Genomic DNA, 92,076 nt, shown 5'->3' with positions numbered 1-92,076 from the left:
GATATTGCCCCCCAGCACCAGCTGGGGCACAACTCCGGCTGAGCCCGGTACGACGCGCGGACGGGGGCGCCCCCGCTCCCCGTTGAGGGGAGGGGGGCCGCCGCCGTCGGTCCACCAGGGCGCCCACCCGGGCCCTCAGCCGAGCGCCCGCACCCCCGAGGGCGTGACCGCCAGGTCCACCGGCAGGTCGTGCGGCTCGGCCGGCACCCGCTCCAGCAGCTCGTGCTCGTACAGCAGCACCGCCAGCACCGGCCGCGCCCCCGCCCGCTCCAGCCGGGCCAGCACCCGGTCGTAGCTGCCGCCGCCCCGGCCCAGCCGCAGCCCGCCCCGGTCCACCGCCAGGCCCGGCAGCAGCACCACCGAGGCCCCCGTGACGGCCTCCGGCCCGAGCCGCGGCCCGACCGGCTCCAGCAGCCCGCGCCCGGCCGGGGCCAGCTCCCCGGGCCCGGTGTACTCGGCCCAGTCCAGGTCGTTGTCGGGCAGCAGCACCGGCAGCAGCACCCGCACACCGCTCTCCCGCAGCGCGTCCAGCAGCGGCCTGGTCCCGGGCTCCGCGCCCACCGAGACGTACGCGGCCACCGTGCTGCCGGCGGCCGCCAGCTCCCAGGCGTGCCCGGCCAGCGCGTCCGCCGCCTCCGCGCGCCCCTCGGCGGTGAGTGCGCGCCGTCGCGTCAACAGCCGTGTCCTCAGGTCGCTCTTCTCGTTGTGCACCGGATCCTCCGCGTCCGAAAACCGTGACGCGCAGAGCCTGACACGCGAAAGGGCCCCCGATTGTCCACCCCGTTGCTGGTCCAGGCCCTGGCCGCGCTGAGCGCCCCCGCACTGGCCGGGGCCACCGCGCTCGGCCTGCGCGGCCGCCGGGAACGCGCCGAGGCCGCCGAGGACCGGGAACGGCTGACCGGGCGGATCGCCGAGCTGGAGGAGTGCTGCGCCGAACTGGAGCGCACCGCCTCCTGCGACCCGCTCACCGGTGTCTGGAACTACCGCCACCTGCAGCTCACCCTGGACCGGGAGATCGAACGGTCCCGCCGCGCCGAGCACACCGACCAGGCCGACGGCCCGCGCCCGCTGGCCGTCCTGCTGCTGGAGATCGCCGGCTTCGACGCCGTCACCGCCGAGCACGGCCGCGCCCGCGGCAACGCGGTGCTGCGCGACCTCGCCCAGCGGCTCGCGATGGAGATCCGCCGCGCCGACACCCTGGGCCGCTACGGCGGCGAGGAGTTCCTGGTGGTGCTGCCGGACACCGGGGCCGAGGGCGCCGTGCACGTCGCCGAGCGGCTGATCTGGTCGGTCCGCCGGCACCTGCTGCTCGACTGGTCCTCCGGCACCAGGGCGCCCCGCCCGGCCCGGGGCAACGGCCTGACCGCCGCCGTCGGCATCGCCGTCCTGCCCGAGGACGGCACCCACGCGGCCGTCCTGCTGCGCTGCGCCGACGCGGCGCTGGCCGCGGCCCGGGCGTCCGGCGGCGACTGCTGGCGGATCGCGCCGCGGCCCGGTCAGCCCCCGGCCGGGCCCCGTGAGCAGCCCGCTTCCGCTCCGGGGCCGGCCCCGGCTGCCGAACGTGACCGTTCGGAAAAGCCGGGTAGTGTGTCGGCCTGTACCGGAGGGGGTCCCTCGGCCCAGCCGGTCGCTTCCCATACGCCCGCCATCGTGGCCGTGCCCCGCGACGTGCTGTCCTAGCCGTCCGAACGCGCTCGGCCGGGCGAAAACGTGCCTGAGTAAGGTAAACGCATGACGACGACCGCTCCCCGAATTCCGGTGACCAAGGCCGTGGTGCCCGCGGCCGGACTGGGCACCCGCTTCCTCCCGGCGACCAAGGCCACGCCGAAGGAGATGCTGCCCGTCGTGGACAAGCCGGCCATCCAGTACGTCGTCGAGGAGGCCTCGTCCGCGGGCCTGTCCGACATACTCATGGTCACCGGCCGTAACAAGCGCGCGCTGGAGGACCACTTCGACCGCGCCTACGAGCTGGAGGAGCTGCTCGTCCGCAAGGGCGACGAGGACCGGCTGCGCCGGGTCCGCGAGTCCGTCGAGCTGGCCAACATGCACTACGTCCGCCAGGGCGACCCGAAGGGCCTCGGCCACGCCGTCTCCGTCGCGGAGCAGCACGTCGCCGGCCAGCCCTTCGCCGTCCTGCTCGGCGACGACCTGATCGACCCCCGCGACCCGCTGCTCTCCCGCATGATCGAGGTGCAGCAGGAGCTCGGCGGCTCGGTCGTCGCCCTCATGGAGGTCGACCCCTCCCAGATCCACCTCTACGGCTGCGCCGCCGTCAAGGCCAACGGCTTCGGCGAGGACGTCTTCCAGGTGACCGACCTGGTCGAGAAGCCCGAGCCGGGCGAGGCTCCCTCCAACTACGCCGTCATCGGCCGCTACGTCCTCGACCCGCTGGTCTTCGACGTGCTGCGCGAGACCCCGCCCGGCCGCGGCGGCGAGATCCAGCTCACCGACGCCCTGCGCGAGCTGACCAACCGCGACGCCGAGGCCGGCGGCCAGGTGCACGGCGTGCTCTTCAAGGGCCGCCGCTACGACACCGGCGACCGCGCCGACTACCTGCGCGCTATCGTCCGACTGGCCTCCGAGCGCGAGGACCTGGGCCCGGAGTTCCGCTCCTGGCTGCGGGAGTTCGTCGGCTCCGAGCTGCAGGACTGACCCACGACACAGAGAGCGAGCCGCCGATGACCGGGTCCACGGAGCACAGCACCACCCCCGCAGCCTGCTGCGAGGGGTCCGCGGACCGGGCACCGGCGGCTCCTCGGTTCTGGACGGTGGACGAGCACCGGGCCGACGTGCTGGCCGCCGTCGGCCCGCTGCCCGCCATCGAGCTCCAACTGCTCGACGCCCAGGGCTGCCGGCTGGAGGAGGACGTGGTCGCCGACGGCGACCTGCCGCCCTTCGACAACAGCTCGATGGACGGCTACGCGGTCCGCACCGCCGACACCAGGGGCGCCACCGACGCCTACCCCTCGGTGCTCACCGTGGTCGGCGACATCGCCGCCGGTGCGGGTGAGCTGCCCAAGGTCGGCCCCGGCCAGGCCGCCCGGATCATGACCGGCGCCCCGATGCCGCCCGGCGCCCAGGCCGTCGCCCCGGTCGAGTGGACCGACGGCGGCACCGGCACCGGGGTCGCCGCCGCCGCGATGACCGCGCCGGTGGCGGACGAGGAGGTCCGGGTGCTGCGCCCGGTCGCCGAGGGCGCGCACATCCGGCGGGCCGGCAGTGACGTCGCGGCCGGTGCCAGGGTCCTGGAGGCCGGCACCCGGCTCGGCCCCGCCCAGCTCGGCCTGCTCGCCGCGATCGGCCGGGCCACCGTGAAGGTCCGCCCGCGCCCCCGGGTGGTGGTGCTCTCCACCGGCAGCGAGCTGGTCCAGCCCGGCGAGCCGGTCGGGCCCGGGCAGATCGCCGACTCCAACAGCTTCACCCTCACCGCCGCCGCCCAGGAGGCCGGCGCCATCGCCTACCGGGTCGGCGCCGTCCCCGACGACGCCGACCGGCTGCGCGCCGTCCTGGAGGACCAGCTCGGCCGCGCCGACCTGATCGTCACCAGCGGCGGCGTCAGCGTCGGCGCGTACGACGTGGTCAAGGAGGTCTTCGAGTCCTACGGGGGCGTCGACTTCCGCAAGCTGCGGATGCAGCCCGGCAAGCCGCAGGGCTTCGGCCGGATCGGCGGCGGGGCCGGGGTGCCGCTGCTCGCCCTGCCGGGCAATCCGGTGAGCGCCTACATCTCCTTCGAGCTCTTCGTCCGCCCGGTGATCCGCACCATGCTGGGCGCGACCGACGTCCACCGCCCGGTGGTGCGCGCGTTCTGCCCGTCCGCGCTGCGTTCCCCGGCCGGCCGACGGCAGTTCCTGCGCGGCCGCTACTCGGCCGCGGACCGCACGGTCGAGCCGGTGGGCGGCGCCGACTCCCACCTGGTCGGGGCGCTGGCCCGGGCGAACTGCCTGATCACCGTCCCCGAGGAGGTCACCGAGCTGCCGGCCGGCAGCGAGGTCGACGTGGTCCTGCTGGACGCCTGAGCGGCCGGCGCACCGCGGCGGGCCGAAGGGCGGCGGGTCAGGAGCGCCCGGAGGCGAGTGGGCGTGGCACGGGGCGGTACGGTAGCGCGGTATTCGACCTGCGCGCCCCTGGAGTTACCCGTGACGACACCGAACCCCGGCGACCGCCTCACCCACGTCGACGAGCAGGGCGCGGCCCGGATGGTCGACGTCTCCGAGAAGGCCACCACCGCGCGCACCGCCGTCGCGGCCGGGCGGGTCCGGGTCTCCCCGAAGGTCGTGGAGCTGCTGCGCGGCGAGGGCGTGCCCAAGGGCGACGCCCTCGCCGTGGCCCGGATCGCCGGGATCATGGGCGCCAAGCGGACCCCGGACCTGATCCCGCTCTGCCACCCGATCGCCGTCTCCGGCGTCAAGGTCGACCTCACCGTCGCGGACGACGCGGTCGAGATCACCGCCACCGTGAAGACCGCCGACCGCACCGGCGTCGAGATGGAGGCGCTGACCTCGGTGACGGTCGCCGCGCTGACCGTGATCGACATGGTCAAGGCCGTCGACAAGGGCGCCGGCATCGAGTCCGTCCGGGTGCTCAGCAAGACCGGCGGCAAGAGCGGCGACTGGTTCGCGCCGGAGGCCGGCGCATGAGGCCGCAGGGCATGAAGCCGCAGGGCATGAGGGCGCTGGCCGTCACCGTCTCCAACCGGGCCTCGGCCGGGGTGTACGAGGACAAGGGCGGCCCGCTGCTGGTGGCAGGCCTGACCGCGATGGGCTTCACCGCCGACGGCCCCCGGGTCGTCCCGGACGGCGAGCCGGTCGAGGCCGTCCTGCGCGAGGCCGTCGCCGCCGGGTACGACGTGGTGCTGACCACCGGCGGCACCGGCATCTCGCCGATGGACCTCACCCCCGAGATGACCGCCCGGGTGATCGACCGGCAGATCCCCGGCATCCCCGAGGCCATCCGCGCGTACGGCCGCGACAAGGTGCCGACCGCGGCGCTCTCCCGCGGGCTCGCCGGGCTCGCCGGACGTACCCTGATCGTCAACCTGCCGGGCTCGACCGGCGGCGTGCGGGACGGCCTGGCCGTCCTGGAGCCGCTGCTCGCCCACGCCGTCGACCAGCTCGCCGGCGGGGACCACCCCCGGCCCGACGCACCAGCTTCCGGGAGAGCGCACTGAACGCCGGCTGGCCGGTAGAACTCCAGGAGGGGGAGGTCGTGCTGCGCCCGATCCGGGCCCGCGACCAGCGCGAGTGGCAGGAGGTGAGCCGCCGCAACCGGGACTGGCTGCGCCGCTGGGAGGCCACCGTGCCGCCCGGCCCGGCGGGGCAGGCGGCCGGGCCCCGGCCGACCTACCGGCAGATGGTCCGCTTCCTGCGCGGGGAGGCCTCGGCCGGCCGGATGCTGCCCTTCGTGGTGCTCTACAAGGGCCAGCTGGTGGGCCAGTTGACCGTCGGCGGGATCACCTGGGGCTCGATGTGCTCGGCCAACGTCGGCTACTGGATCGACGAGGCGGTGGCCGGCCGGGGCATCATGCCGACGGCCGTGGCGCTCGCGGTGGACTACTGCTTCGACACCCTCGGACTGCACCGGATCGAGGTCTGCATCCGCCCGGAGAACGGCCCGAGCCGACGGGTGGTGGAAAAGCTCGACTTCCGCTCGGAGGGAATCCGCCCGCGCTATCTCCACATCGACGGGGACTGGCGGGACCACTTGGTCTACGTCCTGACCGCCGAGGAGGTCCCGGAGGGGATGCTGGAGCGCTGGCGGGCGATCAGTTCGGGTCGCGAGCCACGTAATTGAATATATGTTCGAAAAGAATATCGATATGGCATCGACGCGGTGGCGGACCGTCACAAATACCGGCAAAATAGTCGGAGAATCAGCTTGATCACACGACACGCCGTGCCAAATTGCTGCCAGGCCTTCCCCGGCGCCCGTACGGTGTGAATCGTGAGCAGTAGCGGCCTTATCTACGCCGTCATCGTAGGGGCCTGGGCCGCCTATCTGGTGCCGATGTGGCTCCGCAGGCAGGACGAACTCAACGAGGCGCGCCCGACGGAACGCTTCAGCACCGCCATCCGCCTGCTGGCCGGGCGTTCGGCGCTGGAGCGGCGGGCAGCCCGGGCCCTGGGCGACGAACCGCGTGACGACGAGCACAGCGACGACGGTCCTCCCGAACGGGACGGGGCCGCCTCCGGCGATCCCGTCGCACGGGAGCCCGAACCCCCGGCGGAGCGCCCGGCCGAACGGCCGGCCCCGGTGCGGCAGGGCGGCGGGGAGCGCCGGGCGCGGCTGCTGGCCCGCCGGCGCCGACTGGTCTCCGTCCTCTTCCTGGCCTTCGCGCTCGGCACGGTGGTCGCCGCGGTGGCCGGCCTCGCCTTCCTCTGGGTCCCGGCGGTCCCGGCACTCCTCCTCACCCTCTACATCGGCCACCTGCGCCGGCTGGAGCGCCAGCGGTACGAGGTGAAGCTGGACCGCAACCGGGCCGCCCAGGCGGCCGAGCGGCTGCGCCAGCGCGAGCGGCAGCGGGTCGAGGCCCCGGCGGACGACCGGCCGACGGTCGAGGCCCCCGCCCCGGTGGAGCCGGCCCCGGCCGCGCCCGCCGGGCACCGGCCCGGCCGGGCGCACCTGCGGCTGGCCGCCGACCCCGAGCAGGCCACCGTCGCGGTGCCGTCCGCCTCCGCGGTGGCCGAGGCCACCGAGCACGAGGAGTGGGTCGACGGCATGCGCGAGCGCGGTGCGGCCGGCCCGGACTCCTGGGAGCCGGTGCCCGTCCCGCTGCCGACCTACGTCACCGCGCCGGTCGCCCCCCGGGTGTCCCGCGGCCTCGACCTGTCGGCCCCCGGCACCTGGACCGCCGGTCGCCCCGCCGAGTCCCGCAGCACCCCGCTGTTCGACCAGTACGCCGAAGCCCCGGCTCCGGAGCCCCGCCCCCGCGCCGCCAACGAATGAGGTGGGTGACCACCCCCGACCAGGGGGTGGTCACGGACCCCCTCCGGAAGGTGCTAGAGTTTCTTCTCGTTGGGGCTGTGGCGCAGTCCGGTAGCGCACCTCGTTCGCATCGAGGGGGTCAGGGGTTCGAATCCCCTCAGCTCCACCCAACGGACCGGCTCCGATCGGTCCAGCAAGTCCCGTCGGGAGTCAACTCCCGGCGGGACTTCGCGTTTTGCGGGTCCGACGGCCCGGCGGCCAGGCTGGTGACCGAGGTCACACCGCCCTCACCAGGTGGAAATCTGACGTGCTTTGGGACTCAGGGGAGTTTCAGAGGGGTCAGTTATGGTGGGTGGGCCCAGACGCTGACGAGGGAACGATCTGGTCTATCTCAACGGGGTGCCATCGCGGTGCGCGAGTTCGGTCTGACACGGTGGACGCGGCAGGCGGACCCGGAGGGGCCAGACGGCGGCCCGGCGAACGGAAGACCGAACTCCTGGACCATCGCGGCGGCCTGCGTCGCGGCAGTGTCGGTGGCGGCCTTCGTCCTCCAGCGGCACCTGCACGGCGCCACCATGGTCGACATGCTCGTCTACCGGGCCGAGGGCCAGGCCGTCGTCAACGGCGACGACCTGTACGCGATGCGGCTGCCCGGCTGGGACCTGCCGGCCACCTACCCGCCGTTCGCCGCGATGCTGTTCGTACCGAGCACCTGGTTCGACGTGAGCACCCTGCGCGTCCTGGTGATGCTCGGCAACTACGCACTGCTCGGCCTGGCCGTGTTCCTGTCGCTGAAGCTGGCCGGCTGGCCCGCCCGGCGGCACCGGCCGGCCGCCACCATCCTCGCCACCGGCCTCGCGGTCTGGCTGGAGCCGGTCTACACCACCTTCCAGTACGGCCAGGTCAACCTCGCCATCCTCTGCCTGGTGCTGTGGGACCTCACCCGGCCCGACCGCAGCCGCGCCAAGGGCGTGGGCATCGGCCTGGCCACCGCGATCAAGATCACTCCCGGGCTGTTCGCCGTCTACCTGTTCCTGACCGGCCGGATCCGGGCCGCCCTGGTCTCCATGGGCACCTTCCTGGCGGCCGGCCTGATCGGCTGGATCATGCTGCCCGACGGCTCGTACGGGTTCTGGACCACGTACCTGTGGGACCCGAGCCGGGTCGGCGTCACCGTACTGGTGGACAACCAGTCGCTGCGCGGGGCCGTCTGCCGGCTGCTCGACGTCAACGACCCCGGCCTGGTCGGGCTGATCGCCTCCGCGCTGGTCGCCACGCTCGGGCTCGGGGTGGCCGTGCTCGCCGGGCGCTCCGCCCGGGTGCTGCGCCGGGCCGACGCCTGGGGCGGCGTCTGTGCCGCCCTCACCGCGCTGCTGGTCTCGCCGATCAGTTGGACCCACCACTGGGTCTGGTGCATCCCGCTGATCGCGCTGCTGGCCGCCGAGGCCCGGAGCACCGGCCGCCGGGTGCTGCTCGGCGTGACGCTGCTGGTCTTCCTCTCCCACGTGATGTGGGCCGTGCCGCACCGCTGGGGCCGCGGGGTCTCCTGGTACTGGCAGCTGCCCGGCTCGATCTACCCGCCGATCGCCGTCGCCGTCCTGGTCGTCATCGGGGTGCGGCTCTACCGGGCCCGGCGGCAGGCGGTCGACGCCTCGGCCGGAGCCTGGGCGCTGCTCGGCGCCAGGCTCGACCACGAGCCCGACCACGAGCCCGACCGTGACCCCGCCCTGACCAATCGGTCCTGACGGACCAGAGAGGGACCGGAGCCGACGTGACCACCCAGACCGCGACCCCGCCGACGCCCCGGGCCGCCGTGCCCGCCGCCGCCCGCAGGGCCGCGACCGTCCTGGGCACGCCCGCCCGGCGCACCCTGGTGCTCGGCCTGCTGTGCTTCGCGGTGACGTGCGCCATCGGCATGCAGGGCTGGGCCTCCGTCTCGCTCGGCGGCTTCGACCTGGGCATCTTCGACCAGGGCATACGCGGCTACGCCCACTTCGGGCTGCCGGTCTCGACGCTGAAGTCCTACCACCACGAGTTCCCGCCCGGGTTCTCACTGCTCGGCGACCACTTCTCCCCGGTCCTGGCGCTGCTCGCGCCGCTGTACTGGATCTGGGACGACCCGCGCTCGCTGATCATCGGACAGGCCCTGCTGTTCGCGCTCGGGGTGCCGCTGATCCGCCGGATCGCCGCGTACTCCTTCGCCGCCGCCGAGCCGCGCACCGCCCGCCGGGCCGCCGACCTGGCCGGGCTGACCTACGCGCTCGGCTGGCCGCTGCTGGTCGCCTCCCGGGTCGGCTTCCACGAGGTGGCCTTCGCCGTCCCGCTGACCCTGCTGATGCTGGAGCGCGGCCTGGCCCGCCGCTACGGCACGGTGGTGCTCGCCGCGGTGCTGCTGTGCTGCACCAAGGAGGACATGGGCCTGCTGGTCGGCGCGTACGGCCTGGTGCTGCTGCTGCGCACCCGCCGCACCGGGGACCGCGCCGGGCGCTACACCGGGATCGGCCTGCTGCTCGGCGGGCCGATCGCCTCCGCGGTGGCGATCAAGTGGCTGATCCCGGCCATGGGCGGGGAGCCGGGCTACTACTGGAACTACGAAACCCTCGGCGCGGACGGCGGCCAGGCGGTCACCAACCTGCTGCACGACCCGTTCCTGCTGGTGCAGACCGCCTTCGACCAGCCGCTGAAGCCGCTGCTGTTGCTCTGGCTGTTCGGGACCCTGTTCCTGCTGCCGCTGCGCTCGGCCACCGTGCTGTGCCTGGTGCCGCTGCTGGCCGAGCGGATCCTCTCCAGCAACCCCAACCACTGGTCGATCGCCCGGCACTACGACTCCCTGCTCTGGCCCGTCCTGCTGACCGCCACCGTCGAGGTGCTGGGGCGGCTGAGCAGCACCGAGCGGACCGAACGGACCCGGCGGCGGGCCCGGCTGCTGGGCCTGGGCACGGTCGGGGTCGCGCTGGTGGCGGCGGTGCCGATCGGGCTGCTGCAGCTGGCGGTGCCCTCCTCCTGGGAGCCCCGGGCGAGCGAGGCCGCGCTGGTCCGGGCGGCCGCGCTGATCCCGGACGGCGCCTCGGTGGAGGCCGACAACCAGATCGCGCCCCGGCTGACCGCGCGGACCGACGTGGTGCTGGTGGACGGCACGCCGCGCGGACGCGACTACGTACTGACCCGCTCCGACAAGCGGTCCTTCCCGTTCAAGACGGACAAGGAGCAGGCCGACCGGATCCAGCTGCTGCTGGCGCACGGCTACCGGCAGCTCTGGGCCGAGGACGGGGTGGTGCTGCTGCACCGGGAGGGCGACCAGCCGGTGCCCGGCGAGCGCGTGCCGGGGCCGGGCAGCAAGCCGGTCCAGGACGAGGTGCCGTCCGACGTGGGGCACAACCTGTTCAAGGGCTGAGCCAGGTCTCGCGGACGATGACCACCGGGCAGGGCGCGTGGCACAGGCAGTAGTGGGCGACGGTGCCCAGCGGGACGTCCGGCGGGGTGGCGTGGCCCCGGTTGCCGAGGACGAGCAGGCCGGCGCCGGTCGCGGCGGCGACCAGCGCGGGGCCCGGTGACCCGGCCCTGAGGCGGCGGCTCAGCGGAAGGGCGCAGCCAGCCGCCGTCTCGTCGAGGATCTCCGCGGCCCGGCGCTCCGGCTCGAAGCCGTCCAGGGCGGGCGGGACGAGACCGTGCTCGCCGAAGAGACAGGGGAAGTCCCAGACCGCGACCGCCTCCAGCGGGCCACCGGTGAGGCCGGCCAGCCGGGCCGCCCAGCGGACGGCGGCGCGGGCGGGGGCGGAGCCGTCCACGCCGACCACGATCCGGGCGGGCGGCTGCATGCTTCGAGGGTAGGGCCTGCCCCCTGGGCCGTGTCGCCCCGGGCGGGACCCGGGAGACGGGCCCCGGACATGCCGGAGGGCCGGCCGGAAGGTGTCCGGCCGGCCCTCGGGTGGGCGGGGTTACGGGCGCTCGGCGTAGTTGCCGTGCTGGTGCGAGCCCTGGGGCGGGACGGCGCCGTAGTGGCCGGGGCGGCGGCCGCGCGGGTGGCGGGTCAGGTGGTAGCCGAGGACGCCGGCCAGGGCGGCCAGGAAGCCGCCGCCGATGGTCCAGTACCAGCGGCTGTTCCAGCCGGAGAACCAGCCGGTGTACCAGTGCTCCTTCTCCGCGACCGGGGCCGCGGCCTTGGCCGTACTGGCGCCGCCGCCGACCGGCGGGACCAGCGGGGCCTTGAGCGCGCCGCCCTCGGGCTGGGCGTTGTCGGCGTTGCCCTTGGCGGCGACGTGCAGCTGGGCCGTGGCGGGCAGGCCGAGGTCGGGCTGCGGGGCGTCGGTGACCGACAGCCGGACGTAGTAGGTGCCGGGCAGCGGGTCGCCGGACCACGGCTCGGCCCAGGTGCGGACCTCGCGCAGGGTGCAGTTCAGCGCCAGGCTGGTGGCGCTCTGGTCGCCGGTGGCGTTCTGGGTGCCCGCGGTGCAGGCCTGGCGGCGGCGCAGCCCGTCGAAGACCTCGACGGTCCAGGTCTGCGGGCCGTGCCGGTCGGTGGCCGGGGCCAGGTTGACGGTCAGGTCGACCGTCGGGGTCTGACCCTCGGAGGCGCCGAACGCCCAGTACAGGTAGTCGCCGGTGGAGACGGCGACGTTGGCGTCCTGGCCGGGGGATAGGTTGACCGCGGTCAGGAAGGAGGTGCCGGCCTTGGTGGCCGGGGCCGGGGTGCCGCTCGCGGCCGCCGTGGGGGAGGGCGAGGCGGCGGAGGCGGCCGGGGCGCCCAGCGCGAGGGCGGGCAACAGGGCGAGGGCGGCGAGGGCGCCGCGGATCGTCGTACGCATGGTCAGTTCTCCCGCCAGACGGCGATCCGCCAGCGTGCGATCCAGCCGGCGAGCAGGCCGAAGACCAGGCCGGCCAGGGTGAGGGTGAGCAGCAGGATCCAGCCGCGGCCGAGGCCCATCGCGGCGCCCTCGGGGGCGGGCGAGGCGGAGGCGAGGTCCACGGTCAGTTCCAGCGGCATGCCGGGGTCGGTGTGGACGCCGGCCTGCGGGGCCAGCGCGTTGCTGACGACCAGGCAGACGGTGGTGTCCGGCTTGTCCTTGGACGAGGCGGTCGGGCTCGCGGTGACGTAGCCCTTGGAGTCGTTGGTGGACCAGCGCAGGCCGGTGGAGATGACGTCGGTGCGGGTGCTCGCGGCGTCGGTGCCGCGGACGAGCTCCTGGCCGGTGGCGCTGGTGGCCTGGAGCAGGACGCCGTAGTCCCGGGCCACCGCGCGGTCGAGGCCCACGCTGACCGAGGCGCGCAGCTCCTGGCCGGCCTTGACCGGCACCTTGTAGACGCGGTGCTCGGAGAACTTCTCCCGGTCGCTGTAGACGCCGGGAGTGAGCACCGGGGCGCTCTCGCACTTGTCGGTGCCGGCGGTCTTGACCGGGTTGACGGTGTAGGTGTCGTCGTTGCGGTCGATCAGCTGCTTCACCTTGTCGGTGAGCTGCTGGCCGGTGCGCACGTCGGTGTAGGTGCCGCCGGTCGCGTTGGCGATGCAGAGCAGCTGCTGGCGGGTCTTGTCGTCGTGGGCCAGGCCGAGGGTGTCGACCACCAGGTGGATGCCCTGGGCGGCGAGCTCGCGGGCCACGTCGCACGGGTCCGGCGGGGCGCAGTCGTCCTCGCCGTCGGTGATCAGCACGATCCGGCGGGTGGCGTCGCCCTTGCCGAGGTCCTGGGCCGCGCCGCGCAGGGCCAGGCCGATCGGGGTCCAGCCGGTGGGGCGCAGGGTGGCGACCGCGGTCTTGGCCTCGACCTTGTTGGTCTTGCCGACCGGGAAGAGCTGCTTCGTGTCCTGGCAGCCGACGTTCTTGTCGTTGCCGGGGTAGGTGGCGCCGAGGGTGCGGATGCCGAACTCGGCCTCCGAGGGCAGGGCGTCGATCACCTCGTTGAGCGAGTTCTGGGCCACCGAGATGCGGCTCTTGCCCTGGATGTCGGCGGTGTTCATGGAGCCGCTGACGTCCAGGATCAGGTCGACCCTGGGGGCCTCCTTCGGTGCGGGGGAGGCGCCGGCTGAGGGTTCGTCGGCTTGGGCTGGCAGGCCGAGGAGCAGCGAGGCGCCCGTTATCGCCAGGGCGGCCAGCAGGCTGCCGAGCCTGGTCTTCGGTCGTCGTCCGGTATTCACCCGGCCGATCCTAGGGATCATCAGTTCGTCAAGGCCAAACGAGACCGGGCGGTGCACCCGCCTGCCCCGGCGTGAACTCCGGCGCGTGGTCGAGGGATTGCACGACGCAAAGCTCACGGTGGCCTTACCGGCGCTCGATAGCCTTCGGGGGGACCGGATGGAGGCGGGGTGCGGATGGAGCTGACCGCGGTCGGCAAGCGGTACGGGCGGGGCGGGCGGTGGATCCTGCGGGACGTCCAGCTGGCCGTCGGGCCAGGGGAGTTGGTGCGGATCGCCGGGGCGAACGGGAGCGGCAAGTCGACCCTGCTGCGGCTGGCGGCCGGGATCGAGCGGCCGAGCACCGGCCGGGTGGTGCGGCCCGGGACCGCGGCGTACGTGCCGGAGCGCTTCCCGCCGGCGCTGCCGTTCGACGCCGCCTCCTACCTGCTGCGGGTGGGGCGGGTGCACGGGCTGTCGGCGGCGGCGGCGCGGCGGAGCTCCGGGGAGTGGCTGGACCGGTTCGGCATCGCGGACCGGGCGGGCACCCCGCTGAGCCGGCTGTCCAAGGGCACCTGCCAGAAGGTCGCGGTGGCGCAGGCGCTGATCGCCGAGGCCCGGGTGCTGCTGCTGGACGAGGCCTGGACCGGGCTGGACCCGCAGGCTCGGGCGGTGCTGGACGACGCGGCCGCCGAGCGGGCGGCGGCGGGCGGCACGGTGCTGTTCGTGGACCACGACCCGGCCCGGCTGGCCGGGCGGACCAGCGCGGCCTACCGGGTCGGCCCGGACGGCGGGCTGCGGCCGGCGGAGGAGTCGACGGCGGTGGACCGGGGCGGGCCGGTGATGGAGATCGAGGTGGACGTCCCGGACGACGCCCCGCTGCCGGAGCGGCTGCCCGGCGCGCCGGTGCCGACCCCGCTGGGCGGCACGGCGGTGCGGCTGACGGTGCCGGCCGCGTACTCGGACGCGCTGCTGCGCGGCCTGCTGGTGAGCCGCCCGGCGCTGCGGGTGCTGGCGGTGCGTCGACGGGAGGAGGAGCGGTGAGGCAGCTCGGCGCGCTGACCCGGTACCACCTGGAGCTGCTGGTGCGCTCGCACGCCTGGCTGCCGCCGTTCCTGGCGTTCGCGCTGGTGCTGGTGATCGGGGTGACGCCGGGCGATCCGCTGCTGGGCGGGCTCGGCTTCGGCGCGGGGCTGCTGGTACCGGTGAGCGCCTGGTTCGTGCGTAGCGTGCTGACCGCCGAGCCGCCGACCTCGCGGGCCTGCCTGGTCGCGGTGGCGGGCCCGGCGCGGGTGCACCTGGCCGCGCTGCTGGCGGCGCTGGCGGCGGCCCTGCTGCTGGCGGTGGCGGAGGTGGCGGCGCTGTGGTGGACCAGCGGGGCGGTGGCGAACCCGGGGGCGCGGCAGGATCCGGGCGTCGGCCGGGCGCTGCTGGCCGGGCTGGCGGCCTCGGTGGTCTGCGCGCTGCTGGGGGTGCTGGCCGGGGCGGTGGGCAACCGCCCGGTGCTGGTCCGCTCGCCGTACGGCATCCTGGCGGCGCTCGGGCTGGCCGCGGCGGCGCTGGTGGTGCCGGTGTCGCCGGCCAACGCGGCGGTGCGCGGGGTGGTGGCGGCGGCCCGGACCGGGCGGCTCGCCGTGCCCTGGGGTGAACTGCTGCTCGCCGTCGTCCTGGTGGCCGCGGCCGGGGCCGGGGTGGCGGCGCTGGCCGGGCGGCGGCCGGAGTGAAGGCGGCAATGGCGGACACACCGTGACAAACAGCCGATAAATATGGATAGCGCTCGTTAGGGTGACGAACCGGGGCGCCGGTGCCTGGACCCGGTCGGCCTCTTCGACTCCCGCCTCCCCCCCCAGGACGGTCCGTGGCGACACCCTCCGCCGTGACGAGATCCGCCGCCCGGCCCGGCCGGCCGGTCCCCACCAGGCGCACCACCGAACTGGTGCTGGTGCTGATCGCCGTCCTGACCGCGGTGTTCGGCTACGTCGAGGTCGGCGTCAACCTGGACGGCGAGGCGCCCGCCGACGCCGCCCAGTACGGGGCCGCGCTCGGCGTGCTGGCCCTGGCGGCGCACGGCGTGATCCGGTGGCGGGCCCGGTACGCGGACCCGCTGCTGCTGCCGATCGCGGTACTGCTCAACGGGATCGGGCTGGTGGTGATCTACCGCCTCGACCGGGCCACCCCGGGGCGGGAGGCGGCCTCCACTCAGCTGCTCTGGTCGGCCCTGGGGGTGGCGCTGTTCATCGCCGTGCTGCTGCTGGTGCGCGACCACCGGCGGCTGCGCCGCTACGCCCACGTCGGGGCGCTGCTGGCGCTGGTCCTGCTGGTGGTGCCGATCCTCTTCCCGCCGGTGTACGGCTCCCGGATCTGGATCGTCGTCGGGCCGCTCTCCTTCCAGCCGGGGGAGTTCGCCAAGATCCTGCTGGCCGTCTTCTTCGCCGCCTACCTGGCGGTGCACCGGGACGCGCTGGCGCTCACCGGCCGCCGGGTCTGGCGCTGGCAGCTGCCGCGCGGGCGGGTGCTCGGGCCGGTGCTGATGATCTGGGCGGCCTTCGTCGGGGTGCTGGTGCTGGAGACCGACCTTGGGACGGCGCTGCTGTACTTCGGCCTGTTCGTGGTGATGCTCTACGTGGCCACCGCGCGCACCGGCTGGATCGCGATCGGGCTGGGCCTGGCAGCGGTCGGCGCGGTGACGGTGGGCTGGCTCTCGCCGCACGTGCACAGCCGGGTGGTGGACTGGCTGGACCCACTGGGCTCGATCACGGCCGGCAAGGGCGCCAACCAGATCGCTCAGTCGCTGTTCGCCTTCGCCTGGGGCGGCGAACTGGGCACCGGGCTGGGCAACGGGCACTCGGTGCTGATCGGCTTCGCCGCCAAGTCGGACTTCATCCTCGCCACCGTCGGCGAGGAACTCGGCCTGACCGGGCTGACCGCGGTGTTCCTGCTGTACGCGGTGCTGGTCTCGCGCGGCTTCCGGACCGGCATCGCGCTGCGCGACCCGTTCGGGCGGCTGCTGGCGATCGGGCTGGCCGCGATCGTCGGGCTGCAGGTGTTCGTGGTGGCGGGCGGGGTGCTCGCGCTGATCCCGCTGACCGGGATGACCATGCCGTTCATCGCCCAGGGCGGCTCCTCGGTGGTCACCAACTGGATCATCGTGGCGCTGCTGGTGCGGATGAGCGACGACGCCCGGCGGCCCGCTCCGGAGGGGGTGTGATGGCCCGGAACCGGCCCAAGGGGATCCGGCCCGGAGCGATCCGGCCCAGAGCGATCCGGCCCAGAGCGATCCGGCCCGGCGGCAACGGCCCGCAGGGGCTGCCCGGGATCTCGGTCACCGGGCGGCGGGCGGGCACCTTCTGCCTGCTGCTGGTCGGGGCGCTGTGCGTGCAGGCCACCCGGGTGCAGGTGTTCGAGGTCGACGACCTCGACCGCAACCAGGCCAACCAGCGGCTCACCGTGGAGCGGTACGCCCAGCCGCGCGGCGACATCCTGGTCGGCGGCCAGGCGGTGACCGGCTCCCGGCCGACCGGCGGCCGGTACGCGTACAAGCGCACCTACGGCGACGGCCCGACGTACGCCGCCGTCACCGGCTTCGCCTCCCAGGCGTACGGCAACAGCCAGCTGGAGGGCACCGAGGACGACCTGCTGACCGGCACCGACGGCCGGCTGAGCGGCTGGTCGCTCTGGGACGCGGTCTCCCGCCGGCGCAACCCCGGCGGGGACGTGTACACCACGATCGACCGGGCGGCCCAGCAGGCCGCGATGCGCGGGCTCGGCGACCAGAAGGGCGCGGTGGCCGCGATCGAGCCGGCCACCGGGCGGATCCTGGCGCTGGCCAGCACCCCCTCGTACGATCCGGGCGGCTTCGCCGGGTCCGCCGGCGCCGACCAGACGGCCTGGAACCGGCTGCAGGCCGACACCGACCGGCCGATGCTCAACCGGGCGCTGCGCCAGACCTACCCGCCGGGCTCGACCTTCAAGGTGGTCACCGCGGCGGCGGCGCTGTCCGCCGGGGTGGTCACCGACCCGGACGCGCCGACCGCGGCGCCCTTCCCGTACGTGCTGCCCGGGACGACCACGCCGCTGATGAACGACAGCGCGGCCTGCGACCGGCCGGGGCTGTCGCTGGACGCGGCGATGACCGCCAGCTGCAACAGCGTGCTGGGCTACCTGGGGGTGCGGACCGGGCAGTCCGAGCTGGTGGCGACGGCCGAGGGCTTCGGCTTCAACGACCCGAAGCTGGACCTGCCGGTGCGCCCGGCCCGCTCCAACGTGGACACCGCGATGGACCCGGCCCAGCTGGCGCTCTCCTCGATCGGGCAGTTCGACACCGCGGCCACCCCGCTGGTGATGGCGATGGTCGCGGCCGGGATCGCCAACGACGGGACGGTGATGCGCCCGCAGCTCGTGGACCGGCTGACCAGGAGCGACGGCACCGAGGTGGAGCTGATGAAGCCGGCCGTGTACCGGCGGGCGCTGACCCCGGCGGTAGCCGGGCAGGTGCGGCGGCTGATGACCGACGTGGTGGAGAACGGCACCGGCGGCAACGCCCGGATCGACGGGGCGGTGGTCGGCGGCAAGACCGGCACCGCCCAGCACGGGGTGGACAACAGCGGGACGCCGTACGCCTGGTTCATCGCCTGGGCCAAGCCGGCCGGTTCGGACGCGGTGCCACCGGTCGCGGTGGCCGTGGTGGTCGCGGACAGTGACGCCAAGGACGTCACGGGTGGTGCGCTGGCCGCCCCGGTGGCCCGGGCGGTGCTGCGGGCGGTGCTCGGCCGTTGAGGCCAATCAGGCGGGCTGAGCTGGACGTTTAGCGGAACGGTCGACGGGTGCGACGGGTGCGAAGTGTCCGCTTTGGTATGTCTGATGTGCCGATTCGTACAATGCGCCGATCGGTATTGTTTGTTTGCGACACTGGTGTCTTCGCGGGGTCCTGTCCCATGTTTGTTCGGTTGGTCCCCGAAGACACCCCCCAGTGCCTCGGGTGACCGGCCGCTAGGACACCCTCCCCCCGCCTAGAAGGACCGCGTTTTGGCCAGCAACACCCTTGGTGAGCGTCTGCTGCGACGCAAGCCCGTCTCGACCCTGATCGCGGAGAGCGAGGGCCACGGCCTTCCGGCCGGTGCGCCCGAGGAGGGCGGCCGCTCCGGCATCCACCTGCGCCGCTCCATCGGCCTCTGGCAGCTGTCCTCGATCGGCATCGGCGCCACCATCGGCACCGGCATCTTCTTCGTGCTCGGCACCGCGGTGCCGGACGCCGGGCCGGCCGTCATCCTGTCCTTCGTGATCGCCGCCGTCACCGCCGGGCTCACCGCGCTCTGCTACGCCGAGATGGCCTCCGCGATCCCGGTCTCCGGCTCCTCGTACTCCTACGCCTACGCCACCCTCGGCGAGGGCGTCGCCTTCGGCGTCGGCATCTGCCTGCTGATGGAGTACGGCGTCTCCGCCTCCGCCATCGCGGTGAGCTGGGCCGAGTACCTGAACAAGTTCCTCGACCTGGCCTTCGGGGTCAAGATCCCCGTGCAGCTGTCCGGCGCGCCGGACAGCACCCACTGGTTCAACCTGCCGGCGCTGCTGCTGGTCGCGATGATCTGCTTCCTGCTGGTCCGCGGCGTCAGCGAGTCGGTGAAGGTCAACGCGGCCATGGTCGGGATCAAGATCGTCATCCTGCTGCTGTTCGTCGGCGTCGCGCTCACCGGCTTCCGCTCCGGCAACCTGACCCCGTTCATGCCGCTGGGCATCGGCGGCGTGCAGATGGCCGCCTCCAGCATCTTCTTCTCCTTCATCGGCCTGGACGCCGTGTCCACCGCCGGTGAGGAGGTCAAGAACCCGCGCCGCACCATGCCGATGGCGATCATCATCTCGCTGGTCGTGGTGACCCTGCTCTACATCCTGGTCGCCCTGGCCGGCATCGGCGCCCAGCCGTGGCAGGACTTCAAGGGCCAGGAGGCCGGGCTCGCCCAGATCATGCAGAACATCACCGGCCAGAGCTGGCCCGCGATGCTCTTCGCGATCGGCGCGATCATCTCGATCTTCAGCGTCACCCTCGTGGTGGTCTACGGCCAGACCCGCATCCTGTACTCGATGGGCCGCGACGGCATGCTGCCCAAGCGCTTCGCCCAGCTCTCCCCGCGCACCGGCACCCCGGTCTGGAACACCCTGGTGGTCGGGGTCGGGGTGGGCGCGCTGGCCGCGTTCATCCCGCTGGACGTGCTGGCCGACATCACCAGCCTGGGCACCCTGATCGCCTTCTCGGTGGTCTCGATCGGCGTGATCATCCTGCGCCGCACCCAGCCCGACCTGCCGCGCGGCTTCAAGGTCCCCGGCTACCCGGTCGTCCCGCTGATCAGTGTCGGCTTCTGCATCTACCTGATCACCGGCCTGCACGCCGACACCTTCCGGGCCGGGGCGATCGCCCTCGGCGTCGCCGTGGTCGTCTACTTCGGCTACAGCATCAAGCACTCCCGGCTGGAGCGGGCCGAGGAGCAGAGCGTCCCGGCCGACACCAAGGCCGGCTGACCGGGCCATCGGCCGACCGGGCCGTTACCCAATCGTGAAGGGCCGCCGCTCGGTACGACACCCGGCGGCCCTACGCGCGTAGCGTCGCCACCGGAGCCCGACGCGATGGCGACAGGGCCCGGTCGGCCGCCATAACCTTCCACCATGGTGAGCACCCGCACGCCCGGCTTCACCCGCCCGCGCGGCCGCTTCACCGGCCGCGCCAGAACGCCGGCCCCGACCATCAGCACCGAACTGCCCGCCAGACCCGGCCCTCCGGCGAGCGGCTTCCCGACCCGTCCGTTCCCCCGACAGCGTGGTGAGAGCACCTTCCCGCCCACGCCCGATCGGTGGAATCCCGCCCGGCTCGCCTCGCTGCGCTGGGTGCAGCTGCTCGGCTGTCTGATCGCGGCCGGCTGGGCCGCGGCCTTCCCGCTCGTCTCCGACCTGGCCAACCAGCGGCTGTGGGGACTCGTCGCGGCCCCCGCCTACGTCGTGGCCGGGCTGCTCTGCCTCACCCTGCCGCGCCGCTTCGCCGCCGAGGCCGCCGCCGTCGTCGCCCTGCTCGGGGCCGTCCTCGCGCCGCTCGGACTGCTCGCCGTGACCGGCCGCCACCAGTCCGAGGTCATGGTGGTCGAACGCTCCGCCCACCTGCTGCTCACCACCGGTGACGTCTACCTCCCGCACCCGGTGGTGGTCACCGACTACAACCCGTACCTGCCGGCGATGTCCCTGTTCGGGCTGCCGCGCCAGCTGCTCGGCAGCTCCACCGCCTTCGCCCGGGTCGCCGGAGACGCCCGGATCTGGTTCGCCCTCACCTTCGTCGTCTGCCTGCTGGGCGCCTGGCGGCTGCTGCGGCCGTCCCGGGACCGTGCGCCGCTGCTGCCGCTGGCCGTCCTCACCGCCTCGCCGCTGATAGCGCTCGCCCTGGTGGTCGGCGGGGTCGACCTGCCGCTGATCGGGGTCTGCTGCCTGGCCATGGCGCTCGCCGAGCGGGACCGCACGGTCGCCGCCGGGCTGGTGCTCGCCCTCGCCTGCAGCCTCAAGTGGACCGCCTGGCCGGCCCTGCCGGTGGCCGTCCTGCTGCTGTGGCGGCTGTACGGTCGACGGCCCGCCGCCCGCACCGCGCTGATCGGGGTCGGGGTGAGCGCGGCGGTGCTGCTGCCGTCCGTGCTGACCCAGCCGCAGGCGCTGCGCGACCAGGTGGTGCGCTTCCCACTCGGGATGACCGCGATCCGCACCCCGGCGGGCAGCCCGCTGCCCGGCAAGGTGCTGGCCGGCTTCGGACCGACCGGGCACACCGTCTCGCTGGCGCTGATGACCATGGCCCTGATCGGGGTGGCGATCTGGCTGGTGGCCCGGCCGCCGGTCTCCGCGATCGCCGCCGCCGACCTGCTGGCCGCCGGGCTCACGATCGCCTTCATGCTCGCCCCGGCCGGGCGGTTCGGGTACCTGGCGCTGCCGGCCGTGCTGGTGATCTGGCCCCGGCTGGCCACCCGGCGCTGGAGCAACCGCCGGCTGGTGCCGCCGACGTCGACGCCGGACGCGCCGGAACCGGCCCTGCCGAGAGGTTGAACAAGGTCCGGACACGACAGAGCCCGCCCCGCCACGACGGCGGGGCGGGCTCTGTCGTGTACCAGCTAGCCGGTCACTTGTTGCCGCTCTTGAGCAGCGAGGCGACCGCCGGGCCCGCCGCGTCGACGCCGTGGCCGCCGCCCTGGACCTCGGCGGCGACCGCGAGGTTGCCGCGGAAGCCGGTGAACCAGCTGTTGGTGGTGGACGCGCCCTGGACCTCGGCGGAGCCGGTCTTGGCGCCCGCGTTGTCGGTGATCCCGGCCATCACCTGGCTGGCCGTGCCGCCGACGGCGGTGGCGTTCATCATCGCGCGCAGCTTGGCGGCGACGTCCGGCGAGATCTGCCGGGCCGCCTGCTGCTGCGGCAGGCCGGCGACCAGGATGGGCTGCTTGAACGCGCCGCTCTGGACGGTCGCCGTGATCGAGGCGATGGCCAGCGGGTTCATCTGGACCTTGCCCTGGCCGATGTAGTTCATCGCCTGCTCGTCCTTGCTGCCCGGGGTCGCCGGGATCTTGCCGTCGGCGTTCGGCAGGCCGGTCTTCCACTCCAGGCCGATGCCGTACACGTCCTTGGCGGTGCCGGACAGCGTCTCGGGCTTGAGGCTGGTCAGGCCCTGGTTGATGAAGGCGGTGTTGCAGGACACCATGAAGTCCTGCTGGAGGGTGTTGTTCGGGAAGGCGCCCGGAAAATCGTTCGGGATCGCCACCGGGTTGCTGCTCTTCTCCGGGCAGGCCACCGTGCTGTCCGGGTTGAGCCCGGCCTCCAGCAGGGCCGTCGAGGTGACGATCTTCATCGTCGAGCCGGGGGCGAGCAGGCCGGTGAAGGCCCGGTTCTGGCCGGCGGCCGGGGCGTTGGCGAAGGCCAGCACCTGGCCGGTGCTGGGCTCGATGGCGACGATCGAGCCGGACTTTCCGCCCAGGTCGGTCATCGCCTTCTCGGCGGCGGCCTGGAGGGTGTTGTCGATGGTCACCTTGAACGGCTGGCCGGGCTTCGGCTCGACGATGGTGAACAGCTTGTCCGCGGCGGTCTTGCCGGCCGGGTCGGTGATCACCACCGCGCTGCCCGCGTCCTTGTCCTTGTTCGGGTCCGGCGGCAGCAGCTTGTGGGCGTTGTCCTGCAGGGTGGCCATCAGCGCGGGGGTGAGCGAGGCGCCCTGGAGCGGCTTGCCGTTGCGGTCCACCACGGTGGACGGCGGGGCGAAGACCTGCTGGGTGGCGATGGTCTCGTTGCCGGACAGGTGGGGGTGGATCACCGAGGGGGCCCAGTGCACGGCCGGGGTGTTGTCGCTCATCTTCACGACGCCGAGGAAGCCGTTGTAGTCCCAGGCCCGGCTGGTGCCCTCGAACTCGGCGCGGGCCTTGAAGCCCATCAGCACGCCGGTGGGCCCGGTGGCGGCGGCGGACGGCGAGTCGGTGGCGCCGGGGGTGGCGGTGGCGGACGGGGTGGCCGAGGCCGCGCCGGTGGGCTTGGCCGGGGCCGGGGTGCCGGTGGCCGAGGCGAAGGCCTGCGGGGTGGCCGGACCGGCCGGGGTGAGGGTCAGCGCGCTCGGCTTCACCTGGTCCTTGAAGGCGGTGAGCGCCGTCGTGGCCGCCGCCGGGTCGTCCGTCAGCGAAGCCGCCTTGGCGATGTCGCCGGAGGCCCAGGCCGCCAGGAAGTCCTTCGCACCGGTCGCCGCCTGATCGGCCGAGGGCGGCTCGGCCACCACCGTGCGGGGCTTCTTGTCGCCGGACGACCCGGAGTCCGAGCCCATCAGGCTGTAGGCCCCGTAGCCGCCGCCCGCGAGGACGGCGATGGACACGCCGGTGATGATGCCGATCTTCGCGGCACTGCGCATGGTGCAGATCCCCCAGGGGTATCGCGGCCGGGCGCAACCGGCGGGGCCGGAAACGCGGTACGCCTCCCACCCTAGGCAGGGCGGATCGGTCCGCCGACGAAACGCCGGGGACTTGTGACGGATCTGGTACGTGTCGTGGACCGGGTACGGACGGTTCGGGGGAAGCGTGTGCAGGTGGTCCCGCCGCCCGGCCGCGGCCTCAGATCCAGCTGTTGAACCACATCCGGGAGCGCCAGTCCTGGAGCGGGATGGTCTGGCCCGTGAACAGCGGGAAGAAGTACAGGAAGTTCCAGACGATCAGCAGCACCAGCAGTCCGGCGGCCGTCGAGCCGATGAGCCGGCGGTCCCGGGAGGCGCCGGGCGGCCCGATCAGCGCACCGATCAGCATCGTCACGGCGAGCACCAGGAACGGGACGAACACCACCGCGTAGAAGAGGAAGATCGTCCGCTGCTGGTAGAGGAACCACGGCAGGTAGCCGGCGGCCAGGCCGCACAGCAGCGCGCCGGCCCGCCAGTCCCGGCGGAACGCCCACCGCCACAGGCAGTAGACCAGCGCCAGCACGCCCGTCCACCACAGCAGCGGGGTGCCCATGCCCAGCACCTCGCGGGCGCAGTCGGCGACGGTGCAGCCGTCCTGGCCGAGCTTGGGGGACTCGTAGTAGAAGGACACCGGGCGGCCCAGCACCAGCCAGGACCACGGGTTGGACTGGTAGGTGTGGGGGTCGGTCAGGTGGGTGTGGAACTCGTAGACCGTCGAGTGGTAGTGCCACAGGGCGCGCAGGCCCTCGGGTATCCACGGGTAGTCGGTGGCGCGGCCGACCGCCCAGTCCCGGCCCCAGCCGCCCTGGCCGGGCGCGTTGCTGCTGGCGAACCAGCCCCACCAGGAGGCCAGGTAGACGGCCACCGAGACCACGACGACCGACACGAAGGCGGGCACCACGTCCCGGGCCAGCACCGCCTGGTACGGGCGCGGGGCGCCGGCCAGCCGGCGGGCGCCGACGTCCCAGAGCACCGTCAGCACGCCGAAGGCCGCCGCGACGTACAGGCCGCTCCACTTGGTGGCGCAGGTCAGGCCGACGCAGACGCCGGCCGCGATCCGGTACGGGCGCCAGCCCAGGTTGAGCCGCTGGGCGAGCAGGGGGGACTCCACCCCGCCCAGCCGGGCGGCCAGCCGGGCCCGGGTGCGGTCGCGGTCCAGCAGCAGGAAGCCGAAGGCGGCGAGCATCCAGAACATCACCACCAGGTCGAGCAGCGCGGTCCGGCTGAGCACCAGGTGCAGGCCGTCCACCGAGAGCAGCAGGCCGGCCACGCAGCCCAGCAGGGTGGAGCGGAACATCCGGCGGGCGATCCGGGCCAGCATCAGCACCGACAGGGTGCCGAGCAGGGCCACCGCGAACCGCCAGCCGAAGGGGTTCATGCCGAACAGCTGCTCGCCCGCGCCGATGAGCCACTTCCCGACCGGCGGGTGCACCACGTACGACGCCGTCGTGCGGTACGGGACGGCCGCGCCCGGCGTCATGATCGTCGTGTTGGCGTCCTCCGGCCAGTTGATCTCGTAACCGCCGTGCCAGAGCGCGTAGGCGTCCTTGGCGTAGTACGTCTCGTCGAAGATGATCGCGTGCGGCTGGCCGAGGTTCGTGAACCGCAGCAGTCCGGCGAAGACCGCCACCGCGATCGGGCCCAGCCAGCCGGACCAGCGGCACAGGAAGGACCAGAGGCCCTGCGGCAGCCGCAGGCCCAGGCGCAGCAGCAGCGGGGACTGCGGGACGTCGGGCGGCGTCACCCGGGGGCCGTCCGGCATCGGCGGGACCAGGCGCTCGGTGAGCGTGCCGGTCGGGCGGGCGCGGTAGCCGAACCCGGCCAGGCGCTCCCGCCAGTGCGGCGACGATCCGGGTGATCCGGGTGAGCCGGGTGAGCCGGGTGAGCGGGGGGACGGCAGGCCGGCACCGCCCTGCGCGGAGTGGTCCGTACCAGTGGGGGCCTGCGCCGCCGTGTCGCCGTTCATCCGCCACATCGTAGGGGCGCTCCTCGTACGTGTGACCGGTCCCTCGGAAGCTGCCCGAATCGTCACCAAACGCCCCGGCGGCGCGGAACTGCAAGGATGGGGCCCGTGACAGGAGTACTCGTTCTCGCAGGCACCCCCATCGGCGACGTCTCGGACGCCCCGCCCCGACTGGTCACCGAACTGGCCACGGCCGACGTCATCGCGGCCGAGGACACCCGGCGGCTGCGCCGGCTCACCCAGGCGCTCGGGGTGACCCCGGCCGGGCGGGTCGTCTCCTACTTCGAGGGCAACGAGGTCGGCCGCACCCCCGAGCTGGTCGAGGCGCTGCTCGGCGGCGCCCGGGTGCTGCTGGTCACCGACGCCGGGATGCCCTCGGTCTCCGACCCCGGCTACCGGCTGGTGGCGGCGGCCGTCGAGGCGGACGTGAAGGTCACCGCGGTGCCCGGGCCGTCCGCCGTGCTCACCGCGCTCGCGCTGTCCGGCCTGCCCGTCGACCGCTTCACCTTCGAGGGCTTCCTGCCGCGCAAGACCGGCGACCGGGCCCGGCAGCTGGCCTCGGTCGCCGCCGAGCCGCGCACCATGGTCTTCTTCGAGGCTCCGCACCGGATCGCCGACGCGCTGGCCGCGATGGCCGAGGCCTTCGGGCCGGAGCGGCCGGCCGCCGTGTGCCGGGAGCTCACCAAGACCTACGAGGAGGTCAAGCGCGGGCCGATCGGCGAGCTGGCGGCCTGGGCGGCGGACGGCGTCAGGGGCGAGATCACCGTCGTGGTCGCGGGCGCCCCGCCGGCTGCGCCCCAGGAGCTGACCCCGGCCGAGCTGGCCCGGCTGGTGGCCGTCCGGGAGGAGGCCGGGGAGCGGCGCAAGGAGGCCATCGCGGCGGTCGCGGTCGAACTCTCCGTCCCCAAGCGGGACGTCTTCGACGCGGTGGTGGCGGCCAAGAAGGACGCTTCCGGCGAGGCCTTGAAAAAGAGGTGAATTCCGGGGGGTTGCGTGGCGGGCGGGGAGTCGTACCTTGGAGTGAAGGCCCTGCTAAACGCCCGCTGAGCTGAAGGTTCGGCCGCGTTTCCGAGGCGCCGGGAGGCCTTTCGTATAGGACTCCCCAACCCGCATCCAAGTCTTCACAAGAAGGGCGTCGGCCGGAGCGGTCCGGGCATTTCCTGGAATGGAAAGACCCAGCCGGGCGAGCGCCCGACGGGCACTGGGAGACGGCTATGAGCGACACGATCGGTAGCCCCCGCAGTGGCAACGCGCTGAGCGTCCCCGGCCTGGCGGGGCGGGCGCACGCTCCCGTCGAGACCGTACGGGAGGCCTACTCCTTCGCCTGCCTGCGCTGCGGGTACGGCTGGGAGCAGGCGTACGACATCGAGCACCACCAGGCCAAGGACGGCCACATCGTGTTCGAGTACCACGCCAACGGTGTCCGGGTGCCGTCCCCGTTGCTCAAGCCGACCTGCCCGGGATGCGGTGGACACACCGTCCGGATCATGCGTGAGGGCCGGGTGGCCGTCGCCGACCAGCCCTGGCAGCACGCTCCCGGCTACCCGGCGCACGCCGAGCCGGCCGGGGCGCCCCCGGTGTCCGAACCCACCCGGCCGCGCGGACGCTGGGCCCGGTTCTGGTCGCGGCTGCTGGGCTGACCGCCGGCCCGGGGAGCGCAGCCGGGCCGCCCGCCGCGAGCAGTGCGGCGGGCGGCCCCGGTCCGCGTGGCTGTCATGCGGTCGAGCCCGGTCAATCGGTTCAGGCCCGGTCAATCGGTTCAGGGGTGTGTTCGGGCCCGACTAAGCTTTCCGACCATGGCGGCCACTGCAGACCACAGCACCACCGGGGCGAGCGCCTCGGCGTACTACGTTTCCACTCCGATCTACTACGTCAACGACCGTCCCCACCTGGGCCACGCGTACACCACCGTGGCGGGCGACGTCCTCACCCGCTGGCACCGCCAGCGCGGCGAGAAGGTGTGGTACCTGACCGGCACCGACGAGCACGGTCAGAAGATCATGCGGACCGCCGAGGCCAACGGCGTCAGCCCGCAGGAGTGGTGCGACAAGCTGGTCGAGGAGGCCTGGAAGCCGCTCTGGCAGCACCTGGAGATCGCCAACGACGACTTCATCCGCACCACCGAGGAGCGGCACACCGCCCGGGTGCAGGAGTTCGTCCAGGACCTGTTCGACAAGGGCGAGATCTACAAGGGCGGCTATTCCGGTCCGTACTGCGTCGGCTGCGAGGAGTTCAAGCTCCCCGCCGAACTGCTCGACGGCGCCACCGAGGACGAGAAGCTCTGCTCCGTCCACAAGAAGCCGGTCGAGTGGCTGGAGGAGGAGAACTACTTCTTCCGGCTCTCCGCCTACGGTGAGCGGCTGCTGGAGTTCTACGCCGCCAACCCCGACTTCATCCAGCCGGCCTCGGCCCGCAACGAGGTGCTGCGCTTCGTCGAGCAGGACCTCAAGGACCTCTCGATCTCCCGCTCCACCTTCAACTGGGGCGTGCCGCTGCCCTGGGACGAGAAGCACGTCCTCTACGTCTGGGTGGACGCGCTGCAGAACTACATCACCGCGGCCGGCTACGGCAGCGACCCGGAGCGCTTCGCCGAGCTGTGGCCGGCCTCCGTCCACCTCGTCGGCAAGGACATCCTGCGCTTCCACGCGGTGATCTGGCCGGCCATGCTGATGGCCGCGGGCCTGCCGCTGCCCAAGCGGGTCGTCGCCAACGGCTGGCTGATGGTCGGCGGCGAGAAGATGTCCAAGTCCAACCTGACCGGCATCGCGCCCACCGACCTCACCTCGCACTTCGGCGTGGACGCCTACCGCTACTACTTCCTGCGGGCGATCCCGTTCGGCACCGACGGCTCCTTCTCCTGGGAGGACTTCAGCGCCCGCTACACCTCCGAGCTGGCCAACGACTTCGGCAACCTGGCCTCCCGGGTCGCCGCGATGGTCGGCAAGTACTTCGGCGGGGCGCTGCCGGCCGCCACCGCGGCGGGCGAGGCCGAGCAGGCCGTCGCGGACGGGCTGGCCGCGGCCGTCGCCGTTGCCGACGTGAAGATCGGCGAGGAGCTGGACTTCGCCGGCGGCATCGCGGCGATCTTCGAGTTCGTCAAGCAGGTCAACGGCTACCTCACCACGCAGGAGCCGTGGAAGGTCGCCAAGGACGAGTCGGAGCAGGGGCGGGCCCGCCTGGCCACCATCCTCTACACCGCCGCCGAGGCGCTGCGCGGCACCGCCGTGCTGCTCAACCCGGTGATGCCGTCCACCGCCGAGAAGCTGTGGGCCTCGCTGGGCGCCGCCGAGGGCCTCGGCGCGCTCGCCGACCAGCGCGTCGCCACCGCCGGTGACTGGGGCCGGCTGCCCGCCGGTACCACCGTCACCAAGGGCGAGATCCTGTTCCCGCGCCTCGAAGAGAAGCCCGCCTCCTGATGGCCAAGAAGGACGACGACCGGTCGACCCCGCCGCCGCTGCCGGAACCCCTGGCCGTGGCGGTGGCCGACTCGCACACCCACCTCGACATGCAGGCCGGCACCCCGGCCGAGGGGCTCGCCCGGGCCGCCTCGGTCGGCGTCACCACGGTCGTCCAGGTGGGCTGCGACGTGCCCGGCTCGCGCTGGGCCGCCGAACTGGCGGCCCAGTACGAGCAGGTGCACGCGGCCGTCGCCCTGCACCCCAACGAGGCACCGCGGATCTTCCTCGGCGACGCGGACGGCTGGTCCGGACAGCAGCGGCACGCGGGCGGCCGGGCGGCGCTGGAGGAGGCGCTCGCCGAGATCGACGCGCTGGCCGCCCTGCCGCAGGTCCGCGCCGTCGGCGAGACCGGCCTGGACTACTTCCGCACCGGGCCGGAGGGTGTGGAGATCCAGAAGGAGTCGTTCCGCCGCCACATCGAGATGGCCAAGCGGCACGGCAAGGCGCTGGTCATCCACGACCGCGACGCCCACGAGGACGTCATCGCCGTCCTGCTGGCCGAGGGCGCCCCGGAGCGGACCGTCTTCCACTGCTACTCCGGCGACGCCGCGATGGCGAAGGTCTGCGCCGAGCACGGCTGGTACCTCTCCTTCGCCGGCCCCGTCACCTTCAAGGCCAACCAGCCGCTGCGCGACGCCCTGCTCGCCACCCCGCTCGACCGGATCCTGGTCGAGACCGACGCGCCGTTCCTCACCCCGCACCCGTACCGGGGGCGGCCCAACGCGCCGTACATGATCCCGGTCACGGTCCGCTCGATGGCCGCCACCCTGGGGCTGCCCGAGGACGAGCTGTCGGCGGCGATCGCGGCGAACACGGCGCGGGCCTTCGGCTACTGAGCGCCGGGTCCGAGGGGGCCGTTCCGGATCGTCACGTCCGGACGGCACCCCGTACGCCCGTATCCTTGGCGCGTGAGCACCACCGACCCCACCCCTGACAGCCACCTGCTGGGCGCCGCCGACATCCGCGAACTGGCGGCCGCGTTCGGCGTGAAGCCGACCAAGCAGCGCGGGCAGAACTTCGTCATCGACGGCAACACCGTACGGCGGATCGTCCGGGCCGCCGAGGTGACGGAGCAGGACGCCGTGGTGGAGGTCGGGCCCGGCCTCGGCTCGCTCACCCTGGCGCTGCTGGAGGTGGCCCGGCACGTCACCGCGGTCGAGATCGACCCGGTGCTCGCCCAGCACCTGCCGGACACCGTCGCGGCCCGGCTGCCCGGCAAGGCCGACGCCTTCGACCTGGTGTTCAGCGACGCCATGGAGGTCACCGAGCTGCCCGGCCCGGCGCCCACCGCGCTGGTCGCCAACCTGCCGTACAACGTGGCCGTGCCCGTCCTGCTGCACATGCTGGCGACCTTCCCCAGCATCGAGCGCACCCTGGTGATGGTGCAGAGCGAGGTCGCCGACCGGCTCGCCGCCAAGCCGGGCAACAAGGTGTACGGCGTCCCGTCGGTCAAGGCCAACTGGTACGCCGAGGTGAAGCGGGCCGGCGCCATCGGGCGGAACGTCTTCTGGCCCGCCCCCAACGTCGACTCCGGGCTGGTCTCGCTGATCCGCCGCGAGCCGCCGAAGACCACCGCCAGCCGGACCGAGGTGTTCGCGGTGGTCGACGCCGCGTTCGCCCAGCGCCGCAAGACCCTGCGCGCCGCGCTGGCCGGCTGGGCGGGCTCCGCCGCCGGGGCCGAGCAGGCGCTCGCGGCCGCCGGCATCGACCACAAGCTGCGCGGCGAGATGCTGACCGTGGAACAGTTCGCCGCGATCGCCGAGCACAAGCCCGCGAAGGACGGCGAGTGATCACCGTACGGGTACCGGCCAAGGTCAACGTCCAGCTCGGGGTCGGCGGGCTGCGGGCCGACGGCTTCCACGACCTGGCCAACGTCTTCTTCGCGGTCGCGCTGGGGGACGAGGTCACCGCCACCCCGGGCGAGGGCGTCACGCTGAGCTGCTCGGGGCCGGACGCCGACGCCGTCCCGCTCGACGACAGCAACCTCGCCGCCCGCGCCGCCCGGCTGCTCGCCGCCCACCACGGCATCGCCGACCCCGGCGTGCACCTGCACATCGCCAAGGCCATCCCGGTCGCGGGCGGCATGGCCGGCGGCAGCGCCGACGGCGCCGCCGCGCTGGTCGCCTGCGACGCGCTGTGGCAGCTGGACACCCCGCTCCCGGTGCTGCTGGACCTCGCCGCCGAACTCGGCTCCGACGTACCGTTCGCCCTGCTCGGCGGCGTCGCGCTGGGCCGCGGCCGGGGCGAGATCCTGGAGACGCTGCCGGCCGAGGGCACCTTCCACTGGGTCTTCGCGGTCGCCGACGGCGGCCTGTCCACCCCCGCCGTCTTCCACGAGTGCGACCGGCTCCGCGAGGCCGCCGGCACCGGCTCCAGCGACACCGACGTCGCCACCCCCGACGCCGACCCGGACCTGCTCGCCGCGCTCGCCGAAGGCGACGCCGTCGCCCTGGCCGCCGCGCTCACCAACGACCTCCAGCCCGCCGCGCTCTCGCTGCGCCCGTCGCTGGCCGCCACCCTGCGGGCCGGCACCGAGGCCGGTGCGCTCGGCGCCCTGGTCTCCGGCTCCGGGCCGACCTGCGCCTTCCTGGCCAAGGACGCCGAGGCGGCCGCCGCCGTCGCCGCGGCGCTGCTGGCCTCCGGCACCTGCCGGGCCGCGCACGCCACGTACGGGCCGGTGCCGGGGGCGACGGCGGTTTCCTGACGCGTCCGGGGCCCTCGGCGGCGGGTCGAGGCGGTGAAGCCGCTTCGGCCCGCCCATTAGGCTGGGGTGATCGGGGCGTCCCCGAGAGAGGGGCGGGCTGGGCCCGCCCCGACCGCCGAACCCAGGAGCGCAGCACACGTGGCCGTCAACCTCGCCACCATCGAGTCCGTCACGAAGGTCTACGGCACCCGCACCCTGCTGGACGCGGTGAGCCTGGGCGTGAGCGAGGGCGACCGGATCGGCGTCGTCGGCCGCAACGGCGACGGCAAGACCACCCTGATCCGGATGCTCGCCAAGCTGGAGGAACCCGACGGCGGCCGGATCACCTGGAGCGGCAGCCTCGAACCGGCCGTCCTCACCCAGCACGACTCGCTCGACCCCGAGGCCACCATCCGGCACGAGGTCATCGCCGACCGCGCCGACCACGAGTGGCTCGGCGACGCCCGGATCCGTGACATCATCGAAGGCCTCTTCGGCGGCCTCGACCTGCCCGGCTTCGCCGACGGCCTGGACACCGTCATCGGCCCGCTCTCCGGCGGCGAGCGCCGCCGGATCGCCCTCGCCAAGCTGCTGCTCGGCTCCCCCGAGCTGATCATCCTCGACGAGCCCACCAACCACCTCGACGTCGAGGGCATCAACTGGCTCGCCCAGCACCTCCAGAAGCGCCGCTCCGCACTGGTCTGCGTCACCCACGACCGGTGGTTCCTCGACCAGGTCTGCACCCGGATGTGGGACGTCCAGCACGGCGAGGTGCACGAGTACGAGGGCGGCTACTCCGACTACGTCTTCGCCCGCGCCGAGCGCTCCCGGATCGAGGCCGTCGAGGAGCAGAAGCGCCAGAACCTCGCCCGCAAGGAGCTCGCCTGGCTGCGCCGCGGCGCCCCCGCCCGCACCTCCAAGCCGCGCTACCGGATCGAGGCCGCCAACGCCCTGATCGCCGACGTGCCGGACCCCCGGGACAAGAGCGAACTGATGAACTTCGCCAACGCCCGGCTCGGCAAGACCGTCTTCGACCTGGAGAACGTCACCGTCAAGGCCGGCCCCAAGCTGCTGCTGGAGAACCTCACCTGGCAGCTCGGCCCCGGCGACCGGATCGGCCTGCTCGGCGTCAACGGCGCCGGCAAGACCTCGCTGCTGCGCGCCATGCGCGACGCCTACGCCAGCGAGGGCGACGTCCAGCCCGACTCGGGCGTGATCAAGGTCGGCAAGACCGTACGACTGGCCTACCTGTCCCAGGAGGTCGCCGAACTGGAACCGGAGATCCGGGTGCTGCAGGCCGTCGAGCAGGTCCGCTCGCGGGTCGACCTCGGCAAGGGCCGCGAGATGAGCGCCGGGCAGCTGTGCGAGCAGTTCGGCTTCGGCAAGGACAAGCAGTGGACGCCCGTCGGCGACCTCTCCGGCGGCGAGCGGCGCCGGCTCCAGCTGCTGCGGCTGCTGATGGACGAGCCCAACGTGCTGTTCCTCGACGAGCCGACCAACGACCTGGACATCGAGACCCTCAACCAGCTGGAGGACCTGCTCGACGGCTGGCCCGGCTCGATGGTCGTCATCAGCCACGACCGGTTCTTCATCGAGCGCACCACGGACGTCGTCCACGCGCTGCTCGGCGACAAGAAGATGCGGATGCTGCCCGGCGGCGTGGACGAGTACCTGGAGCGGCGGGCGCGGATGGCGGCCGCGGCGACTCCCGCCACTCCCGCCGTCGCTCCGGCAGTTGAGGACGCCGCTGCTTCCGGGCTGTCCGGCGGGGACCTGCGGGCGGCGAAGAAGGAGATGCAGAAGATCGAGCGGCAGATCGCCAAGCTGGACCAGAAGGAGTCCAAGCTGCACGCCCAACTCGCCGAGCACGCCGCCGACTTCTCCAAGGTCGCCGAACTGGACGGGCAGCTGCGGGCCGTCCGGGAGGAGAAGGAGGAGCTGGAGATGAGCTGGCTGGAGCTGGCCGAGCAGGTCTGAACCCGGCCTGCCTGAGCGGGAGTTCGGGGCTGGGGATTCCTGGGCGGGAGTGCGGGGCGGCGGAGTCCTGTAGATGGGAGTGCGAGGCTGCGGAGTCCCGGGCAGGGGTTCGGGGCTGCGGCGTTCCGGGCAGGGGTTCGAGGCTACGGAGTCCTGAGCAGGAGTTCGAGCTCGTCCGCCGCGCGGCCCAGCGCGCTGAGCGCCGGGTCGTGCGGCGCGCTCGGCCGGGCCGACGCCCCGGTCGGCGGACGGTGCTCCCGGGCGGCGGCCGTCAGCTCGTCCAGCGCCCGGCGGACCCGGTCCGCCTCCGCCGGATCGGGCACCCGGCCGCCGTACCGGACCTGCGCGGCGAACGCCGCCACCGCCCCGCCGAGCCGCTCCAGCGCCGCCGTGGCCGGCAGCCACCGCTCGGCCAGCCGACCGGTGGGCGGCGGCTCGGCCAGGCTCCGCTGCACCTCGTGCCGGGCGTCCGCCAGCGACCGGTAGGCCGTACGGCGCAGCCACACCTGGGCGGGGTGGTGGCCGGGGCGGTGGTCGGTGACGGCGTCGAGGTAGGCGCGCAGGGCGGTCGTCGCGGCGACCAGCCGGGGCTCGATCCGGTGGCGCGGGCGCTCCGGCCACAGCAGGTAGCCGAAGACCAGCACGATCACGCTGGCCAGCACCGAATCCAGCACCCGCGGCCAGAACTCGGCCGCGCTGCTCTGCCCGCCCAACTGCAGCAGCACCAGCGCCATCGGCGTCATCACCACCGTGTTCAGTCCGTAGTGCGCCGCCGTCGCATACGGCAGCAGGGCCACACAGCCCGCCGCCATCGCCGTCAGCGCCCACTCCTGGGTGGTCAACGACAGCAGCGCCGCCGTCACCACCACACCCAGCACCGTGCCGACCGCACGGCTCACCGCACGCAGGAACACCGAACCCAGATCCGGCTTCAGCACGAACGCGATCGTCATCGGCACCCAGTAGCTCTTGCTGAGCGGGTAGTTGGCGGTGACGGCCGACCCCACCGCGATGCACAGCGCGACCCGCAGGCCGTACCGGACCGACGGACCGGACAGCAGGCCCGCCCGGAGCCGCCACGGATCGGGCGGGGGCGCGGGGGCGGTGCCGATGCGGGTCGGACGGCCCGCGACGGCGTCGGCGGCGGCGCGCAACGCCACGTCCAGCGCCTGGCGGGCGGGCGTGTCCGGCCGCCAGTCGGGCACCGTCACCTCGCCGCCGCCCTGCCGCACGGCCCGCGCCAGCCGCCTCGGAACCTCGGCCACCTCCGGCGGCACCGGGCGCCGGGCCCACAGCAGACCGGTCGCGGCCTCGGTGGCGGCCAGGGCCGCCTCGTACATCGGGCGCAGGGCCGTCCGGCCGTGCTCGGGGAGTACGTCCTGCAACTGGTTCAGGCGGGCCGTCAGCACCCGGCGGGACTCCGCACCCCGCGCGGTACCCAGATCGTCGAGGGTACGGCCGAGCGCCTCGTACCCGGCGGCCAACGCCCGGCGGCCCGGATCACCCGCCCGAGCGGGCAGACCCAGCAGCACGACGAACCCGGCCCCCACCAGCATCATCGGCGCCGCCGCCCACCACGGCCCCGGCAGCGGCATCCCACTGCCCAACGCCGCCGACACCAGCAACAGCATCCCGGCCGCCGACCCCCGCGGGCCCGTCGCGCTCAACGCCCCCGAGACGAAAGCCGTCAGCGTCAACCCCACACCCAGCACCACCACGCCCGCATGAGCGTGCTGCAACGCCGTACCGACCAGCATCCCCAACGCCGAAGCCGCCACCGCCGACCCGATCCGGACCGCCCGCAACCGCCCGGGCTCCACCCGGTCGTTCATCGTCGCGTGCATCGCCCCCAGCCCGGCGAACACCCCCAGACCCAACCGGTGCGCCCACAACCCCAGCGCCAACGGCACCACCATGCCCACCGCCGCCCGCACCATCAACACCACCGGCACCGGCGGCCTCACCGGCCGCACGGCACGGGCCCACCACGGGGTAGGGGTCGACATGTCTCGCTCACGTCCGTTCTGCGGCCACGAGTCGCTGCTGTGCGACATTGCGCGGCAGATGGGGCGTACCGGGTCAGTCTACCCAGCGGCCCCGGGCACGGACCGTACGTGTCAAGTTCGTACCGATCGAGCCCGGGCGGCCCAAGGGCCCTGCCCGGCCGACAGAGGCGGTGGCTACGATGACAGAGGCGGAGACCGCCCACAGGGCGGGCGGTCCAACCGACCAGGACGGTAAGAAGCAGAAGTTGACGGTGTGTTGCGGCACGGCGGGCCCGGGAGACGCCCGGGGCGAGCCGGCCGTACGGGGGAGAGGTGGATTGCTGTGACGGATCCGAGTACGCCGGCCGCGGGGACAGGCCCGGCGGCTTCGCCGGACTCGACGCCGTTCATGCTGAACGGGCCGACGATCCCGCTGCCTTGGGGTGGGATCAAACTCGCCCCCGTCGTCAGTACCGTGCAGGCGAACGTGAGCGCCAGTGACCTGGTGGCGGCCTTCGGGAAGAAGGACGTCCAGGTCGAGATCGACACTCTCACCGCGTTCGCGAAGAAGGTCGAGGCCCTGCTCGCGGCGATGGAGGGTTCGGAGGCCGCGCCGTACAAGCTCGAGGCGCAGAAGGTGTCCCAGCAGAGTTTCGTCAGCGGGGGCCAGCCGCACCAGTTCGTGGAAGCAGTCGCGCTGTCCTCGACCTACGAGAAGGTCCACACCCAGCTCGTCAAGCTGCACAAGGACTTCACGTCGCAGATCAAGGCGATGCAAACCGCGGTCACGTCGACGGCCCACAACTACTCGACTAACGAGAGCAACGCGACAGCCGACCAGAACGCGGTCGCGAAGAGTGCGGGTGTGACCGGGACGAACGGCCCGGGGTCGAAGCGGACCGGCGGTCAGGGCTTCTGACGGCGGTCGACGGACACGGTTCACGGGGAACGGGGAGAAGATAGTGGCAGTCCAGTCGAAGTTCGAAGGCATGGAGCACCAGGTCCTCGCGGACATGGTCGGGGGAACCGACCCCGCGACGGTCCTGAGTCGCGCCGCGAAGCTGCAGCAGGCTGGCGGGGTCCTGAAAGAGTTGAGCGAGGCTCTCAAGTCGCACCTCTCCAAGGTCACCTGGGAAGGCCAGGCCGCGGAGAACTTCAAGACGTGGGCCGGGAACCTGCAGCAGTCCGCCGAGACGCTGGGTACCTACTCGGTGGGTGCGGGCGACGCCATGAACCAGGCCGGTGAGGCGCTCAGCACCGCCAAGGCCGCGATGCCCAAGGTGCCGACGGAGGCCCTCAGCTGGGTGAACGGGCGGAAGACGCAGCCGGCTCCCGACCCCGACGTGGTCAGGCAGCTGAACACCGTCGGCTGGAACCCGAACGGTCCGTCCACGGCGGAGATCGACGCGGCCATGAAGCGCAAGAACCCGAACTGGGTCTCCGAGACGCAGGCCATGGCTGGAACGAAGGAGCTCTACGACGCGCACCAGGAAGCCATTCGGCAGATGGAGAAGCTGGGGGAGGCCTACGCCGCGGCGACGACGACGCTGAACGGGCTCGGCGACAACGTGGTGCTGCCGGGGACGCCTGGGGCGAACCAGTACGATTCCACGGATATCTCCCGCGACGGGGGGAGCACCAGCGGCAGCTACGGTGGGTCCGTGCGTGCTCCTCGCACGGTGGGCAGTAGCAGCGGCGGAAGGTACAACCCGTCCACGGGTTCCTATGACGGCGCCACCATGAGGCCCCGCGACCCCTCGGCGGGTTGGCAGGATCCTTCCAACCCGACCCACCCCGGCCAGACTCCGCCGTACGGTGGCGGTCAGCTGCCACCCCCGCCGCAGGACCCGGGCGCCACGACCCCACCGTCCCACCCCACGGACCCGGTCACCCGCCCGGGTACCGGCCTGGACAGCATTCCGACCGTGCCGGACCAGACCACCACGGGCGTGCCCGGGAGCGGTCCAACGCTGCCGAGCGGTCCGGGCGGGACTCCCGGCTACCCGGGCGGTCCCGACGGCCGAGGAGGGCTGCCCGGGCTGCCCGGCAGCGGCCCGATCTCCGGCTTCCCGGTCGGCACCGGTGGCGGTTCCGTCCCGACCAAGGGCATCGGCAGCATTCCCGGCAAGGGCAGTGGCTCGGTTCCCCTCCGCACCGGCCCTTTCAGCGGCGGCTCGCTTCCCGGCAAGGCCGGTACCCCGGGGCTCCCGAGCGGAACGGTCTTCGGCCGTGAGGGTGCGCCCGGCGGAGGCCGGGTCGGGGGATCGCCCATGGGTGGCATGCACCCGGGCATGGGCGGCGGCCATGGTGTCGTCGGCGGTGCCGGCTCGCGTGGCCGGGGCCTGACCTCGACTCCCGGCGGCACGGTCGGAGGCCGCAAGGGCCCCGCTGCCGGTGGGGAGTTCACCCCGGGCGGTACGGGCCTGCGCAACCGCGCGGCCGCGGCGGGAGCTGCCGAGGGCAGTGGCCGGTCCGGACAGAACGGCATGATGGCCCCAGGTGCAGGTGGTCACGGCAGCCGGAAGGAACGCGACCGCCGTAACCGCGCGGACTACCTCCACGAGGAAGAGGAGACCTGGACCAGCGGTACGCCAGACAGCAACCCGGACGTGATTGAGTAGGACGGCAATGTCTGCCCGGCCACTGGGCTCGCCCAGTGGCCGGGCAGACCTGTTCGGACACGCTTTCCCGGTCTGCGGGGAGACTGATGAGGAGTGGTGATGGGGCGGACGAACACGCGAGCGCGTTGGCGGGCTGCAGCTGCGGTGCTCCTGGCAGCGGGAGTCGTAGCCGGCCCGATTGCGGTGCCAGCCGCTGCCGATGGATCGATCCGTGAGAAGCAGTGGCATCTGGACGCCATGCACGCCCCGGAGATGTGGAAGATCTCCAAGGGGCAGGGGATCACGGTTGCGGTCATCGACGGTGGATTCAAGCTGGACCATCCCGACCTGGCGGGGCAGTTCCTGTCGGGAAAGGACTTCAGTGGCGGCTCCGGCGGCGTAGGGTCCTACACCGACGGGCACGGTACGGGGGTATCGAGCCTGATCGCCGGTACCGGGAAGAGTGAAGGGGGGACTGGCGCCTATGGCCTGGCTCCAGGAGTCAAGATCCTTCCCCTAAAGATCAATAATGGATCAGGGTCGGCGATTTCTCCGACTGACTTCCTTGACCAGGTCGGCCAGGCTGTGAACTATGCGGTCGACCAGGGAGTGAAGGTCATCAACATTTCGCAGGGCCTGGATGCGGTCCGATTTGCTTCGGAGGATGTCGACAAGCTGACGCGGATTGTTGCCCAGGCTAGGGCAAAGGGATCCCTGGTCGTGGCAAGTGTTGGCAACGAGGCGCAGTCGGGAAACCCCGTCTCCTATCCAGGTGGCCTGCCCAATGTCGTTGGTGTTGGGGCAGTTGATCGCGATGCCACCGCAACTCCTGAATCCGAGCAAGGGCCGCAAGTGGTCCTTGCTGCACCTGGCATGGATATCATCGCGGCTTGTACTGGCGATACTGGGTATTGCAAGAGCCATGGCACATCTGACGCGGCTGCCCTGGTGTCGGCGTCGGCGGCGCTGGTCTGGTCGGTGCACAAGGACTGGACTGCGAATCAGATCCTCCGGGTGCTCATCAATACCGCAGGGAAGCCGACTGACGGGTCCGCTCGCAATAACGATGTCGGATACGGAGCCGTGCGGCCGCGAATTGCGCTGACGGATCCGGGGGATCCCGGTCCGGCGGATGTGTCTCCGGTTCCGGTGACGGATCCTGTGCCTACGGCGAGCCCGTCCGCGTCTGCCAGCGCGCAGGCTCCGGCCCCGTCGGCGTCGAGTCCCGCCGTAAGCCCGAGCGACGTAGCGGTAGGTGCACCGCCGGCGCAGCCGAAGGCCGATGCGTCGTCCGGGTCGAGCAGCACGCTGCCGATCGTGGGTGGGGTGGCGGCCGGGCTGGTGGTGGTGGCTGGGGTGGTGTTCGCCGTGGGGCGGCGGCGGGGGGCGCGTCGGATGTGAGGTGGGGTGGCCCGGGTGTCGTGGAGGCGGCGCCCGGGCTTTTTGGTGGGCGCGGGGGTCGGTGGTGTGCGCCGGGGTCACTCGGGCGGGGGCTGGTGGGGGCGGCCCGGTGGTGGCGAGGGTGGGTGGTATGGATGCGGAGGGTGCTTGGCGGGCAGGGCAGTTGCGGCGGGCGGCGGCTGCGGCGTTGATCGGGACGGCGATCGAGTTCTACGACTTCTTCCTGTACGGGACGGCGGCGGCGCTGGTGTTCGGGCCGGTGTTCTTTCCCGGGCTGGGCCGGGTGGGGGCGTTGTTGGCGGCGTTCTCGGTGTACGCGGTGGCGTTCCTGGCGCGGCCGTTGGGGGCGGTGGTGTTCGGGCACTTCGGGGACCGGGTGGGCCGGAAGGCGACGCTGGTGGTGTCGTTGCTGTTGATGGGGTCGGCGACGGCGGCGGTGGGGTTGTTGCCGGGGTTCGCGGTGTGGGGGTGGTGGTCGCCGGCGCTGTTGGTGGTGTTGCGGGTGTGCCAGGGCGTGGGGTTGGGCGGGGAGTGGGGTGGGGCGGCGCTGCTGATCGCGGAGAACGCGCCGGCCGGGCGGCGGGGGCGGTACGGGGGGTTCCTGCAGTTGGGGCCGTCGGGCGGGTTCGTGTTGGCGAACGGGGCGTTCCTGGCGCTTCAACTGGGGCTGGACGAGGGGTCGTTCCGGGAGTGGGGGTGGCGGGTGCCGTTCGTGGCCTCGCTGGCGCTGGTGGCGGTGGGGCTGTTCGTGCGGTTGCGGCTGGCGGAGACGCCGTTGTTCCGGGCGGACGAGCGGCGGGACCGTCCGCCGGTGGTGGAGGTGGTGCGTGAGCACTGGCGGCCGGTGCTGGCGGGCGGTGGGGCGATCACGGTCGGGTACGCGTTGTTCTACCTGACCACCACGTACGCGCTGGCGTACGCGACCTCCGACTTGGGGGTGGCGAGCACGGTGGTGCTGTCGATGCTGCTGGTCGGTGCGGTGGGTGGTGCGGTGACGGTGTGGATGAGTGCCTCGCGCAGTGACCGGTGGGGCCGGCGGCGGACGATGCGGTGGGCGACGGCGCTGGTGGCGGGGTGGTCGCTGGTGCTGTTCCCGTTGCTGGAGACGGTGCGCCGGCCGTTGATGTTCCTGGCGCTGGCCGGGGCGATGGTGGCGCTGGGGTGCCTGATGGGCCCGGTGGCGGCGTTCCTGCCGGAGCTGTTCCCGACCCGGGTGCGCTACACGGGTGCCGCGTTGACGTACAACCTGGGCGGAGTGGTGGGCGGCGCGACGACGCCGCTGGTGGCGACCCGGCTGACGGAGGCGTACGGGACGGCGCAGCCGGTCGGCTGGTACCTGGCGGTGCTGGGTGTGGTGGCGATGGGCTGCCTGTGGCTGCTGCCGGACACCACGGGCGCGGAGTTGGGGGTGGTGGACGGCGGACGCCGCCGGGCGCCCGTGCTGGGGGCGGACCCGGCGGCGTAGCCGTACGGAGGGTGGTTCAGCCGGCCAGGGCGGCGCGGCCGGCCAGCACGACGGCGGTGTGCCTGGCGACGCGATCGCCGAGGTGCTCGGCGGTCGCGATGTCGGCCTTGTGGACGGCCTCGGGGCCGGCGTCGGACGGGGAGGAGGCGGCGGCGCCGCTGAAGAAGCCGAGGCGGTTGAGGTCGTTCTCGGAGGCGGTGGTGGCGTTCCAGCCCGGCTTGAGGCCGAGGTTGACCCAGTTCATGCCGTGCTGGGCGGCGAGGGTCTGGAAGAAGCCGAGGGTGCTGGCCTTGTCGCCGCTCTTGGAGGCGGAGTTGGTGAAGCCGGCCGCGACCTTGTCCTTCCAGGCGTCGGTGAACCAGCGCTTGCTGCTGGCCTCGGCGAAGACGTGGAAGGCGCCGGAGGCGGTGCCCATGTAGGTGGGGGAGCCGAAGACGATCGCGTCGGCGGCGTCCAGCTGGGCCCACTGCTCGTCGGTGATGGTGTCGACGGCGATCAGGGTGACCTCGGCGCCCGCGGCGGCGGCGCCCCGGGCGACGGCCTCGGCGATCATGGCGGTGTGGCCGTAGCCGGAGTGGTAGGCGAGGGCGACGGTCGGGCGGATGACGGTCATGCGGGCACTCCTGTGCGGGCGGAGGAACAGGGGGACGGGCGCGGGCGGACACGGCGGAGCCCCGAGGGGGCTCGAACCGGCCCGATCCGTCGAACGGTCTCCAATATAGACCAGGTCTCCAGTGGAGACCAGGTGCGGATCGGAGACCAGAGGTCTACCCTGGGCGGCATGACGACGGAGGAAGCAGCCCAGGCCGGGGCCGGATGGCACGGGGAGCGGGAGTGCGGCGCGGGGGGGAGTGGCGAGCAGGAACGCGACGTCTTCGCCCGGCTCTGCCCCAGTCGGGAGCTGTTCGCCGAGCTCGCCGACAAGTGGTCGCTGCTGATCCTGATGAGCCTCTTCACCTGCGGCCCCCAGCGCTTCTCCGAACTCCAGCGCGGGGTCGGCGGGGTCAGTCGCAAGATGCTCACCCAGTCGCTGCGCAACCTGGAGCGCAGTGGCCTGGTTCTCCGCACGGTCTTCCCGGAGACGCCGCCGCGAGTGGTCTACGACCTGCGGCCGCTCGGTCGGGAGCTGGCCGAGCTGGTCCTTCCGCTCGGGCGCTGGACGGAGCGGCGGGCCCCGCAGATGCTCGCGGCCCGCGAGGAGTTCGACGCGGCGCACGCCGAGAGGGTCTAGGGTCTGCGGGCCCCGGTGGTGAGCGGGCAGGTGGACGGCCGAGGGGCGGACGGAGCCGATTTCCCTTCCGGGCCGACGGCCGTGTAATGTCTTCCTTGTTCGACCGGCCCGGCCAAACAAGCCCGGCAAGCCCCTATAGCTCAGTCGGTAGAGCGTCTCCATGGTAAGGAGAAGGTCTGCGGTTCGATTCCGCATGGGGGCTCAACTGGAAGACCCCCGCCTCACGGCGGGGGTCTTTCGCGTTCTCGCACCTGGTCCGGCGCCACGCGGTGGCCTAGCGGGTCGGGTACGGAATGCGTTGTGATGGTGCGTCATCGGCCGCCCGCCCGAGGGGTGCGGGCGCGAGCCGGACCCCGACCGGGAGGGCGTCATGGGCGTTCGACTCGTGGTTGTCGACGACCACCGGCTGCTGGCCGAGGCGCTGGCCACCGCACTGCAACTGCGCGGCCACCGGGTGCTGGCGGTCGGCTCGCCGGCCGGCGTCGCCGCCGACCTGGTGGCTGGGCGGCGGCCCGAGGTGTGTCTGCTGGGGGTGGCCGCGCCGGGGGAGCCGGGCGCCTTCGACGGGCTGCGCCGGATCCGCCGGGAACGCCCCGAGGTGGCGGTGATCGTGCTCGGGCCGGTCGGTGAACTCCGCGGTGTGGCCTGCGCGTTCGCGGCCGGGGCGGCGGGCTACGTGCCCAGCGACGAGCGGATCGAGGTGGTCGAGCGGGCGATCGGACGGGCCCGGGCGGGCGAGGCCGCGGTGACGGTGGACGTGCTGCGCGGCGCCTTCGACCAACTGCTGCGCCCGGTGGCCGAACCGGACGACGAGGCGGTCCGGCTGCTGCGGCTGCTGACCCGCCGTGAGGTGCAGGTGCTGGCCCGGATCGCGGACGGTGAGGACACCGCGGCGATCGCCGCCGGGATGCGGATCGCCGCGAGCACCGCCCGTACCCACGTCCAGCGGGTGCTGATGAAGCTCGGTGCCCGTACCCGGCTGGAGGCGGCCGCGGTGGCCGCGCGCACCGGCCTGCTGGAGCGGCTGGCGGGCGGCTGAGCGCGGCGACCCGGCACGGCGGTTGACGGGCGGCCGGAGGATGGCCGGAGGACGGCTGGTCGGGCGCCTGAGGAGTGGGTGAGAAAGCGTGCGGATGACCGCCCGAGTGGTCCGGAGCACCCCGCCGGGCAGGGACAATTGACCCGAGTCGTACGTCCGCATTCCCTCGATGGCGCCGCCGAGCGGGCGACCATCGCCCGCTGGAGGTCTCATCATGAGTAAGTACCTGGTCACGGGTGGCGCCGGCTACGTCGGCAGCGTGGTGGCTGCCCACCTGCTGGAGGCGGGTCACCAGGTGACCGTCCTGGACGACCTCTCCACCGGTTTCCGCGAGGGCGTCCCGGCCGGTGCCGAGTTCGTCGAGGGCCGGATCCAGGAGGCCGGCCGGGTGCTGGACGGCTCCTTCGACGGCGTGCTGCACTTCGCCGCCTCCTCGCAGGTCGGCGAGTCGGTCGTGGACCCGGAGAAGTACTGGCGCAACAACGTGGCCGGCTCGCTGGAGCTGATCACCGCGATGCGTACGGCGGGCGTGCGCAAGCTCGTGTTCTCCTCCACCGCCGCCGTGTACGGCGAGCCGGAGGTCGTGCCGATCGCCGAGACCGCCCGGACCTCGCCGACCAACACCTACGGCGCCAGCAAGCTCGCCATGGACCACATGATCACCAGCGAGGCCGTCGCCCACGGCCTGGCCGCCGTCTCGCTGCGCTACTTCAACGTGGCCGGTGCGTACGGCGCCTACGGCGAGCGCCACGACCCCGAGTCGCACCTGATCCCGCTGGTCTTCCAGGCCGCGCTCGGTCAGCGCCCGCACATCGCGGTGTTCGGCGACGACTACCCGACCCCGGACGGCACCTGTGTCCGCGACTACATCCACGTCGCCGACCTGGCCGACGCGCACCTGCTGGCGCTGGACGCCGCCAAGCCGGGTGAGCACCTGATCTGCAACCTGGGCAACGGCAGCGGCTTCTCGGTGCGCGAGGTGATCGAGTCGGTCAAGCGGGTCACCGGCCGGGAGATCCCGGTGCAGGTCGCCGGTCGCCGGGCCGGCGACCCGGCGGTGCTGGTGGCCTCCGCTGAGCGCGCCCACCAGGAGCTGGGCTGGACGCCGCGCCGCCCGAACCTGGACGAGATCGTCGCCGACGCCTGGAAGTTCGCCCTGGAGAAGAGCGGGAAGTAACCCGCCGACGGCCGGTACGAGCCGGTCGGCCGGGCCGGCTCCGGGAGCGCTTGCGGCATTCCCCGGGGCCGGCCCGACCGGACAAGTCGGGCTACTCGCACACCTTCTGACGAAACTTCACCGAACCGCCACGGGGGCGTTTCCCGGCCCGTACGCTGAGTGCGGTACCGGTGGGGCCGGCGCCCTTTCGGCTTCACCGGCCACCGGTGGGCGGGCGGAGCGGCGGGTCCGGAACGCGGACGCCGTACCGGTCCCCGCCTCCCGGGCTCGGGCGCTCTGAGCAGGGGGTAGTGACGATGGGGCGGATCCGGGTCCTGGTGGTCGACGATCACCGGATCTTCGCCGAGGCGCTGGCCGCGGCCCTCGCCGCCGAGCCCGACGTGGAGGTGGGCGCGGCCGGCAGCGCGGCCGCCGCCGAGCGGGCGCTGGAGCGGGCCGCCGCCGAGGGGCGGGCCTACGACGTGGCGCTGATCGACGCCGACCTGGGCGCCGGGGCGGGCGGACCGGGCCCGCGCGGGCGGCCCGTGGCCGAGGCGGCCGAGGAGGTCCGGCGCCGCCAGGCCGCGGCGGTGGCGCCGCCGAGACGGCCGGGCACCGCGCCCGCACCGCCCGGGGCCGCCGCCCGACCGGCGGACCAGCTGCGCACGGACCAACTGCGCACCGACCAACTGCGCACCGACCAATTACGCGCGGACCAGCCGCGCCCCGATCAGCTGCGCCCGGATCAGCTGCGCCCCGATCAGGTCCGCGCCGAGCAGCTCAGACCCGCCGCCCCGCCGCCGGACGGGATCGTCCTGCTCGGCCGGCTCCGCCGGGCCCACCCGGGGCTGCGCGCGGTGGTGCTGGCCACCGCCGACGACCCGCACCGGGCGGCCCGGGCGCTGCACGCGGGCGCCACCGGCTGGGTGGCGAAGGAGAGTTCGCTGGCCCGGCTGCTCGCGGTGGTGCGGGGGGTGCTGCGGGACGAGACGCACCTGCCGCCCGCGCTGCTCACCGGGGTGATCCGGGAGCTCACCACCGCCCGCCGGGACCGCACCGAGAGCGAGCGGCTGGTCGACACCCTGACCCCGCGGGAGAAGCAGATCCTGCGCTGCATGGTGGCGGGTCTGGGCCGGCAGGCGGTGGCGGAGCGGCTGTACCTGTCGCCGCACACCGTCCGCACCCACATGCAGAACGTGCTGGGGAAGTTGGGGGTGCACTCCACGCTGGCCGCCGTCGCGGTGGCCCGCCGGGCCGGGGTCAGTCCGGCGGAGCCGGCCGTGCCGCCGTCGATCGCCTCGGCGCCGTAGCGGCGGAGGCCCGGTTCAGCCCGGGATGTTGTCGAAGGGGGCGACCAGCTGCCGCAGCAGGGCGGCGAGTTCGCCCCGCTGGCCGGAGCTGAGCTGGGCCAGCAGTTCGCGTTCGTGGGCCAGCAGGCCGGCCAGGGCCTGGTCGGCGCGGTCGCGGCCGTCGTCGGTGAGCCGGACGAGCACGCCGCGCCGGTCGTCCGGGTCGGGCAGCCGCTTGACCAGGCCCTTGCCGGTGAGGCGGTCGATCCGGTTGGTCATGGTGCCGGAGGTGACCAGGGTCTGGGTGAGCAGCTGTCCGGGGGAGAGCTGGTACGGGGAGCCGGCCCGCCGCAGGGCGGTCAGGACGTCGAACTCCCAGGGCTCCAGGCCGTGCTCGGCGAAGGCGGTGCGCCGGGCGCGGTCGAGGTGACGGGCGAGCCGGCTGACCCGGCTGAGCACCTCCAGCGGCTCCACGTCGAGGTCGGGGCGCTCCCGGCGCCACGCCGCGACCAGCCTGTCGACCTCGTCCTCCATGACGATCAGTGTATCGGTGGATGTGTCGATGTGAAGTCTCTTGACATCGAGAAATGTGCCAGCGAGGCTTTCGGAGATATCTTGATGTCGAGATACCTGCGAGGTGAACCATGACCAGCCCCGTCTGGGACCCGGCGCAGTACCTGCGCTTCGCCGACGAACGCACCCGCCCGCTGCGCGACCTGCTCGCCCGCGTCCCCGCCCTGCCGAACGAAAGCCCGCCGAACGAAAGCCCGCCGCACGAAGCCCCGCCGCACGAAGCCGTCCCGAGGATCCTCGACATCGGCTGCGGGCCCGGCAACTCCACCGCCGTGCTGCGCGAGCGCTGGCCGCGGGCCCGGATCACCGGCATCGACAACTCCGCCCCGATGCTGGCGGCCGCCCGCACCGAGGGCGAGCCCACCGCCGACTACCTGCTCGCCGACGCCGGCGACTACGACCCGGCCCCGGCCGCACCCGACCTGATCGCCTCCAACGCGACCCTCCAGTGGGTGGACGGGCACCTCGCGGTGCTGCCGCGCTGGGCGGATGCCCTCAAGCCCGGCGGGGTGCTCGCCTTCCAGGTGCCCGGCAACTTCGAGGCCCCCAGCCACACCCTGCTCGCCGACCTGCGCCGCAGCCCCCGCTGGCGCGACGCCCTGGGCACCGACGCCGTACGGAGCGGCGTCCACCGGCCGGAGCGGTACCTGGACGCCCTGGCCGGGGCCGGCTGCGCCGTCGACGTCTGGGAGACCACCTACAGCACGCTGCTGTCCGGGCCCGACCCGGTGCTGGAGTGGGTCAAGGGCACCGCGCTGCGCCCCGTCCTCGGGCGGCTCACCGATCCGGCCGAGCGGGCGGTCTTCCTCGCCGAGTACGGGCGGCTGCTGCGCGAGGCCTACCCGGCCGGGCCGCACGGGACGGTCTTCCCGTTCCGGCGGATCTTCGCCGTCGGGGTCAAGCGGTAGACCGGACCGGGCGGGTAGGCGGGGCAGGCGGTGGACCTTGGCCGGGCGGCAGGTGGGGTCGGACGGCACCGGGGCGGTCAGGCGTGGCGGTCGCCGACCAGCCTCGGGTGCCGCTCCAGGCCCTCCAGCCCGTGCCAGGCCAGGTTCACCAGGTGCGCCGCGACCGTCGCCTTGTCCGGCTTGCGGACCTCCAGCCACCACTGGCCGGTCAGCGCGACCATCCCGACCAGCATCTGCGAGTACATCGGGGCCAGCCGGGCGTCGAAGCCCCGGGACTTGAACTCCAGGCCCAGGATGTCCTCGACCTGGGTCGCGATGTCGCTGATCAGCGAGGCGAAGGTGCCGGTCGACTGGGCCACCGGGGAGTCCCGGACCAGGATCCGGAAGCCGTCCGTCGAGGTGTCGATGTAGTCCATCAGCGCGAACGCCGCCTGCTCCAGCAGCTCGCGCGAGTGCCCGCCGGTGAGCGCCCCCGTCACCATGTCCAGCAGCAGCTGCATCTCGCGGTCCACCACCACCGCGTACAGCCCCTCCTTGCCCCCGAAGTGCTCGTACACCACGGGCTTGGACACTCCGGCGCGCTCGGCGATCTCCTCCACCGAGGTGCCGTCGTAGCCGCGCTCGGCGAAGACCGTCCGGCCGATCTCCAGCAGCTGCTCCCGGCGCTGCTTGCCGGTCATCCGGACCCGGCCGGCCCGGCGGCGCGGGGCCGGCGCGGTCGCGGAGCCGTCGGCGCCCCGGCGGGCCGCACCGCCGGGGGCACCGCCGAGGGGGGCCGCGCCCGGCTCCGCAGTGGCCCGCGGACGGGTCGGCGCCGTTCCGGGCGCCGCGTCCGTCCGCGGGCTGTGGTGACCGCCTGTGCTGTCTGCGCTGCTCCCGTTCACCCCTACATCATGCTGGAAGCGCCGCCTCATGCGGCGCGGCGGGCGGCGATCCGCTCCGCGTCCGGCCAGCGGACGTCCCGGACCCAGCCGGCCAGCTCGAACCAGCGGATCAGCCGGGCCGAGGAGTCGATCTGCCCGCGCAGCACCCCGTGCCGGGCCGCGGTCGGGTCGGCGTGGTGCAGGTTGTGCCAGGACTCGCCGCAGGAGAGCACCGCGAGCCACCAGACGTTGCCGGAGCGGTCCCGGGAGCGGAACGGGCGCCGGCCGACGGCGTGGCAGATCGAGTTGATCGACCAGGTGACGTGGTGCAGCAGCGCCACCCGGACCAGCGAGCCCCAGAAGAAGGCGGACAGCGCGCCCTCCCACGACAGGCTCACCAGGCCGCCGACCAGTGCGGGCAGCAGCAGCGAGATGGTGGTCCAGAGCCAGAACAGCCGGGAGATCCGCCGCAGCGTCGGGTCGCCGACCAGGTCCGGGGCGTACTTGAGCTGGGAGGTCTGCTCCTCGTCGAACATCCAGCCCATGTGGGCCCACCACAGGCCCTTGATCAGGGCCGGGACGCTCTCCCCGTAGCGCCAGGGCGAGTGCGGGTCGCCGTCCTTGTCGCTGAACCGGTGGTGCTTGCGGTGGTCGGCGACCCAGCGCACCAGCGGGCCCTCGACCGCGAGGCTGCCGACGACGGCCAGCGCCAGCCGCATCGGGCGGGGGGCCTTGAAGGCGCCGTGGGTGAAGTAGCGGTGGTAGCCGACGGTGATGCCGTGACAGGTGAGGAAGTACATGGCGACGGTGACCGCCACGTCCGTCCAGCCGAGGCCCCACCCCCAGGCCACCGGTACGGCGGCGAGCAGCGCGGTGAACGGGACGAGGATGAACAGGGCGAGCGCGACCCGCTCGGCGAGACCCTGCTCCTCCCCGCCGCGGGTGGCGGACAGCCGGGTCGCGGCGTCGGCGGAGGGGTCGGAGGAGGGATCGGGGAGTTCGGCGGCTCCCGAGCGCGCCTCGTCGGCCTGGATGGTCATGGGCGTCCCTTCGCGGCGTCCCGGAACGGGACAGCGGAACCTACGTTGGCGTAACCTACGGAATCGTAGGTTGCGCTCCGTGTCCGGGGGAACACACCGGCGCGCGGCGCTTGAGTGAATTCACCCGACTGGATGGATGAACCCCGGGGCCCGTCGGTGAGGGGATCCGGCGGACCGGGACGGTCGGCACAGGTGGTAGATGTGAAGCGCGCTACCCCGTAGTCTTGCCCCAGCGCGCCGTCGGCCCTCCGGCGGCGGGAGCTCCGGTCCCGGATCGTCTAAGGGCAGGACAGCTGGTTTTGGTCCAGCTTATGGGGGTTCGAATCCTCCTCCGGGAGCACTGAGTACGGTCGCGGGCAGGCATGCGCGAGCCGGGCTTCTGGCGTTTCGGCCGGCGGGCTCGCACTATCCTCGAACTGCCAGAGCACATGTGCGGATCCACGTTCTGGCCTGCTCTGCCCTCTCTGTGAACCTACTGAGGAGCCTTCCCGCATGGGTGCCAATTCGCTTGCCGCCGTTGTCGTGCTCGCCGCCGGTGGCGGGACCCGGATGAAGTCGAACAAGCTGCCCAAGGTGCTGCACGAGGTGTGCGGGCGCTCGCTGGTGGGTCACGCGGTTTCGGCGGCCGGAGAACTGACGCCCGGCCAGCTCGTCGTGGTGGTCGGCCACCAGCGCGAGCAGGTCGAGGAGCACCTGGCGGCGCACTACCCGGCCGCCCGTCCGGTGGTGCAGGAGCAGCAGAACGGCACCGGTCACGCGGTGCGCACCGCGCTGGAGGCGCTGGCCGCCGACGGCGTGACGCTGGACGGCACGGTGATCGTCACCGCCGGCGACTCGCCGCTGCTGACCGGGGACACCCTGCGCCGGCTGGCGCGCTCGCACGAGGCCCAGCAGAACGGCGTCACCGTGCTCACCGCCGTCGTCCCCGCGCCCTTCGGCTACGGCCGGATCCTGCGCGACGAGGACGGCACCGTCGCCGCGATCGTCGAGGAGCGGGACGCCACCGACACCCAGCGCGCGATCGCCGAGATCAACTCGGGCGTCTTCGCCTTCGACGCCAAGCTACTCGCCGAGGCGCTGGCCGAGCTCACCACGGACAACTCGCAGGGCGAGGAGTACCTGACCGACACCCTGGAGATCCTGCGCAAGTCCGGGCACCGGGTCGGCGCCGTGGTCGCCGAGGACCACCGGGACATCCTGGGCATCAACGACCGGGTCCAGCTGGCGCAGGCCCGTCGGCTGCTGAACGACCGTCTGCTGGAGCGGGCGATGCGCGCGGGCGTCACCGTGGTCGACCCGGCGACCACCTGGATCGACGTCCAGGTGACGTACGAGCCGGACGCCGTCGTGCTGCCGAACACCCAGCTGCAGGGCGCCACCCACCTCGGCGAGGACTGCGAGGTCGGCCCGAACTCCACCCTCAAGGACACCCTGGTCGGCGCCGGCGCCCGTGTGAGCAACACCACGGCCGACCGCGCCGAGATCGGCGAGCTGGCCGCCACCGGCCCGTACGCCTACCTGCGGCCGGGGGCGAAGCTGGCCCGCAAGGCGAAGGTCGGCACCTACGTCGAGATCAAGAACTCCGAGCTGGGCGAGGGCGCCAAGGTGCCGCACCTCTCCTACATCGGCGACGCCACCATCGGCGAGGGCACCAACGTGGGCGCGGCCTCGGTCACCGTGAACTACGACGGGGTCAACAAGCACCGCACGGTCATCGGCGCGCACTGCCGCACCGGTTCGGACAACATGTTCATCGCCCCGGTCACCGTCGGTGACGGCGCGTACACCGGCGCGGGCTCGGTCATCACCACCGACGTCCCGCCCGGCGCACTCGGCGTGAACCGCGCGCAGCAGCGCAACATCGAGGGCTGGGTCGAGCGCAAGCGCCCCGGAACCGTGTCCGCGCAGGCCGCCAAGGCCGCGACGGACGGCGCCGCGGAGGCCTGACGGGCCCGCCGGGGGCCGGTCGGCCGGTCCCCGGGGCGGACGGTTTCTGCGCGGGCGCGTAACCTGGGGGACATACGTGCGCCACTGGGCTTACCGCCCGTGTCCAGGCGTACCGACAATTCCCCGATCCTCCGTGAGTGCGGGCTGCGCCTGCCCTCCTCGGGGACGGGGATCAGCGTCCGCAACGCGAGGAGACGGTGCAGTGAGCGGGATCACGACGTCGGGTGAGAAGAAGCTCAAGCTCTTCTCCGGCCGTGCCCACCCGGAGCTGGCGAGGGAGGTTGCCGAGGCGCTGGGGACCGAGCTGGTCCCGACCAAGGCCCTGGACTTCGCCAACGGCGAGATCTACGTCCGTTTCCTGGAGTCGGCGCGCGGCGCGGACTGCTTCGTGATGCAGAGCCACACGGCTCCCATCAACCAGTGGATCATGGAACAGCTGATCATGATCGATGCTCTCAAGCGGGCCTCCGCCAAGAGCATCACCGCGATCCTGCCGTTCTACGGGTACGCCCGCCAGGACAAGAAGCACCTCGGCCGTGAGCCGATCTCGGCCCGCCTGGTCGCCGACCTGCTGCGCCAGGCCGGCGCCGACCGCCTGATGGCCGTCGACCTGCACACCGCGCAGATCCAGGGCTTCTTCGACGGCCCGGTGGACCACCTGTTCGCGCTGCCGCTGCTGGCCGACTACATCGGCGGGAAGGTCGACCGCGACAAGCTGACCGTCGTCTCGCCGGACGCCGGCCGGGTCAAGGTCGCCGACCAGTGGTGCGACCGGCTGGACGCCCCGCTGGCGATCATCCACAAGCGCCGCGACATCACCCAGGCCAACACCATCCTGTCGGCCGACGTCGTCGGTGACGTCAAGGACCGGGTGTGCGTCCTGGTCGACGACATGATCGACACCGCCGGCACGATCTGCGCCGCCGCCGACGCGCTGTTCGAGAACGGCGCCGCGGACGTCGTGGTGGCCGCCACCCACGGCGTGCTCTCCGGCCCGGCCGCGGACCGGCTGAAGAACTCGCGGGTGAGCGAGTTCGTGTTCACCAACACGCTGCCCACCCCGGCCGAGCTCCAGCTGGACAAGATCACCACGCTGTCCATCGCCCCGTCGATCGCCGCCGCGATCCGCGAGGTGTTCGAGGAGGGCTCGGTCACCAGCCTCTTCGAGGGCGTGCACTGACGAAGCCCCGCGCAGGCGGCCCCGGACCACCATCGGTCCGGGGCCGCCGCCGGTTCGGCCAACGGGGGCCGATTTCGCGGGAGGGGGCCGGTGCGGTTAGACTCGTGAAACTGCTCGGCGAGGGATGCCGTGTGCCCGCTCGACGGACACCGGCACCGTGATCGACGCGCTGCCGGTGGCGGATCCCGTCCGTCGGCAGAGGCCGTTGCCGCCGAGTGACCCCCGAACGTACTGAGGGTGTGGTCCCGGCGGTTTTTCGCGTTGCCTGCACCCCCGCGCCAGTCTTCACGAGGAGTGCAGTCGTGTCCGAGATCCGCCTTGCCGCTGAGACCCGTTCCGAGTTCGGCAAGGGTGCCGCCCGTCGCGCCCGCCGTGCCGGCTTCGTCCCCGGTGTCGTCTACGGCCACGGCCACGCCCCGGTTCACCTGAACCTGCCCGGCCACGACCTGATGATGGCCCTCAAGACCCCGAACGCCCTGCTGGTCGTTCCGATCGAGGGCAAGGACGAGTACGTCCTGCCGAAGGCCGTCCAGCGCGAGGCCATCAAGCGCACCATCGAGCACGTCGACCTGCTGCTGGTCAAGCGCGGCGAGAAGGTCAACGTCGAGGTTCCGGTCCACACCGAGGGCGAGCTGGCCGCCGGCGGCAACCTGCTGGAGCACGTCCTCCAGGCCCTGCCGATCGAGGCCGAGGCCACCCACCTGCCCGAGGCCGTCACCGTCTCGATCGAGGGCCTGGAGGCCGGCGCCTCCATCCTCGCCAAGGACATCGTGCTGCCGGCCGGCGCCACCCTGGCCGTCGACGCCGACGCCGTCGTGCTGCAGGTCATCGCCGCCCAGGCCGCCCCGGTCGAGGACGAGGCCGCCGAGGCCGAGGGCGCCGAGGCCTGAGCCTCCCGCGTCTGAGAGCTTTTCGACCGCTGCCCCGGTCGCTCCCCTGGAGCGGCCGGGGCAGCGGTGCGTCCGGGATGATGGCGTCGAGCGCGAAGGAGAAGAGGATGACGGAGGAGTACGAGGGTCCCTGGCTGGTGGTGGGGCTGGGCAACCCGGGCGAGCAGTACGCCCGGAACCGGCACAACATCGGCTTCATGGTGGTGGACCTGCTGGCGCAGCGGATGGGCGCCAAGTTCAAGGCGCACAAGAGCCGGGCCCAGGTGGCCGAGGGACGGCTGGCGGGCAAGCGGGTGGTGCTGGCCAAGCCGCAGTCCTTCATGAACCTCTCCGGCGGGCCGGTGACGGCGCTGCGGGACTTCTACAAGGCGCCGGCCTCGGCGCTGATCGCCGTCCACGACGAACTGGACATCGACTACGCGGCGCTGCGGCTGAAGCTGGGCGGCGGCGACAACGGCCACAACGGGCTGAAGTCGATCACCAAGTCGCTGGGCCCGGACTACCACCGGGTGCGCTGCGGGATCGGCCGGCCGCCGGGCCGGATGGAGGTCGCGGACTTCGTGCTGAAGGACTTCTCCTCGACCGAGCGCAAGGAACTGGAGTGGTTCGTGGACCGCTCGGCGGACGCGGTGGAGGCGCTGCTGTCCGAGGGGCTGGAGCGGGCGCAGGGTTCGTACAACACCTGACGTGACGTCATGTGCGCGCCGTGCCGGGTACACAACAGTCGTGCAACGCTTGCCCGGCAAACCTGAATCCATGTGAGAAGCCTGTGCGGGATCGGATAGCGTCGGCCTGGTAGGCGAACGGGTCCTGGGGAGTTCTCGATGCGGAGATTGCGTCCGGTCCGCCGACTTCGGCGGCTCCGGGTGGTCCGGCTGAAGCAGTTCGGACGACGGGTAAGCACCGCCGGTGCGCTGGGGGCGGCCGGAGTACTGCTGTCCGGCGGCGCGATGGCGCACGCCGAGCCGGTGGCCGAGCCGGATCCGGTGGTCTCGCCGGAGCCCGCGGCGGCCCAGTTCGGCCCGGTGCTCGGTGAGTCGGTCGGCCCGGACGCGGGGCTGCTGGCGGTCGGCGGCGGCCTGGTGGTCGCGGCCGGCGGGGCCGCGCTGTGGCTGAAGCGCCGGCGCGCGGGCGAGCCCGCGGAGTAGGACCGTACGACGAAGGGCCGGTGCCTCCAGGTGGAGGCACCGGCCCTTCGTCGTCGCCGGGTCAGCCGGTGTTGCGCAGGCCGGCGGCGACGCCGTTGACGGTGAGCAGCAGCGCGCGGGCGCGCAGCGGGTCCTCGGGGCGGCCGGCCGCGACCTCCTCGCGCTGGCGGCGCAGCAGGGCGACCTGGAGGTAGGAGATCGGGTCGAGGTAGGCGTCACGGACGGTGAAGGTCTGCTTCAGCACCGGGTTGTGCTCCAGCAGTTCGCTCTCGCCGGTGAGCCGGAGCACCTCGCGCAGGGTGAGCTCGTGCTCGGCGACGATCTGGTCGAAGATGTGCCGCAGTTCGCCGGGCACCAGCTGCTCGACGTAGTGGCGGGCGATCCGCAGGTCGGTCTTGGCCAGCGTCATGGCGACGTTGGACAGGAAGTTGCGGAAGAAGTGCCACTGGCCGTACATCTCGTCCAGCACGTCGCCGAGGCCGGCCGCGCGGGCGGCGGCCAGGCCGGAGCCGACGCCGTACCAGCCGGGGACGATCTGGCGGGACTGGGTCCAGCCGAACACCCACGGGATGGCCCGCAGGCCGTCCAGCCCGGCGCCGGAGTCGGGGCGGCGGGACGGGCGGGAGCCCAGGTGCAGCGAGGCGAGCTGGTCGACCGGGGTGGAGGCGAAGAAGTACTTCGGCAGGTCCTCCTGGTCGACCAGGGCGCGGTAGGAGGTGTGGGCGGCCTCGGAGACCCGGTCCATCGCGGCGTCCCAGCGGGCCAGTTCCTCGGGGGCCTGGCGCGGGGCGGTGTGCAGCGCGGAGGCGGCGAGGGTGGCGGAGATGGTCAGCTCCAGGTTCTCCCGGGCGAGGGACGGGAGCAGGTACTTGTCGGAGATGACCTCGCCCTGCTCGGTGACCTTGATCTCGCCCTCCAGGGTGCCCCAGGGCTGGGCCAGGATGGCCTCGTGCGAGGGGCCGCCGCCGCGGCCGACGGTGCCGCCGCGGCCGTGGAACAGGCGCAGCCGGATGCCGTAGCGGTGGGCGACGTCGCGCAGCCGGCGCTGGGCGCGGTGGATCTCCCACTGGGAGGTGGTGATGCCGCCGAACTTGGAGGAGTCGGAGTAGCCGAGCATGACCTCCTGGACGTCCCCGCGCAGCGCGACCAGCAGCCGGTAGGAGGGGTCGGAGAGCATCTCGTCCATGATGCGGTCGGCCTGCTGGAGTTCCTCGGTGGTCTCCAGCAGCGGCACGATGCCGATCTTGGCGATCCCGGCGTGCAGGTCGATCAGGCCGGCCTCGCGGGCCAGCACGGTGGCGGCGAAGACGTCGTCGGCGCCCTGGCACATCGAGATGATGTAGCTCTCGACGATCTCGTCGCCGAAGCGCTCGAAGCCCTCGCGGATGGTGTTGAAGACGCCGAGGGTCTTGGTGCCGGCCTCGTCCAGCGGGGCCGGGGTGGGGGCGAGCGGGCGGCGCGAGCGCAGTTCCTTGGCGAGCAGCTTCTGCCGGTACTCGCGGGGCATGTCGGCGTAGCGCCAGGCCTCCTCGCCGAGCCGGTCGAAGAGCTGGCCGAGGGCGTGGTGGTGGGCCTCGGCGTGCTCGCGCACGTCCATGGTGGCGAGCTGGAGGCCGAAGGCCTCGATGGTGCGGATGGCGCGGGCGAGCCGGCCGTCGGCGATCAGCTCGCCGCGGTGGGCGCGCAGCGAGTCCTGGATCAGCCGCAGGTCGGTGATCAGTTCGCGGGTGCCGACGTAGTCGCGGCCCTCGACGTGCGGGGTGCCGCCGGCCAGGCGCTCGCGGGTGTTCTCCAGCTTGAGCCGGATGCAGGTGGCCTTGAGGCGGTACGGCTCCTCGGCGTTCATCCGCTTGTAGCGGGGACTGAGTTCGGGGAGCTGGTGCAGGTCGGTGTTGAGCGAGGCGAGGAGTTCGACCGAGGCGCCGGCCAGCCGCTCGGAGGTGGAGAGGGTGTTGCGCAGGTCGTCGATCGCGGCGAGCGCGTCCTTGATGCCGTACTCGTGCTGGAGGTTGAGGACGTCCCAGGTGACCTGCGGGGTGACGTTGGGGTTGCCGTCGCGGTCGCCGCCGATCCAGGTGCCGAAGGTGAGCGGGCGCACGCCGTCGGGCAGGCCGAGGCCGACCCGGGCGAGTTCCTCGTGCAGCTCCTCCAGCACCTCGGGGACGGCCTCGCGGTAGAGCTCGTCCAGGTAGTAGACGGCGTTGCGGGCCTCGTCGGTGGGCTCGGGGCGGGCGATGCGCAGTTCGTCGGTCTGCCAGAGCAGGTCGATGACCTCGGCGAGCCGGCGGTCGGCGGAGCGCTTGGCGCTGCTGGTGCGGGCCGGGTCGGCGGCGGCCAGGCCGTTGTTGAGCTCCTCGCGGTGGATGCGGTCGAGGAGTTCGCCGATCCGGCGCAGCTTGTTGAGCACGCTGCGGCGGGCGGCCTCGGTGGGGTGGGCGGTGAAGACCGGGCGGACCGCGAGGTGGGCCAGGGTGTTCTGGAGGTGCTTGGGGTCGGCCTCGGCGAGCTGGTCGGCGGTCTGGGCGAGCAGCGAGCCCTCGCGGGCGCGGCGGGTGGCGAACTCCCGGCCGCGGTGCACCTGCTCGGTGACGTTGGCGAGGTGGAAGTAGGTGGAGAAGGCGCGGACCAGCTTGGCGGCCGTGTCCAGGTCGATGTCGGAGAGGAGTTCGGCGGTGGCCTCGCCGTCGGTGCGGCTGAGCAGCCGGACCTGTTCGACCAGGCCCAGCAGTTGGGGGCCTTCCTGGCGGACCAGCGTCTCGCCGAGAAGGTCGCCGAGGCGGCGGATGTCCGCGCGCAGGGCGGCATTGTCGGCGATGACGGTGGGGCTGTCCGCCGGGGTGGGGACCGGAGCGGTCACGGCTGGCTCCCTGTGGTGGTGGGGTTCGGCAACGGCTCATCGTCACAGGTCCACGCGCAGTGTGACGGGTGTGACGCGTGCGGACCGCGCTGTCCGACGCGACCCAGCATAGGTGTCGGGGCGGTCGCTGTCCGCGAGGTGGCCGGATGGCGGACAGGGCTGCCGAAAACGACCTGTGGTCTGGACCACTTATGGGGTTCGGGGGGCGTACCGGGCAATCCCGGCGGGAAAGGGGAGGGGTTGCGTTCAAGCCGTGTCCGACGATCCCCGCCGGGCGCCCGGCGGGGATCGTCGGACACGGCTTAATCTGTCACGCATGAGCAAGTCGCCTGGGGAGCGCGTGCCGGACCGGTCGTTCTGGTGGTGGAAGCGGCGGCGCAGCGCCCTCCTCGACATCGGCCTGGCGCTGCTGGCCGCGGTCGAGTGCTCGGCCAGCACGATCGCCTTCCTGTCCGCCCGGATGCACGTGACCGCCGCGGGCGCGGTCGGGATCGCGGTGCTCGGCACGCTGGCCGGCGGCTCGCTGGTGGTGCGTCGGCGCTGGCCGGCCGTACCGGTGCTGGTGACCCTGCTGGTGCTGCCCGGGATGCTCGGCGTGGTGCTGCTGGTGGTCGCGCTGTACACGCTGGCGGAGACCTGGGAGTGGCCCTCCCGGCGGCGCCGGGTGGTGGCGCTGTCCGGGCTGGCCTTCGCCGAGGCGGTCGCCGTGATGGCGCTGCAGCTGATGACCCCGGACGACGCGATGGGGGAGCGGCCGCCGCTGTGGGGCATGATCCTGCTGTCGCTGATGGTCGCGGTCGGACTGACCGTCGCCCCGGTGTTCACCGGCCTGTACGTGGGGGCGCGGCGGCGGCTGATCGAGTCGCTCAAGGACCGCGCCCACGGCCTGGAGACCGAACTCGACCTGCTGGCCGAACAGGCCCAGGAACGCGCCCGCCGGGCCCGGTTGGAGGAGCGCACCCGGATCGCCCGGGAGATGCACGACGTGGTGGCGCACCGGGTCTCGCTGATGGTGGTGCACTCCGGGGCGCTGGAGCGAATAGCCGTCAAGGACCCGGAGAAGGCCGCGCAGAGCGCCCGGCTGATGGGTGAGGTGGGCCGGCAGGCGCTCAACGAACTGCGCGAGATCCTCGGCGTGCTGCGGATGGACGACGAGCGGCAGCCGGAGCCGGACTCACTGGCCGGGCTGCCCCGGCTGGTCGACCAGTCCCGGGCGGCCGGGATGGCGGTGACCCTGACGGTCAGCGGCAGCCGGCAGGAGTTCACCGGCGAGGCCGAGCAGACCGCCTACCGGGTCGTCCAGGAGGGGCTGACCAACGCCCACAAGCACGCGGGCGGCGCCCAGGTGTCGGTGCTGCTCGCGTACGCGCCGAACGGGGTGCGGGTGAGCGTGGTGAACGCCTGCCCGGGCGGGGAGCGGGCCGCGGCGCAACTGCCCAGCGGGGGCAACGGGCTGGTCGGGATGCGGGAGCGGGTGGTCGCGCTGGGCGGCACCTTCTCGTCCGGGCCGGAGGCGGACGGCGGCTTCCGGGTGGAGGCGGTGCTGCCGTCCCGGCTGGCCGTCCGGGGGGACCGGCTGCGCTAGCCGAACCGGCCCTACCGGCCGTGGTCCTCGGCGGTGCGCAGCCGTTCCGGGGCGGTGCCCAGGACCAGGGCGCTGATCGCCTGGTCGATGCCGTGGCCGAGGAACCACTCGCCGGTGTGGTCCAGGCTGTAGACCCGGCCCTCCTCGTCGACCGCCAGCAGCGCCTGCCCGTACGCCTCCTCGCCCAGCGGGGCGAGCTTGCCGCCCAGGGCCCGGCCGAGGTCGAACAGGGTGCGCGGCTGGTGCAGGCCGCACATCGGGTCGATCAGGAAGGGCGTGCGGGCCAGCTGGCGGCCCGGACCGGACAGATCGAAGGCGAGGCCACCGAACTCGGCCCAGGCCTCCACCGCCGCCGGGAAGACCGCGTGCGGGATGCCGCCGGGACCGCCGTGCCCGACCAGGGCGTCGGCCCACTCCTCGGCCTGCCGGATCTCCCAGCGGCCGGGGTGCCAGCCGGCCGCCTTGAGTTCGGCGGCGACCTCGGCGGGGAAGCGCGGGCGGGTCCGCGCGGGGCCGGCCGGGGGCGGAGCGGCCGGGGCGAGGGTGGCCGGCGGGGGCGGGGGCGGGCTGGGCGGGTTCAGGGCGTGCTCCGGGGCTGGGGGACAGGGACGTACGAGGCGGCCGGGGTGTGGACGCCCGGCGTGCGGACGGCTCAGCGGGCCGGCGGCCCGACGGCGACGCTCAGCACGGTGAAGTGCTCCAGCATCGGGGTGCAGGAGCGGCACGGCGGGGCGTGGGTGCCGTGCGCGGGGTCGCCCTCCTCGCGGATCCGGAGGGTCGTCATCCGCGAGCCCTTGAGCGCCTTGCGGGCCTCGTGCAGGCTCATCGGCTTGCGGGCGGCGCGCTTGGAGCGCTTGCCGTCGACCGTGGTCAGGTACTGGGAGAGCAGGACGGCCTCCGGGCAGCGGCCGGTGAACCGTTCCCGGGCCTCGACCGGCAGGGCGTCCAGGAAGTCGCCGACCAGCGGGTGCAGGAGCGGGCGCCGGTCGTCCTTGTCGCCCGCCAGGGTGTGCACCTCGCCGCCCTTGAGCGACAGCGCGGCGGCGACGGCGGGCAGCAGGCTGTCGCGGTGGTGGCGCAGCACGGGCGGGCCCGCCGGCTCACCGGTGGTCATGCGGTGTCCTCCTCCTCGTTCCTGGCGGTCCGGTTCCTGTTGGTACCTGTTGGTCCGGGGCCAGCCTGTCATTCGCCCCCGACAACCGCACAACCGGGGTGCGGGGCCGGGCGAACACCAGTGCGGTCACCGGCGGTCCGCGTTCCCGTCCCACCCGAATCCTGGCGGCACCCGGGTCGCATCCGCACACCCTCGTCACGACTTGTCCGCTGATCTCCCGAAACCGCCCCCGCCCCCGGGCCGCGGCCGGTACCGTTCCGGCAGCGAGCCGAAGGGGGCGCGGCCGGCCGTACGGACACCTATCGGCCGGGCCGACTCCGGTGCCCGCGCCGGACGTTGATGCCGTCGGGGCGGGCGCGGGCCCACTCCGGCGCCGGAGCCGGGGAGGGCCGGTGCGCCCGCCCCGTGAGGGGGCCCGAGCGATGACGTCGAAGCAGTGGGCGGCCGAGACCGCCAGCCAGGCGCCCGGTGGGCACGTGCCCACCCCGGGCGAGCCGCCCCGGCCGGTGCCGGAGCGGCCGGTGGGCCTCGCGGTGGTCGGGGCCGGCTACTGGGGGCCGAAGCTGGTCCGCAACGCCCAGCACACCCCGGCGCTGCGGCTGCACTGGCTGTGCGACCTGGACGAGGCCAAGGCCCGTACCGTGCTGGGGGAGTACAGCACCGTCGCGGCGACCGGCCGGTACGAGCGGGTGCTGGCCGACGAACGGGTGGACGCCGTCGCGGTGGCCACCCCGGCGGGCGCCCACTACCCGCTGGTACGGGCCGCGCTGGAGGCCGGCAAGCACGTACTGGTGGAGAAGCCGATCACCACCTCCGCCGCCGAGGCCGCCGAACTGGTCGAACTGGCCGAGGCCGCCGGGCTGGTGCTGATGTGCGACCACACCTTCTGCTACACCCCGGTGGTCCGCCGGATCCGCGAACTGGTGCACGGCGGGGAGATCGGGGACGTCCAGTTCTTCGACTCGGTGCGGATCAACCTCGGCCTGGTGCAGCCCGACGTCGACGTGCTGTGGGACCTCGCCCCGCACGACCTGTCCATCCTGGACTTCGTGCTGCCGCCCGGCGTCGTGCCGGTCGGCGTCTGCGCCCAGGGCGCCGACCCGATCGGGGCCGGCCGCGTCTGCGTCGCCTACCTGACGGTGCGGCTCAGCAACGGCGCGCTGGCACACTGCCACGTCAACTGGCTCTCCCCGACGAAGGTCCGCACCACGCTGATCGGCGGCTCCCGGCGCACCCTGGTCTGGGACGACCTCAACCCGCAGGCCCGGCTGGCCGTGCACGACCGCGGGGTCGACCTCACCCCGCCCGACCAGCTCACCGACGCCATCCGGCACCGGGCGCTGATCTCCTACCGGGTCGGCGAGATGGTCGCGCCCGCGCTGGTCGAACAGGAGGCGCTGCGCAACGTGATGGCCGAGTTCGCCGCCGCCATCGTCGAGGGCCGGGCCCCGCTCACCGACGGGCGGGCCGGGGTGCGGGTGCTGGAACTGCTGGAGGCGGCCTCGCTCAGCCTCGAACTCGGCGGCGTCACCGTGCCGGTGGGCGCCGGCGAGCGGGAGGCCGTCCGGTGAGCCCCGGGATCCCGCTGGTCGACCTGGCGGCCGCGCACGCCGAGGTCGAGGCCGAGGTGCGGGCCGGGTTCGACCGGGTGCTGGCCGGCGGGTGGTTCGTCAAGGGCCCCGAGGTGGCCGCCTTCGAGCGGGAGTACGCCGCCTTCACGGGCGTACGGCACTGCGTGGGCGCCGCCAACGGCACCGACGCCCTGGAACTGGCCCTGCGCGCCCTGGACCTGCCGCCCGGGGGCGGGGTGCTGCTGCCCGCCAACACCTTCGTCGCCACCGCCGGGGCGGTGCAGCGGGCCGGGCTGCGCCCGGTGCCGGTCGACGTCGACCCGGAGCACCTGCTGATCGACCCCGAACGGGCCGCCGCCGCCCTGCCCGGCGCGGTGGCCCTGCTGCCCGTCCACCTGTTCGGCCAGTTCGCGCCGATGGAGGCGCTGCTGGAACTGGCCGGCGACCGCCCGGTGGTGGAGGACGCGGCGCAGTCCCAGGGCGCCCGGCGGCACGGCCGCGGCGCGTACGGGCGGATCGCGGCGACCAGCTTCTACCCGGGCAAGAACCTCGGCGGCTACGGCGACGCCGGGGCGGTGCTCACCGACGACGACGAACTCGCCGCCGCCGTACGGCTGATCGGCGACCACGGCGCGCGCGACAAGTACGTGCACGAGCGGCTCGGCTTCAACTCCCGGATGGACGCGCTGCAGGCCGTCGTGCTGCGGGCCAAACTGCGCCGGCTGCCCGACTGGAACGCCGCCCGCCGCGCCGCCGCGGACCGCTACGACCGGCTGCTCGCGGGTCTGGAGGGCGTCCGGTCGCCGTCCACCGCGCCCGGCAACGAGCACGTCCACCACCTCTACCCGGTGCGGATCGCGGGCGGCCGCCGCGACGCCGCGCTGGCCGCGCTGCACGCCGCCGGGATCGGCGCCGGCGTGCACTACCCCGTCCCGGTGCACCTCCAGCCCGCGTTCCGCCCGCTCGGATACCGCGCGGGCGCCTTCCCGGTCGCCGAACGGGCCGCCGGCGAACTGCTCAGCCTGCCGCTGCACCCGCACCTCACGGAGGCCCAGCAGGTGCGGGTCGTGGAGGTGTTGGGGCGGGCCCTGGGTGCGGGGGGCCGACCGGCCGGGTAACCCCAAGGGCCTGTCCTCGAACTCCCGCCTGCGGGGCGACGCCGGGGCACGCACCTCGCCGCGTTGTCGTCGGTCGCCAATGCTCCGCAGTGGCTCCCTCCTCCGCCTTGCGATGCACGCCCCCCGACGCCGCCCCGCCCGCCCGGGCGGACGACGGGAGTTCGAGGACAGGCCCTAGGCTGGTGCCCAGCAAGCGCACCGAGCAATTTGCAGCAGCCAGTGGGGGCTCCCAGATGACGACAGGTCGGCCCGGCGTCGCCGCCGCACCGAACGCGGCGTACGCAGGTCAGGTGGTGCAGTTCCCGGATCCGGTCCGCGCGGAGCGGCACCCGGCCGGGGTCCGGGTGGACGAGGCCGGCTACCCGGACTTCGGCCCGTACGCCGCCGCGGCGGCCGAGGTCGCCGACCCGCCGGACGGCTTCGGCGTGGACGAACTGCGGCTGACCGACTACGTCTCGGCCAACGCGGCGCTGTTCACCCAGGGCCACCCGCTCTGGGCCGACCTGGAGACCGCGGTGGCCACCCCGCCCGGCTGGACCTGGCACCACGCGGTCGGCCGGGCGGCCCCCGGCTGGCGCCGGATGGAGCTGGTCCCGGTCGAGGTCAAGGCCCTGCTGCGGCACCACGGCGGCCTGGCCACCTCGTCCGCCGACCACTCCCGCCGGGGCACCCGCCCGCTGCAGGAGCGCCGGCCCGTCCACTTCTCGCTGGCCAAGGACGGCAGCGACCCGATCGGCGTCCCCGAGGACCTGCTGCAGCGCGCCGAGGAGCGCCTCGGCTACCGGCTGCCCGGCGCCTACCGCACCTTCCTCAAGCTGGGCGGCGGCCGCGGCCCGGTCGGGGTCGCGCTGGACACCGAGCTGGGCATGCTGCTCGACCAGCCGTTCCTGACCCTCACCGAGGAGTACGGCACCGAGGACGTCGTCTACGCCAACAAGTGCCTGCGCGACCACCTCACCAAGGACTACCTGGGCATCGCCTACGCCCAGGGCGGCCTCATCGCGCTCAAGGTGCGCGGCGAGCGGACCGGCTCGGTCTGGTTCCACCTGTACGACGACGCCCGTGACTCCGGCGGCCCCGAGGCCCCGGAGGAGCGCTGCGCCCGGCTGCTGCTGCCCTGCGGGGACGACTTCGACGCCTTCCTGCTCCGGCTGGCCGGCGGCCCGCCGGAGCTGGAGACGGTCGCGGAGCTGATGGTGGACGGCGGGTTCGCCCGGGCCGTCCCGGTGGACTGACGTGACCGCGGGAACGGCGTTGAGGGAACGAGTGGAGACGACGGGGACAGGGGTGAACCGGGCGTGGTGACGTACGCGCAGGCGCAGGAACTCGCCGAGGAGTGGATCAACGGCGGAGTGCCGCACGCGCAGCAGCGCGAGGTGCGGGTCCGCGAGTTCGACCTCGGCTTCGTCTGCTGGGCGGTGTCGCCCGCGGACCCGGCGGCCGGCCCGGCCACCGGCGCCGACGGCGGGCCGGGCTCGGGCGGGGCGCGGCTGGTGATCGCCCGGGACTCGGGCGCCAGCACGCTGTGGCCCGCGCTGCCCGTCAACGAGGTGGTCCGGCAGTACGAGGAGGTGTACGGGCGGCCGGTCGCGGCCAACCCGGCCGGGGCGGCGAAGCCCGCACCCGGGCCGGTGGAGGCGACCTCTTTCCTGCTCAGCCCGCCGCAGTGGCTGCAGGAGGCGGGGGCGGCGGCGATCGCGGCGGAGGCGCAGAAGCTGGGGAGCGCGGACGCCGCTCCGGCGCCTGCCCCGGTCGCTCCGGCGCCTGCCCCGGCCGAGGTGCCGCCCGCGCCGCTGCCGACGCCGGTGCCGCCCGCGCCGGCCGTGCTGACCGAGCCGCCGGTCTCCGACCGGCCCGCCGGGGACGCGCCGACCATGCTGGCCCCGCCGCCCGGCGACGATCCGTACGCCGCCCCGCGGCCCCCGGCCGTCGCGCCGGTGCCGCCCGCCGTGCCGCAGCCGCCGGTCGCCCCGGTCGGCGCCGAGGCCGCCACCGTGCTGATGTCGGAGGGCCTGCGCACCTCCGGTTCCGACCTGCCCGACGCGCCCGCCCCGGCCGGGGCCGAGGCCGCGACCATGCTGATGCCCCCGGGCAGCGGCGGCTACGGCATGCCCCCGGTCCCGCCGGTCGGCGCCCAGCCTCCGGCGGCCCAGCCCCCGGCCGGGCCGCCCGCCGCCCCGCCGGCCCAGGCCCCGGCGCCCGCCGCGATGGCCGCGCCGGCGCCGACGCTGCTCGCGCCGCCGGACGCCATGCCCGGCCTGATGGGCCTGCCGGGTGCCCCGGCGACCCCGCCCGGTGCTCCGGTGGAGCAGGCGCCGACCATGCTGGCCACGCCCGGCACCCCGGCCGCGCCGCCCGCGGGCGGCGCCCCGGTCGAGCAGGCGCCCACCATGCTGGCCTCGCCCGGCGGGCTGGCCGGTCTGCCCGGTGCCCCCGGCCCGGCCGCCCCGCCCGCCGGCGCCCCGGCCCAGGGCGGCCTCGGCCGTGCTCCGGCCTCGGCTCCGCCGCCGCCCCCGCCGGCCGCGCTGCGCGGTGGTCCGTCCGGCCCGTCCGGTCCGGGCGCCGGCGCCCCGGCTCCGGGCGGCCTCGGCCGTGCTCCGGCCTCGGCCCCGCCGCCGCCCCCGCCGGCCGCGCTGCGGCAGACCCCGGGCTCCGGCACGCCCGCCGCCGGTCCGGGTGGCCGGGCGGCCGGTTCGACCCCGCCGCCCCCGCCCCCGGCAGGCCTGCGTACGGGTGACGCCCCCGCCCCCGCCCCGGCCACGCCCGCCCCGGCCTCCGCCGGGGTGGCGTACGAGGCGACCCAGCTGGCGAGCGCCATCGACCCGGCGCTGCTCGGCGGCCCGGCGGACCCGGGCACCCCGCCGTCCGGCGGCCCCGCCGTCCCGCCGCCGCCCGGCGGTCCGGCGGCCCCGGTCACGCCCGCGGCCGGGTACGGCTACCCGAACGCGGGCGCCGCGCCCGGGGTCGTCCCGCCGGCGCAGGTCACCGGTCCGCCGCAGGGCGCGCCGGTGCCGCCGGGGGTGCCCGCGGTCGGTCCGGGCTACTTCGCCGCGCTCAGCTACCGGGGCCCGGACGGCTCGGAGCAGAAGCTGCTGCACCGCAGCGAGCCCGGTACCCCGCACCCGGAGTGGAAGATCCTGCAGGACCTGCGCCGGCTGAACGTGCCGCCGGAGCAGGTGCTGGAGCTGTACACCGAGCTGGAGTCCTGCGACCTGCCCGGCGGCTACTGCAACCGCATGATCGCGGCCTCCTGGCCGAACGTGCGGCTGACCCACACCGCCCCGTACGGCCGTGACCACGCCTCCCGGCAGGCCGGGATGGCCGAGCTGCTGGACCACCTGGACGAGCTGCACCAGCTGGCCTCCGGCGCCCAGCGGGTCCGCCCGTTCCGGGCGCCGCTGCCCGCGCCGGGGACGGTCCAGGCGCTGCCCCCGCTGCCGTCCCAGCAGCTCGCCCAGGAGCTGGGGACGGCCTTCGGGCAGAACCTGTTCCGCTACGAGCAGCGCGCCGTCTCCCGTCAGGGCGTGCCCGAGCCGGTGTCGCAGACCCTGACCTGGGCCGGGCTGCCGCGCGACTTCGGGCCGTTCTTCTGGGCCCAGGCGCAGGAGGGGCGGCCGATCCCGACACTCGCCGAGCTGGCCGCCGAGCGCGGCCTGCCGGTTGCCCAGGACTTCGGCGGGTACCTGGTGCTCGGCAACGACTACGGGCGTCAGCTGTGCGTCCAGTACGGCACCGCGAACGTGGTCGCGGTGGACGTCGACGGAACCGGCCAGCCGCCGCGGTTCGTCAACAGCGGTGTACCGGAGTTCGTCCGCGCGCTGGCCCTGCTGGGCCGGATGTGGCGGCTGCGGTACGGGCTGACGCCGGAGCAGGCCGGTCGCTGGACGACCGACTTCCAGGCGCAGCTCGCCGCGATCGACCCGGCGGCCCTGCAGAACACGGACACATGGTGGGCCGTGCTGCTGGAGCAGTTCTGGGACGGCCTGCTGTAGCGGGTCGTCGCGGATCCTCGCAGGTGGGGAGGGTCGTTCCGGTGTCCGGAACGACCCTTCCGGCATGCCCCGGCAGCTGTGCCTCGTTGGGGTTTCGTCCGGATCTGCGCAAAATAGGTCAAGAGGATCGGTCTATTCGTCCGGTCCTCGACATATTCCGGTCCGCACGACGACCGAATCCGGCCCCGGTGTTCCAACCGGTTCCGGATTCGTTCGTTCCGTCCGATCATGGGCTCCGCAGCCCGCGAAACGAGGGGAAGAGCCCATGAGCGACGCCGTCCCCCAGTACGGCTTCACCCAGGCCCGGCGCGGCTACGCGCCGGAGCAGGTCGACCGGGCGCTGGTCGCCCTGACCGCACAACGCGACGAGGCCTGGGAGCGCCTGAGCGTCCTGGGCGCCGGGATCCGGCAGATGGAGACCAGACTGGCCGACGTCCGCCGCGCCGCCGACGAGGCCCCGGAGCCGGACTACGAGGTGCTCAGCGAGCAGGCCGCCGGACTGGCCGACATGGCCCGGAACGAGGCCCGCGCCGTCAGGGAGAAGGCCGAGCGCTTCGCCGAGGACCTCCGGGACGAGGTGTACGAGGCCGGGCAGGCGCTCGACAAGGCGGCCAGGGAGTACTCCGCCACCACCCGTGCCGAGGCCGACGCGGCCGCCCGCCGCACCGACGAGCGCAGCCGTGCCGAGGCCGAGGGCATCCGCGCCGACGCCGACCGGGAGGCCCGCACCGTCCGGGACGGCGCCACCGCCTACGCCGCCAAGGTGCGGGTGGCCGCCGCCGAGGCCGGCGAGCACGCCGAGGCCGAGCTGGCCGCCAAGCGCCGCAAGGCCGACGAGACCTTCGCCGAGGCCCAGGCCAAGGCCGACGCCGAGGACGCCGAGGTCTCCGCGACCGCCGAGCGCCGGGTCAAGGAGGCCGAGCAGCACCGCGAGACCGTGCTGAACCGGATCAAGCAGTTGGAGACCGACGCCCAGGCCAAGGCCGACCAGCTGATCGAACGGGCCCGCCGGGAGGCCGAGAAGATCAACGCGGAGAGTGAGCTCGAGCAGCGCGCGTTCGACGCCCGGCTGGAGACCGTGCAGCGGCACCTGGACCACATCAAGGCCACCCTGGCCTCGCTCACCGGCGCGGCGGTCGGGCAGATCGAGCCGGCGGACTTCGCCGAGCTCGCCGCGGCCGAGGCCGCCGCCGATGCGGCGGTGGCCGGTCCGGCGGGCGGTGTGGTGGCCGGTTCGGCGGCTGGTTCGGTCTCCGGCCCGGTGGACGCGGTCGCCGATGCGATGCCGGTCGACTCGGCGGCGGTCGACTCGGAGGCGGACACCGGTGAGATCCCGCTGCCGAACCTGCGCGAGGGCGCCGCTCCGGTCGACGAGCCGGTCGCGAAGGCCCCGGCGCCGGCGAAGTCCACGGCGGTGCTGCGCCAGCCGGTGGTCGGCGGCGCCGGGACCGGCGCCAAGGCCGCCGCCGAGCCGGTGGTGACCGGCCCGGTCGCCCCGGTGGCACCGGCCGTGGTGCCGCCGAAGCCGGCCGCACCGCCCGAGCCGGTGGCCCAGCGGGACGGCGCGGAGGGCACGGACGGTGCCGAGGGCGCCGAGGGTGCCGACGAGACCCGGATCATCCCGAAGATCGTCATCGTGGACGACGGCGCCGGCTACGCGGCCCCCAACACGGTGTCCTACCGCCGCCGTTAGTCGTCAGCCGCCGCTCTCACCCGCGATCAGCTCGGTGAGCTTCGCGTCCTGGGCCCTGACCGCCTCCTGCTGGGCGGTCAGGGCCTCCGCGTTGCGGTCGATCGACTGCCGCTGGTAGCCCGCCAGCACGGCGAACCAGAGGCCCGCCAGGTTAACGCCGGCCGTGCAGTCGGCGTCCGCGCGGGCGGCGGCCAGTTCGGCGGGGGTGGGCTCCGGGGTGGTCTGGTACCGGTGCGACAGCTCCTCCGGGGTGGTGGCCTCGAACCCGGCGGCCGTCATGCAGGCGGTCCACTGCTTGGTGGCGGCCACCACCCGGGCGTCCCCGGCGGTGGCCTTCATCGACTCGTCGAACAGTCGGCCGACCAGCCGACTGCCCGCCGCGGGCGGTGAGCCGATCCGCTCGGCGGCCTGCCGGTCGCAGTCGACCCGGGCGCCGTCGTAGGCCTCGCCGGAGCCCGCCGGGGCGGGGTTCGGCCGGGGCGCCGTCCGCTTCGGCGGGTGGAAGCCCAGGGTGGCCGCGGCCTGGGGGCCGAGGTAGCCCCAGGCGCCGGCCGGCAGCGCGGTCGCATTGTCCGGCGGCTGGGCTGCCTGCAAGCCGTCCCCGGCGAACGCGGAGAAGCCGGCCCGGTGCATGCAGGCGATGATCAGTGCGTTCCGCGCCTGAATCTCCTTCACCGAGGATTGGTCATCGGCCTGATATGCGGAGAGCGGGAGTCCGGTCAGACCTCCCCGGCCGGATTCCGGGGCGGTCGTCGAACTGATCTCCGGCGGGGCCGGCGCGGAATCGGCGGATCCCTTCCCGGAGTTGTCCGAACAGCCCGTCGATAAGGCCGAAAGGACGGCCGTGAGGGCGATGGCGGCGAATCGTCCGAATTGGGCTGGAGGTGCCAAGCTTCTGCTCCGATCCTCAAGCACGGCAAGCGTGTTCGGACCCTAGCTCATTTCGTCCGGGTACGTTCCCCGGCCGCCGGGCGAGGCCCGGCTTGGCCGGAAAACGGCTGTGCGGTGCTGTCCCGTCATGTAAATCTCGGGGACCCGACCGTTATCGATGGAGGGGTTACATGATTCGCCGCACTAATCCCCGTACCGCCCTTCGGGGCAGAAATGGCAAGGCCCGTCGGGTGGGCGTTCTGACGGTTCTGACGGCCGCCGCCGCGACCCTGTTGCCGACGACCGCGGCACAGGCCGTGGATCGGGTCGACTGCGGAAATCGGGATGATTTCGCGAAGGTGTGGAACTACGGCTACAGCGGGCAGCTCTGCTTCGCGAACGACGGCTGGATGTCGCTGCGCGTCTACAACGTCGACCGGATCGACGCGGGCAACAACAAGGTCATCACCTACCTGGGCGGCGGGCTCGGCTCCTGGACGGTCTTCAGCTGGGAGCGCTACGACTTCAACGCCAACCAGGGCCACCAGGTGATGATGTACGACATCAATCTGTCCCGCTGGTAGTCCCGGCCGCGGTGCCTCCGGCCGACCGGACGGGTGCGGACGTCCGGGGCGGCTGAGTGCGGTGGCCGGCCGAAGCGGGTCTGTGAAGAGAGCCCGCCGGAAGTGGGCCGGAGTGAAGTGGGCCCGCCGGAAGTGGGCCGGAGTGAAGTGGGCCGGAGTGAAGTGGGCCCGCCCGCAGGGGGCCGACGCGAAGAGGCCGAGACCCGTGGCGCCCTCCAGGAAAGGGCGCCACGGTTCCCGGCGCTTGGGCGGGCGCCCCCACCCAGGGTCGCCCGGCCTCGCACCTCCGACCCCCATCGGTGGTGCGACAGTGCCGCCACAGCCATCCCCCACGGTTGGGTGCGGCGGGCACGTTCACCATGGTGCGCGATCTCCATGGACGGCCAGTGACAGGAGTATGTCCAGTTCGTGGCGGATGGCGGAGCCTGCTCCGGACCGGCGTCCACCTGCTTCGTCCACCGGGCGGTCCGGTGTTCCGTCCAGTGGTTCGCCCCCGGTCGTGTCTCCGACAGCGCGGCGGTCGCGGCCGCCGGTTCGTCCCCACGCGGCCGGCCCCCGCGCGGCGCGGCGCCCCCCGGCTCGTACACCGCGTGCCCGTCCGTGCCGCGGCGTAGGCTGGAGACCCCCGGCCGCTCGGCGCGCCGGGCCGTTCGCGTTGCCCCGGCGGGGTTCTTGCCGCCCGGAGGCAGCATCAGCCACGGGACGAAGAAGAGACCTCAGATGAGCCTGACCGGACTGCTCGATGTCGTCGCGCGGGACGCGGCGCTCGCCGAGGCGATCGAGGCGGCCACCGCCACCGGAGCCGCGGCCGCCGGCCGCCGCCACCTGGACCTGGTCGGCCCGCCCGCCGCCCGGCCGTTCGCCATCGCCGCGCTCGCCCGCGCGCTGGCCGGGCAGGCCGCCGGCGACCGGGGCCGCCCGGTGCTGGCCGTCACCGCCACCGGCCGGGAGGCCGAGGACCTGGCCGCCTCGCTGCGCTCGCTGCTGCCCGCCGACGCGGTCGCCGAGTACCCGGCCTGGGAGACCCTGCCGCACGAGCGGCTGTCGCCCCGCTCGGACACCGTCGGCCGCCGGCTGGCCGTGTTGCGCCGGATCGTCCACCCGCGGGCGGACGATCCGGCGGCCGGACCGGTGCAGGTGATCGTCGCCCCGGTCCGGTCGGTGCTCCAGCCGCAGGTCAAGGGGCTGGCCGAGCTGGAGCCGGTGGCCGTCCAGCGCGGTGAGTCGCACGACCTGGAGGAGGTGGCCCGACAGCTCGCCGCGGCCGCCTACGCGCGGGTCGAACTGGTCGAGAAGCGCGGCGAGTTCGCCGTCCGCGGCGGCATCCTGGACGTCTTCCCGCCGACCGAGGAGCACCCGCTGCGGGTGGAGTTCTGGGGCGACGAGGTCGAGGAGATCCGCTACTTCAAGGTCGCCGACCAGCGCTCGCTGGAGATCGCCGAGCACGGCCTGTGGGCGCCGCCCTGCCGGGAGCTGCTGCTGACCGCGGAGGTGCGCGCCCGGGCCGCCGAACTGTCCGTCGCGCAGCCCGGGTTGGCCGAGATCCTGGACAAGATCGCCGAGGGCATCGCGGTCGAGGGCATGGAGTCGCTGGCGCCGGTGCTGGTCGACGACATGGAACTGCTGCTCGACGTGCTGCCGCTCGGCTCGGTCGCGGTGGTCTGCGACCCGGAGCGGGTGCGGACCCGGGCCGCCGACCTGGTGGCCACCAGCCAGGAGTTCCTGCACGCCTCCTGGGTCGCCGCGGCCGCCGGCGGTGACCTGCCGATCGACCTGGAGACCATCGACGTCTCCGCCGCCTCGCTGCGCTCGCTCGCCGAGGTGCGCGAGCACGCCGACGAGATCGGACTTCGCTGGTGGTCCGTCAGTCCGTTCGCGACCAGCGAGTCCACGGTCGACGGGATCCTCGAGTTCGACGCCAACACGCTGACCCTCGGCATGCACGCCGTCGAGGCCTACCGGGGCGACACCGCCCGGGCGATCGCCGACGCCAAGGACCGGCTGGCCTCCGACTGGCGGGTCGTCATGGTGACGGAGGGCCACGGCCCGGCCTCGCGACTGGCGGAGGTGCTCGGCAACGAGGGCATCCCGGCCCGGCTGGTCGCCGACCTCGGCGAGGCGCCCACCCGGGACGTCGTGTACGTCTCCTGCGGCTCCATCGAGCACGGCTTCGTGGACGAGCGGCTGAAGCTCACCGTCATCACCGAGACCGACCTGTCCGGCCAGAAGTCCTCCACCAAGGACATGCGCCGGATGCCGTCCCGGCGCCGCAACGCGATCGACCCGCTGGCCCTGGCGACCGGCGATTACGTCGTGCACGAGGCGCACGGCGTCGGCCGGTACGTCGAGATGGTGCAGCGCACCGTCCAGGGCGCCACCCGCGAGTACCTGGTGCTGGAGTACGCCCCCGCCAAGCGCGGTCACCCCGGCGACCGGCTGTTCGTGCCGACCGACCAGCTCGACCAGGTCACCAAGTACGTCGGCGGCGAGGCCCCGACCCTGCACCGGCTCGGCGGCGCGGACTGGGCGAAGACCAAGCAGCGGGCCAAGAAGGCGGTCAAGGAGATCGCCGCCGACCTGATCAAGCTGTACTCGGCCCGGATGGCCGCGCCCGGCCACACCTTCGGCCCGGACACCCCGTGGCAGCGCGAGCTGGAGGACGCATTCCCGTACGCGGAGACGCCGGACCAGCTGACCACCATCGCCGAGGTCAAGTCCGACATGGAGAAGTCCGTCCCGATGGACCGGCTGATCTGCGGCGACGTCGGCTACGGCAAGACCGAGATCGCCGTACGGGCCGCGTTCAAGGCGGTGCAGGACGGCAAGCAGGTGGCGGTGCTGGTGCCGACCACGCTGCTGGTGCAGCAGCACTTCTCCACCTTCGCCGAGCGGTACGCCACCTTCCCGGTCACCGTGAAGGCGCTGTCCCGCTTCCAGAGCGACAGCGAGGCCAAGGCCGTCCTGGAGGGGCTGTTCGAGGGCTCGGTGGACGTCGTCATCGGCACCCACCGGCTGTTCTCCTCCGAGACCAGGTTCAAGGACCTCGGCCTGGTCATCGTCGACGAGGAGCAGCGCTTCGGCGTCGAGCACAAGGAGCAGCTGAAGAAGCTGCGCGCCAACGTGGACGTGCTCACCATGTCCGCGACGCCGATCCCGCGCACCCTGGAGATGGCCGTCACCGGCATCCGCGAGATGTCCACCATCACCACCCCGCCGGAGGAGCGGCACCCGGTGCTGACCTTCGTCGGGCCGTACGACGAGAAGCAGATCTCGGCCGCGATCCGCCGTGAACTCCTGCGCGAGGGCCAGGTGTTCTACATCCACAACCGGGTGGAGTCGATCGACAAGGCCGCCGCCCGGCTCAAGGACCTGGTGCCCGAGGCGCGGATCGCCACCGCGCACGGGCAGATGGGGGAGACCCAGCTGGAGAAGGTCGTCGTCGACTTCTGGGAGAAGGAGTTCGACGTCCTGGTGTCGACCACGATCGTGGAGTCCGGCATCGACATCTCCAACGCCAACACCCTGATCGTCGAACGCGGCGACACCTTCGGCCTCTCCCAGCTGCACCAGCTGCGCGGCCGGGTCGGGCGCGGGCGCGAGCGCGGCTACGCGTACATGCTGTACCCGCCGGAGAAGCCGCTCACCGAGACCGCCCACGAGCGACTGGCCACCATCGCCCAGCACACCGAGATGGGCGCCGGCATGTACGTCGCGATGAAGGACCTGGAGATCCGCGGGGCCGGCAACCTGCTCGGCGGCGAGCAGTCCGGGCACATCGCGGGGGTCGGCTTCGACCTCTACATGCGGATGGTCGGCGAGGCGGTGGCCGAGTTCCGCGAGTCGCTGGCGAACGGCGGCGAGCCGGAGGAGGAGCCGCTGGAGGTGAAGATCGAGCTGCCGGTCGACGCCCACGTGCCGCACGACTACGCGCCCGGCGAGCGGCTGCGGTTGCAGGCCTACCGCTCGATCGCGGCGGTCAACTCGGAGCCGGACATCCAGCAGGTCCGGGACGAACTCGCGGACCGCTACGGGAAGCTGCCGGAGCCGGTGGAGAACCTGCTGATGGTCGCCGCGCTGCGGCTGTACGCCCGGCGGTGCGGGATCTCGGACATCACCCTGCAGGGCTCCAACGTCCGGTTCGGCCCGGTGGAACTGCGCGAGTCCCAGCAGCTGCGGCTGAACCGGCTCTACCCGCGCAGCCAGGTCAAGGCGGCGGCCCAGCAGCTGCTGGTGCCCCGGCCGAGCACCGGCCGGATCGGCGGCAAGCCGCTGGTCGGGCGGGAACTGCTGGGCTGGTGCACCGAGTTCCTGTCGGCCATGTTCGACGACCTGGCGGGGGCGAAGAAGTAGCACCCGGCGGTCGACGGCGCACGGCGGTCGATGGCGCACGGCGGTCTCGGGCTCTGCCCGGGGCCGCCGTTTCCGTTCGGGCGGTGCGCCCGGGGTCAGCCGATCTTCCACTGGCCGGCCTGCGGGGCGAAGCCGTTGTCCAGGGCGAACTGGACCTTGTCGAGCTTGGTGCCGTCCGGGACCTCGAAGGTGACGAAGCCCTTGCCGGTCTCGCCGGGGGCGATGTTGGTGGGGGTCTGGAAGGCCGGGCCGGCCTTGGTCTCCTCCAGGTTCGGGCCGTAGGCCTGGCCCTGGGTGTCCACGACCTTGGCGCTGCTGGCGGGGACCTCGCCGTACGCCTGGGCACCGGTGGCCTTGATCTGGAACTGCACCGCCACGTAGTGCTTGCCGTCGGCCGGCTTGAGGTACTCGCTGGCGCTCTCGGCCGGGTCGACCACCTTCACCGCGGTGACGTCGGCGGTGTTGCCCTTGTCCGTGGCCTTGAGGGCGATGGTGTCGCCGATCTTGGCGGGGGCCTTGGGGGCGTCGGCGGCCTTGGTGGCTCCCGTGCCGGCGGCAGCGGTCTGCTTCGCGTCGGTGGAGACGGAGGCACCGCCGGTGGAGTTGCAGGCAGTCGCGGTGAGGGTGATCAGCGAGGCGCCGAGCAGCAGGGCGGCGGTGCGGCGGGTGGTGGTCGTGCGGCGGGTGGTGGCGGACATGGCGGTTCTCCCGGTGGTCGGTGGTGCTGGTGGTTGTCGGCCCGTTCGGTGGCGACGGGGAAATCACACCACTCGGCCGTGAACGCTGTCAATGAGATTTCACAAAAGAACTCTGTTCACACGTGAACGGAGCCGACGGGCCGCGTCGCTATGCTGTGTGATCACAGCGACCCCGCCGCGCCGTCACCCCGATCGAAGGAGCCTCCCGTGCCGGACCGCCCCGAAGTGACCGCCGTCGAGATCGCCCGGCTGGCCGGCGTCGGCCGTGCCGCGGTCAGCAACTGGCGCCGCCGCCACTCCGACTTCCCCCGCCCGGTCGGCGGCACCGACGCCAGCCCGACCTTCGCCCTCGACCAGGTCGAGACCTGGCTGCGCGCCCAGGGCAAGATCGCCGAACTCCCGCTGCTGGAGCGGGTCTGGCAACTGCTCGACACCCTGCGCGACCCGGCCGGCCACCCCGCCGCCCCCCTGGTCGAGGCCGGAGCCGTGCTCCTGCTGCTGCATCGCGCCCCCGAGCACTGGACCGTCCTCGCCGACCAGCCCGACGGCCGGCTCGCCACCGCGCTGCCCCGCGCCGTCGCCGACACCGCCGTGCACGCCTTCGGCCCGGACGGCCCGCGCGACCTGCGCCTGCCCGTCCTGCTCGGGAGCACCCAGCTGGACCTCGCCCGGCTGCTCGCCGACCTCGCGGCCGAGGCCGGCCCGACCGGCGCGTACGAGCAACTGCTCACCCGCCACGCCGAGGCCAACACCCGCCAGCTCAGCCCCACCCCGCCGGAGGCCGCCGCGCTGCTGGCCGCCGTCGCCGGAGTCCCCGCCACCGTGCTGGACCCGGCCGTCGGCCTCGGCGCCGTCCTGCTCGCCCACCCGCCGACCACCGGGCGCTACGGCCAGGACGCGGACCCGGTCGCGGCCGCCCTCACCCGGCTCCGGCTCGCCCTGCACACCCCCGCCGACGAACCCGGCCCGCTCCCGCTCGACCTGCGCACCGGCGACGCGCTGCGCGCCGACGGCTACCCCGGGGACACCTTCGAAGCGGTGCTCTGCCAGCCCCCGTACAACGAACGCGACTGGGGGCACGACGAGTTGCAGTTCGACACCCGCTGGCCCGGCGGTCTCGTCCCGCCGCGCGGGGAGTCCGAACTCGCCTGGGTGCTGCACTGCCTCGCCCACACCCGCCCCGGCGGCCTCGCCGCCCTGCTCCTCCCGCCGACCGTCGCCGTCCGCCGGGCCGGCCGCCGCATCCGGGCCGAGCTGCTCCGCACCGGCGCCCTGCGCGCCGTCATCGCCCTGCCCGCCGGGGCCGCCCCGCCGTACGGGGTCCCGCTGCACCTCTGGGTGCTCCGGGCGCCCAGGCCCGGCGACGACTTCCGGCAGGTGCTGCTGGTCGACGCCGGGGCAGCTTCGGCCGGGAGTGCCGGGCCGGTGGCCGTGGAGGGCGGTCGGGACAAGGTGGACTGGCCCGAGCTGCGCCGTACTGTCCTGGACTCCTGGCGTGGCTTCGACCTGGCCGCCCGGGAGGGTCTGCCGGTCCCCGCCGACCGCCCCGGGATCCACCGGACCATGGCCGCCATCGACCTCCTGGACGACGAGACCGACCTCTCCCCCGCCCGACACGTCCCGCCCGCCGTCCGGCTCGGCGACGCGGCTGAACTCTCGCACCTCGGCGCCCGGTTGGCGGAACTGCTGGCCGGGCTGGCGGACCCGGCCGGGCTGCTCCCGCGGCCCGGCGCGGAAGCCGCCGGCGCGGCACCGGTCGGCGTGGTCACCGTGGGCGAGCTGGTCCGCAGCGGCGCGCTGGAGGTGCACTCCTCCGGCACCGGCCCGGCCACCCGACCGGCGGGCGCCGCCGGCGGCGGCATCCCGGTGGTCACCGACCAGGACCTCGCCACCGGCGCCCCGCCCGGCGCCGTCCTCGCCGCCGGGGCCGGGGAGGTGCGCACCCGCCCGGGCGACGTCCTGGTCCCCGCCCTCGGCGGCGGCACCGCCCGCGTCGTCCCGGCCGAGGGCCCGCTGGTCGGCGCCGCCCTTGGCCGCCAGCTGCACCTGCTGCGACCCGACCCCGCCGTGCTCGACCCGGAGTTCCTGGCCGGCCAGTTCCGCTCCACCGCCGGCACCCGGCGCGCCGCCAGCCACGCCACCACCACCGCCCGCCTCGACATCCGCCGCGTCGAACTGCCCCGCCTCCCGCTCCCCGCCCAACAGCGCCTCGGCGCCGCCTTCGCCCGCCTGGCCGCCTTCGACACCGCCCTCACCCAGGCCGCCGCCCTCGGCCGCACCCTGGCCCGGTCCGCGACGGACGCGCTGGCGACGGGCGTCCTGGCCCCACCGGAGGACTGACGTCGGCTCAAGGGCCGCCCGGAGTCGGCCCGGTGTCGGCTCGGCATCGACCGGGCCGGAGGCCTCCGGGGCCGCTGAGCCGAGCGGTACGGTGTGCTGGGCCGTCCGGGGGACGGTCGGCGCCGGTCCCGTCCAGCTCAGGAGCACACATGTCAGGGCAGCAACCCGGGCCGTACGGCGGACCGACGCCCGGCGCCCCGCCGTACGGCCCGGGGCCGGTCCCCGGTGCCGTGCCGGGTTCCTTCCCGGCGGCCGGACCGGCCCCGATCCCGGGCCGGTTCGGGCTGGCCGTCCGGGTGTTGTGCGCGCTCGTCCCGCTGCTCTCCTTCGGGGTGCTCGGCGCCGTCCCGGCGCTGCTGCTGGCGGTCCGGCGCAGGCGGGCCTACGACGTCCTCGGCGCGGTGGTGTTCTGCGGGCTGCTGCTGACGCTCATCGTCTGCGCCGGGATCGCGGGCAGTCTCCACGACGCGACCGCCAACCTCATCGGCGAGATCGCCCTCGGCGTGCTGTGGTTGACGCCGACCGCGCACTACCTGGCGATGGACAGCCGCACGGTCTGGGAGGCCGGCCGTACCGCGCCCGTGCTCCTCGCCCCGCCGTCCGCCCCGCCGGCCGCCCCGCCGTCCGCCGCGTCGTACGGGCCGCCGTACGGGTACGTCGAACCGGCCTCGTACGGCGGGACGGCACCCACCGTGCCCGGGTACGGCGCTCCTGCTCCTGCTCCGGCGCCGGCGCCGGCCGTCGAGACGGCCCACGACCTGCGCGAACTCGGCGAACTGCTGCGCCGTCAGGCCCGCGAGGGCGGCTCGTGACCGGCACCAGGCTGATCGCCGGCCGCTACCGGGTCGCCGAGAAGATCGGCCATGGCGGCATGGGCCAGGTCTGGGCCGGTCAGGACGAACGACTGCACCGCCCGGTCGCCGTCAAACTGCTCCGCCCCGAGCACCTGCTGCCCGGCGGCTCCGGCAGCGGGTTCGGCGCGGATGCCAGGAGCACCGAACGCCGACGCCACGGCGACGAGTTGAGCCGCCGCTTCCTGCGCGAGTGCCGGGTGACCGCCGCACTCGACCACCCCGGCCTGGTCACCGTCTTCGACGCGGGCGAGGACGAGGGCGAGCTCTACCTCGTCATGCAGCGCGTCCCCGGCGTCAGCCTCGCCGACCTGATCGCGGAGGACGCACCCTTCCCGGTCGAACGCGCGGTGGCCGTCGCCGCCCAGCTCTGCGCGGCGCTGGCCGCCGTCCACGCCATCCCGGTGGTCCACCGCGACCTCAAGCCGAGCAACGTCATGGTCCGCGCGGACGGCCGCACCGTCCTCCTCGACCTCGGCATCGCCACCGCCCTCGACACCGAGACCACCCGCCTCACCCTCACCGGCGTGCCCATCGGCAGCCCCGCCTACATGGCCCCCGAGCAGGCCCTCGCCGCCACCATCGACCCGCGTAGCGACCTCTACTCGCTGGGCTGCCTGCTGCACGAGATGCTCTCCGGCGAGGAACCCTTCCGGGCGCCCACGGCCCTCGGAGTCCTGCGCCGGCACGTGGACGAACCACCCGTCCCGCTACGGGAGTTGCGCCCCGAAGTGCCTCCGGGGCTGGAACGGCTGGTCCTGGACCTCCTCGCCAAGCAGCCCGCCGAGCGCCCCGCCGACGCCCAGGCGGTGTACGCGCGGCTGCTCCCGCTGCTGCCTCCGGCCGAGGGGGCGCCCCAGCCCGGCCTCACGCCGCTGCCCGACCCCGCACGCCCCTTCCGCTATCCGCACCAGCCGCAGCCGCAGCCGCAGCCGCAGCCGCAGACGCAGCCGCCGGCGGTGGCAGCGGCGGTGGTCCGCTCGGAGCCGAGGCCGTTCCTGATGCCTCCCGCCCCCGCGACACCTCCCGCCACCCCCGCTGTTTCCGACCTCGGCGCAGAGTGCGCCCGGCTCTCCGACCTGGTCGACGCCGGACGCCACACCGAGGTGCTCGGCCTGGCCGCCCACCTACTTCCCCGGGCCGAGGCCGACCTCGGCGAGCGAGCGCCCCTGGTCCGCACCATCCGCACCATCTACGCCCGCACCCTCCTCCACCAGGGCCACCCCCGACAGGCCCTCCCCGAGTACCGCCGCCTCGCCGCCACCTCCGACGGCGGCCCGCACGGCCCCGAGGGCCTCGACCACCGCTACCGCGCCGCGCTCTGCCTCGACCGGCTCGGCCACGGCCCCGAAGCCCACGCCGAGTTCCAGGCCCTGCTCGCCGCCCACACCGCCCGCCTCGAAGCCGGCCTCGACACCGACCCCGAGCGCAGCTACGACCTCCGCGAAAGCATCGGCCTCCACCTCGCCGCCACCGGAGACCCCCAGAACGCCTGGCACTGGCTCCTCCCACTCCTCCTCGAACGCGAACGCCGCGACGGCCCCCACCACCCCGCCGTCCGCCGCCTCCGCGATTCCCTCACCACCCTCCATCCCCAGCACCCCACCCCCTGGCCCCCGGCCCGCTGACCCCCTCCGGCCGGGGCACGGGAAGTCGGCGGGTTCGACCTTCCGCGCCGGCCTCCTCGCGCGGGCGTTCACCGGGACCCGGCGGGGCCGGCCGTTCGCCGTCCGTGGGGAGCGGGAACAGGGAGCCGGCGGGTGTCTTGGTGGCCCGGACCGGGGTGGGGCGGGGCGGGTAGGTTCGAGGTGTGACGACGAATGCTGTGCAGACGGACACTCCGGGCGCGAAGTTGATCCTGCTGACCACCACCCACCGGGTGGCCCCCGGATTGCTGGCGTGGCCGGCCTGGGAGGCCCTGCGGTCGGCGGGGCGGGTGCTGGTGGCCGATGAGGGGCATCCGCAGGTGGCGGCGGTGCGGCAGGCCGGGGTGGTGGTCGAGGTGGTGCCGGCCGGTTCGGCGCCGGCGCTGGCGCGGCTGCTGACCGGGCAGCCGGCCGGGGCGGGGGCGACGGTGTGGCTGGGCGGTCCGGACGGGGATCCGGGGTTGACGGACGCGCTGGCCCGCCTCGCGGTGGAGCACGCCGGTGAGGTGCCGGAGATCGAGGTGCTGCCGGGCTCGTACGACCTGCCGGGCGCGCGGCTGCTGGACCTCGCCTCGGTGATGGACCGGCTGCGCTCGCCGGGCGGCTGCCCGTGGGACGCCGAGCAGACCCACGAGAGCCTGGTGAAGTACCTGGTCGAGGAGGCCTACGAGCTGGTCGAGGCGATCGAGGAGGGGGACCGGGACGCGCTGCGCGAGGAGTTGGGCGACGTGCTGCTGCAGGTGTTCTTCCACGCCCGGATCGCCGAGGAGCACCCGACCGGGCCGTTCACCGTCGATGACGTGGCCGGGGACATCGTGGAGAAGCTGGTGTACCGGCACCCGCACGTGTTCGGGGACGTCGAGGCCGACGGTGCCGCCGAGGTGGAGGCGAACTGGGAGCAGCTGAAGGCGGCGGAGAAGGCGGACCGGGAGTCCGTCCTGGACGGCGTGCCGGCCGGGCTGCCGGCGCTGGCGTACGCGGCGAAGCTGGTCTCCCGGGTGCGCCGGGCGGGGTTCACCGAGGTGCCGGACGAGCCGTACCGGCTGCCGGAGGAGCTGACCGCGGAGTCGGCGGGCCGGCTGCTGCTGGCGGTGGCGCAGCGGGCGCACGACGCGGGGGTGGACGTGGACGCGGCGCTGCGCTCGGCCGCGCGCGGCTACCGGGAGGCGGTGCGCGCGGCCGAGGGGCTCAAGCCGGAGTAGGCGTCCAGGCCGGGCGCGGGCTCAGGCCGCCGTGGCGGCGTGCCCGACGCTGTGCCCGGCAGGGAGCCGCTGCGGCGGGACGAGTTCGCCGATGGCCTCGCCGACCAGGGCGACCAGTTCGGCGAGGCGCTCCAGGTCGAGGTGGTCGGGCAGGTCGGCGAGGGAGACGACCCGCTCGCCCTTCGGGCCGGCGACGCAGAAGAGGTCGATCGGCCCGAGGTGCTTCTCGGCGGTGTCGACCAGGGCGGCGACGTCGCTGGGCCGGCGGATGTCCCCGGAGACGCCGACCACGGGGCAGCCGGGCCGGTCGAGTTCGGCGGCGAGGTCCTCGGCGATCGCGACGTGCTGGTCCGCGATCAGCATCCCGGCGGCGCCGGCCGCGGTGAACCGGCGGGCGAGGTCGGCTCCCGAACCGCCGTCGAGTACCGCGATGACGACGACTGCTCCGCTGACCCGCATGGCCTGCTCCTCCCTGTGGGCGACACCGCACCGGCGCCCACGCGTACTGCGGAGGATCGTAGGCACGTCCTGACCCTCCGCAACAGGGATTACCCCTCAGGTGACCAGGCTCACGCCTGCCACCGGGCCAAGAGCTGTCCAAGGGCTGTCCACGGACCGTTCACGGGCCGTCCCCGGAGTGTTGGCACACCCCTCGCGCACCGCTCGCCCAGGGCTCGCGAGCGGCTTGTGAGCGGCTGACGAGCGGCGTGCGAGCGGCTCGCAAGCGGACCACGAGCGGCCCACGGCCGGTTCGCGAACCGGTGACGTCCCGGCGGCGCCCCCGAGGCCGTCCGGCCGCGTCCGGTCCAGCGGTTACGGTCGACGCATGCCAGCTCAGCCCGAGGGCGCCCAGCCCGCCGCCCAGTCCGACCCGCAGTCCGACCCGCAGCTCTTCACCTGGGAGTTCGCCGCCGACCCGTACCCCGCCTACGCCTGGCTGCGCGAGCACGCCCCGGTGCACCGCACCACGCTGCCGAGCGGTGTGGAGGCCTGGCTGGTGACCAGGTACGCGGACGCCCGGCAGGCGCTCGCGGACGGCCGGCTGTCGAAGAACCCGGCGCACCACAGCGAGCAGGCGCACCGCACCGGCCGGGTGGGCATCCCGGGGGAGCGGCAGGCGGACCTGATGACCCACCTGCTGAACATCGACCCGCCGGACCACACCCGGCTGCGCCGCCTGGTGGCGAAGGCGTTCACCCCGCGCCGGGTGGCGGAGTTCGAGCCGCGGGTGCAGCAGCTGACCGACCGGCTGATCGACGGCTTCGCGCAGCGCGGATCGGCGGACCTCATCCACGAGTTCGCCTTCCCGCTCCCCATCTACGCGATCTGCGACATGCTGGGCGTGCCGGCCGAGGACCAGGACGACTTCCGGGACTGGGCGGGCATGATGCTGCGGCACACCAAGCCGGGCCAGGCCGGCGGCCAACGCGGCGGTGTGGGGCGGGCGGTGAAGCGGATGCGGGCGTACCTGCTGGAGCTGATCCACCGCAAGCGGGCGGACCTCGGCGACGACCTGATCTCCGGTCTGATCCGGGCGAGCGACCACGGCGAGCACCTGACCGAGAACGAGGCCGCGGCGATGGCCTTCATCCTGCTGTTCGCCGGGTTCGAGACGACGGTCAACCTGATCGGCAACGGGACGTACGCGCTGCTGCGCAACCCGGGGCAGCGGGCGCTGCTGCAGGAGTCGGTGGCCCGGGGCGAGACCGGGCTGCTGGAGACCGGGATCGAGGAACTCCTGCGCTACGACGGGCCGGTGGAGATGGCGACCTGGCGGTTCGCGACCCGGCCGCTGACCATCGGCGGGGTGGACATCCCGGTCGGTGACCCGGTGCTGGTGGTGCTGGCGGCGGCGGACCGCGACCCGGCCCGGTTCGCGGACGAGAACACCCTCGACCTGGCCCGGAGCGACAACCCCCACCTGGGGTTCGGGCACGGCATCCACTACTGCATCGGCGCCCCGCTGGCGCGGCTCGAAGGGCGGTCCGCGCTGGCCACGCTGCTTTCCCGGCTGCCCGATCTGCGGCTGGCCGAAAGTCCGGAGAATCTGCGGTGGCGTGGTGGCCTGATCATGCGTGGACTGCGCGAACTTCCGGTCGAATTCAGTCCGGAAAGCCGCTCCCCGCACGCCCGCGCTGAGGCTCCGACACGCTGACGCGGTGTCGCCGAGCCGCCCTTGGCGGCGGTATGAACGCCCATCAAACCGGACAAAGCCCCGCTGTTGGTAGGCGATCGAACACGTGCCGTAATTTTTGTGTGATGTCGACGATATGAGCTTGTGATTGGTCTGAGGATCTGTCTAGTCTCCCTGGAGTTCGCAGCTGCGGACCCCGTGCGCGGAACGCCGAGTCCTGCCCGCCGCGCGACGGGAAACCGACCAGACCCTGGGCAGGGGCGGGGGACCCAGGTTTGTTGCCGTCTCCCCACGGCTTGGGGTGAAGCCGCCCAAGCGGAATCGATTCCGCCGACGGCGGCCGGGCCACCTCCCGGTCCGAACCCGACAGCTCACCTCGCAGGCGTGCGGAGAGGGACCTTCATGCTGTTCGCTGGAACTGGCCGTCATCGTCGCCGCACCCAGGCCGAGAAGGCCATCGCCGTCGCCGGTGTGGCCGGCGTCGGACTCGCACTGCCGCTCCTCACCGCCACCGGCGCCTCCGCCGCCCCGGCCTCCGCCTGGGACTCCGTCGCCCAGTGCGAGAGCGGCGGCAACTGGAGCATCAACACCGGCAACGGCTTCTACGGCGGCCTGCAGTTCACCTCCAGCACCTGGAAGGCGTACGGCGGCACCGCGTTCGCGGCGCAGGCCAACCAGGCCAGCCGGGCGCAGCAGATCACGGTCGCCGAGAAGGTGCTCTCCTCGCAGGGCCCGGGTGCCTGGCCGGTCTGCTCCGTCAAGGCCGGCCTGAGCAAGGGCGGCGCCCCGGCGGCCGTGGACTCCTCCTCGGACGCCAAGCCGCAGTCCGCGCCGAAGCAGCAGCAGCCGCAGGCCCAGCAGCAGACCGCGAAGCAGCAGGCCGCCAAGCCCGCCGCGAAGCCCGTCCAGCAGTACGCCCCGAAGCACGCCGCGCCGAAGCAGGCCGAGAAGCCCGCCGAGCAGCCGGTCCAGCAGTACACGCCGAAGCACGCCGCCCCGCGCGCCGCCCAGGCCCCGACCGCTCCGACCGGCCACGACTACACCGTCCGCTCCGGCGACACGCTGTCGACCATCGCCGCTGCCCAGGGTGTGTCCGGCGGCTGGCAGGCGCTGTACGACGGCAACCGCGGCACGGTCGGCGGCGACCCGGACCTGATCATGCCCGGCCAGGTGCTGCAGCTCGGCTGAGCCGCCGCGCACCGATCGGAAGCCCGACCGGAGGAGGGGGTCGCGCCCGGCGGCCCCCTTCGTCCGCATTCGTCCGCGACGGTGGGACGAACCGGGTCGGGCAGGTGAACTACCGGTGGGTATCGGGGCCACACGCTGAGACGGGGCCGAGGCCGACGTGGTCTCGGGAGTCCGGGCGGTTAGGCTCTGGTCGTAACGACTCCGCAATCGTCCGGCCGACAGCACCACCGCCCGCCGGACCTGCTTCCGCAAGGAGATGCCTTCGTGCCGTCCATCGATGTCGTCGTAGCCCGCGAAATCCTCGACTCCCGCGGCAACCCCACGGTCGAGGTCGAGGTCGGCCTCGACGACGGCAGCACGGGTCGTGCCGCTGTTCCGTCGGGTGCCTCGACCGGCGCCTTCGAGGCGCTGGAGCTGCGCGACGGTGACAAGAACCGCTACTTCGGCAAGGGCGTGGAGAAGGCCGTCCTGGCCGTCATCGAGCAGATCGGCCCGGAGCTGGTCGGCTACGACGCCACCGAGCAGCGCCTGATCGACCAGGCCATGCTCGACCTGGACGCGACCCCGGACAAGTCCTCGCTCGGCGCCAACGCCATCCTGGGCGTCTCGCTGGCCGTCGCCCACGCCGCCTCCGAGGCCAGCGACCTGCCGCTGTTCCGCTACCTGGGCGGCCCGAACGCGCACGTCCTGCCGGTCCCGATGATGAACATCCTCAACGGTGGATCCCACGCGGACTCCAACGTCGACATCCAGGAGTTCATGATCGCCCCGATCGGCGCGGAGTCCTTCTCCGAGGCCGTCCGCTGGGGCGTCGAGGTCTACCACACCCTCAAGGGCGTGCTGAAGGAGCGCGGCCTGTCCACCGGCCTCGGCGACGAGGGCGGCTTCGCGCCGAACCTGGACAGCAACCGCGAGGCCCTGGACCTCATCACCGAGGCCATCCAGAAGGCCGGCTACGTGCCCGGCCGTGACATCGCGCTGGCCCTGGACGTCGCCGCCTCCGAGTTCTACAACGACGGCGCCTACCAGTTCGAGGGCAAGGCCCTGTCGGCCGCCGAGCTCATCGAGTACTACGCCGAGCTGGTCGCCGCCTACCCGCTGGTCTCCATCGAGGACCCGCTGGACGAGTCGGACTGGGACGGCTGGAAGGCCATGACCGTCAAGCTGGGCGACAAGGTCCAGCTGGTCGGCGACGACCTGTTCGTCACCAACCCGGCCCGCCTGGCCAAGGGCATCGAGACCGGCACCGCCAACGCCCTGCTGGTGAAGGTGAACCAGATCGGCTCGCTGACCGAGACCCTGGACGCCGTCGAGCTGGCCCAGCGCAACGGCTACCGCTGCATGATGTCGCACCGCTCCGGCGAGACCGAGGACGTCACCATCGCCGACCTGGCCGTCGCCACCAACTGCGGCCAGATCAAGACCGGTGCCCCGGCCCGCTCCGAGCGCGTCGCCAAGTACAACCAGCTGCTGCGCATCGAGGAGATCCTCGACGACGCCGCCGAGTACGCCGGCCGCGGCGCCTTCCCGCGGTTCAAGTACGAGGGCTGAGAACCCACGGGCTGGAAACCAGGGGGCCGAAGGTCCCCGGTAGCGCACGCCTGACCGGTGCCCCGCCGCACACCCCGTAGGGTGGACGGCGGGGCACCGTCGCGACCAGGAGGGGATACGGGAGATGGCTGGCTGGAGGATCCCGGGCTTGGCGGCCCGGCCTCGGTTCACGAGCCGGGCGACCGTCCTCGTCCTGGTGCTCTGCTCGCTGGTCGCGATCCTGGCCTACCCGACCCGGCAGTTCATCTCCCAGCGCGCCGAGATCTCCGCCCAGCGGGCGAAGGCCGACCACGCGCGCCAGCAGGTCGACCAACTGCGCCGGGACAAGGCCCGCTGGCAGGATCCGGAGTACGTCAAGGCGCAGGCCCGCGCCCGGCTGCACTACGCGGTGCCGGGGGAGACCCCGTACATCGCGGTGGACCCGTCCGGTGCGGCCGCCCGGCCCTCCGCCCCGGCCACCTCGGCCACCCCCTCCGCCGACGCGGCGGCCGGCCCGGCGAAGGCCGCCAAGCCCTGGTACACCAGCATCTGGGACTCGGTGGACGCCGCCGACACCGTCGCGCTGGCTCCCGCCGTCCCCCGTCCGCTCCCCCCGTCCTCCGTTGGAGACCCCACCCCCCATGACCACTGAGAACCACCCCGCCGTCTCCGACGCCGACGTCGCGGCGATCGCCGCCCAGCTCGGCCGGGTGCCGCGCGGCCTGCGCGGTGTGGCGCACCGCTGCCCCTGCGGCAACCCCGACGTCGTGGAGACGGCCCCCCGGCTGCCGGACGGCACGCCGTTCCCGACGCTGTACTACCTGACCTGCCCCAAGGCCGCCTCGCTGATCGGCACCCTGGAGGCCGAGGGCGTGATGAAGGACCAGACCGCCCGGCTCGCCGAGGACCCGGAGCTGGCCGCCGCCTACCAGAAGGCGCACGAGGACTACATCGCCCGGCGCGACGCGATCGAGGTGCTGGAGGGCTTCCCGAGCGCCGGCGGGATGCCGGACCGGGTGAAGTGCCTGCACGTGCTGGTCGGCCACTCGCTGGCGGCCGGCGAGGGCGTCAACCCGCTCGGCGACGAGGCGATCGGCATGCTGGAGGACTGGTGGGCCAAGGGCCCGTGCGTCTCCCCGGCCGAGGTCGAGGCGGCCGGTGAGCGGGTGCTGCGCAACCGTGCCAAGGGGCAGGACCACGAGGCCGTGATCGCGGCCAAGCAGCAGAAGACCGCCGAGCGGGCCGCCAAGCGCGCCGCCGAGGCCGCGACCCCGGAAGCCGGTGCGGCGGAGCAGGAGTCCGAGTGAGCATGACCCGCGTGGCCGCGATCGACTGCGGCACCAACTCGATCCGGCTGCTGGTCGCGGACCTCGACCCGGAGACCGGCGGGATCACCGACCTCGACCGCCGGATGATCATCAACCGGCTGGGCCAGGGCGTGGACCGGACGGGCCGCCTCCACCCGGACGCGCTGGAGCGCACCTTCGCGGCCTGCCGGGAGTACCGGGAGATCATCGCGGGCTTCGGCGTCGGCCCGGAGCGCACCCGCTTCGTCGCCACCAGCGCCTCCCGGGACGCCGAGAACAGCGACGAGTACGTCAAGGGCGTGCGCGAGATCCTGGGCGTCGAGCCGGAGGTGGTGAGCGGCGAGGAGGAGGCGCACCTGTCCTTCGTGGGGGCCACCAAGGAGTTGACCGGCGGCCAGTTCCCCGCCCCCTACCTGGTCTTCGACCTCGGCGGCGGCTCCACCGAGTTCGTGCTCGGCGGGGCCGAGGTGGAGGCGGCGCGCTCGGTCGACATCGGCTGCGTGCGGCTGACCGAGCGGCACTTCGCCGGGGCCGAGCTGCCCTCCGCGGAGCAGGTCGCGCAGGCCCGGGCGCACGTGCGGGCCGAGCTGGACAAGGCCGAGGAGGTCGTCCCGCTGACCGGTGCGGCCACCCTGGTGGGCCTGGCCGGGACGGTCACCACGGTGTCCGCGATCGCCCAGGACCTGCCTGCCTACGACTCGACGCGGATCCACCACTCCCGGATCAGCCGCGAGCGGGTCGCGGAGATCGCCCGCGAGCTGCTGGCCGCCACCCACGCGGAGCGCGCGGCCATCCCGTCGATGCACCCGGGCCGGGTGGACGTGATCGCGGCCGGCGCGTTGGAGCTGCTGGAGATCATGGAGCGCACGGGCGCCGCCGAGGTGGTCGTGAGCGAGCACGACATCCTGGACGGCATCGCCTGGAGTACGGCCTCCTGACGGCCCACAGGCCTTACGCCACCGGCCCCGACGCCCTTTTCGGGGCGCCGGGGCCGGGGCGCGCCCGGGCGGGTGCGAGAACCTTCGTGAATTTCTTCACATGGCGATCCAGTCATTCGTCGCACCCCGTGGCCCGCTACGCCCGAATTGTGAGACCGAAGGTCGGTCGGTCGCGCGGGCCCTTGGATCGCAGGTCAGGCCTCGCCCGAGGTTTGAAAATCGAAATCACAAGCGGGAACCCGGGCGCTGTACGGATCGTTGCTGCTCAGCCGGGTAGTGCTCCGGCGCACGTTCACGGGGGACTGTCGGGGCCCGTGAGCCGGTGCACCGGTGTCGTTTTTGTGGCCGCGCAGTGTAGCACGGGGTGTCCATGAGCTTGTGACCGGGCTCACGAAGGCTGCTCCGGACGGTGCTGGATACTTTCGGATATGAGCACCACGGAGCGTCCTCGCATCCTCATTGTCGGCGGTGGTTACGTCGGCCTGTATGCCGCGATGCGCATCCTCAAGAAGATGCGTTACGGCGAAGCGACCGTCACGGTCGTGGACCCGCGGTCGTACATGACGTACCTGCCCTTCCTCCCCGAGGCGGCCGGCGGCAACGTCGCGCCTCGCAACCTCGTCGCGCCGCTGCGCAAGACCCTCAAGCAGGCGGAGGTGCTGACCGGGTCCGTCACCGGCATCGACCACGCCCGCAAGGTCGCGACCATCCAGCCGGCGGCCGGCGACAGCTACGAGCTGCCCTTCGAGTACCTGGTCGTCGCGACGGGCTCGGTCTCCCGCACCTTCCCGATCCCGGGTCTGGCGGAGAACGGCATCGGCATGAAGACGGTCGAGGAGGCCATCGGCCTCCGCAACCACGTCATGGCCCAGCTCGACAAGGCCGAGTCCACCTCGGACGAGGAGGTCCGCCGCAAGGCCCTGACCTTCGTCGTCATCGGCGGTGGCTTCGCCGGCATCGAGACGATCGCCGAGATCGAGGACATGGCGCGCGACGCGTCGAAGCTGTACCGGACCGTCAGCCGTGACGACATGCGCTTCGTCGTGGTCGAGGCGGCCAACCGCATCCTCCCCGAGATGGGCCCGGACCTCGGTCTGTGGACCAAGGAGAAGCTCGAGGAGCGGAACATCGAGGTCTACATCGAGACCTCGATGGACTCCTGCGTCGACGGCCACGTCATGCTGAAGAACGGCATGGAGATGGACGCCTCCACCATCGTGTGGACGGCCGGCGTCAAGCCGAACCCGGTGCTGGCCAACTTCGGCCTGCCGCTGGGCCCGCGCGGCCACGTCGACACCGCGCCGACCCTCCAGGTCCAGGGCTTCGACTACGTCTGGTCCGCCGGCGACAACGCCCAGGTGCCGGACCTCGCCGCCGGCGAGGGTGCCTGGTGCCCGCCGAACGCGCAGCACGCCTGCCGTCAGGCCGTCGTCCTCGGTGACAACGTCATCTCCGGCATGCGGGGCTTCCCGCAGAAGGAGTACAAGCACAAGAACCTGGGTGCGGTCGCCGGTCTCGGCCTGCACAAGGGCGTGGCGATCCTCTTCGGCAAGTACAAGCTGAAGGGCCGTCCGGCCTGGTGGTTCCACCGCCTGTACCACGGCGCGATGGTCCCGACCGTCAACCGCAAGGTCCGCGTCTTCACCGACTGGACCCTCGCGATGTTCCTGAAGCGCGAGATGGTCGGCCTCTCCCAGATGGAGAAGCCGCAGCTTCCGATCCAGGAGGTCACGCCGCCCACCAAGCCCGTCGAGGCCGCCAAGCCGGCCGCCGACAAGGAGCTCGCCAGCAAGTAAGCGACTGGACCCCGGTGTGGGAGCGCCGGGGTATGAGTCGGAGGCCCTCCGCCCGGCAGTGTCGCCGGACCACGACCTCCGTGGTGCTCAGCCGGCCGTGCGACCGGGCGGAGTACAGCAGTAGAAGAGCCCCTGCCGAAACCCTCTGGCAGGGGCTCTCGCTGTGTCCGGGCGCGCTCCGCTGGTCCGCCTCCGGACGCTGGTCCGCCCCCGGCCGCGGGTGCGACCGGGGGCGGACGGGCGGGGCGTCAGTCGGTCTTGATGCTCGACAGGATGTCCAGCCTGGACGCCCGGCGGGCCGGCCAGAGCGCGGCCACCAGGCCGACCAGCCCGGCCAGGGCGAGGAACAGCGCCAGCTGGCCGTACGGCAGGACGGTGGTCAGCCCGCTCAGGCTGGACTTCAGCGTCCCGTTGATCGCCCAGGCGATGAAGCAGCCGAGCAGCAGGCCGATCCCGGCGCCGAAGAGCGAGATCACCACCGACTCCAGCCGGACCATCCGCTTGATGCCCCGGCGGTCCAGGCCGATCGCCCGCAGCATCCCGATCTCGCGCTTGCGCTCGAAGACCGACATCGCCAGGGTGTTGATCACGCCCAGGATCGCGACCAGCACCGACATCGCCAGCAGGCCGTACATCATGTTCAGCGCGAAGGTGATGGTCTGGCTGAAGTCGTCCCGGACGTCCTGCTTGGACTTCACCTCGATCACCGGGTTGGCACCGGTGGCGTCCTTGAGGGACTGCTTGAGGCCGTCGGTGGCGCCGTCCTTGCCCTTGACCAGGACGTCGGAGATGTACGGCTGGGACTCGTGCTTGGCGACCTCGCTGTTGGCCAGCAGGACCGGGCCGAGCATGCCGCCCTTCTCGTACACGCCGCCGACGGTGAGCTGACCGGTGGACTTGTCCGGGTAGGTCACGGTCATCGTCGAGCCGGTGGTGACGTTGGACTTGGTGGCGACGTCCTGGTCCACCAGCAGCTGGCCCTTGCCGAGCGCCTCGGCCGAACCGCTGGTCAGCTTGACCTCGGCCAACTGCTGGAAGCTGTCCGGGTTCAGGCCGGTGATCTGCTTGCTGGTGCCGTCGAGCTTCCAGAAGGCGGTGGTCATCGGCGAGGAGGCCGCGACCCCGGGGGCCTTGGTGATCTGGTCGGGCACCTGCGGGGACAGGCTCATGTGGTTGGCGGCCGAGACGATGTAGTCGGCCTTCATCGAGCTGGTGACGGCCCGGTCGATGGTGTCGCCGACCGAGGTGCCGATCACGGTCAGGCCGCTGACCAGGGTCAGACCGATGGTGAGCGCGGCGGCGGTGGCCGCGGTGCGACGCGGGTTGCGCACCGCGTTCTGCTGGGCGAGCTTGCCGGGGGTGCCGCCGAGACCGCGCAGCAGCGGGCCGACCAGGGCGACCACCGGGCGGGACAGCAGCGGCAGCAGGACGAACACGCCGATCAGGGCCAGGAAGGCGCCCAGGCCCACCGGCAGCCGGCCGGAGTCGTCACCGGTGGAGGCGCCGAAGCCGATCAGCGCGAGACCGCCGGCGGCGAACAGCGAGCCGATGGTGTTGCGGACCACCAGGCTCTTCTGACTGGTCGGCTGGTCGCCGCTGCTCATCGCGGCCACCGGGGCGATCCGGGCGGCGCGCACGGCCGGCAGCAGGGCCGACAGGACCGTCACCAGGACGCCGACCACCAGGGTCACCACGACGGTGAGCGGCTTGATCACCAGCGAACCGCTCGGCATGTTCTCGTTCAGGGAGCCCATCAGGGACTGCAGCCCGGCACCGATCCCGATGCCGGCCAGCAGACCGGCCACCGCCGAGAGGGTGCCGATCAGCAGGGCCTCGATCAGCACCGAGCGGGTGACCTGCTTGCGGCTGGCGCCGATCGCCCGCAGCAGCGCCAGCTCCCGGGTGCGTTGGGCGACCAGCATGGTGAAGGTGTTGGCGATGATGAAGATGCCGACGAACAGTGAGATGCCGGCGAAGACCAGCAGCATGGTGCGCATGCTGTCGGTGCCCTTGGTGATCATGGCCTGCTCGTCGGCCTTCAGCGTGGCGCCGGTCTCGATGTCGAACTGGTCGCCGGACGGCACCTTGGGCTGGGCCTGGGCGAGCAGCGCCTCCTCACCGGTGCCGGGCTTGGCCGTGAGCACCACGCTGCTGTAGCGGCCGGGCTCCAGCAGCAGCTGCTGGGCGGTGGCCTTGTCGAACAGGGTCAGGGTGCCGCCGGAGTTCACCACCGGGTCGTCGGTGGTGAAGACACCGGTGAGCCTGGCCTCGACCACCGGGCCGTTGGCGGCCACCCGGACGGTGTCGCCGACCTTGTAGCCCGCCTTGTCGGCGGTCTTGCGGTCGAGGGCGATCTCCTTGGCGTTCTTCGGGCCCTGGCCCTCGGCCATCGGGTAGCGGGCGTCCTTGCCGTCCTGGCCCGGGGCGAAGTTGGCGCCCTTGGCGGCCCAGAACTGGCCGACCAGGTTGCCCTTCTTGTCGGCGACCCCGGTGAAGCCGCTGACCACGCCGCGGGCGTCGGCGGTGCCGGGCAGGGCCGCCAGCTGCTGGACGGTGGCGTCGGTGAGCGCCGCGGAGCCGCTCTCGCTCTTCTGCCGGGCGGAGGCCCCGGAGCCGGCCGCGCGGTCCACCACCTGGACCGAGACGTCCGAGTAGCTCTTGGAGTTGCTGTCCTGCATGGCCTTGCCGAAGGTGTCGGAGAAGACCATGGTGCCGGCGACGAACGCCGTGCCGAGCATGACGGCCAGTGCCGTCATCAGCAGTCGGCCCTTGTGGGCCAGCACGTTGCGCAGTGCGGTGCGATACATGAGGTGTCCTGGGGAGGTTCGAGGGCGTGGAGCCGGCGGGCCGGGTGTCAGCTGGTGCGGCCCTTGGCCTCGAAGCGGCGCATGCGGTCCAGGACGGTGTCGGCGGTGGGGTGGTGGAGTTCGTCGACGATGCGGCCGTCGG

At 73.5% G+C, this 92,076-nt stretch carries 72 protein-coding genes, 3 tRNA genes, 2 pseudogenes and 1 riboswitch; of the genes and pseudogenes, 58 read left to right on the top strand and 19 right to left on the bottom strand.

Annotation, left to right across the window (positions count from 1 at the left end):
* Positions 1–135: 135 nt before the first annotated feature.
* Positions 136–711 (bottom strand): 5-formyltetrahydrofolate cyclo-ligase, encoded by a 576-nt coding sequence (locus tag ACZ3YL_RS13045; RefSeq protein ID WP_465657099.1) that lies wholly within the window; start codon positions 709–711, stop codon positions 136–138.
* Positions 712–771: 60 nt separating this feature from the next.
* Here ACZ3YL_RS13045 and ACZ3YL_RS13040 point away from each other — a divergent pair, with 60 nt between their 5' ends.
* From ACZ3YL_RS13040 to ACZ3YL_RS12995, 10 genes are all read left to right on the top strand, one after another.
* A complete protein-coding gene (locus ACZ3YL_RS13040; protein WP_465657098.1) occupies positions 772–1,680 on the top strand; it encodes a GGDEF domain-containing protein in 909 nt (302 codons plus the stop codon).
* 51 nt (positions 1,681–1,731) lie between these two features.
* The gene (galU, locus tag ACZ3YL_RS13035; protein ID WP_188307469.1) at positions 1,732–2,652 is read left to right on the top strand and encodes a UTP--glucose-1-phosphate uridylyltransferase GalU; all 921 of its coding nucleotides are present in this window, start codon (positions 1,732–1,734) and stop codon (positions 2,650–2,652) included.
* A 26-nt stretch (positions 2,653–2,678) separates the two neighbouring features.
* Positions 2,679–4,016 carry a molybdotransferase-like divisome protein Glp gene (glp, locus tag ACZ3YL_RS13030; RefSeq protein WP_188307470.1) on the top strand — a complete coding sequence of 446 codons (1,338 nt, stop codon included), beginning with the start codon at positions 2,679–2,681 and terminating at the stop codon, positions 4,014–4,016.
* Positions 4,017–4,136: 120 nt separating this feature from the next.
* Positions 4,137–4,637 (top strand): cyclic pyranopterin monophosphate synthase MoaC, encoded by a 501-nt coding sequence (moaC, locus tag ACZ3YL_RS13025; protein ID WP_188307471.1) that lies wholly within the window; start codon positions 4,137–4,139, stop codon positions 4,635–4,637.
* 26 nt (positions 4,638–4,663) lie between these two features.
* Positions 4,664–5,167, top strand: coding sequence for a MogA/MoaB family molybdenum cofactor biosynthesis protein (locus ACZ3YL_RS13020; protein ID WP_188307473.1), 504 nt, complete (start codon positions 4,664–4,666; stop codon positions 5,165–5,167).
* A gap of 38 nt (positions 5,168–5,205) precedes the next feature.
* The gene (locus ACZ3YL_RS13015; RefSeq protein ID WP_465657095.1) at positions 5,206–5,790 is read left to right on the top strand and encodes a GNAT family N-acetyltransferase; all 585 of its coding nucleotides are present in this window, start codon (positions 5,206–5,208) and stop codon (positions 5,788–5,790) included.
* A 150-nt stretch (positions 5,791–5,940) separates the two neighbouring features.
* Positions 5,941–6,942, top strand: coding sequence for a divisome protein SepX/GlpR (gene sepX / locus ACZ3YL_RS13010; RefSeq protein WP_465657093.1), 1,002 nt, complete (start codon positions 5,941–5,943; stop codon positions 6,940–6,942).
* A 71-nt stretch (positions 6,943–7,013) separates the two neighbouring features.
* Positions 7,014–7,087: transfer RNA gene (locus ACZ3YL_RS13005), tRNA-Ala, on the top strand.
* Between the two features lie 361 nt (positions 7,088–7,448).
* Positions 7,449–8,666, top strand: coding sequence for a glycosyltransferase 87 family protein (locus ACZ3YL_RS13000; RefSeq protein WP_465657090.1), 1,218 nt, complete (start codon positions 7,449–7,451; stop codon positions 8,664–8,666).
* Between the two features lie 26 nt (positions 8,667–8,692).
* Positions 8,693–10,315, top strand: a complete 1,623-nt coding sequence (locus ACZ3YL_RS12995) for a DUF2079 domain-containing protein (RefSeq protein ID WP_465657087.1) — start codon at positions 8,693–8,695, stop codon at positions 10,313–10,315.
* Here ACZ3YL_RS12995 and ACZ3YL_RS12990 read toward each other — a convergent pair.
* The 3 genes from ACZ3YL_RS12990 to ACZ3YL_RS12980 all read right to left on the bottom strand — a co-directional run bounded on the left by ACZ3YL_RS12990 (position 10,305) and on the right by ACZ3YL_RS12980 (position 13,051).
* Positions 10,305–10,739: a universal stress protein gene (locus ACZ3YL_RS12990; protein WP_465657084.1), complete on the bottom strand. Its 435-nt coding sequence runs from the start codon at positions 10,737–10,739 to the stop codon at positions 10,305–10,307. The genes ACZ3YL_RS12995 and ACZ3YL_RS12990 overlap by 11 nt on opposite strands.
* 120 nt (positions 10,740–10,859) lie before the next feature.
* Complete coding sequence (locus ACZ3YL_RS12985) at positions 10,860–11,726, bottom strand: peptidase (RefSeq protein ID WP_465657082.1); 867 nt, start codon at positions 11,724–11,726, stop codon at positions 10,860–10,862.
* A 2-nt stretch (positions 11,727–11,728) separates the two neighbouring features.
* Complete coding sequence (locus tag ACZ3YL_RS12980; protein ID WP_317621056.1) at positions 11,729–13,051, bottom strand: VWA domain-containing protein; 1,323 nt, start codon at positions 13,049–13,051, stop codon at positions 11,729–11,731.
* 174 nt (positions 13,052–13,225) lie between these two features.
* Between ACZ3YL_RS12980 and ACZ3YL_RS12975 the strand changes: the two genes are divergently transcribed.
* The 6 genes from ACZ3YL_RS12975 to ACZ3YL_RS12950 all read left to right on the top strand — a co-directional run bounded on the left by ACZ3YL_RS12975 (position 13,226) and on the right by ACZ3YL_RS12950 (position 21,094).
* A complete protein-coding gene (locus tag ACZ3YL_RS12975) occupies positions 13,226–14,071 on the top strand; it encodes an ABC transporter ATP-binding protein (RefSeq protein ID WP_188304870.1) in 846 nt (281 codons plus the stop codon).
* Positions 14,068–14,751, top strand: a complete 684-nt coding sequence (locus ACZ3YL_RS12970) for an ABC transporter (protein ID WP_465657079.1) — start codon at positions 14,068–14,070, stop codon at positions 14,749–14,751. The genes ACZ3YL_RS12975 and ACZ3YL_RS12970 overlap by 4 nt, the downstream gene beginning before the upstream one ends.
* Before the next feature lie 152 nt (positions 14,752–14,903).
* A complete protein-coding gene (locus ACZ3YL_RS12965; protein WP_465657077.1) occupies positions 14,904–16,235 on the top strand; it encodes an FtsW/RodA/SpoVE family cell cycle protein in 1,332 nt (443 codons plus the stop codon).
* Positions 16,235–17,803 carry a penicillin-binding transpeptidase domain-containing protein gene (locus tag ACZ3YL_RS12960; RefSeq protein WP_465657075.1) on the top strand — a complete coding sequence of 523 codons (1,569 nt, stop codon included), beginning with the start codon at positions 16,235–16,237 and terminating at the stop codon, positions 17,801–17,803. The genes ACZ3YL_RS12965 and ACZ3YL_RS12960 overlap by 1 nt, the downstream gene beginning before the upstream one ends.
* 249 nt (positions 17,804–18,052) lie before the next feature.
* Entirely contained in the window at positions 18,053–19,540 is a 1,488-nt protein-coding gene (locus tag ACZ3YL_RS12955) for an amino acid permease (RefSeq protein WP_188304285.1), read from the top strand.
* 144 nt (positions 19,541–19,684) lie between these two features.
* A complete protein-coding gene (locus tag ACZ3YL_RS12950) occupies positions 19,685–21,094 on the top strand; it encodes a glycosyltransferase 87 family protein (protein ID WP_188304284.1) in 1,410 nt (469 codons plus the stop codon).
* A gap of 73 nt (positions 21,095–21,167) precedes the next feature.
* Here ACZ3YL_RS12950 and ACZ3YL_RS12945 read toward each other — a convergent pair whose 3' ends face one another.
* Both ACZ3YL_RS12945 and ACZ3YL_RS12940 read right to left on the bottom strand, forming a co-directional pair.
* Complete coding sequence (locus ACZ3YL_RS12945) at positions 21,168–22,928, bottom strand: penicillin-binding transpeptidase domain-containing protein (RefSeq protein WP_465657072.1); 1,761 nt, start codon at positions 22,926–22,928, stop codon at positions 21,168–21,170.
* Positions 22,929–23,127: 199 nt separating this feature from the next.
* Entirely contained in the window at positions 23,128–24,942 is a 1,815-nt protein-coding gene (locus ACZ3YL_RS12940) for a dolichyl-phosphate-mannose--protein mannosyltransferase (protein ID WP_465657070.1), read from the bottom strand.
* A gap of 96 nt (positions 24,943–25,038) precedes the next feature.
* Between ACZ3YL_RS12940 and rsmI the strand changes: the two genes are divergently transcribed.
* The 7 genes from rsmI to ACZ3YL_RS12905 all read left to right on the top strand — a co-directional run bounded on the left by rsmI (position 25,039) and on the right by ACZ3YL_RS12905 (position 33,048).
* Positions 25,039–25,908 (top strand): 16S rRNA (cytidine(1402)-2'-O)-methyltransferase, encoded by an 870-nt coding sequence (rsmI, locus tag ACZ3YL_RS12935; RefSeq protein ID WP_188304281.1) that lies wholly within the window; start codon positions 25,039–25,041, stop codon positions 25,906–25,908.
* A gap of 236 nt (positions 25,909–26,144) precedes the next feature.
* Positions 26,145–26,570: a hypothetical protein gene (locus ACZ3YL_RS12930; protein ID WP_188304280.1), complete on the top strand. Its 426-nt coding sequence runs from the start codon at positions 26,145–26,147 to the stop codon at positions 26,568–26,570.
* 156 nt (positions 26,571–26,726) lie between these two features.
* Positions 26,727–28,346, top strand: a complete 1,620-nt coding sequence (gene metG, locus ACZ3YL_RS12925) for a methionine--tRNA ligase (protein ID WP_465657068.1) — start codon at positions 26,727–26,729, stop codon at positions 28,344–28,346.
* Positions 28,346–29,224: a TatD family hydrolase gene (locus ACZ3YL_RS12920; RefSeq protein ID WP_465657066.1), complete on the top strand. Its 879-nt coding sequence runs from the start codon at positions 28,346–28,348 to the stop codon at positions 29,222–29,224. The genes metG and ACZ3YL_RS12920 overlap by 1 nt, the downstream gene beginning before the upstream one ends.
* Positions 29,225–29,296: 72 nt before the next feature.
* Complete coding sequence (gene rsmA / locus ACZ3YL_RS12915) at positions 29,297–30,178, top strand: 16S rRNA (adenine(1518)-N(6)/adenine(1519)-N(6))-dimethyltransferase RsmA (RefSeq protein WP_188304277.1); 882 nt, start codon at positions 29,297–29,299, stop codon at positions 30,176–30,178.
* Entirely contained in the window at positions 30,175–31,092 is a 918-nt protein-coding gene (locus tag ACZ3YL_RS12910) for a 4-(cytidine 5'-diphospho)-2-C-methyl-D-erythritol kinase (protein ID WP_465657063.1), read from the top strand. The genes rsmA and ACZ3YL_RS12910 overlap by 4 nt, the downstream gene beginning before the upstream one ends.
* 138 nt (positions 31,093–31,230) lie before the next feature.
* Positions 31,231–33,048, top strand: a complete 1,818-nt coding sequence (locus ACZ3YL_RS12905; protein ID WP_188304275.1) for an ABC-F family ATP-binding cassette domain-containing protein — start codon at positions 31,231–31,233, stop codon at positions 33,046–33,048.
* 143 nt (positions 33,049–33,191) lie between these two features.
* On the opposite strand, the gene ACZ3YL_RS12900 is transcribed toward ACZ3YL_RS12905, so the two are convergent.
* Positions 33,192–35,054, bottom strand: coding sequence for an FUSC family protein (locus ACZ3YL_RS12900; protein WP_465657061.1), 1,863 nt, complete (start codon positions 35,052–35,054; stop codon positions 33,192–33,194).
* 322 nt (positions 35,055–35,376) lie between these two features.
* On the opposite strand from ACZ3YL_RS12900, the gene ACZ3YL_RS12895 reads away from it, so the two are divergent.
* The 4 genes from ACZ3YL_RS12895 to ACZ3YL_RS12880 all read left to right on the top strand — a co-directional run bounded on the left by ACZ3YL_RS12895 (position 35,377) and on the right by ACZ3YL_RS12880 (position 40,499).
* On the top strand, positions 35,377–35,952 hold the full coding sequence (locus tag ACZ3YL_RS12895) for a hypothetical protein (RefSeq protein WP_465657059.1): 576 nt from the start codon (positions 35,377–35,379) through the stop codon (positions 35,950–35,952).
* Between the two features lie 70 nt (positions 35,953–36,022).
* Positions 36,023–37,654: a WXG100 family type VII secretion target gene (locus ACZ3YL_RS12890; protein ID WP_465657057.1), complete on the top strand. Its 1,632-nt coding sequence runs from the start codon at positions 36,023–36,025 to the stop codon at positions 37,652–37,654.
* A 252-nt stretch (positions 37,655–37,906) separates the two neighbouring features.
* Positions 37,907–39,034, top strand: coding sequence for a S8 family serine peptidase (locus ACZ3YL_RS12885; RefSeq protein ID WP_465657055.1), 1,128 nt, complete (start codon positions 37,907–37,909; stop codon positions 39,032–39,034).
* A gap of 130 nt (positions 39,035–39,164) precedes the next feature.
* A complete protein-coding gene (locus tag ACZ3YL_RS12880) occupies positions 39,165–40,499 on the top strand; it encodes an MFS transporter (RefSeq protein WP_465657053.1) in 1,335 nt (444 codons plus the stop codon).
* Between the two features lie 16 nt (positions 40,500–40,515).
* On the opposite strand, the gene ACZ3YL_RS12875 is transcribed toward ACZ3YL_RS12880, so the two are convergent.
* Positions 40,516–41,112: a flavodoxin family protein gene (locus ACZ3YL_RS12875; protein WP_465657051.1), complete on the bottom strand. Its 597-nt coding sequence runs from the start codon at positions 41,110–41,112 to the stop codon at positions 40,516–40,518.
* Positions 41,113–41,280: 168 nt separating this feature from the next.
* On the opposite strand from ACZ3YL_RS12875, the gene ACZ3YL_RS12870 reads away from it, so the two are divergent.
* From ACZ3YL_RS12870 to ACZ3YL_RS12850, 5 genes are all read left to right on the top strand, one after another.
* The gene (locus ACZ3YL_RS12870) at positions 41,281–41,730 is read left to right on the top strand and encodes a winged helix-turn-helix transcriptional regulator (protein ID WP_188306004.1); all 450 of its coding nucleotides are present in this window, start codon (positions 41,281–41,283) and stop codon (positions 41,728–41,730) included.
* 129 nt (positions 41,731–41,859) lie between these two features.
* Positions 41,860–41,932 (top strand) — tRNA-Thr (locus tag ACZ3YL_RS12865).
* A gap of 168 nt (positions 41,933–42,100) precedes the next feature.
* Entirely contained in the window at positions 42,101–42,769 is a 669-nt protein-coding gene (locus ACZ3YL_RS12860) for a response regulator transcription factor (RefSeq protein WP_188306005.1), read from the top strand.
* Positions 42,770–42,983: 214 nt separating this feature from the next.
* Complete coding sequence (galE, locus tag ACZ3YL_RS12855; RefSeq protein ID WP_188306006.1) at positions 42,984–43,946, top strand: UDP-glucose 4-epimerase GalE; 963 nt, start codon at positions 42,984–42,986, stop codon at positions 43,944–43,946.
* A 296-nt stretch (positions 43,947–44,242) separates the two neighbouring features.
* Complete coding sequence (locus ACZ3YL_RS12850; RefSeq protein ID WP_465657047.1) at positions 44,243–45,235, top strand: LuxR C-terminal-related transcriptional regulator; 993 nt, start codon at positions 44,243–44,245, stop codon at positions 45,233–45,235.
* Positions 45,236–45,250: 15 nt separating this feature from the next.
* Here the strand turns inward: ACZ3YL_RS12850 and ACZ3YL_RS12845 are convergent, their stop codons facing one another.
* Entirely contained in the window at positions 45,251–45,748 is a 498-nt protein-coding gene (locus ACZ3YL_RS12845; protein ID WP_188307908.1) for a MarR family winged helix-turn-helix transcriptional regulator, read from the bottom strand.
* 110 nt (positions 45,749–45,858) lie between these two features.
* Here ACZ3YL_RS12845 and ACZ3YL_RS12840 point away from each other — a divergent pair, with 110 nt between their 5' ends.
* Complete coding sequence (locus tag ACZ3YL_RS12840; RefSeq protein ID WP_465657045.1) at positions 45,859–46,695, top strand: methyltransferase domain-containing protein; 837 nt, start codon at positions 45,859–45,861, stop codon at positions 46,693–46,695.
* Positions 46,696–46,772: 77 nt separating this feature from the next.
* On the opposite strand, the gene ACZ3YL_RS12835 is transcribed toward ACZ3YL_RS12840, so the two are convergent.
* Together ACZ3YL_RS12835 and ACZ3YL_RS12830 are read right to left on the bottom strand one after the other, a co-directional pair.
* Positions 46,773–47,375, bottom strand: coding sequence for a TetR/AcrR family transcriptional regulator (locus ACZ3YL_RS12835; protein WP_465657327.1), 603 nt, complete (start codon positions 47,373–47,375; stop codon positions 46,773–46,775).
* A gap of 230 nt (positions 47,376–47,605) precedes the next feature.
* Complete coding sequence (locus ACZ3YL_RS12830; protein ID WP_188304816.1) at positions 47,606–48,598, bottom strand: acyl-CoA desaturase; 993 nt, start codon at positions 48,596–48,598, stop codon at positions 47,606–47,608.
* Between the two features lie 267 nt (positions 48,599–48,865).
* Here ACZ3YL_RS12830 and ACZ3YL_RS12825 point away from each other — a divergent pair.
* From ACZ3YL_RS12825 to ACZ3YL_RS12800, 6 genes are all read left to right on the top strand, one after another.
* Positions 48,866–48,936, top strand: a tRNA-Gln gene (locus ACZ3YL_RS12825).
* A gap of 154 nt (positions 48,937–49,090) precedes the next feature.
* Positions 49,091–50,545: a bifunctional UDP-N-acetylglucosamine diphosphorylase/glucosamine-1-phosphate N-acetyltransferase GlmU gene (glmU, locus tag ACZ3YL_RS12820; RefSeq protein ID WP_188304815.1), complete on the top strand. Its 1,455-nt coding sequence runs from the start codon at positions 49,091–49,093 to the stop codon at positions 50,543–50,545.
* A gap of 202 nt (positions 50,546–50,747) precedes the next feature.
* Positions 50,748–51,725 carry a ribose-phosphate diphosphokinase gene (locus tag ACZ3YL_RS12815; protein WP_188304814.1) on the top strand — a complete coding sequence of 326 codons (978 nt, stop codon included), beginning with the start codon at positions 50,748–50,750 and terminating at the stop codon, positions 51,723–51,725.
* 302 nt (positions 51,726–52,027) lie between these two features.
* Complete coding sequence (locus ACZ3YL_RS12810; protein ID WP_188304813.1) at positions 52,028–52,615, top strand: 50S ribosomal protein L25/general stress protein Ctc; 588 nt, start codon at positions 52,028–52,030, stop codon at positions 52,613–52,615.
* Positions 52,616–52,722: 107 nt separating this feature from the next.
* Complete coding sequence (pth, locus tag ACZ3YL_RS12805) at positions 52,723–53,301, top strand: aminoacyl-tRNA hydrolase (RefSeq protein WP_188304812.1); 579 nt, start codon at positions 52,723–52,725, stop codon at positions 53,299–53,301.
* A 138-nt stretch (positions 53,302–53,439) separates the two neighbouring features.
* Entirely contained in the window at positions 53,440–53,763 is a 324-nt protein-coding gene (locus tag ACZ3YL_RS12800) for a hypothetical protein (protein ID WP_188304811.1), read from the top strand.
* A 61-nt stretch (positions 53,764–53,824) separates the two neighbouring features.
* Here the strand turns inward: ACZ3YL_RS12800 and ppc are convergent, their stop codons facing one another.
* Entirely contained in the window at positions 53,825–56,620 is a 2,796-nt protein-coding gene (ppc, locus tag ACZ3YL_RS12795) for a phosphoenolpyruvate carboxylase (protein ID WP_188304810.1), read from the bottom strand.
* 316 nt (positions 56,621–56,936) lie between these two features.
* Between ppc and ACZ3YL_RS12790 the strand changes: the two genes are divergently transcribed.
* On the top strand, positions 56,937–58,205 hold the full coding sequence (locus ACZ3YL_RS12790) for a sensor histidine kinase (RefSeq protein ID WP_465657041.1): 1,269 nt from the start codon (positions 56,937–56,939) through the stop codon (positions 58,203–58,205).
* 11 nt (positions 58,206–58,216) lie between these two features.
* Here the strand turns inward: ACZ3YL_RS12790 and ACZ3YL_RS12785 are convergent, their stop codons facing one another.
* Together ACZ3YL_RS12785 and ACZ3YL_RS12780 are read right to left on the bottom strand one after the other, a co-directional pair.
* Positions 58,217–58,786, bottom strand: a complete 570-nt coding sequence (locus tag ACZ3YL_RS12785) for an SUKH-3 domain-containing protein (RefSeq protein WP_188304817.1) — start codon at positions 58,784–58,786, stop codon at positions 58,217–58,219.
* Positions 58,787–58,857: 71 nt separating this feature from the next.
* Positions 58,858–59,319, bottom strand: coding sequence for a YwqJ-related putative deaminase (locus tag ACZ3YL_RS12780; protein WP_223242240.1), 462 nt, complete (start codon positions 59,317–59,319; stop codon positions 58,858–58,860).
* Positions 59,320–59,741: 422 nt separating this feature from the next.
* Between ACZ3YL_RS12780 and ACZ3YL_RS12775 the strand changes: the two genes are divergently transcribed.
* The 5 genes from ACZ3YL_RS12775 to ACZ3YL_RS12755 all read left to right on the top strand — a co-directional run bounded on the left by ACZ3YL_RS12775 (position 59,742) and on the right by ACZ3YL_RS12755 (position 67,693).
* The gene (locus ACZ3YL_RS12775; RefSeq protein WP_188304807.1) at positions 59,742–60,890 is read left to right on the top strand and encodes a Gfo/Idh/MocA family protein; all 1,149 of its coding nucleotides are present in this window, start codon (positions 59,742–59,744) and stop codon (positions 60,888–60,890) included.
* Entirely contained in the window at positions 60,887–62,008 is a 1,122-nt protein-coding gene (locus tag ACZ3YL_RS12770; RefSeq protein WP_465657039.1) for a DegT/DnrJ/EryC1/StrS family aminotransferase, read from the top strand. The genes ACZ3YL_RS12775 and ACZ3YL_RS12770 overlap by 4 nt, the downstream gene beginning before the upstream one ends.
* Before the next feature lie 233 nt (positions 62,009–62,241).
* The gene (locus ACZ3YL_RS12765; RefSeq protein ID WP_188304805.1) at positions 62,242–63,243 is read left to right on the top strand and encodes an HNH endonuclease; all 1,002 of its coding nucleotides are present in this window, start codon (positions 62,242–62,244) and stop codon (positions 63,241–63,243) included.
* 66 nt (positions 63,244–63,309) lie between these two features.
* A complete protein-coding gene (locus ACZ3YL_RS12760) occupies positions 63,310–66,000 on the top strand; it encodes an SUKH-4 family immunity protein (RefSeq protein WP_465657037.1) in 2,691 nt (896 codons plus the stop codon).
* 265 nt (positions 66,001–66,265) lie between these two features.
* On the top strand, positions 66,266–67,693 hold the full coding sequence (locus ACZ3YL_RS12755; RefSeq protein WP_465657036.1) for a hypothetical protein: 1,428 nt from the start codon (positions 66,266–66,268) through the stop codon (positions 67,691–67,693).
* A 3-nt stretch (positions 67,694–67,696) separates the two neighbouring features.
* Here the strand turns inward: ACZ3YL_RS12755 and ACZ3YL_RS12750 are convergent, their stop codons facing one another.
* Positions 67,697–68,368 (bottom strand): hypothetical protein, encoded by a 672-nt coding sequence (locus ACZ3YL_RS12750; RefSeq protein WP_188307392.1) that lies wholly within the window; start codon positions 68,366–68,368, stop codon positions 67,697–67,699.
* Between the two features lie 446 nt (positions 68,369–68,814).
* Here ACZ3YL_RS12750 and ACZ3YL_RS12745 point away from each other — a divergent pair, with 446 nt between their 5' ends.
* Both ACZ3YL_RS12745 and mfd read left to right on the top strand, forming a co-directional pair.
* Complete coding sequence (locus ACZ3YL_RS12745) at positions 68,815–69,147, top strand: beta/gamma crystallin domain-containing protein (protein WP_188307391.1); 333 nt, start codon at positions 68,815–68,817, stop codon at positions 69,145–69,147.
* 720 nt (positions 69,148–69,867) lie between these two features.
* Positions 69,868–73,497: a transcription-repair coupling factor gene (mfd, locus tag ACZ3YL_RS12740; protein WP_465657034.1), complete on the top strand. Its 3,630-nt coding sequence runs from the start codon at positions 69,868–69,870 to the stop codon at positions 73,495–73,497.
* 95 nt (positions 73,498–73,592) lie between these two features.
* Here mfd and ACZ3YL_RS12735 read toward each other — a convergent pair whose 3' ends face one another.
* A complete protein-coding gene (locus ACZ3YL_RS12735) occupies positions 73,593–74,195 on the bottom strand; it encodes a DUF4352 domain-containing protein (RefSeq protein WP_188307123.1) in 603 nt (200 codons plus the stop codon).
* A 207-nt stretch (positions 74,196–74,402) separates the two neighbouring features.
* Between ACZ3YL_RS12735 and ACZ3YL_RS12730 the strand changes: the two genes are divergently transcribed.
* The 4 genes from ACZ3YL_RS12730 (at position 74,403) to ACZ3YL_RS12715 (ending at position 80,234) form a co-directional block, all read left to right on the top strand.
* Positions 74,403–76,535 (top strand): N-6 DNA methylase, encoded by a 2,133-nt coding sequence (locus ACZ3YL_RS12730; protein ID WP_465657031.1) that lies wholly within the window; start codon positions 74,403–74,405, stop codon positions 76,533–76,535.
* Between the two features lie 149 nt (positions 76,536–76,684).
* On the top strand, positions 76,685–77,347 hold the full coding sequence (locus ACZ3YL_RS12725) for a hypothetical protein (RefSeq protein ID WP_465657029.1): 663 nt from the start codon (positions 76,685–76,687) through the stop codon (positions 77,345–77,347).
* The gene (locus ACZ3YL_RS12720; protein ID WP_465657027.1) at positions 77,344–79,014 is read left to right on the top strand and encodes a protein kinase domain-containing protein; all 1,671 of its coding nucleotides are present in this window, start codon (positions 77,344–77,346) and stop codon (positions 79,012–79,014) included. The genes ACZ3YL_RS12725 and ACZ3YL_RS12720 overlap by 4 nt, the downstream gene beginning before the upstream one ends.
* A gap of 182 nt (positions 79,015–79,196) precedes the next feature.
* Complete coding sequence (locus ACZ3YL_RS12715) at positions 79,197–80,234, top strand: nucleoside triphosphate pyrophosphohydrolase (RefSeq protein WP_465657025.1); 1,038 nt, start codon at positions 79,197–79,199, stop codon at positions 80,232–80,234.
* A 21-nt stretch (positions 80,235–80,255) separates the two neighbouring features.
* Here the strand turns inward: ACZ3YL_RS12715 and ACZ3YL_RS12710 are convergent, their stop codons facing one another.
* Positions 80,256–80,693 (bottom strand): SDR family NAD(P)-dependent oxidoreductase, encoded by a 438-nt coding sequence (locus ACZ3YL_RS12710; RefSeq protein ID WP_188304876.1) that lies wholly within the window; start codon positions 80,691–80,693, stop codon positions 80,256–80,258.
* Between the two features lie 367 nt (positions 80,694–81,060).
* On the opposite strand from ACZ3YL_RS12710, the gene ACZ3YL_RS12705 reads away from it, so the two are divergent.
* The 7 genes and pseudogenes from ACZ3YL_RS12705 to ACZ3YL_RS12675 all read left to right on the top strand — a co-directional run bounded on the left by ACZ3YL_RS12705 (position 81,061) and on the right by ACZ3YL_RS12675 (position 89,127).
* The gene (locus ACZ3YL_RS12705; RefSeq protein ID WP_188304877.1) at positions 81,061–82,389 is read left to right on the top strand and encodes a cytochrome P450 family protein; all 1,329 of its coding nucleotides are present in this window, start codon (positions 81,061–81,063) and stop codon (positions 82,387–82,389) included.
* A 210-nt stretch (positions 82,390–82,599) separates the two neighbouring features.
* Positions 82,600–82,769: riboswitch (cyclic di-AMP (ydaO/yuaA leader) on the top strand.
* A 1-nt stretch (position 82,770) separates the two neighbouring features.
* Positions 82,771–83,556: a transglycosylase family protein gene (locus tag ACZ3YL_RS12700; RefSeq protein WP_465657022.1), complete on the top strand. Its 786-nt coding sequence runs from the start codon at positions 82,771–82,773 to the stop codon at positions 83,554–83,556.
* A gap of 264 nt (positions 83,557–83,820) precedes the next feature.
* Positions 83,821–85,107: a phosphopyruvate hydratase gene (gene eno / locus ACZ3YL_RS12695; RefSeq protein WP_188304879.1), complete on the top strand. Its 1,287-nt coding sequence runs from the start codon at positions 83,821–83,823 to the stop codon at positions 85,105–85,107.
* Between the two features lie 148 nt (positions 85,108–85,255).
* Positions 85,256–85,738, top strand: a complete 483-nt coding sequence (locus ACZ3YL_RS12690; RefSeq protein WP_262986005.1) for an FtsB family cell division protein — start codon at positions 85,256–85,258, stop codon at positions 85,736–85,738.
* Positions 85,710–86,249 (top strand): annotated as a pseudogene (locus ACZ3YL_RS12685) (DUF501 domain-containing protein); the annotation flags it as partial. The gene ACZ3YL_RS12690 and the pseudogene ACZ3YL_RS12685, both read left to right, overlap by 29 nt.
* 146 nt (positions 86,250–86,395) lie before the next feature.
* Entirely contained in the window at positions 86,396–87,331 is a 936-nt protein-coding gene (locus ACZ3YL_RS12680) for a Ppx/GppA phosphatase family protein (RefSeq protein WP_223242265.1), read from the top strand.
* Positions 87,332–87,759: 428 nt separating this feature from the next.
* Positions 87,760–89,127, top strand: coding sequence for an NAD(P)/FAD-dependent oxidoreductase (locus ACZ3YL_RS12675; RefSeq protein ID WP_188304883.1), 1,368 nt, complete (start codon positions 87,760–87,762; stop codon positions 89,125–89,127).
* 248 nt (positions 89,128–89,375) lie between these two features.
* Here the strand turns inward: ACZ3YL_RS12675 and ACZ3YL_RS12670 are convergent, their stop codons facing one another.
* Both ACZ3YL_RS12670 and ACZ3YL_RS12665 read right to left on the bottom strand, forming a co-directional pair.
* Positions 89,376–91,934, bottom strand: a complete 2,559-nt coding sequence (locus ACZ3YL_RS12670; RefSeq protein WP_465657020.1) for an ABC transporter permease — start codon at positions 91,932–91,934, stop codon at positions 89,376–89,378.
* Positions 91,935–91,981: 47 nt separating this feature from the next.
* Positions 91,982–92,076: pseudogene (locus ACZ3YL_RS12665) on the bottom strand (ABC transporter ATP-binding protein); the annotation flags it as partial.

This window comes from Kitasatospora sp. NPDC023176 (assembly GCF_055560495.1).
The sequence above is the reverse complement of the archived record's forward strand: the minus strand, read 5'-3'. Positions and strand labels throughout refer to the sequence as shown.

What these genes read in the sequence shown, in the direction of transcription:
- ACZ3YL_RS12840 (WP_465657045.1), top strand. Translation starts at nt 45,859, where the DNA reads ATGACCAGCCCCGTCTGGGACCCGGCGCAGTACCTGCGCTTCGCCGAC.
- ACZ3YL_RS13020 (WP_188307473.1), top strand. Translation starts at nt 4,664, where the DNA reads ATGAGGGCGCTGGCCGTCACCGTCTCCAACCGGGCCTCGGCCGGGGTG.
- mfd (WP_465657034.1), top strand. Translation starts at nt 69,868, where the DNA reads ATGAGCCTGACCGGACTGCTCGATGTCGTCGCGCGGGACGCGGCGCTC.
- ACZ3YL_RS12975 (WP_188304870.1), top strand. Translation starts at nt 13,226, where the DNA reads ATGGAGCTGACCGCGGTCGGCAAGCGGTACGGGCGGGGCGGGCGGTGG.
- ACZ3YL_RS12775 (WP_188304807.1), top strand. Translation starts at nt 59,742, where the DNA reads ATGACGTCGAAGCAGTGGGCGGCCGAGACCGCCAGCCAGGCGCCCGGT.
- galU (WP_188307469.1), top strand. Translation starts at nt 1,732, where the DNA reads ATGACGACGACCGCTCCCCGAATTCCGGTGACCAAGGCCGTGGTGCCC.
- metG (WP_465657068.1), top strand. Translation starts at nt 26,727, where the DNA reads ATGGCGGCCACTGCAGACCACAGCACCACCGGGGCGAGCGCCTCGGCG.
- ACZ3YL_RS12755 (WP_465657036.1), top strand. Translation starts at nt 66,266, where the DNA reads ATGAGCGACGCCGTCCCCCAGTACGGCTTCACCCAGGCCCGGCGCGGC.
- ACZ3YL_RS12735 (WP_188307123.1), bottom strand. Translation starts at nt 74,195, where the DNA reads ATGTCCGCCACCACCCGCCGCACGACCACCACCCGCCGCACCGCCGCC.
- ACZ3YL_RS12670 (WP_465657020.1), bottom strand. Translation starts at nt 91,934, where the DNA reads ATGTATCGCACCGCACTGCGCAACGTGCTGGCCCACAAGGGCCGACTG.
- ACZ3YL_RS12870 (WP_188306004.1), top strand. Translation starts at nt 41,281, where the DNA reads ATGACGACGGAGGAAGCAGCCCAGGCCGGGGCCGGATGGCACGGGGAG.
- ACZ3YL_RS12880 (WP_465657053.1), top strand. Translation starts at nt 39,165, where the DNA reads ATGGATGCGGAGGGTGCTTGGCGGGCAGGGCAGTTGCGGCGGGCGGCG.
- ACZ3YL_RS12790 (WP_465657041.1), top strand. Translation starts at nt 56,937, where the DNA reads ATGAGCAAGTCGCCTGGGGAGCGCGTGCCGGACCGGTCGTTCTGGTGG.
- ACZ3YL_RS12850 (WP_465657047.1), top strand. Translation starts at nt 44,243, where the DNA reads ATGGGGCGGATCCGGGTCCTGGTGGTCGACGATCACCGGATCTTCGCC.
- galE (WP_188306006.1), top strand. Translation starts at nt 42,984, where the DNA reads ATGAGTAAGTACCTGGTCACGGGTGGCGCCGGCTACGTCGGCAGCGTG.
- ACZ3YL_RS12835 (WP_465657327.1), bottom strand. Translation starts at nt 47,375, where the DNA reads ATGACCGGCAAGCAGCGCCGGGAGCAGCTGCTGGAGATCGGCCGGACG.
- ACZ3YL_RS12950 (WP_188304284.1), top strand. Translation starts at nt 19,685, where the DNA reads ATGGTGAGCACCCGCACGCCCGGCTTCACCCGCCCGCGCGGCCGCTTC.
- ACZ3YL_RS12945 (WP_465657072.1), bottom strand. Translation starts at nt 22,928, where the DNA reads ATGCGCAGTGCCGCGAAGATCGGCATCATCACCGGCGTGTCCATCGCC.
- ACZ3YL_RS12830 (WP_188304816.1), bottom strand. Translation starts at nt 48,598, where the DNA reads ATGACCATCCAGGCCGACGAGGCGCGCTCGGGAGCCGCCGAACTCCCC.
- ACZ3YL_RS12890 (WP_465657057.1), top strand. Translation starts at nt 36,023, where the DNA reads ATGGAGCACCAGGTCCTCGCGGACATGGTCGGGGGAACCGACCCCGCG.
- ACZ3YL_RS12705 (WP_188304877.1), top strand. Translation starts at nt 81,061, where the DNA reads ATGCCAGCTCAGCCCGAGGGCGCCCAGCCCGCCGCCCAGTCCGACCCG.
- ACZ3YL_RS12960 (WP_465657075.1), top strand. Translation starts at nt 16,235, where the DNA reads ATGGCCCGGAACCGGCCCAAGGGGATCCGGCCCGGAGCGATCCGGCCC.
- ACZ3YL_RS12990 (WP_465657084.1), bottom strand. Translation starts at nt 10,739, where the DNA reads ATGCAGCCGCCCGCCCGGATCGTGGTCGGCGTGGACGGCTCCGCCCCC.
- ACZ3YL_RS12700 (WP_465657022.1), top strand. Translation starts at nt 82,771, where the DNA reads ATGCTGTTCGCTGGAACTGGCCGTCATCGTCGCCGCACCCAGGCCGAG.
- ACZ3YL_RS12885 (WP_465657055.1), top strand. Translation starts at nt 37,907, where the DNA reads ATGTGGAAGATCTCCAAGGGGCAGGGGATCACGGTTGCGGTCATCGAC.
- ACZ3YL_RS12930 (WP_188304280.1), top strand. Translation starts at nt 26,145, where the DNA reads ATGAGCGACACGATCGGTAGCCCCCGCAGTGGCAACGCGCTGAGCGTC.
- ACZ3YL_RS12710 (WP_188304876.1), bottom strand. Translation starts at nt 80,693, where the DNA reads ATGCGGGTCAGCGGAGCAGTCGTCGTCATCGCGGTACTCGACGGCGGT.
- ACZ3YL_RS12985 (WP_465657082.1), bottom strand. Translation starts at nt 11,726, where the DNA reads ATGCGTACGACGATCCGCGGCGCCCTCGCCGCCCTCGCCCTGTTGCCC.
- ACZ3YL_RS12800 (WP_188304811.1), top strand. Translation starts at nt 53,440, where the DNA reads ATGCGGAGATTGCGTCCGGTCCGCCGACTTCGGCGGCTCCGGGTGGTC.
- ACZ3YL_RS12875 (WP_465657051.1), bottom strand. Translation starts at nt 41,112, where the DNA reads ATGACCGTCATCCGCCCGACCGTCGCCCTCGCCTACCACTCCGGCTAC.
- ACZ3YL_RS12900 (WP_465657061.1), bottom strand. Translation starts at nt 35,054, where the DNA reads ATGTCGACCCCTACCCCGTGGTGGGCCCGTGCCGTGCGGCCGGTGAGG.
- ACZ3YL_RS12675 (WP_188304883.1), top strand. Translation starts at nt 87,760, where the DNA reads ATGAGCACCACGGAGCGTCCTCGCATCCTCATTGTCGGCGGTGGTTAC.
- ACZ3YL_RS12725 (WP_465657029.1), top strand. Translation starts at nt 76,685, where the DNA reads ATGTCAGGGCAGCAACCCGGGCCGTACGGCGGACCGACGCCCGGCGCC.
- ACZ3YL_RS12780 (WP_223242240.1), bottom strand. Translation starts at nt 59,319, where the DNA reads ATGACCACCGGTGAGCCGGCGGGCCCGCCCGTGCTGCGCCACCACCGC.
- glmU (WP_188304815.1), top strand. Translation starts at nt 49,091, where the DNA reads ATGGGTGCCAATTCGCTTGCCGCCGTTGTCGTGCTCGCCGCCGGTGGC.
- ACZ3YL_RS12845 (WP_188307908.1), bottom strand. Translation starts at nt 45,748, where the DNA reads ATGGAGGACGAGGTCGACAGGCTGGTCGCGGCGTGGCGCCGGGAGCGC.
- ACZ3YL_RS12680 (WP_223242265.1), top strand. Translation starts at nt 86,396, where the DNA reads ATGACCCGCGTGGCCGCGATCGACTGCGGCACCAACTCGATCCGGCTG.
- glp (WP_188307470.1), top strand. Translation starts at nt 2,679, where the DNA reads ATGACCGGGTCCACGGAGCACAGCACCACCCCCGCAGCCTGCTGCGAG.
- ACZ3YL_RS12920 (WP_465657066.1), top strand. Translation starts at nt 28,346, where the DNA reads ATGGCCAAGAAGGACGACGACCGGTCGACCCCGCCGCCGCTGCCGGAA.
- ACZ3YL_RS12765 (WP_188304805.1), top strand. Translation starts at nt 62,242, where the DNA reads ATGACGACAGGTCGGCCCGGCGTCGCCGCCGCACCGAACGCGGCGTAC.
- pth (WP_188304812.1), top strand. Translation starts at nt 52,723, where the DNA reads ATGACGGAGGAGTACGAGGGTCCCTGGCTGGTGGTGGGGCTGGGCAAC.
- ACZ3YL_RS12940 (WP_465657070.1), bottom strand. Translation starts at nt 24,942, where the DNA reads ATGTGGCGGATGAACGGCGACACGGCGGCGCAGGCCCCCACTGGTACG.
- ACZ3YL_RS12860 (WP_188306005.1), top strand. Translation starts at nt 42,101, where the DNA reads ATGGGCGTTCGACTCGTGGTTGTCGACGACCACCGGCTGCTGGCCGAG.